Annotated in this window: 66 protein-coding genes, 3 tRNA genes and 2 pseudogenes; 50 read left to right on the top strand and 21 right to left on the bottom strand. The window is 62.5% G+C overall.

What is annotated here, in order from left to right; translation table 11 throughout:
- Positions 1-138 precede the first annotated feature (138 nt).
- Complete coding sequence (locus GNK13_RS16130; RefSeq protein WP_203329095.1) at positions 139-1,254, bottom strand: mechanosensitive ion channel family protein; 1,116 nt, start codon at positions 1,252-1,254, stop codon at positions 139-141.
- Positions 1,255-1,551: 297 nt separating this feature from the next.
- Here GNK13_RS16130 and GNK13_RS16125 point away from each other — a divergent pair, with 297 nt between their 5' ends.
- The 3 genes from GNK13_RS16125 (at position 1,552) to GNK13_RS16115 (ending at position 4,191) form a co-directional block, all read left to right on the top strand.
- Entirely contained in the window at positions 1,552-2,841 is a 1,290-nt protein-coding gene (locus GNK13_RS16125; RefSeq protein ID WP_164103586.1) for an App1 family protein, read from the top strand.
- Between the two features lie 67 nt (positions 2,842-2,908).
- Positions 2,909-3,841, top strand: coding sequence for a metallophosphoesterase (locus GNK13_RS16120; RefSeq protein ID WP_164103585.1), 933 nt, complete (start codon positions 2,909-2,911; stop codon positions 3,839-3,841).
- Positions 3,841-4,191 carry a cupin domain-containing protein gene (locus GNK13_RS16115; protein WP_164103584.1) on the top strand — a complete coding sequence of 117 codons (351 nt, stop codon included), beginning with the start codon at positions 3,841-3,843 and terminating at the stop codon, positions 4,189-4,191. Before GNK13_RS16120 ends, GNK13_RS16115 begins: the two co-directional genes overlap by 1 nt.
- Before the next feature lie 348 nt (positions 4,192-4,539).
- On the opposite strand, the gene GNK13_RS16110 is transcribed toward GNK13_RS16115, so the two are convergent.
- Complete coding sequence (locus tag GNK13_RS16110) at positions 4,540-6,273, bottom strand: amidohydrolase (RefSeq protein WP_164103583.1); 1,734 nt, start codon at positions 6,271-6,273, stop codon at positions 4,540-4,542.
- 519 nt (positions 6,274-6,792) lie between these two features.
- On the opposite strand from GNK13_RS16110, the gene GNK13_RS16105 reads away from it, so the two are divergent.
- The gene (locus GNK13_RS16105) at positions 6,793-7,689 is read left to right on the top strand and encodes a sulfurtransferase (RefSeq protein WP_164103582.1); all 897 of its coding nucleotides are present in this window, start codon (positions 6,793-6,795) and stop codon (positions 7,687-7,689) included.
- Between the two features lie 199 nt (positions 7,690-7,888).
- Positions 7,889-8,086 (top strand): CsbD family protein, encoded by a 198-nt coding sequence (locus GNK13_RS16100; protein WP_164103581.1) that lies wholly within the window; start codon positions 7,889-7,891, stop codon positions 8,084-8,086.
- A 10-nt stretch (positions 8,087-8,096) separates the two neighbouring features.
- Here the strand turns inward: GNK13_RS16100 and GNK13_RS16095 are convergent, their stop codons facing one another.
- Both GNK13_RS16095 and GNK13_RS16090 read right to left on the bottom strand, forming a co-directional pair.
- Positions 8,097-9,158, bottom strand: coding sequence for a mechanosensitive ion channel family protein (locus GNK13_RS16095; RefSeq protein ID WP_203329094.1), 1,062 nt, complete (start codon positions 9,156-9,158; stop codon positions 8,097-8,099).
- 481 nt (positions 9,159-9,639) lie between these two features.
- Positions 9,640-9,713, bottom strand: a tRNA-Arg gene (locus tag GNK13_RS16090).
- Positions 9,714-9,859: 146 nt separating this feature from the next.
- Here GNK13_RS16090 and GNK13_RS16085 point away from each other — a divergent pair.
- The 11 genes from GNK13_RS16085 to GNK13_RS16040 all read left to right on the top strand — a co-directional run bounded on the left by GNK13_RS16085 (position 9,860) and on the right by GNK13_RS16040 (position 23,933).
- On the top strand, positions 9,860-10,357 hold the full coding sequence (locus GNK13_RS16085) for a hypothetical protein (RefSeq protein ID WP_164103579.1): 498 nt from the start codon (positions 9,860-9,862) through the stop codon (positions 10,355-10,357).
- A 905-nt stretch (positions 10,358-11,262) separates the two neighbouring features.
- Entirely contained in the window at positions 11,263-11,946 is a 684-nt protein-coding gene (locus tag GNK13_RS16080) for a hypothetical protein (RefSeq protein WP_164103578.1), read from the top strand.
- A 94-nt stretch (positions 11,947-12,040) separates the two neighbouring features.
- Positions 12,041-12,577 carry a hypothetical protein gene (locus tag GNK13_RS16075; RefSeq protein WP_164103577.1) on the top strand — a complete coding sequence of 179 codons (537 nt, stop codon included), beginning with the start codon at positions 12,041-12,043 and terminating at the stop codon, positions 12,575-12,577.
- An 82-nt stretch (positions 12,578-12,659) separates the two neighbouring features.
- Positions 12,660-13,673 carry a tetratricopeptide repeat protein gene (locus GNK13_RS16070; RefSeq protein WP_203329093.1) on the top strand — a complete coding sequence of 338 codons (1,014 nt, stop codon included), beginning with the start codon at positions 12,660-12,662 and terminating at the stop codon, positions 13,671-13,673.
- Between the two features lie 368 nt (positions 13,674-14,041).
- Positions 14,042-14,626, top strand: a complete 585-nt coding sequence (locus tag GNK13_RS16065) for a hypothetical protein (protein ID WP_164103575.1) — start codon at positions 14,042-14,044, stop codon at positions 14,624-14,626.
- Positions 14,627-14,847: 221 nt separating this feature from the next.
- Entirely contained in the window at positions 14,848-15,909 is a 1,062-nt protein-coding gene (locus GNK13_RS16060) for a hypothetical protein (RefSeq protein ID WP_164103574.1), read from the top strand.
- 344 nt (positions 15,910-16,253) lie between these two features.
- The gene (locus tag GNK13_RS16055) at positions 16,254-17,837 is read left to right on the top strand and encodes a type I restriction-modification system subunit M (protein WP_164103573.1); all 1,584 of its coding nucleotides are present in this window, start codon (positions 16,254-16,256) and stop codon (positions 17,835-17,837) included.
- Positions 17,827-19,173, top strand: a complete 1,347-nt coding sequence (locus GNK13_RS16050; RefSeq protein WP_164103572.1) for a restriction endonuclease subunit S — start codon at positions 17,827-17,829, stop codon at positions 19,171-19,173. The genes GNK13_RS16055 and GNK13_RS16050 overlap by 11 nt, the downstream gene beginning before the upstream one ends.
- Positions 19,170-19,301: a hypothetical protein gene (locus tag GNK13_RS21930; protein ID WP_261345426.1), complete on the top strand. Its 132-nt coding sequence runs from the start codon at positions 19,170-19,172 to the stop codon at positions 19,299-19,301. The genes GNK13_RS16050 and GNK13_RS21930 overlap by 4 nt, the downstream gene beginning before the upstream one ends.
- 383 nt (positions 19,302-19,684) lie before the next feature.
- The gene (locus GNK13_RS16045; protein WP_164103571.1) at positions 19,685-20,431 is read left to right on the top strand and encodes an HIRAN domain-containing protein; all 747 of its coding nucleotides are present in this window, start codon (positions 19,685-19,687) and stop codon (positions 20,429-20,431) included.
- A 271-nt stretch (positions 20,432-20,702) separates the two neighbouring features.
- On the top strand, positions 20,703-23,933 hold the full coding sequence (locus GNK13_RS16040; protein WP_235935256.1) for a type I restriction endonuclease subunit R: 3,231 nt from the start codon (positions 20,703-20,705) through the stop codon (positions 23,931-23,933).
- Between the two features lie 11 nt (positions 23,934-23,944).
- On the opposite strand, the gene GNK13_RS16035 is transcribed toward GNK13_RS16040, so the two are convergent.
- Both GNK13_RS16035 and GNK13_RS16030 read right to left on the bottom strand, forming a co-directional pair.
- The gene (locus GNK13_RS16035) at positions 23,945-24,466 is read right to left on the bottom strand and encodes a type II toxin-antitoxin system VapC family toxin (protein WP_164103570.1); all 522 of its coding nucleotides are present in this window, start codon (positions 24,464-24,466) and stop codon (positions 23,945-23,947) included.
- Positions 24,463-25,221: a hypothetical protein gene (locus tag GNK13_RS16030; protein ID WP_164103569.1), complete on the bottom strand. Its 759-nt coding sequence runs from the start codon at positions 25,219-25,221 to the stop codon at positions 24,463-24,465. The genes GNK13_RS16035 and GNK13_RS16030 overlap by 4 nt, the downstream gene beginning before the upstream one ends.
- 593 nt (positions 25,222-25,814) lie before the next feature.
- On the opposite strand from GNK13_RS16030, the gene GNK13_RS16025 reads away from it, so the two are divergent.
- Positions 25,815-26,369 (top strand): hypothetical protein, encoded by a 555-nt coding sequence (locus GNK13_RS16025; protein ID WP_164103568.1) that lies wholly within the window; start codon positions 25,815-25,817, stop codon positions 26,367-26,369.
- A 488-nt stretch (positions 26,370-26,857) separates the two neighbouring features.
- On the opposite strand, the gene GNK13_RS16020 is transcribed toward GNK13_RS16025, so the two are convergent.
- Positions 26,858-27,148 (bottom strand): DUF3140 domain-containing protein, encoded by a 291-nt coding sequence (locus tag GNK13_RS16020; RefSeq protein WP_261345427.1) that lies wholly within the window; start codon positions 27,146-27,148, stop codon positions 26,858-26,860.
- Positions 27,149-27,194: 46 nt separating this feature from the next.
- Positions 27,195-27,413: a hypervirulence associated TUDOR domain-containing protein gene (locus GNK13_RS16015; protein ID WP_164103567.1), complete on the bottom strand. Its 219-nt coding sequence runs from the start codon at positions 27,411-27,413 to the stop codon at positions 27,195-27,197.
- 587 nt (positions 27,414-28,000) lie between these two features.
- Between GNK13_RS16015 and GNK13_RS16010 the strand changes: the two genes are divergently transcribed.
- The 6 genes from GNK13_RS16010 to GNK13_RS15985 all read left to right on the top strand — a co-directional run bounded on the left by GNK13_RS16010 (position 28,001) and on the right by GNK13_RS15985 (position 33,539).
- Entirely contained in the window at positions 28,001-28,426 is a 426-nt protein-coding gene (locus tag GNK13_RS16010; RefSeq protein ID WP_164103566.1) for a hypothetical protein, read from the top strand.
- Positions 28,426-28,893, top strand: coding sequence for a hypothetical protein (locus tag GNK13_RS16005; RefSeq protein WP_164103565.1), 468 nt, complete (start codon positions 28,426-28,428; stop codon positions 28,891-28,893). Before GNK13_RS16010 ends, GNK13_RS16005 begins: the two co-directional genes overlap by 1 nt.
- A gap of 2 nt (positions 28,894-28,895) precedes the next feature.
- Positions 28,896-29,318: a TolC family protein gene (locus GNK13_RS16000; protein ID WP_164103564.1), complete on the top strand. Its 423-nt coding sequence runs from the start codon at positions 28,896-28,898 to the stop codon at positions 29,316-29,318.
- Positions 29,319-29,821: 503 nt separating this feature from the next.
- Positions 29,822-31,324: a copper oxidase gene (locus GNK13_RS15995; RefSeq protein ID WP_164103563.1), complete on the top strand. Its 1,503-nt coding sequence runs from the start codon at positions 29,822-29,824 to the stop codon at positions 31,322-31,324.
- Between the two features lie 425 nt (positions 31,325-31,749).
- Entirely contained in the window at positions 31,750-32,664 is a 915-nt protein-coding gene (locus GNK13_RS15990) for a halocarboxylic acid dehydrogenase DehI family protein (protein ID WP_164103562.1), read from the top strand.
- Between the two features lie 14 nt (positions 32,665-32,678).
- Complete coding sequence (locus tag GNK13_RS15985; protein WP_164103561.1) at positions 32,679-33,539, top strand: alpha/beta fold hydrolase; 861 nt, start codon at positions 32,679-32,681, stop codon at positions 33,537-33,539.
- On the opposite strand, the gene GNK13_RS15980 is transcribed toward GNK13_RS15985, so the two are convergent.
- The gene (locus GNK13_RS15980; RefSeq protein WP_164103560.1) at positions 33,519-35,072 is read right to left on the bottom strand and encodes a mercuric reductase; all 1,554 of its coding nucleotides are present in this window, start codon (positions 35,070-35,072) and stop codon (positions 33,519-33,521) included. The two genes, GNK13_RS15985 and GNK13_RS15980, sit on opposite strands and share 21 nt — an antisense overlap.
- A 207-nt stretch (positions 35,073-35,279) precedes the next feature.
- On the bottom strand, positions 35,280-35,705 hold the full coding sequence (locus GNK13_RS15975; RefSeq protein ID WP_164103559.1) for an OsmC family protein: 426 nt from the start codon (positions 35,703-35,705) through the stop codon (positions 35,280-35,282).
- Positions 35,706-35,818: 113 nt separating this feature from the next.
- Between GNK13_RS15975 and GNK13_RS15970 the strand changes: the two genes are divergently transcribed.
- The 4 genes from GNK13_RS15970 (at position 35,819) to GNK13_RS15955 (ending at position 45,635) form a co-directional block, all read left to right on the top strand.
- A complete protein-coding gene (locus GNK13_RS15970; protein ID WP_164103558.1) occupies positions 35,819-38,959 on the top strand; it encodes a PVC-type heme-binding CxxCH protein in 3,141 nt (1,046 codons plus the stop codon).
- 5 nt (positions 38,960-38,964) lie between these two features.
- On the top strand, positions 38,965-40,416 hold the full coding sequence (gene hemG, locus GNK13_RS15965) for a protoporphyrinogen oxidase (protein WP_164103557.1): 1,452 nt from the start codon (positions 38,965-38,967) through the stop codon (positions 40,414-40,416).
- Between the two features lie 99 nt (positions 40,417-40,515).
- Positions 40,516-44,724: a hypothetical protein gene (locus tag GNK13_RS15960; protein WP_164103556.1), complete on the top strand. Its 4,209-nt coding sequence runs from the start codon at positions 40,516-40,518 to the stop codon at positions 44,722-44,724.
- Between the two features lie 74 nt (positions 44,725-44,798).
- Entirely contained in the window at positions 44,799-45,635 is an 837-nt protein-coding gene (locus GNK13_RS15955) for a hypothetical protein (RefSeq protein WP_164103555.1), read from the top strand.
- A 209-nt stretch (positions 45,636-45,844) separates the two neighbouring features.
- On the opposite strand, the gene GNK13_RS15950 is transcribed toward GNK13_RS15955, so the two are convergent.
- Both GNK13_RS15950 and GNK13_RS15945 read right to left on the bottom strand, forming a co-directional pair.
- Positions 45,845-46,231 carry a DNA polymerase ligase N-terminal domain-containing protein gene (locus GNK13_RS15950; RefSeq protein ID WP_164103554.1) on the bottom strand — a complete coding sequence of 129 codons (387 nt, stop codon included), beginning with the start codon at positions 46,229-46,231 and terminating at the stop codon, positions 45,845-45,847.
- Between the two features lie 9 nt (positions 46,232-46,240).
- Positions 46,241-49,342 carry a COG1470 family protein gene (locus GNK13_RS15945; RefSeq protein WP_164103553.1) on the bottom strand — a complete coding sequence of 1,034 codons (3,102 nt, stop codon included), beginning with the start codon at positions 49,340-49,342 and terminating at the stop codon, positions 46,241-46,243.
- Positions 49,343-49,775: 433 nt separating this feature from the next.
- On the opposite strand from GNK13_RS15945, the gene GNK13_RS15940 reads away from it, so the two are divergent.
- The 6 genes from GNK13_RS15940 to GNK13_RS15915 all read left to right on the top strand — a co-directional run bounded on the left by GNK13_RS15940 (position 49,776) and on the right by GNK13_RS15915 (position 56,813).
- Positions 49,776-51,815 (top strand): hypothetical protein, encoded by a 2,040-nt coding sequence (locus GNK13_RS15940; protein ID WP_164103552.1) that lies wholly within the window; start codon positions 49,776-49,778, stop codon positions 51,813-51,815.
- Between the two features lie 339 nt (positions 51,816-52,154).
- A complete protein-coding gene (locus tag GNK13_RS15935) occupies positions 52,155-52,634 on the top strand; it encodes a hypothetical protein (protein WP_164103551.1) in 480 nt (159 codons plus the stop codon).
- Positions 52,635-52,706: 72 nt separating this feature from the next.
- Positions 52,707-52,791, top strand: a tRNA-Leu gene (locus GNK13_RS15930).
- Positions 52,792-53,065: 274 nt separating this feature from the next.
- Positions 53,066-54,295, top strand: a complete 1,230-nt coding sequence (locus tag GNK13_RS15925) for a HEAT repeat domain-containing protein (protein WP_164103550.1) — start codon at positions 53,066-53,068, stop codon at positions 54,293-54,295.
- A gap of 301 nt (positions 54,296-54,596) precedes the next feature.
- On the top strand, positions 54,597-55,460 hold the full coding sequence (locus GNK13_RS15920; RefSeq protein ID WP_164103549.1) for a polysaccharide deacetylase family protein: 864 nt from the start codon (positions 54,597-54,599) through the stop codon (positions 55,458-55,460).
- 168 nt (positions 55,461-55,628) lie between these two features.
- On the top strand, positions 55,629-56,813 hold the full coding sequence (locus GNK13_RS15915; protein ID WP_235935252.1) for a glycosyltransferase: 1,185 nt from the start codon (positions 55,629-55,631) through the stop codon (positions 56,811-56,813).
- On the opposite strand, the gene GNK13_RS15910 is transcribed toward GNK13_RS15915, so the two are convergent.
- Entirely contained in the window at positions 56,749-57,063 is a 315-nt protein-coding gene (locus GNK13_RS15910) for a Dabb family protein (RefSeq protein ID WP_164103548.1), read from the bottom strand. The genes GNK13_RS15915 and GNK13_RS15910 overlap by 65 nt on opposite strands.
- 212 nt (positions 57,064-57,275) lie before the next feature.
- Positions 57,276-57,704 carry an FHA domain-containing protein gene (locus GNK13_RS15905; RefSeq protein WP_164103547.1) on the bottom strand — a complete coding sequence of 143 codons (429 nt, stop codon included), beginning with the start codon at positions 57,702-57,704 and terminating at the stop codon, positions 57,276-57,278.
- 131 nt (positions 57,705-57,835) lie between these two features.
- On the opposite strand from GNK13_RS15905, the gene GNK13_RS15900 reads away from it, so the two are divergent.
- Positions 57,836-58,420, top strand: coding sequence for a hypothetical protein (locus tag GNK13_RS15900; RefSeq protein ID WP_164103546.1), 585 nt, complete (start codon positions 57,836-57,838; stop codon positions 58,418-58,420).
- A gap of 21 nt (positions 58,421-58,441) precedes the next feature.
- Here GNK13_RS15900 and GNK13_RS15895 read toward each other — a convergent pair whose 3' ends face one another.
- Entirely contained in the window at positions 58,442-59,800 is a 1,359-nt protein-coding gene (locus tag GNK13_RS15895; protein WP_164103545.1) for a hypothetical protein, read from the bottom strand.
- Between the two features lie 379 nt (positions 59,801-60,179).
- Between GNK13_RS15895 and GNK13_RS15890 the strand changes: the two genes are divergently transcribed.
- The 13 genes from GNK13_RS15890 to GNK13_RS15830 all read left to right on the top strand — a co-directional run bounded on the left by GNK13_RS15890 (position 60,180) and on the right by GNK13_RS15830 (position 75,093).
- A tRNA-Arg gene (locus tag GNK13_RS15890) sits at positions 60,180-60,253 on the top strand.
- A 123-nt stretch (positions 60,254-60,376) separates the two neighbouring features.
- Positions 60,377-61,678, top strand: a complete 1,302-nt coding sequence (locus tag GNK13_RS15885; protein WP_164103544.1) for a tyrosine-type recombinase/integrase — start codon at positions 60,377-60,379, stop codon at positions 61,676-61,678.
- A gap of 172 nt (positions 61,679-61,850) precedes the next feature.
- Complete coding sequence (locus GNK13_RS15880; RefSeq protein WP_164103543.1) at positions 61,851-62,990, top strand: hypothetical protein; 1,140 nt, start codon at positions 61,851-61,853, stop codon at positions 62,988-62,990.
- Between the two features lie 166 nt (positions 62,991-63,156).
- On the top strand, positions 63,157-63,540 hold the full coding sequence (locus tag GNK13_RS15875; protein ID WP_164103542.1) for a DUF1580 domain-containing protein: 384 nt from the start codon (positions 63,157-63,159) through the stop codon (positions 63,538-63,540).
- Between the two features lie 461 nt (positions 63,541-64,001).
- Positions 64,002-65,027: a hypothetical protein gene (locus GNK13_RS15870; protein WP_164103541.1), complete on the top strand. Its 1,026-nt coding sequence runs from the start codon at positions 64,002-64,004 to the stop codon at positions 65,025-65,027.
- Positions 65,028-66,602: 1,575 nt separating this feature from the next.
- The gene (locus GNK13_RS15865) at positions 66,603-67,049 is read left to right on the top strand and encodes a transposase (protein WP_164103540.1); all 447 of its coding nucleotides are present in this window, start codon (positions 66,603-66,605) and stop codon (positions 67,047-67,049) included.
- 1,057 nt (positions 67,050-68,106) lie between these two features.
- Positions 68,107-68,868 (top strand): hypothetical protein, encoded by a 762-nt coding sequence (locus GNK13_RS15860; RefSeq protein WP_164103539.1) that lies wholly within the window; start codon positions 68,107-68,109, stop codon positions 68,866-68,868.
- Positions 68,869-69,030: 162 nt separating this feature from the next.
- Complete coding sequence (locus GNK13_RS15855; RefSeq protein WP_164103538.1) at positions 69,031-70,122, top strand: hypothetical protein; 1,092 nt, start codon at positions 69,031-69,033, stop codon at positions 70,120-70,122.
- Positions 70,123-70,551: 429 nt separating this feature from the next.
- Positions 70,552-70,968, top strand: coding sequence for a hypothetical protein (locus GNK13_RS15850; protein ID WP_164103537.1), 417 nt, complete (start codon positions 70,552-70,554; stop codon positions 70,966-70,968).
- Between the two features lie 17 nt (positions 70,969-70,985).
- Positions 70,986-71,954, top strand: a complete 969-nt coding sequence (locus GNK13_RS15845) for a TIGR01777 family oxidoreductase (RefSeq protein ID WP_235935250.1) — start codon at positions 70,986-70,988, stop codon at positions 71,952-71,954.
- Between the two features lie 40 nt (positions 71,955-71,994).
- Entirely contained in the window at positions 71,995-73,044 is a 1,050-nt protein-coding gene (locus tag GNK13_RS15840) for an ADP-ribosylglycohydrolase family protein (RefSeq protein ID WP_164103535.1), read from the top strand.
- Positions 73,044-73,931 (top strand): M28 family metallopeptidase, encoded by an 888-nt coding sequence (locus GNK13_RS15835; protein ID WP_164103534.1) that lies wholly within the window; start codon positions 73,044-73,046, stop codon positions 73,929-73,931. The genes GNK13_RS15840 and GNK13_RS15835 overlap by 1 nt, the downstream gene beginning before the upstream one ends.
- 619 nt (positions 73,932-74,550) lie before the next feature.
- Positions 74,551-75,093 (top strand): hypothetical protein, encoded by a 543-nt coding sequence (locus tag GNK13_RS15830; RefSeq protein ID WP_203545372.1) that lies wholly within the window; start codon positions 74,551-74,553, stop codon positions 75,091-75,093.
- Between the two features lie 522 nt (positions 75,094-75,615).
- Here the strand turns inward: GNK13_RS15830 and GNK13_RS21925 are convergent.
- Entirely contained in the window at positions 75,616-75,738 is a 123-nt protein-coding gene (locus GNK13_RS21925; RefSeq protein WP_261345425.1) for a hypothetical protein, read from the bottom strand.
- Between the two features lie 82 nt (positions 75,739-75,820).
- The gene (locus GNK13_RS15825) at positions 75,821-76,078 is read right to left on the bottom strand and encodes an indolepyruvate ferredoxin oxidoreductase subunit alpha (RefSeq protein ID WP_164103532.1); all 258 of its coding nucleotides are present in this window, start codon (positions 76,076-76,078) and stop codon (positions 75,821-75,823) included.
- A 57-nt stretch (positions 76,079-76,135) separates the two neighbouring features.
- Between GNK13_RS15825 and GNK13_RS22110 the strand changes: the two are divergent.
- The 3 genes and pseudogenes from GNK13_RS22110 to GNK13_RS15810 form a co-directional block, all read left to right on the top strand.
- Positions 76,136-76,447 (top strand): annotated as a pseudogene (locus GNK13_RS22110) (ECF-type sigma factor); the annotation flags it as partial.
- Positions 76,448-76,512: 65 nt separating this feature from the next.
- Positions 76,513-77,061: pseudogene (locus GNK13_RS15815) on the top strand (protein kinase domain-containing protein); the annotation flags it as partial.
- On the top strand, positions 77,058-77,633 hold the full coding sequence (locus GNK13_RS15810) for an RNA 2'-phosphotransferase (RefSeq protein ID WP_164103530.1): 576 nt from the start codon (positions 77,058-77,060) through the stop codon (positions 77,631-77,633). The pseudogene GNK13_RS15815 and the gene GNK13_RS15810, both read left to right, overlap by 4 nt.
- Before the next feature lie 139 nt (positions 77,634-77,772).
- On the opposite strand, the gene GNK13_RS15805 is transcribed toward GNK13_RS15810, so the two are convergent.
- The 4 genes from GNK13_RS15805 to GNK13_RS15790 all read right to left on the bottom strand — a co-directional run bounded on the left by GNK13_RS15805 (position 77,773) and on the right by GNK13_RS15790 (position 82,610).
- Positions 77,773-78,267 (bottom strand): hypothetical protein, encoded by a 495-nt coding sequence (locus GNK13_RS15805; RefSeq protein WP_164103529.1) that lies wholly within the window; start codon positions 78,265-78,267, stop codon positions 77,773-77,775.
- 628 nt (positions 78,268-78,895) lie between these two features.
- Positions 78,896-79,591 (bottom strand): MBL fold metallo-hydrolase RNA specificity domain-containing protein, encoded by a 696-nt coding sequence (locus GNK13_RS15800; RefSeq protein WP_164103528.1) that lies wholly within the window; start codon positions 79,589-79,591, stop codon positions 78,896-78,898.
- Positions 79,584-80,840, bottom strand: coding sequence for a hypothetical protein (locus GNK13_RS15795; RefSeq protein ID WP_164103527.1), 1,257 nt, complete (start codon positions 80,838-80,840; stop codon positions 79,584-79,586). The genes GNK13_RS15800 and GNK13_RS15795 overlap by 8 nt, the downstream gene beginning before the upstream one ends.
- Positions 80,841-80,999: 159 nt before the next feature.
- Positions 81,000-82,610 (bottom strand): type I restriction-modification enzyme R subunit C-terminal domain-containing protein, encoded by a 1,611-nt coding sequence (locus GNK13_RS15790; RefSeq protein WP_235935246.1) that lies wholly within the window; start codon positions 82,608-82,610, stop codon positions 81,000-81,002.
- Between the last annotated feature and the right edge of the window lie 118 nt (positions 82,611-82,728).

The raw sequence follows: 82,728 nt of genomic DNA, 5'->3' as shown, positions 1-82,728 counted from the left end.
TCCCCAAATCGTTTAACGGCAAGCCGCAGGCGACTGCTTTTCTAGATCCCCAAATCGTTTAACGGCAAGCCGCAGGCGACTGCTATTTAAAACACCGTCGCCTGCGGCTTGCCGTTAAACGATTGCGCAACGAACCACTTACGCCCCGCGCGGCACGAGCCCCGGCCCCCCCTCCTGCTTCACATACAGCAGTTGGGTCGGGTAGGCAAATTCGACACCGAGCGTTTCGAACCGCTCGTGGATCGCCAGGTTGATTGCTTGCTGGATGTCCATGTAGCGTGCGAAATCGGGCGTGAGCACGTAGTACACAACTTCGAAATTTAATGAGAAATCGCCGAAGCTTTTGAAGTGGGCGCGGTCGAAGCGAGTTTCTTCCTGCTGCTCTACTGCCTCGCGAAGGACCTGAGGAATGGTGGTCAGGAGCGATCGCGGCGTTTCGTACGTGACTCCGATCGCGAATACCACCCGCCGCTCTCGCATCCGCTTGTAATTTTGAATACGGCTCTGAAGTAGATCATTGTTGGAGAAGACGAGCTGCTCACCGGAGAGGCTCGTTAAGCGCGTCGTCTTTAACCCAATGCTCTGCACGGTCCCCATCTTGTCGCCCACGGTAATGAAGTCGCCTGGCACGAAGGGCTTGTCGAACACGATCGACAACGAGGCGAGCAGGTCGCCGAGGATATTCTGCACCGCCAGCGCGACCGCGATGCCGCCGATCCCGAGCCCTGCGATCAGAGCGGTGATATCGACGCCGAGATTGTCGAGCGCCAACAGCACCAGCACGACGAACAGCAGGATCTTTCCGAGCACGGCAAGGGCCGAGAGCGTCATGGCCGCCGCCGGATCGGCTACCGATTTCTGCTCCGTATACCGTCTGACAGCGGCGCCGATCAGCGAGTTGCCCCAAAACCCGGCTTGCAGCAGCAGGACGAGCACGATGATGACCTGCAGCACCTCCTGGGTTCGTGCCGGGAGCCCAAGCATCAAACTGCCGCAGAACGCCGCGACCGCCACGATGAACCAGGTCCGGGTCTCGCGCAGCGCGTCGACCGCCGCGTCGTCCCACACACTCGTCGTCCGGGCCGCCAACCGCGAGGCCTGTCGCGTCAGGACCTTCAACACGATCGAGATCACAGCGACCGCGACCAAAAACACCGCCAGCGCCGTGAACCAGCGAGCGGTCATATCGTCCGGGAGGTAGTAGTCCCGCCACCGCTGCCACGATTCGGGAAACTGCAGATCTTCGAAATTCACGTTGGTCTGACCCCGTTGGTGGAGATGAGGTTGGGCAATGCGGCTCAAGCATAGTGCGAATCCGCAGCCGCGCAAGGGCCCCGCCCAGCCGCGAACCCACTGCCCTCGACTCCTGAGCCGACGGCGCTAGCCGCGGGTTCTTCCACTCCTGAGCCGACGGCGCTAGCCGCGGGTTCTCCTGAGCCGACGGCGCTAGCCGCGGGTTCCGTGGCGTTGCCCCGGGGGGCTGGGCGGTTGCTCGGCGCAGGAGTTGCTTTACCTGCGAAAGCAAACTCCGCTCACCGCCACCCCAAGCTGATGAAAACCCGCAACGTGTTGAAGCGCAGCGGACGGGCGCTCCGCCGGCTGCTCCACCTGATCGCACGCCCGGTCCAGAAAGATCGCGGCCGCGGTGGATTACTAATCCAGCCCTATCGGGGTTACGGGTCGAGCCGCGAAATGTACATGATGGGCCGCGTTTTTCGGCAACCCGGCCTCGGCCAGTCGGTGACCAAGCAAACCACGCGTCGCGATCTTCTCGACATCTTTCGCCGCTTCGTCCGCCGGGGTGTTCGCGACGCCGTCGTCATCGCTCGCTTTGGCAGCGATGAACAGCGAGTGCGGACCGACCGCGATGGCTACTTTTCAATCCACATGCACTTCTCCCAGCCGCTGCGGTCGAAGCATCTTTGGCATTCGCTCGACCTCGAACTGGCCGGCCCCGAAGCGAGTGCCAACAAAGCTGAAGGCTTGTTCTTCGTTCCTCCGGAGAACGCGCGGCGGGTAATCATCAGCGATATCGACGACACGGTGATGTATACCGGGGTCGTCAATAAAGCGCTGATGATGTGGCGACTCTTTGTCCAAGGCCCCCGCAGCCGCGTCGCCTTCCCGGGTGTCGCCGCCTTCTACCAGTCGCTCCACCACGGCCTGGCCGGCGACGAACTGAACCCCATGCTCTACGTCTCGCGAGGTCCTTGGAGCATCTACGAGGTGCTGGTGGAATTTTTTCACCTGCATCGGATTCCCGTCGGTCCCATCCTCTTCCTGCGGGAGTGGGGCCTTACCTTGCAGCGTCCTCTTCCCCGCCGAGCGGAAGATCACAAGCTGACCTTGATCCGCCGCATGCTTGCTCTCTACAGCGACCTCCCCTTCGTGCTGATCGGCGACAGCGGCCAACACGATCCAGAGATCTACCTTCGCGTCATTCACGAGCATCCCGGACGGGTTCTGGCGACCTACATCCGAAACGTCAGCCGCGAGCCGGCGCGAGCCAAAGCAATCGAAGAACTCGCGGCCGAAGTCATCGCCGCCGGCAGCAATCTCCTGCTCGCTGCCGACAGTTTCGCGATGGCCGAGCACGCCGTTGACCATGGACTGATCCCACCGGAAGCCCTCGTCCATGTCCTCAAAGAGCGGCGAGAGCAGGAGGATCGGACGCCACTCCACGCGACGCGCAAAATCGAAGGCTCGACGCAGGAGCAAACCCAGCAAGCGCTCGATGCGGGAAAACTCGAGGAGGCGCTCCAGGAGCACCAACCGGATGACGCTCCGCCAAACATCGCAGTTCAATCCCAGTCCCAGGCGGGGCATAATAGAGCGACCTGAGACCAACCGGCCTCTCCCATCCAGCGTCCTCCTACCAGCGACGCGGCCCGCCCGCGGCATCCCACCCATGACTGCACTCAGCTCCAGCAGCGCCCATCCGTTGACGCGGCGGGCTTTTCTTCAAGACGGCTCGCTCTTTTTAGCTGCGGCGAGCGGCGCAGCGACAGCCATCGGAACGCCATGGGCTGCATCTCGCCTGCTCGCCGAAACCCCGCAGCCGGCTCCCCAACTGCAGATCGGTCTGGTTACCGACCTGCACTACGCCGACCGCCCGCCAGCCGGCACCCGGTTCTATCGCGAGACCCCGAGCAAACTGGCCGAAGCGGGGGACGCGTTCAGAGTCGCTCAGCCAAACTTCCTTGTTGAACTGGGGGACTTCATCGACGCAGCCGACACGGTTGCTGAAGAAACGGAATACCTGCGAAAGATCCACCGAGAATTCGCCTCGATCAGCGATGCCCGCCATCACGTGCTCGGCAATCACTGCGTCTTCACACTGACGAAGCAGGAGTTCTTGGACGTCGTCGAACAGCCCCGATCGTACTATGCCTTCGACGCCGGGAACTTCCACTTCGTCGTGCTCGACTCCTGCTTCCGCAGCGACGGACAGCCCTACGGACGCAAAAATTTCGAGTGGACCGACCCGAACATCCCAGCCGACGAACTCGAATGGCTCGCCGCAGACCTGCAGTCGACTTCAAAGAAAACGATCGTCTTCGCGCACCAGCGTCTCGACGTCAGCAACCACTATGGCGTGAAGAATGCTCCAGCGGTTCGCCAAATCCTCGAACGATCCGGAAACGTGCTCGCCGTCTTTCAAGGGCACAGCCATCGCAATGACTACAACCACATCGCCGGCATCCACTACGTCACTCTCGTAGCAATGGTCGAAGGCACAGGCGCGGCCAACAACGCATTCTCGCTACTCAACGTTTTCGCCGACGGGACACTACGGCTGGATGGCTTCAAGAAGCAGCAGGATTACAGCTGGGCGACATGATGTCGAACCTGTTCGCTGGCTTGCCATCTGCACCTCAGACGAGTCTCCCCGAGGAAATTGTCGAAGTCCTGGCCGAGGGGACGCACGTCCGCATCGAGCGAATCGTCTCCACCGGCCAAGCCAGTCCGCCCGGTTTCTGGTACGACCAGGACGAGCACGAATGGGTGCTCCTGCTCACCGGTGAAGCCGGCTTGTGGATCGCCGGAGAAGACCAGCCGAGAGTGATGCAGCCGGGCGATTATCTGAATATCCCGGCTCACCAAAAGCATCGCGTCGAGTGGACCGCGCCAAACAAACCCACCCTCTGGCTGGCCGTGTGCTATTCCAACCCCCCAGCCGCCACGCACTAGTCCGGATTATTCATGCGTTTGGGTAGATCTGTCGCAAGTTCTTGTGGCGTTGGAAGTTGCAACAGACCATGACAGAACAGTGTGTTAAATCAGCCGCCACGCGCTAGCGTCCGGTTTTCTCTCTCACCCTCCCCCCGGGGCTGGTGTAATTCTTTGCCCCCTCTCCCCCGAAGAGAATCGCGGCGACTGCTCGACCTTCACCCTTTGAGAATTTCGCGATTCTCTTTGGGGGAGAGGGCTGGGGTGAGGGGGCTAACGCGGCCGGCAACCGGCCCGCTCTGGACCGGCCAATGCATCTCCGGAATACCTTTGAACCGTAAGGCGTGGATAACGAAATCTACATGCTCCTCACCGCGCCTCGAAAACATTCCGGCCGCCGAGCCACGTCTGCTCGACTTCGATGTCCTTCACCTCATCGAGCGGACACTCCAGAATATCTTGCTTGAGGACCACGAAATCGGCCAGCTTTCCGGTCTCGATCGACCCCTTCGTCTGCTCTTCAAAGGTCAGGTAGGCATTGTTGATCGTGTACAACCGGATCGCATGCTCACGGCTGGTCTGCTGCTCTGGGTGCAGCGGTTCATCTGCTCCCTGAGGCACCCGCTTCAGCGTGATCCACATACCCAGAAACGGATTATAGGGGTTCACCGAGCGCAGACTGCCGATCTTTTGCATGTGGTCCGATCCACCTCCAACGATCACCCCTGCTTCGGCAAGGCTCCGGTAGGGCTGAAAGTATGCCAGCCTTTCCTCGCCAAATTGCCTGGTCAAGGTTTTTCCGTCGAGCCACAGCCAGGCGGGCTGCAGATCGGCGACAACGCCCAATTCTCGCATCTGTTTGATTGCCCCCGGACTCATGAAATTGCAGTGCGTGATGCTCGGTCGCGACTCCCGGACCGAGAATTCCTTGTCGATCTCAGCATAGGCATCGATCAACGCATGGACGGCGCCATCGCCGACCGAGTGCGCGGTAAACTGCAGCCCATTCTGCAAGGCAGCCCGGGCCATCCGGAGCAGACGACTGTGAGGAATGTATAGCAGCCCTCGATAGTCGGGATCGCTAATCGAATAAATACTGCTGACACCCCACGGCTCTCGCATATACGCGCTGCCAGTCAGCATGCCACCGTCGAGAAAGACCTTGATCCCCCGCACCCATAGCATCTCGTCGTACTGGTGCGCCGGATGGGAGGCTGCCTCGGCAATCTTCTCTTCCACTTCCTCGATCGGCAATTGAGCGTTCACGCCGTAATAGCAATAAACGCGGCAGGTGAGGGCCCGTTCGTCCTTCAACTGCTGGTACAGATCGATCGCCGAATCACTCGCATTGCGATCGGCAATGCTGGTGATTCCCACCGAGTTGTAGTCAGCCAGCAGCGCCCGCAACCGTTCTCGCCGGTCGAGCTCCGTGGCCGCTCGACTATTGGCCCGCGGCGTGACCAGCCTCGTGCAACTGCGGAGAATCCCCGTCAATCGTCCCGTCTCAGGGTCCCGCTCCAGATAACCAGGTCCGTCGTCGGTGATCTTGTAATCCTCGCCAATTCCGCTGATCTCCAGCGCTAGCGAATTGACCGCCGCATCGGGTCCAGTCCGGAAGTAGACAGGATGTTTCGGAGCCACCCGGTCCAACTCTTCCCGAGTTGGAAACCGTTGATCCTCCAGCCGCGTAATGAACACCTGACTGAGGACGATCCACTCGCCCGGCTCCACCTGCTCGGTCCGCAACCGAATGTAGTCGAGCACTTCTTCGATGGAATTCATTTCCGGCACCGGATGATCGAACTCATACATCGATGCCCCGGTCGGATGCACGTGCGAATCGATCAACCCCGGAAGCACCGTCTTCCCTTCCACGTCGACCCGCCGCGTTTCCGGCCCGGCGAGAGCCAGAATCTCATCGTTGCCTCCCACCGCAACGATCCGGTCTCCCTCGACCGCAAAGGCCTCGGCGATCGTAAAGCCCTCGTCGACCGTTACAATCTTGCCCCCATGGACGATCAAATCGGGAGACGCGGCACCAGCCGCCGCGGCGAGCAGAGCAACGACGCCTACGGCCAACAAACACGATCGGTTTCTGAACATCGGAGCGCTCTTGGTCGAATTCGATTGGCAGGAATGGGAGGATTCGCCGCGGGCATCCTGCGCGGTCCGCTTCAGTATCTCCGCCGCCCGCTGCCATCGCAACAAATCCGCTCCCAAAGTCCCCCTCCCCCTCCGCCATAGTCGCCTTTCGCTCCGCGAAAGTTGCGCACCCCCCCCTTTTCCCCTCCGCGAAAGTCGCCCAACCACACTCCCCTTTCGCTCCACCAAAGGTACCTAGCTGGACAGCGCCACTTTCTCACGCTGAATTGCCATAAAGTCAGTGGTGCCCAGCAGTTGGCTACCAAGTCGTTTAACGGCAAGCCGAAGGCGACTGCTTTTTGAAACACAGTCGCCTTCGGCTTGCCGTTAAACGATTTTTCCGCGAGCCGTCCTGCTCCGAACCAGTCCAAGGTAGCGCTGACCACCTAAACAGTCCGGCTCGATTCGACAACCCAGCCCCCAACCGCGACAATGCATTAAGAGCCTTTTCGCATTCGCTCCATTCCAAGGACTCGACCCATGCGATTCACATCCAGCCTGCTCGCCTCGCTGCTTTTTGTCTCCAGCGGGGCTTATACCGCGATCGCGGAGGACGTTTCCTATCCGCGCAAGGAACTTCTCGTCGAACCCGCGGAGGTCCAGAAAGCTCTGGAAGCCGAAAACGTGGTCCTTCTCGACGCCCGCCCTCGCGAGGAGTATGAGAAAGGACACATCCCCGGCAGCCGGTGGATCGACACCAGCCAGTGGGAACGAACGTTCGACCCCAGCATCGATGCGGGCGATTGGTCGGAGCGGATCGGCGCGCTCGGCATCACGCCGCAGGCGCAGGTCGTCGTGTATGACGACAATTCCTCCAAGGATGCAGCTCGCGTGTGGTGGATCCTCCGCTTCTGGGGTCTTCGAGACGTCCGCTTGCTCAACGGCGGGTGGGCGAGTTGGAAGGCCGCGGAGGCACCAATCACCGAGGAAATTCCCGAGCCATCCGAGGCCGCTCCCTTTCCAGTCAAACCGACGGGACAACGATTGGCGACCAAAAGCTCGATCCTCAACTCGCTCAGCGACCAGTCCCTGCAAATCATCGACGCTCGTTCGGAGTCGGAGTTTTGCGGGCTCGACGCTAGGAAAAACCGCAGAGCCGGAGCGATCCCTGGAGCCAAGAACCTCGAATGGAGCGATCTGATCGATTCCCAAACCCAGCGGTTCAAATCAGCCAACGAACTGCAAACGCTGTTCGATGAAGCGGGCGTCGAGCTCGACAAACCGGCAGCCGCCCACTGCCAGAGCGGCGGACGGTCCTCGGTGATGGCCTTTGCCATGGAACTGATGGGGGCCGCTCCCGTGCAGAACTACTACGCCGGCTGGAGCGAGTGGGGCAACACCGACGAGACGCCGATCGTCAAACCCGACGCGCCCTAGTCGCCTTTCGCTCCGCGAAAGTAGCGCAACCCTCACCGAGCAAAAAGCAACTCCATTTGGGCCGCTTTCCTGGCACGCCGCGTGCATCGCAGTTCTTGCAGAGCGGGAGTATCAAGTCATTACGGCTCGTTGGCCGTACTCCCAGTGGCGATAGATGCTTCCGCTGGTTTCTCGCTGAACCTTGTACAGGAGAAGTGCGATGAACTGGGACCAAGTCAAAGGCAACTGGAAACAGATCCAGGGCAAAGCCAAAACTAAATGGGGCAAGCTGACCGATGATGACCTGATGGTGGTCGAGGGAAATCGGGATCAGCTCGCCGGTAAGATTCAAGAACGTTACGGCTACGAGAAAGATCGAGCCGAGCGGGAAGCCGATGAGTTTGTCAACTCATTGTGAGCCTAGCCGGTCACTGCCCGGGTGATGAAGGTTGCCCTGGCGGTTTTTGCAGAAGTGTCACCTGTGTTCGGGGAGCAGCCGGAATAATTTTGCCGGCGTGCTCCTCCCGAGCAATCTCAGCGGACAGCGCGACGATCAGGGCTGTCGACCACCGTCTCCGCTCTCGAGCGTGGACGAGATAGCGAATCGTGCAGTCGGTCCATGATTCGGCGAGCGAAGCGAATACCTGCGGCTCGCTGGCGATATCGAACGCTAGCCGAGCCCGTGCGAGCAGTGCCTCGTAGTCCTTCGCGGCACCGACCATCCGCTCGCCAATGACCCGCCGCGCCGTCTCTTCAAGCACGTCCATGGCGTAGACGAGATCGCTTTCGCCCGCGATGCCGACGGTGACCTCATCCCATACGAATGGAAAGTCGCGGCTGTAATTGACGATATTCGATCGCAGCGCCTCCCAGTTTGGAAACGTGATCATCGCTCCGGTCGGCTGCGCCCCGCTCACAGACTTTCCGGGGCCTCCCGCCTCCCAAACGGTCGTGGTCAAGACATCGATTCGGTAGACATCCCCAAAGACCTCACCGACTTCGATGCGGTCGCCGATCTTGTAATAGCCGCGGAAAGAATTGAGCAGCCAACCGGTAAAGCTCTCGATCGGTGTCTGCAGTGCCCAGGACAGCGCTAAACCGACCAATCCTACGGAACCGAGCATTGCCCGGGCATCGCCAGCAATCACGCTCAAACCGGCCGCGATCGCGAGAAGATAAAGCCCGATCCGCGTCAGCGCCGCAACTGCCTCGCCACGCTCCCACTGCTGAAACGATTTCCGCAACAACCACGTGAGCAGCTTTCCCAGAAGCGCCGCGAGGATGATCAGCACCGCGGCGATGAGCAGCTTCGGCAGCAGCCCATACATCACCTGGAGCAGCTCGCCGATCGTCTCTACTCCCTGAGCCAACGCGTCACCCGGATCCTCGGGAACTTCGAGCGGCTGCTCAAGCGCGTCGACTTCCTGCCCGGTCGCCTCCTGGCCGGTTGCCTCCGGCCCTCCACCGAGCATCAGCAGCAAAGCGGTCATCGCCACGGCCAGCACCGAGCCTTGGCGAAACCGCTGCAGCCGCGACTCCGCCCCGCGGCGATAAGCGGCAACCCCCGGCCCCCGCCGCCGCGCGCCCCTTTCTCGCGCCTGCCGCCTCCCCGACCGGGGCTCGGCGCCCCGCGCTGGAGCCCGCCCCCCCTCGGTTCGCCCCGTCCGACGCGTGCTCCGGTTTCCCTGTTTGGACCCGCTGGCAGTCGGCGGTCCATCGGCAGCACGATCCAAGCCTCGAGAACTAGGCCGGCGACGGCGTGAAGGGAGTCTCCGCGGCATATCAAAACCAGGTAAACCCAAAAGAAGTGCTGGTACGTGACGGGATCGCCCGTCCCAGCGATGCCGGCGAAGGCGACCAGGCAACCAGCAAGCAACCGTGAGCCGTCTCGCTCCCGCTTCGCCCCGAGCCCCCCCCCCTCTACAGACGGGAATGCCGTCACCGCCAGGCGTACCGCCCAAAAAACCAAAGCACGCCCAGAAGGATTCGAACCTTCGACCTACGGATTAGAAGTCCGTTGCTCTATCCAGCTGAGCTATGGGCGCTCTTATAAAGAAAAATCGATTCTTTGGCCTATGGCGTCTTGCCCGCACCCCGGCGCCGCACTCCCGAAGGGCACTCGCCGGCCGCAGGCCCGCCCTAATTTAGCCCAAACCGGGCAAGAGCCCTAGCCGGAATCGCAGGGACAGCCATGCCGCGACGCAGCACCGAGATTTACACCTACCCGAACACGAGCTACAGCCTGACGAACAAATACGTCACCGACCACGGCTACGCCCAGCTGCCGCTAGCCGGCCCTCAGGCGAGCCCCACCGCCGACACCTGTGCGATCGTCCGCCTACACGCCGGCGTCTGCAAACGAGTCCTGGCGATCGAAGCCGTCCGAGCCGGCAAACACCCCACGCTCCCCACCCTCGCCGCCGAACTCGTCGACCCCAGCGGCATCCGCGAAGTCCTCATCAGCACCGAAATCGACACCAGCGCCCCGCAAATTGAAGCCGACCAAGCCTCGAGAAGCTTCGCCATCCGAGCCATCTACACCTACGCCCTCTCCCGCCCACCAACCCCACAGGAAAAGCTGCGAGCCGGCTCCATCCCGATGGACGCCACCGCCCCTGAATCGAACTCGGTGCTGCTGTCGGCCGTCACGGATGCGGACGCCCATCTCCAGTGGGAGCCGCCAGTGTGATCGGCGTGCCGTTGGGAACCGCGTCTCCCGCTCCCTGTTTCACCGCCCCCAAAGCATCCGCCCCGGCGGGGCAAGGATGGCCCCCCAAGCTGTTGATTTGGGTGCGGCAACCGGCGAGAATACTCGTGGCTACGATATCATCAACCAGCGAGAACAACACACTGTACTGGTGACAATAGTCCGCATCCCACCATTCTCGCCGGTCCGACCGGTGATGAACAAGTTCGCCGATCGATAGTCACACCACATGGGAACGCGGATCAACATCCTAATGCCACACCGCCTTCCTGAATGGTCGGATCGCGTTCGCGTGTTACGCTTACTCTCGACAGCGCTGCCCGCTGCTCGAGCCGTGGAGGCCTATTTCGCGACCGGAAACCCGCAACCGAGTTCTGTAGGCGACTGGACCGCCGAACCGACGTTTCCGCCACCGGAAACGAGGGACTATCAGCGTTACACCGGACCAGGCCCGCTTTTCGTCGATATCAATCCATACGCGGTGCATGTACGCACTGGAGCGCGTTGGCGCGGATTCTTGAGCATCCAACCACTTCGTCATGTTTGCCTCGACGCATTCCTCGCGATTGCCGCCACGTTCGACGCTCGAAGCGCTCGTTGTTTTCCGGACAATGACTTTGTATGCGATGCATTCTGGGGCGGCGAGGACTTTGGCAGGTGCTGTGCCATACTCAATCGCCAATTCGGACCCGCCGTCCCACTAGACGAAGCTGTTGACGCCAATATTGCCTCGCTGGCCTGCAATGGCTGTCCCGCGATCCAATGCTCGCTCTCGCTGGAGAAAACGGCGAGCAATCGGATATTCGGGAGCGGCGGGTGACGCGTTTTTGAGTCTGTCTTGGTGGGCCTCCGCCCCGTAATCCGTACCGTTATTTGCACTGACCTCCATGGCCAGCCGACTCTTTATTTCGATCGCAACGCTTCTTCTCGTTTGCTGCAACGCGACCTTCGGCGAGGACTTGTCTCCGTTGAGCTGCAAGCCAAACAAGTTCGTGTTCGCGGGCGTCACTCACTCCGTACGCGAGGCGACGATTTCTGGTGTCTTGAATACGCCCGAATGGGCAAATTTTCATGGTCAGCCAAATTTCATCAAATGGCATATCGACATCGTCGGAACATGCGATTCTCCTGGTCACGCACCGTTGCGAGTATCTTTCAATGGCCTAGGACTCCATGTGAATCGCTGGCAAGGCCTAGAAGGCGAAAGACGCCGATGGGTGAATTGGCAGAACCCACAGACTGGTGGGCCGTACGCACTCGTGCACCGGGATGAACTAGAAAGCGTTCGGTCTGGAGACTTCAATATCTTCGACCGTAACGGACAGTTGTTTCGCATCGTTTCGAGCGGGTGCCTTGACAACGCCGCTGAGTTCTCGCTGGATGTCTCTTTCACATTCACCGGCGTCGTCGTCCACGGCCAGCATGGGGAACCAGAAGAGTCCTTACGCCGTCGGCTTGAGGCAGAACTTCCGGGCCATGACTTAATGCTCGAGAAACTGACAGAGAATGTGAACCAAAAGCCATCCACGGTGAGTGCACATTTCGCCCCGAGCCCAGAAAATAGCAAATAACGAGCGGATGAACGCGAGCGGGAAGCGCCGGTCGGCGTGCTTCGCTCGGTCAAGCCAAATCTTGGCCGCGTTATCCGAACCGTTACCCACCAAAATGAATAACGCTAACCCGGAATCCCGCGGAATTGATCCGGAGTGTTACGCCCGGGGACTTGAACCCATCCTGAAGCGTCGTTCGGAACGCGAACAGATTTTCTTTGCGTACAACTGTGCATCTAGCGTCGCTCACTTCTACAGGAAATTCGATCCCACTGACTTGTGCACCGAACGCGCCGTCCGTACCGTCAAACTGTGGCTTGATGGACAATGCTCTATCGACGCCGTGAAGGAACTCGTGCCAAAGGTCAGCCATGCATTCGAACGCGCGATGGCCGCCTACAACGAAACCGACTCATGCAACAACATACACAATGCATCACCTGCAGGCATTGTTGCGTATCAAGTGACCGAGGCTGCACGGTCAGTCGAAGACCTCTTACATGCTGTCATCTACTCAAAAGAAACGGCATGTGATGATCCTATCGATCCAACAGGCTATTGTGCGGATGCTGCCGCTGGCGCGCTAGCGGCGAGGATTTACTGTGAAGCCGAAATCAAGCGGCAGTCAGACCTGATCTATGCCCTTGAATAGCGCATCGAGGGCAACTCCAAACGTTGGACGCGAACCGCGGCGTCACGAGTGGGTTCCGTTGATGGCCTGGATTAACTGTGTGATGACTGAGAACGAGCGAGAACACGACGAGATCATCGCGGAGTGCACAGAGGCGCTCGAAGCTGATCCGGACGACGTCAACGCTTTGAGCCGGCGTGGCCGGGCGTGGTATGCGAAGAAAAACTACGACAATGCGATCGCGGACTTCGATCAGGCGCTGGACGGGAACGCCGACCGCGGTGACGCACGCTACATGCGCGGGTTGGCTTTCAGCAAAAAGGGTAAGCACAACCTCGCCATCACGGATTTCACTGAAGCGATCCTCCGCGGCCTTGAGGAGAACTGCCTCCCTCGCTGCTACTACAACCGTGGTCGCTGCCGTTACCTGAACGGACTGCACGACGACGCGATCGAGGACCTTACTGAAGCGATTCGACTCGCCCCTCAGCACGCTAGGGCATACATGACACGCGGTCTCGTTTGGCAAAATCGCGGCGACTACCAAAAAGCGATCGCGGACTACGATCTCGCTATCCGCAACGATCCCGAGTCTGCGGACGCCTATCACAACCGGGGCAACGCTTGGGTGTGCCTCGGCAAGCTCCGCAAGGGGATCGCTGATTTCACGCAAGCGATCCACCTCGATCCTACGAGCGCCGTCACTTACACCAGTCGCGGTGTCGCTTGGAGACGCAAGGGAAAATACGCGAAAGCACTCGCTGACTACGAGCGAGCCCTCGAGCTCGATCCTCATTCGGCGCAACGCCGTGCTGTGCTCGCCGAGTTCTTGGCGATTTGCCCGCGGAGTAGCTACCGCGACGGCTCTCGCGCGCTGAAGCTCATCACTGAAGCATGTGAACTCACGGACTACAGGGACGCGGATTTTCTCGGCTGCCTCGCTGCCGTTCACGCGGAACACGGCGATTTCCAGTCTGCGATCTCGTTTCAGAAGAAGGCCCTCTCCCTCGCCACCAAGGACGACGACAAAAAAGACATGCAGCGCTACCTTGAGTCGTACGAGGCGGGCGAATCTTGCTGGATGCAACCACCGACCTGGTGCCAACGCTGGGCTTGACTGAATCTTTACGATCGGCGCCCGCTATGTTTAGTCACGAATGGCCTCGTCTCCTATCCGAACGTATTTACGCATACCTCCGCTGAACGGCGAACGCCGATGATGCACCTGCGTCACGGTAACCGGGCATGCACAAGTAGAAGATTCTCCACCGCGACCGGACGATCATCGCCGTTCGGCCGCCGAGGAACGTGAGTGATGGGCATCAGCTGATGGCTCGACTTGTTAGCCCTTCCGGATCAGTCGCTCTCCCTCCACAATACCGATGACTTATCCTCCAACAACTGGTATTACGTCCATGCAAACTGTCCTCACCGGCGACATTTCGCGTCCTAAAGCAATCTGCGCGATGCGCGGAGTACTACTTCTTGCGACCTTCGCATCCCTTTTTTTCAAGCGGCTATGCGGAGGATAGTCCAGGTGATGCAGCGCAGTCGTATATTTCGCAGTACCAAAGCACCAAAAGCATTCGCGACAACCGCGTTACTCTCCTTGGAATCACAAAGGGCGTGGCGTTCCTCAATCAGCAAGATTTCGATCCTGTAAAAGGGCGGGAGCACGGCGGCAACGCTGTACCGTGGCTGAGAGTTTCAGCGTTGGTCGAAGCAATCGGGGATGCAAAGATTGAAGGAGAAGCATTACATCAGTACCACCTCAAAGTCGTAACGGACGACGGAGGGAATTTGATCAAGCCGATCAACGTTCGCGTGGATGGTCGTTCATTCGTCAGCAGATCTTACGAATCCGCCCCGATGGCACTTGATTACAAACCGCTCGCCTCAGGAATATTCCCGACTGTGCCCCCCGCCGTTGAGAAACCTGAGAATGCTGTGGTGGTGGTTTTTACATATTCGGGCGACATTCGAGCATCTGAGACGGCTGAACTGCGATTCGGGATTGGCGTGAAAGATAGGCACCTGGAAGTTGTATTCGATAACGTGCCAATGCCATAGGTAAAGCCGCCGAGGAAGCGATTAGGGCGGGCGGCTTCGCCCTGCGATGGTGAAGTAACGGTCGTCCAAAGCGATACGGGAGCCTCGGCCGGCGGACTCTGCACGGGCGGCCGACTGATCATGTCGCCTGGAACTCTGATGTGCTGAGTTCTACAATAAGCGACTATTTCACCCGCTGCATCGAGACCCGAGCAGTTCCTTCCGTCAGTCGGGGAACGCTTGTGCCTCTCAACGACTGCCTTCGCGGTCGGACCACTCAGGACCGCATTCTGACTTCGGTCGTCGAGCGACTGGTTTCTCAGATCGATGAGCTCGACGAGTCGAATTGCTGGCTTGCGGACCAGCCGATCCCGGTTTCCATTCCGGGCCGCCGGTTGGCGGTGACGGTTTCGCTGGGGCCGGGGCGGTTTCCGGCGGAATTCTTTGCCGGCGGCGGGGCTGATACGCTGGTCGAAGATGGGTCGCTGGTGATCACGCCGCTGGTGGTCACGCCGGCCGATCGGCCGCGGCGGAAGTGGCGGAAGATCGCTGGCGAGAATCGGGCGGGGGATGCGCCGAGCCTGCTGTATCTCAAGCACGGGATCTTGAGGGCGCTGCTGGCCGATCCGAACTGGGAGCCGCACGACGGCGACAAGCCGCTGCTTCGCGATATGCTGTCGCCACTCTCCTGCGACGATCCGCATGACGTGCCGGTCGGCGAGACTGTCGCCGCGGCGATGCGGATGCGGTTCTCGACCGTGCTTGACTGGGATCTGAGCGGGGGCAGCCCGTGGCGTTCTCCTGCACCTATGCCGGCCAACCCGTCTGCCTCGACCACGAGGGACGGCTGGCCGAACTTCTCGAGACACGCTGGCCCGATCGATACCGCGGCACTGTCGCTCGGTCGCCGCGGATCAGTTGCCGGCTCGTCTATGATCACTGGCCCGATCGCTACGGCGCCTATGAACTCACCCCCGCGGTCAACAACACCGGGACCAGCCCCGAGCGGCGATCGATCCGCTCGGCCTGGTACGTCGAGCACTTTGGCGGCGCCGTTAGCGCTGCTGCCCAAGCGGACGCCCAAGCGTTTGCGGATCGAGTTGCCACGGACCTGCTGGCCTGGGGCAACCGGCAAACAATTGCCTCCTTCGCCGGCATCGCTCCCTGGTCACTCAGCGGGCACGACGATTACCTGTCGATCCGGATCCACGATGACATCGGCGGTGCGGCAGCGCGATGAGTTGGCGCTGCAGCTGCGCGGGACGCTCACCACTCGAGACGACAGCGGCTCGCCGACCGCTTGACCATCTGCCGAACCCAGTGCCCCCACTACCTCCCCCAAGGAGACCGCTGCGGCATCCAAGTCAACAAAAACCGCCCCGGCCACCTAAACCACATGATCACCCACCCGCGGCCCGACGGAACCTGCCCGGCGAATCCGCCGCTGTGGGGCCGTGAATCCCGATCCCAAAGGAACAGTTCACCGCACGAGGACAGAAAGCGACTTTCGGAGGATCACGTGAGACGCGTTGATAGCGATCTGGCGGCTAGCTAAACAAGCTGCTTTCGCGTCTCTACTGGCTCAGCCTCCGCCGGGGGGCTAATGTGTTCCGCTTCGCAGGGAACGCGTTCTGGAGCAGATCAAGCGATGGCGAAGCGGGCTAGTAAGAAGCAAGCAAAAGACGGGAACGGCGCGAATCTGGGGTTCGAGGCCAAGCTATGGTTGGCGGCCGATAAGCTGCGGAACAACCTCGACGCGGCCGAGTACAAGCATGTCGTCCTGGGGCTCGTGTTCCTCAAGTACATCTCCGACGCGTTCGAAGAGCTGCACGCGGCGCTCTTGGCCGGGGAAGGGGAGTTCGAAGGGGCCGACCCGGAGGATCCGGACGAGTACCGGGGGGCGAACGTGTTCTGGGTTCCCCCCGAAGCCCGCTGGCAGCACCTGCAGGATAGCGCCCGCCAGCCGGGAATCGGCAAGCTGGTCGACGAGGCGATGATCGCGATCGAACGCGACAACCCGCGGCTCAGGGGCGTGTTGCCCAAGGATTTTGCTCGGCCGGCGCTCGACAAACAGCGGCTCGGCGAGCTGATCGACTTGATCGGCACGATCGGGCTCGGCGACGCCGAGAACCGCAGCAAAGACATCCTGGGCCGCGTCTACGAATACTTCCTCTCGGAGTTCGCCAGCGCCGAAGGCAAGAAGGGAGGCCAGTTCTACACGCCGCGGTGCGTCGTCCGCGTGCTGGTCGAGATGCTCGCCCCGTACAAGGGCCGCGTCTACGACCCCTGCTGCGGCTCGGCCGGGATGTTCGTGCAGAGCGAAAAGTTCGTCGAGGAGCACGGCGGGCGGATCGGCGACATCGCGATTTACGGCCAGGAGTCGAACCCAACGACGCGGCGGCTGGCGCTGATGAATCTCGCGATCCGCGGGATCGAAGGGGATTTGGGGCCGGAGCACGCCGATACCTTTCGCCGCGACCTACACAAGGACCTGAAGGCCGACTTCGTGCTGGCCAACCCGCCCTTCAACGATTCGGACTGGCACCGCCGCGACGACGACGTGCGGTGGAAGTACGGAACGCCGCCGAAGGGGAACGCCAACTACGCTTGGGTCCAGCACTTCATCCACCACTTGGCCCCCGGCGGCTTGGCCGGGTTCGTGCTGGCCAACGGCTCGATGAGCAGCAACCAGTCGGGCGAAGGCGAAATCCGCCGAGCGATCATCGAAGCCGACTTGGTTGACTGCATGGTCGCGCTCCCCGGCCAATTGTTCTACAGCACGCAGATCCCGGTCTGCCTCTGGTTTTTAACTCGCCGCAAGCACGACGGGCGGCGGCGGGATCGCCGAGGTGAGACGCTGTTCATCGACGCCCGGAAGCTGGGGACGATGATCGACCGCGTGCATCGGGACTTACCCGACTGCGAAATCGAGCTGATCGCCGACACCTACCGCTGCTGGCGAGGCGACCCCGGTTTCAAGCCGACTGCGATCGACGACTACACCGACGTCCCCGGCTTCTGCCGTTCCGCGAGCAAAGACGAAATCACCGAGCACGGCTACGTGCTGACGCCGGGAAGGTACGTGGGGGCCGAAGAGCTCGAAGAGGACGACGAGCCCTTCGAGGAAAAGATGCGGCGGCTGACCGAAGAGCTGAACGAGCAGTTCGAGGAGTCGGCGAAGCTCGAGAAGGCGATCCGGTCGAACTTGGAAGGACTGGGATATGGAAATTAAAGGCTGGACGCAGACAAAGCTCGGCCCCTTAGTCGAGCTACAAACGGGCCCTGCCTTTAAAAGCTCCCAATTCACTACAAACGCCCAAACTGGCACGCGTCTTGCGCGCGGCGATAACGTGAAAGAAGGGGCATTCTACTGGGCGGAAAAAGCTAGGTACTGGCCTGTAGTTTCACCGGAGCTCGAGAAATTTCTCCTGCAGCCTGGTGATGTACTCATTGGAATGGACGGCTCCAAAGTAGGCAAAAACTGGTGTCGCGTTCGCAAGGAGGACTTACCGTGTCTGCTCGTGCAACGAGTCGCGAGGCTTCGTTCCAAAAAAGGGCTTCATCAGGACTTCCTACCGTACCTGATCGGCAACCGGGAATTTCGTACATATGTAGAATCCGTCCGAACGGGGAGCTCCATTCCGCATATTAGCGGACCGCAAATTCGAGACTATCCGATACTGCTACCCCCTCTATCCGAGCAGCGGGCGATCGCCTCGATCCTGGGTGCTCTGGACGACAAGATCGAGTTAAACCGGCGGATGAATGCGACGCTGGAGTCGCTGGCCGCGGCGATCTTCAAGAGCTGGTTCGTCGATTTCGACCCGGTGCGAGCCAAAATGGACGGCCGCCAACCACCGGGCATGGACGAGGCCACGGCGAGGTTGTTTCCAAGTGAACTAAATCACCAGGGGAACGGCTTGGTACCTCATGGCTGGAGATGGGAAACAATCGATGAATGCACGTCGCTCATCATCGACTATCGCGGAAAAACCCCAAAAAAGCTCGGCTCCAAATGGTCACTGTCAGGGATCCCTGCCGTCTCCGCGAAAAACATCAAAGGCGGAAGGCTGATTCGCCCTGAAACATTCAAATTTGTTGATGACGAGCTTTACGATCGGTGGATGAAGGACAAACTTCAAACGGGCGACATTCTAATGACTTCGGAGGCGCCGCTGGGAGAATTATATTTCCTCTCGCGGAACACAAGACTTTGCCTCAGCCAGCGACTATTCGGCATACGAGCGGCCCCCGCAATCTGTGATCCTGCTTACTTATACATGTGGATCGCATCCGATGACGCACAAGTTGAGCTAGCATCAAAAGCAACCGGTACAACGGTCGTCGGAATCCGCCAAAGCGAGCTCCGGAAGATTCGTGTACTCATCCCGCCATGTGAGATTCAGGCGAGAGCGGCCAGCGTCTTCTCGCCGACGTTGGATAGAGTTCACCAAAATGAAGATGAATCCCGCACGCTCGCGGCCCTCCGCGACACGCTCCTCCCCAAGCTCCTCTCGGGCGAATTGCGTGTGTTCGATGCCGAGCGGGTGGTGGAGGCGGCGGTGTGACCGGACCGCAGCACGACGCGGGCCTGGGCGGTGACGCAGGCCCGTTGCCGATGTACCCCGTGATCGAGGTCGACCGCGATCTCGCCTACGACGTGGAGCAACTCGGGAAGGAGCAGCAGGGATGGTAACCAACCCCTAAAACAGCTGAAGCCGCCCCGAAGGACGGCTTCGCTACTCCTTCTACACATGGCAGACGAGCTCTGGATCAGTATCGGTAAGTCGCTGATTCAACTCAAGCTACTCTTCCAACACGCGAGGGCGTCCACGGACAACGCGGCTAGTATCGGCGGGAGCGACAGTGGGCTAACACTAGAGACGCCGGCATTTAATTTGACTGGCGTTGCACGCTATGGGATTGCCGCAAACCGTTGGTCCACCACGGCTTACTTATTTAAGCTCATTTAAACTCCGGCTCGCCGAACTCCACACCGGGTCAGCCGCCATAGCGAGAGGCGAAACCGTCACACCGGCGGATGCACCGGCGCTATGCCGCATCGTTAGACTGAGCCCCATGAACTTCCTGTACGTCGCCTGGCACATGAAAGAACCGCCGCCCGTGTGGGGGCCCGTGGGCCGCTTGGACTTCGATGGCAGCGTCTACCGCTTCCGGTACACTCGGGGAGCCCAGACGCTGCCCGGTTTCCAGCCCTTTGACGGGATGCCGGAGCTCGAGCAGGTCTACGAATCGGACGAGCTGTTCCCGCTGTTCAAAAACCGCCTGCTGCCGCCGTCCCGGCCTGAATTCAAGGCCTACCTGGAGTGGAGCGGGCTGAGCGCCGACGAGTCTCCGGAGCCGCTGGTGGTGCTGGGGCGGACGCAGGGTATCAAGCAAACCGACGCGGTGGAATTATTCCCCTGCCCGGTGCCGGACTCCCGCGGCTGCTTCATCAATCACTTTTTCGCCCACGGCGTCCGCTACCACCTGCCCAACGCCGGCCCGGTGCTCGAGCAGTTGCACCCGGGGGACGAGCTCCAGCTCCGTCCTCAGCCGCTGAACCCGAAGGACCCGAACGCGGTGGCGATCTTTGCCCACGGCACCCCGCTGGGTTACGTCCCCCGCTATCTCGCCGCCGACGTCAGGCATCTCCTCGAGGAGTGCCCGACGAACGAGGTGCGGCTGTTCGTCCAGCGGGTCAACCAAGACGCGCCGATGCAGCAACGGCTGCTCTGCCGGCTGCGAGCCTGCTGGCCGGCCGACTTCCAGCCCTGCCGCGGCGAAGAATTCGAGCCGATCGTCGCGGGCGTGCCGGCGGGGTGATCCCTGTGTCGCCCCGCTGGGGCTGGTGCGCGCGTGGCGGGGCCGCCAACCCACGGCTCACGCCGTGGGCTATTCTCTGTCGCCACTCTGTGGCTGGTGCGCGCGATGGCTGGCTCACCCGATCGCAGCCCTCCTCCTTCTCTCCGTGCCCTCCGTGCTCTCTGTGGCTGGCCGCTCCGCCCATCCTTGCACACCGACGCTATTCAGCCAGCTGCCCCCCCACGCGAGGCAAGCGTTTGACTATCATCGGGGCTCTTCCGACTCCGCACCTGTGCCTCGCGACCGCATGTCCCTCGCCTTCAACGAAACCACCGTCGAACAGGCCGCCCTCGATTGGCTGGCCGAGCTTGGATATTCGACCGCCTCTGGCCCTGAGCTCGCCCCTGATGGTGACTCACCCGAACGGGACTCCTTTGGCGACGTGGTGCTCGCTGGGCGGCTGCGGGAAGCGATTGACCGGCTGAACCCCGACGTGCCGGCCGAGGCCCGCGACGAGGCGCTGCGGAACGTTTTGCGAATCGACGCGCCGACGCTGATCGCCGCTAACCGCCGCTTCCACGCGATGCTCCGCGACGGGGTCGAGGTTGAGTACCGCCGCGACGACGGCTCGATCGCCGGCGACCGGGTGCGGTTGTTGAACTGCGACTCGCCCGCGGCGAACGACTTCCTGGCCGTCAACCAGTTCACGGTCCAGGAGAGCGGCCACACGCGGCGGCCCGACGTCGTCGTTTTCGTCAACGGGCTGCCGATCGCGGTCCTCGAGCTCAAGAGCGCGGCCGACCAGGAGGCGACGATCGACGACGCCTTCAAGCAACTGGGGACCTACGAGGCGCAGATCCCCTCGCTGTTCCACTACAACGAGCTGCTGGTCGTCAGTGACGGCCACAAGGCTCAAATTGGCTCGCTGACGGCCGGCCGTGAGTGGTTCAAGCCGTGGCGGACCGTTGAGGAGGAACGGCCGGTCAAAGGCAAGACGGAGCTGGAAATCCTGATCCGCGGCGCGCTAGCCCCGGAGCGTCTGCTGCCGCTGGTGCAGAATTTTGTGCTGTTCGAGGACGACACCGACAGCGACCGCGTCCACAAGATCCTGGCCGGCTACCACCAGTTCCACGCGGCCCAGGCCGCCATCGAATCGACCGTCGCGGCCAGCCGCCCCGGCGGCGATCACCGTGGCGGGGTCGTCTGGCACACGCAGGGGAGCGGCAAGAGTTTTACGATGCTCTTCTACGCGGGATTGGTCGTCGCCGATCCGCGGATGAACAACCCGACGCTGGTCGTGCTGACCGACCGCAACGACCTGGACGACCAGCTGTTTGGCCAATTCCAGCGGTGCTATGAAATCCTCCGGCAGAAGCCGGTGCAGGCCGACTCGATCGAGCACCTCCGCGAGCTGCTGCAAGTCGCCTCCGGGGGCGTCGTCTTCACCACCGTCCACAAGTTCGCCGAGACGTCGGGAAAATTCCCTACGCTGACCGAGCGGAGCAACGTCGTCGTGATCGCCGACGAGGCCCACCGCAGCCAGTACGGGTTTCGGGCTCGCCGCGATAAGAAGGACCCCGAAAAAATCTCCTACGGGTTCGCTCGCAACATCCGCGACGCACTCCCCAACGCTTCCTTCATCGGGTTCACCGGGACGCCGATCGAGCAGAGCGACAAAAACACCCGCGCGGTCTTTGGCGACTACATCAGCGTCTATGACATCCAGCGGGCGGTCGAAGACAAGGCGACCGTGCCGATCTACTACGAGAGCCGGGTGATCAAGCTGGCGCTGGAGGACAAAGCGGTCAGCGGCATCGACGACGACTTTGAAGCGATCACCGAGGAGGAGGAATCGGAGACCCGGGAGAAGCTGAAGTCCCGATGGGCGGCGCTCGAGTCGATGGTCGGCGATGATGACCGCATCCGGGTGCTGGCCCGGGACGTGGTCGAGCATTTTGAAAAGCGGCTCGAGTCGCTGGACGGCAAAGGGATGATCGTCTGCATGAGCCGCCGGATCTGCGTCGAGCTGTACGATGAAATCATCCGCCTGCGGCCCGAGTGGGCCGGTAAGCCGCAGCCGGATGGGAAGCTCGCCCAAGACGGGGCGCTGGCGCAGGTGGCCGAATCGCCCGAGGCCCGCACGTATCGCTTCACCAAATCGGCGGCGAGCGAGCGGGACATCGACGACGACCAGGGCTTCGTGAAGGTGATCATGACCGGCTCGGCCTCCGACGGGGCGGAGTGGCAGAAGCATATCCGCACCAAGCAGCGACGCCGGGCGCTGGCCACGCAGTTCAAAGACCCCAGCAGCCCGTTCCGGCTGGTGATCGTCCGCGATATGTGGCTGACCGGTTTCGACGCTCCCTCGCTGCACACGATGTACGTCGACAAACCGATGCAGGGGCACGGGCTGATGCAGGCGATCGCGCGGGTCAACCGCGTGTTCCGCGAAAAACCGGGCGGGCTGGTCGTCGACTACTTGGGGATCGGCGACGCGTTGCAAAAGGCGCTGCGGACCTACACCGAGAGCGGCGGCAAGGGACAGACGACGGTCGACACCCGCGAAGCGGTCGAGGCCCTGCAAAAGCACTACGAGCTGTGCTGCGACATGCTCCACGGTTTCGACTGGTCGCGGTGGACCAGCGGCAGAGCAGGGGATCGGCTCTCGCTGATGGTGGCCGCCCAGGACTTTCTGCTCGAGCAGGAGGAGGGGCGTCAGCGGTGGATCGCCCACGTCGACAACCTGTCCCGCGCCTTCGCCCTCTGCCCGACCTCCGAATACGCCCACGAGATTCGCGAGGACGTCGCCTTCTTCCAGATCGTGCGGACCGCGTTCCGCAAGTATTCGCCCAGCGGCAAATCGGAATCGGAGCTCGACCACGCCGTTCGCCAACTGGTCTCCAAAGCCGTCGTCACCGCCAGCGACGAAGTGATCGACGTTTTTGCCGCGGCCGGGATGGAGCGGCCCGATGTTTCGATCCTGTCAGACGAGTTCCTCGAGGAAGTTCGTTCGCTCCCGTACAAGAACGTCGCCGCCGAGCTGCTCAAGAAGCTGCTCTCGGACGAAGTGAAATTCCAGGCGAAGCGAAATGTCACGCAGTCGCGGTCGTTCTCCGAGATGCTCAAGCAGGTCCTGACCGCCTACCACAACCGCTCGATTTCGACGGTCGAGCTAATCGACGACCTGATCAAGATGGCCAAAAGCCTGCAGGCGGCCCAGCGGCGAGGCGAAGAGCTGGGGCTGAGCGACGACGAAATCTGCTTCTATGACGCGCTGGCCCAGAACGAAAGCGCGATGGAAGCGATGGGGAGCGACGAGCTGAAAGTGATCGCCACCGAGCTCGTCCAAACCGTCCGCCGCAGCGTCACCATCGACTGGACCGAACGCGAATCGGCAAGAGCCCGAATCCGAGTCCTAGTCCGCCGAATCCTCCGCAAACACGGCTACCCCCCTGACCTCCAAGCCGAAGCCACCAAAGAGGTCCTAGAGCAGGCCGCGGTGCTCTGCGAGGGATGGGTGTAAGAAACGGAGGATCACGGCTTAAAAAAATCGTCCAGATCGGTTTGCCGCGGTGATGGCGGCAGCATCGACGACTGCGGCGCATCGACGAACTGAACGAGGTCTTGAACCGCAATTCTCCCACGCGCTATCGTAGACATCTCGCGGGTGTTGTAGGTCAATATGCAGTGGCACTTATGAACAATCGCCCACGCAAGAATCATCGCATCGAACTTAATCGCGACTCTCCCCCCGAAATGCTCCTCACGGTTCGTCCTAGAGGATTTGACGAGCAGTGCAGCTTCGCTGGCCGCCAAAGCGTCGAAGGGCAATATTTGAAAGTTCTTCCTAAGCGTCTTGACTTCATTCTCCCGCCTGCCCGTGTCGGAATCGACTAAATACTCGGACATAACGGGCGTGGGGATCGCCATTTCGGCTCGCTCCACACTCATCCGCATTAGGGCATTTCTTGCATATTGGACCATTTCGTCCTGACCAGGCGACGCAGCGCCACGGACCCCCCAGATCAGCACATTCGTGTCGAGGCAGATTTTCACTCTTGCCTCATCGCTTTCGCGTAGCGGTCCGGATCCACCGTGTCCCAGCGTCCTCCTGAGGCTGCAGCGAGTTCTGCAAATGCCGTCAAGGGATCCGCGGGCTCATACTCACCAATCTCCCGGATCAGGAATCCCACCAGCATTCTGTTTCTTGTATCCCACTCGGCTCGCCCGCTCAGTTCAATGGTCGTCTTTAGCTTTGCGCCGAGCTTCTTCGCAACGGTTTCATTCAAAACACGAGCTTTAACCTTGCCGCCGGAAACATGAATCGTGGCGGCTAGATTGTCGACGTCGACCGACCGCAAATTGGCATACAGAGTCGTTTCCTCCCTATAGACGTCCTGAACCCCGTGTTTGAAGTTGCGCGGAATCGCTGGAAAATACACGCCAAGCCCCCGAGCGCCCACCGAAAGATTCCAAGCTCGCTTCGCCATCAGCCCTGCGAGTTCTTCAATGGCTTTGGTGCACTGTTCCGGTAACTTGGCGAGATCCTCAACAGCAATTAGGTGATGAAGCCGCTCGACGACGGAAGCACGCGATGGGGAAGTCCGAAGCACGAGCGACGCGCTCTTGTCCTCTATTTGTACAAGATAGAGCTCATCGTGCACGCCTTTATCCCAGGCATTCGAGGCGATTCGAACGGCACGTTCGTACAACTGCACCGCGCGAAGCAGATCACGGAGTGGCACAGTGTCTGGATGCACGTTGTCTCCTTCGATCCTAAAATCGAGCTCGACATTCTCCAGATCATCCATGGCGAACCTCTCGTTCTGGGGACCGGCACCGACGTCGCGCTCGGTGCAGTTCTGACGGCGTCGGTAGTGGATCCCGCGGCTGCCTGCAACACCGGTTCGCAATCAACTGGCGACGCTTCGGTACCGTGTGTACTTTCGTTCCTCTATCATAGCTGCGCGGCGAGGCCGAGATCAAAAGCGACAACGGGCCACCACATCGAGCCCTTCAGGGGGCCCTCCCCACGGCTAGCAGGTCGGCTTGGGCGGCTGGGTCGAGGGTCCGGAACAGGTTTAGCAGTTCGGCCTCGATGGCTGCTGATGGGCCCACCGGCAGGCCCACGGGGGCGGCGGATTCGGGTTTCGCTAACGTTGGCGTTTGCGAGTGAGATACCGTTCGGGTGCACAGAGGCAAAACCGTGTAGAAGGGAAGCGAGCGGTCTCGCAATCGTTGTCTGTGCTCCGCGCGCTCATAGGAAGCTGCCGAGCAGGCGATGGGATGCCAGAGACACTGCTGAGCGGTGCGCCCCCCCCGAATGGCGATTACTGGTACCCGCGCGTCAATCTGAACTTCACCCAGACCGTGAGGCAGAGATGTACCAGGGGAGCCAAAACAATTGAAGATCCAGACGTTCCACTGGGACGCGGTTCTGACCGGTGCCGGTACCATAACGCTGCCCTCGGCGGTGCAGGTGCTTGCCGTGTGGCCGTCGCCGGTCGATGCGGATGATTGCTTTGCGGAGGCTGGTTTCGCGGAGTTCGCCGATAGCGACGACGCGTGGGACTCGGACTGGCGGGAGGTTGTGTCGACTGCCATCGATTTCCTGACGCGGTTCGGTGAACCGCGGATCCGGCGGCCGATCGTTCCGGTCACGGCGAACGGCCTCTGGCAGCGCGTCGTGAAGAGACGGCCGAAGCACAGTGAGATCGCGTTGTCGCTCGTCGACCAGGTGATCTTGAGCACCGAGCACGATCGCTTTCCGCCGGCCGTTGTCGACTTCGGCGAAGAGCCGTCCGTGACGCTCGCGGCGGGCGATGGCCACCCGATGCTGTGGATCTTCTCGGGCCCGAACGCCGGATTCTCAGTCCGCGACCTGCTGAGCCAGATTCGCCCCCAGCGCCCCCACAGCCAGCGGCGGCTCGATTGGTCGGTGCTCCGTCCGCCGCGGTGAGCAAGCAGCGGGCAATTTCGGACGCAGAGTGGTGCCTGCTGCCATGCCTCCAGCCGTTCGGCTAGGGCGTCGACTTCCACGTAGGGTTTAGCCAGCGATGAGTCGGTCTCTGGCTGTGATGCAGCGAGGGTCGCCTCCACCGACGCCACGAAACCCTATAACTCCTAACCTATGATGTACGCGAGCTAATACTTGCAAGGTTTTGGCCGGTGTGCGCACACTCTGGGCTTGCTTTTGGTGACCCACTGTGGCTACCTCGGGGTTTCGTGCGACGCTGGTTTCTTTATAGAGAATGCTCAGAGGCATTGAAATTAGCAGTGGGCTTCTTCGCATTAGAAGTCCGTTGCTCTATCCAGCTGAGCTATGGGCGCTTTCTATCAAGAAAACTGGCGTCGACAAGCCCTGGCCGCCTCGGCATGCCTAAACATGGTAGAGTTCGTGAGTGACCGCTAACACGGGAGCGAAAGGCGACGATGACGGGGCGGGGGTTATTCGCCGTGGAGTGGGTCGTGTCCCCAGTTCATCAGCGAGTAACGCCAAGGCGTCTCAGTGACGTCCCCGTTGGGCCGCTGGGCGGTGTGCCGTTTAATGTAACCCGTGACTTTGTTCATGTGCTCGTAGTCGGAATCGGTCAAATCGGCTTTCTTTGTACGCTTGATCTTCACAATGCGTCGACCCGACTGATGACCGGTCGACTCACCGGAGTCTGAGTCACCTACGGCCTGGGACTGCTCGGTCTGGAGCCAATTTTCCAGTTCCTTCGGAGCCATATTCGTCAGGTCGTTGAATTCCTGTTAGACCTTTTGTTGTTCGGATGAATTCATATCAGGAGTCTTTCTGTAATTCGCTGTGAAGTTTAAGAACGTTGTTACTGTCCTCGACCTCGACGTAGTACGCCGGATTATCCTCGGAGCCGTGACGGGTAATCTCCTCACCGCCAATCTTTCGCGTCACCTTGTGCGTGAATGCGGTTTTGACTTTGCCATGACCGTAGCCAGTACCCCATTTCCATTTCACCGCTTGCCCCTCATGGAATGGATTCATCGCTGCATCCTCCCTAGAAATGCTTCAGACAGGTCTCGAAAAACAACATTCGCAGTTCATGCTCCCCGGACTGCACTCCTCTACGAGTGATTGTGCCTGCGCTGACCGGAATCCGTAGCCGGTGTTCCGTTGTGCTCTCGGCACGCCCGGCCGCGTACGGTCCGTCGATGCGGTAGCCTCGGTACACTTCCCTCAGGGGTGCATCAACTTCCGCGCCAACTTCGCTGATTTCGATTCTGGCTGTTGCTTCTTACGCCATGGATTTTCGTCTCGCGCAAGGTGCCCGAGAGCGGGAGGTTGCAATCGTCAGCTGAATGAACGAGAAGCCTCGCGGCATGCTGTATCGATTGTACGGTCTGCAGTGATTCCAATGAATCGGGTTGAGTGTCTTGACCGGAAACGGTGCGGGGCGCCGAGCGAGGCGGCCCGAAAGACTCCTTTAGATCCCAGGCCCGCCAAAAGAGCGGGGCCGGTGCATGCAATCGGTCCGCACCCAATCACTCCCGCACCCAAGCAGGCGGAACATAAGACTGGATCGATCCCGCATGGCGAAAAGGAGTTCGGACGTGGTGTATCGCATTGTTACTTTGCGTAGCCGTTTCAAAGCGACGCGACTTTTCGGAGCAATCCTCGTCGGCGCCGCGCTCGGCGGAGTGCCAACGGGCGCTTCGGCCGATGAGACCGATTCGGTTGCCGCGCTTCCGGCGGAGCACCTGCCGCCACCGCCGCAGAAGATGCTTCCGCCGCGCGATTGCCTGCTGTGTCCAGGCCCTGCCCCGGCGGCTCCCTGCTTCGCTACCCACCGCGGCTTCCTCTACTACGGCAGCTACCCGTGGGATGACGATCCGGCCAATGGTTTCGATGACTGCCCGGGAGGCCGCTGCGGACGTCCAGGAGCGGCGGTGTCGCTGTGGTGGATCGGGATCCACAACCCCAAGGCAGCAGGCTCTCGCCACCACGCCGCTCACCATAGCCACCATCACAGCTCCGCTCCGGTCGAAGGAGCCCGCTGATGAAGCGTCTGTTCTGTTACACCAGTGCATTGGTCAGTCTGGCGATTGCAGGCTGTGCGTCGCCCTCAACTCGGCAAACGGGGCTCACCGAACCCTCGGCGGTGCCGGCGGGCCCCCATCCCCTGGCCGAGGCGATTGCAAAGCAGAGAAGTTCGGCCGCCCCAACTCCCGAGCCAGCCCCAACTCCCGAGCCAGCCCCAACTCCCGAGTCAGCCCCTGCATCCGCGTCCACCACAGCGGTCGCGACGGTCACCTTTCAGGACGAGGCGGCTCCCAGCCCGCCCCGGCGGCAGTTGCTCGACGAGCCGGCGATCACACCCGAGCGACCTTACTCGTCGGCCGAACCGCAAGCCCCAGTTGAGAGCGGGAACGTCTATTTGCCAGCTCCCGCGATCCCGCCGGCGCCGAGCGTCGCCTGGGAGCCCTCAGCGATGACGTTTGACGGCCAGCCGCCGCAGCGGGAGTGATGATGGAGGTGCCGGTTTTCGACTGGAACCAAGGGACCATTCGCCAAGCCGAGGCGGATTACTCGCGGCAAGTCGGAGAGTTGCGGCGGACCGAGTTGGTTCTGCGGCAGCAGCTCGCGCAGCAGTATCGCAACTATCTCACCGCGGTTCAGCAGGTCCGCAACTATGAGCAGGTGATTTTGCCCGAAGCCAAGTTGGCGTACGACCTGCGGCTGCAAAGCTATGAGGAAGATCGAGCTCCCTGGACCGATGTCCTGCAAGCTGAGCAAGACTACTTCACGCACCGTGTCGAATATATCCGCACCTTGATTATTTGGCGGGAGAGCGAGGTCAGCATCATGGGCTTTCTGCTGCATGGGGGGCTGTCGGATCCGCCCGACCCGACGCCGCCGGGGCATATCGACGCCGTCCCGCAGCCACGCTGAGGCGGCTCGAGCGGCACCGCAACCCGCCGAGGGGGGAAGTTCGATCTCGAGCTATCCCCCCTCGCTGCGTTGAAGCGTTGCGCCATTGTCGCTACCGCTAGCCGGCCAAGTCGATGCCGCACGGAAGCGGGATGGACCTCGGTCTAGAATGGCCGGTAGCGATTGAGTCCAGAGATTGCATCCGCCGCTGGGCGCTAGATCGGATCAACCGCCACACGCTCGGCTCTGTCCCCCTGAGCCGACGGCGCTAGCCGCGGGTTCTGCAGCGGAAATGCCGGGGGCTCGCGGGGGCCCGAGGCTAGCGCCTACGGCTCTGTCAGAAAACCCTGAGCCGACGGCGCTAGCCGCGGGTTCTGCAGCGGAAATGCCGGGGGCTCGCGGGGGCCCGAGGCTAGCGCCTACGGCTCAAGAGGTCGATTTCGCCGGATTTTCTGACAGAGCCCAGCCCGGTGGCGGCGGATGAATAGTCCCCGCTAGATGTCACCCACCTGAGAGAGGTTTCGATGACCGACGACAACGGCCGACGGGAGTTTTTGCGTCGCGGAGCCGTGGCGGCCGCTGCGGGTATCGTCGGGGGAGGATCCGCCGCAGCACCCGGCCAGGATCCGCCCGCCGCCGAGACTCCCCCCGCTGCAGATGCAAGGGCCGGCGACGCGCGGCCGAGCGGTGCGGAGGCGACAGCCGCAGAGTCGAGCGAACGGCTGCCCGAGAAGTTCCAAGAGTACTCGCGGTATCGCCCCAGCTATGGGGGACCGCCCGAGAGCGACACCTATATGGGCAAGCTGGTGCCGGGGCTGCGTGCTTCCGGCCTTCCTCCGGTCCGCGTGGAAGCGCCCGACCTGGGCAAACTGCCGTGGAAGATGGTCGACGGCGCTAAAGAGTTTCACATCTACTGCGAACATGTCCGTCGCGAGCTGTTGCCTGGCAACTGGATGGACTTTTTTGGCTACAACGGCAGCATGCCAGGGCCGACGATCGAGGTTCAGCAGGGGGACCGCGTGCGGTTCGTGGTTCACAATCAGCTGCCCGAGCCGACCACGATTCACTGGCACGGTCTAGAATTACCGGTCGAGGAGGATGGTGTCCCGGGGCTGACGCAAAAGCCCATCGCGCCCGGGGAAACGTATGTCTATGAATACGACCTGCACCAAGCGGGCACGTTCTTCTATCACTCGCACATGCCGATGCAGGAAGCTTTCGGGATGGTGGGATTTTTCATCATTCATCCCGCGGTGGCTTATGACCCACCGGTCGACCGCGACTTCTTGCTCCTTTTTCAGAACTTTCGGATCGACCCAAATCAGACGATCCCCAATTCGATGGCCATGGAATGGAGTTGGCACACGATCAACGGCCGCAGTGGTCCCTACACCACCCCGATGGTTTGCCGGCACGGCGAGCGGGTGCGGATTCGGATTCTCGACTTCAGCCCGATGCAGCATCACCCCATCCATATTCACGGGCATACGTTTTGGAAAACGGGACATGAGGGAGCACGGATTCCAAAATCCGCGTGGATTCCACGCAACACCGAATTGATCGCTGTGTCGCAAGCAACGGACTTTGAGTTCATCGCCTTCAATCCGGGCGACTGGATCATGCACTGCCACATGGTTCACCACATGATGAACCACATGGTTAAACAGGTGGGACCACGGATTCGCGAAGACGTCGATGTGACCCAATACCGAGGCAACCTCGACTCGCGTCCGCAGGTCAAATTCCCGCATACCGATCCCGGATTCGAAGTCCCCGGCTACCCGCAAATGATGCAAGGCCAGGAGATGAGTCCGGCCGAGATGCAAAAGATCAACAATCGCCGCGAGACCCGCGGGATGCGGCCGATGTGGCACATGGGGGTCAAGGGCCTGATGACCGTGGTGCGGGTCCTACCAGACGACCTCTACGATCTGGTGATGCACAGCGACGAGGAACTGCAGCCTGGACAGGTGTTTGAGGAGATCAAACGCCGCCGCGGCAAACCCGAAGGCAAAGAGCAAGCGTAGCTGGAGCACAAATCCCTCGTGTCTCCTATTGCGTCGCCCGAGCCACACGCCAAATGGCAGGTCACACGCCAAATGGCATTGGGGCGCGTGTGGGATCCCTCGGCGTGCAGTCGGGTACCGCGATCAGCCGTCCCCGCCCAATGCCTCCTCGGCCTGCGGCAGCATGACCGAGCCGGACAGGGACCGGGCCGGGCGGGGACCGAGCCGGGCGGGGACCGAGCCGGGCAGGAGCCCCGACGGTGGCGCATCAGTTGCAAGGTCAGGTGCAAGGTCAGTTGCAGGAGGAGTTGGCGGTCCTGTTCCGCCGAGCCGCGGTGCCGGCCGGACAGCCGTAACGCCCCAGCAGCAGTAGCTAGGGGGACCGCACCGGCTCGAAGGGCGGCGCGCTTGCGACAAAGCCCAAGAGATCCCTGGAGGTATCCGCAATGTTCGGTTTCGAAAAGCCTTCTCCGGTCGCGGAACACGAGGCGGAGGGCGAGATCGAGAGGGTGTATCACGAGATCCGGCAAACGCTGCGGGTCACCGGGGTCAACCTGATCTTTCGCCACTGGGCGAGCCACAAGGGTTTGCTGCCGGTGATTTGGGATGCGATGCGGCTGAACGCGGAGACGCAGATCTTCGAGCACGCCGCCGACCAATTGCGAACCGAAGCGGTGCGGGCCATCGGTTCCCTCGGACGACTCGGGGCGACGTCGGAAATTGCTTTGGGGGATAGCCAGCAATATCAGATCCGCGCGGCGCTGACGATGTACCATTACATCAATCCCAAACTCCTGCTGTTCGCGGCCGCTGTGCGACTGGGATTGGAGGGCAATGCCAATACTCATGCTCCTCCTGCATCGGCGATCGGAACCGTCGAATTGGGGTTCCCGCCACGGATGTATGCGATGGAGATGGAGGATCCCGAGCCTGACGACGAACGACTGAGGAAGATTTTTGCCGACATCCAGCAAACGCTGAAGCTTGAGTCGATTAACAGCGATTACCGGACGCTCGCGCTGTGGCCTGATTACTTGGCCGCCGTATGGAAGCAACTGAAGCCGGTTGTGCAGCGTCCAGAATACGACGCGGCGACGAGCCTGCTGCGCGAATCGGCGCGGACTCTCGCCGCCGCGCTGCCTTTCCCAGTGCACCTCAGCCGTGACTCCGTGGAGAGCAGCGGGGGAAGCTTCGACAAAGCCGTCGAGAGCACCGAAGCGTTCGAAATGTTGCTCCCGGGCCTGATCCTGAACGTGACGTTCTGTTTGCAGGACTGGCACGACGGCGAGACCCTCGCCCGCTCTCCCTTCCCAGCCCCAACTCGGGCGGGCGGCTCGCAACAAACCCCTCGTAACCGTTAGTGAGGAGGCGGAAGATGCACTGGCGAGAATTTCAATCGCTGCAACGAGTGACCGAGCTCGGCGATCGATTCATCAGCTATGTCGACCAAGGTCAGGGCCCGCCGGTGGTTTTTCTGCACGGCATCCCTACCTGGGGATATCTGTGGCACGGCATGCTGCCCGCGCTCTCCACCGAGTGCCGCACCCTGATCCTCGATCTTCCCGGATTCGGGTACTCGGACAAGCGAGATTGCTTCGACCGCTCGATCGCCCGCCAAGCGGAAATGGTCGACGGCTGGATGGAGCAGATTGGAGTCGAAAGAGCCGCGGTGGTGGCGCACGACATCGGTGGCGGAGTGGCGCTGCGACTGGCAACGCTCTTCCCGCACCGGGTCGAGCGGCTGTGCTTGCTCAACGCAGTCTGCTACGACTCCTGGCCGATCGAAGCGATGCTGCAGTTCGGACATCCGGAGACCTACCACAAGGTTTCCGCGTCGGCCGCCGTCACGCTGTTGCGGCAGGCGCTCAAGCAAGGATTCTCCCACAAACTCTCGGAGGAAGTCCTCGAGGGGCTGCTTTCCCCCTGCCGCACGGAAGTCGGCAAGGTGTCGATGATTCGCAACGCCGCCGCCCTCAACACGAATCTGACCACCGAACTAACGCATTTGCTACCGAGAATCGAGGTCCCGACGCAAATTCTCTGGGGCGAGGACGATACGTTCCAGTTGGTGAAGTACGGTCAACGGCTGGAAAGTGATATTCCCGACGCGCGACTCGTCCGCATCTCCGACGCTCGGCACTTTGTGATGTTCGATCAACCCGATGAAGTGAACGAACACCTGCGAGCTTTCCTCGCGGTGGCTTCCACCGGTCCGCTAGCGGCGCCACTGCAGTAGCTTCTTAAGCGCCCGGGCGACGCGGGGAGTGAGCCGGGTTCGATTATAGGCGTCGGCCGCTTTCTTGATCACCTCAGACTCGGTTGGGTAGGGGTGAATGGTATCGGCGAGGGTGCTGAGACCGGCGCCAGCGACCATTGCGAGCGTGAGTGCTGAAATCGTTTCGCCGGCATGTGGCGATACGAGCGTCGCTCCCAGGATTTCATCCTTACCCTTTCGCGTGTGGATTTTAAGGAATCCGTCACCGACACCCTCGAGGACAGCCCGATCTACCTGAGAGAGCTCGACGGTGAAGCTGTCGAGCGGAATATTTTGCTTCTCTGCCTCGTGCGGATAGAGGCCGACGTGGGCCAGTTCAGGGTCGGTATAAGTGCACCAGGGGATCGTCAGCGTGCTAACGCGTCTCCGGCCGAAAAAGAGGGCATTTTGGATGACGATCCGGGCCATTGCATCGGCGGCGTGGGTAAACTTCAAGCGCGAGCAGACATCGCCGGCGGCATAGATCCGTCGGTTGGTGGTTTGCAAAAAATCGTCAACGCGAACACCCTCCTTCCCAGTCTCGACTCCGGCGGCCTCCAGAGCGAGACCGTCGATATTGGGAGTCCGCCCGGTGCTGACCAAGATCTCATCGACGATCAGCTCATAGTGCTCCCCATGCGAATCGACCTTGAGCCGTTTTCCCTCGCTGGTGCGTTCGGCTCGAAGGTGTTTTCCACAGCATCGCACCTGGACGCCGTCACGGAGCATCGATCGACGAACAATCTCCGCGGCTTGCGAGTCTTCGCGTGGGAGGATGCCGTGCGTCGATTCGATGAGGGTGACCTCACTGCCGAACCGCGCGAAGACCTGCGCCAGCTCGCAGCCGATGGGGCCGGCCCCGATCACGGCCAGCCGGCGAGGAAGTTCGGTGAGACTGAAGATGGTTTCGTTCGTCAGGTACTGGGTTTCCTCGAGCCCGGGGACCGACGGAGCAGCGGGATGGCTGCCGGTGGCGATGCAGGCGCGGGCAAACCTCAACTCTTCTCGACCGACAGCGACGGTGTCGGGGCCCAAAAACCTCGCCTCGCCAAGAAACACGTCGACGCCGAGCTCACGAAAGCGGGCAGCCGAATCGTGCGGACTCAGGTCGGCCCGAAGCCGCCGCATTCGCTCCATGACCGCCGGAAAGTCGACGCGGACCCCGGCTGGGACTCGGACCCCGTACGGCTCGGCATTGCGAACGTCGGCGGCGACGCGAGCGGAGCGAATGAGGGCTTTGGATGGCACACAGCCCACATTGAGGCAATCGCCGCCGAGCAACTGCCGCTCGACCAGCGCGACCTTCGCTCCGAGGCCTGCAGCGCCGGCGGCGGCCACAAGCCCGGCGGTGCCCGCCCCAATGACGACCAAGTTGTAGCGTCCCTGCGGCGTCGGATTCTGCCACTCGAGCGGATGGACGTTGTCGCGCAATCGCTGGTTGTGCACCTCGAGAGGCTCGAGCGCAGGTAGGGAGCGGGGGACTGCGGTGTTCCCAGCAGGGGCATTCGAGCTCATCGGTTTCGCTACGGTGAATTGTCGCAATCGTGTCCGGCATCTTTTGGACAATGCGGGCGTTCAAGTGCGGCAAGCCACAGACGCCGGTGCATTGAAAAAGCAGTCGCCTGCGGCTTGCCGTTAAACGATCATCCTCGCGAACGTTCTGCTCGAGTTGGAGTATGGCGTGATGGCTGAGATCGTGCGGATTCTGTTCCCCACGGCCACTCACCCGATCAGCTTTGCGTCCATCTGAATCTCGGCGCGGAGCACTTTGGAGACCGGACAGCCCTGCTTAGCTTGGTCGGCCGCTTTGGCAAACGCGTTGGCGTCCATTCCGGGGACTTTGGCCGAGACGTCCAAGTGGATTGTCGTGATCGCAAATCCGGCGTCGACCTTCTCCAAACTCACGGTCGCCTTGGTCTCGATCTGCTCCGGGGTATGGCCTGCCTCTCCGAGGATTTTGGAGAGGGCCATGGAAAAACAGCCGGCATGGGCGGCGCCGATCAGCTCCTCCGGGTTGGTCCCTTTGCCGCTCTCAAACCGCGTCCCGAACGAGTACTGGCTGCTGGAGAGCACACCGCTTTCGGTGGAGATCGAGCCGCTGCCTTGCTTGAGGTCACCCTGCCAACGGGCGGTCGCCGAACGCTTCATGGTTGTTCCTTTCGCGTGAAAAAATCTCCGTCGCGGCATCCATTCGAACGTCGCGGGTTATCGTTATCATTGGCGGCAGACAAGACATGCTCAGTTCGCGGAGGTTTTTGCAGGTGGTCATTTCGGAACGATCGGGAGTCCGCGGACGGCGGAGACAGTCGTCATGGTCGAGGTCCGCGGCCAGCCGCAAATCGGCCCTGGGGTTGCTCGCGGCTGCGGTGATGGGGATGGCGCTGCCGCTGGCTTTGCTCGATCAGCGGCACTCTGCCGCCGAGTCTGAGCCGGCGCTGACCGCCGAGGACCTGCGGACGCCTCCCACCGAACCCGAGCAAGCGGTCGCGACGTTCGAAGTCCTCGACGGCTTCCGCATGGAGCTGCTGGCGGCCGAACCGCTGGTCGCCGATCCGGTGGCGATGGTCTATGACGAGAACGGTCGGGCGTACGTGTTGGAGATGCGGGATTATCCGCACGCGGTCAAAGAGGACGACGAACCGTTCACCGAGCAAACCGATCAGCCGCCGCTTGGACGCGTGCGATTGCTGGAGGATACCGATGGCGACGGCGTGTTTGACGAAAGCCACATCTTCGCCGACGAGCTTTCCTGGCCCGCGGGCTTGGCCTGCTGGAAGGGAGGCATCTATGTCGGAGCGACGCCCGATATCTGGTATCTAAAAGACACCGATGGGGACCGTCGTGCCGACGTTCGCGAGCGCGTCTTCACCGGGTTTCGCAAATTTAATGTGCAAGCGGTGATGAACAATCTGCAGTGGGGATTGGATCATCGCATCTATGGAGCCGCCTCGGGTAATGGCGGCACGGTCTCGTCGGTGGAAGAGGAGTCGAGGGAAGGGCAGTCGGTTGAAAATTTAAGAATCTCGCGCCGCGACTTCCGCTTCGAACCGGGCACCCGTGAAATCGAAATCACCTCGGGCGGAGCTCGGTTCGGTCACTCGATCGACAACTGGGGGAACCGCTTTCTTTGCAATATTCGCAATCCGTGCCAGCACGTGGTGTTGCCCGATCGTTATCTAAGCCGCAATCGCTATTTGGCAGTTCCGAGCGCCATCGCCGATGCCGCTCCTTCGGGCGACCAGTTGCCGGTGTACCGCATCAGCCCGCCCGAAAAGTGGCGAGTGCTGAGCGCGCGAATTCGTCTGGCCGAGCGGGCCGAGCATTTGCCTCGCGACACATTCGTCTCGAACCTCGTGACCTCCTCGAGCGGCGTGACGGTCTATCGCGGCGGGGCCTATCCCGAGCCGTACCGCGGCAACGCGTTCACCGGTGAAGTCGCCAGCAACTTGCTGTACCGCCAGACGCTGACTCCCGTGGGACCGACGTTTCGCGCCGAGCGGCCCGACGCGCGAACCGAGTTCGTGCGTTCGCGGGACAACTGGTTCCGGCCGGTCAACTTTGCCAACGCTCCCGACGGTACGCTGCACATCCTGGACATGTACCGCGAGGTGATCGAGCATCCATGGTCGGTGCCTGAAGAGTTGTGGAAGCTGATCGACTTCCGCAGCGGCAGCGACCGCGGGCGGATCTATCGCTTGGCCCCGCCCGGGTTCACCCCTCCCGCACCACCGCGGCTCGGCGAGGCGACGACCGAAGAACTTGTCAGCCATCTCGCTTCGCCCCATGGTTGGTATCGCGATACCGCGCATCGTCTGTTGTACGAGCGGCAGGACCGGTCGGCAGCGGCGGCCCTGCGGCAACTGCTGCGGGAGAGCGATTCGGAGCTGGCTCGGCTGCACGCCCTGTGGTCGCTCGAAGGCCTCGACAGCCTTGAGCCGGCCGACGTGCTCCTCGGGTTGTCCGACGCTTCGAGCGGCGTTCGCGAGCATGCAGTGCGGCTGGCCGAGCCGCGACTCAACCCAAAGCCAGCCAACGCGGAAACGAAATCGACCGCCGCGGAGTTGCTCGATCGGATCCTGCAGTTGGCCGAAGATCCCGACCCACGAGTCCGTTTCCAAGTCGCCTTTACCCTCGGAGAGACGGACGATCCGCGGCGGCTTGCGGCGCTTGCCAAGATTGCGGTTCGCGATGTCGCCGATCCCTGGACGCGGCCCGCGGTGCTCAGCTCGATTGCCGGCGAGGCCGACGCGCTGCTCGGTTTGTTGCTTGAACAGAAAGCGGTGACCGCTGCGGAGGCGGGCTGGGAGTGGCTGTACGAGCTGGCGATGCTCGTCGGGGCGGAGAACGATCGCGAGGCGGCCACGCAAGTTCTCGCCTGGGCGACCGAAGCCGACCAGGGTCCGCAGCTGGCGATCGTCTCGGGGCTCGGCGATGGACTGCGGCGAGCCAAGCAGAGTTTGGGCGCCCTGGCCGAGGAGTCGGCCGAAGCACGCGAGGTGGTCGCCCGAATCATCGAACGTTCGATCGAGACCGCTGGCGACGAGCAACAGCCGGTGGAAGTCCGCGTGCAAGCGATCGAGCTGCTCAGCCACGGTCAACTCGAGCAACTCGGCCCCACCCTGCTGAGCTTGCTCGATGCCCGTCAGCCTCACGAAGTTCAGCTGGCGGCGGTCCAGACGCTGGGGCACTTTTCGGATGCCGAGCTCCCTTCGCTGCTGCTCGGCTCGTGGCGATCGTTCACGCCTCCGGTGCGGGATCGGTTGGTCGAGACGTTCATGTCGCGGCCCAACTGGACTCCGGACCTGCTCACGGCACTCGAGAGCGGGCGGGTCTCGCCGGGGCAGCTGACGCCGATGCAGCGGTATCGTTTGCTCGAGCGATCGCCGGAGGAAATCAAACAGCGGTCGGCAAAAATCTTTGCCGACTCGGTGCTCGGCGGTCGTCGCGAGGTGATCGAAAAATATCGTCCGTCGCTGTCGCTTGCGGCCGATCGCGAGCGGGGGCGAGCGGTCTTCCAGCGGGTCTGCGCGGCCTGCCATCGGTTCGAGGACAGCGGTTTTGACATCGGTCCACCGTTGGCGCTCGTCGCCCACCGTGCTCCGGAGAACGTGCTGGTCAATCTGCTCGATCCCAACCGCGAAGTGGCCCCGGACTATCTGGAGTACCTCGTGCTGACCGACGACGGCCGCACGATCACCGGGATCGTCGTCGCGGAAACCGCCGCCTCGATCACGCTGCGACAACCCCAGGGCGTCGAGGAAACGGTGCTGCGGGAGAACATCGAGCGGATGGTCAGCAGCGGTAAATCGATCATGCCCGAGGGGCTTGAGGAAATGATCGACCCGCAACAGATGGCCGACCTGCTCGCCTACCTGCTCGAGTCGCAGAGTGGCAGTCGGTGAACAGTGTGAGGCCTTCCCTGCGGTTGGCGGTGATCGGTGGCGGGCTGTCGGGACTGGCAGCCGCCTACTACCTGCACCGCGCGGTGCCCGAAGCGGAGCTCCTGGTCCTCGAAGCGGAGGACCACACCGGCGGGGTGATCGCGACGGAACGCCGCGACGGGTGGTTGATCGAGCACGGTGCCGACTGCTTCTCGACGAATCCCCCCGACGCCCTGCAGTTGTGCCGCGATCTCGGCGTCGAGGGGGATCTGATCGAGCCCGAGCCGCGAGGGCGGCGGGCGATGATCAGTCGTGGCAAGCGGCTGGTCCCCGTCCCCGAGGGCTTCGTGCTGATGCGGCCGACGCGGATGGGAGCCGTGTTGCGAACGCCGCTGCTCTCCTGGAGGGGCAAATGCCGGCTTTTGGGAGAACGGTTCGTCAAACCGCGGCGAGACGACGCGGACGAAAGTCTGGCTTCGTTCGTCCGCCGGCGGTTTGGCCGCGAAGTCTTGGATCGCTTGGTCCAGCCGTTGGTGGCTGGGATCTACACCGCCGATGCCGAGCAGCTGAGCATGCAGGCGACGATGCCTCAGTTCGTGAAGATGGAGCGCGAGCATGGGAGCTTGATCGCCGCCACGCTCGCTTCACGCCGCGACGAGGCAGCGTCGCTTGAGCGAGCGAGCAGCGGAGCGCGGTACGGCCAATTTCGCGTGTTTCCCGAGGGGATGGGGCGGTTGTTCGAGGAGCTCATGGGCTCGCTGCCGCCGGAAGCCATTCAATTCAACGCACCCCTCAAATCACTGGCCCGCGAGAGCGATGGCCGTTGGCGACTGCGGATCGAGGGCCGCGACGAGCTCATGGTCGATGGGGTGCTGTTGGCGGTCTCCGCGCCGGTCGCCGCATCGCTGCTCGACGCCTCGGGATCCCGTTCCGCCGACGGAGCACCGCTCGCGCGAATCGCGGCCGATGAGTTAGCGGCGATTCCGTATGCAAGCAGTGCCGTCGTCGTACTTGGTGTGGAGACGTCAAAGATTGCTCGCCTTCCCGACGCCTTTGGGTTCGTGGTGCCGGCGGTCGACCGACGGCGGATCTTGGCCGGTAGTTTTGCTAGCCATAAGTTTCCCGGCCGGACGCCGCCGGGGCGGACGCTGATCCGGGTCTTCATCGGCGGGGCACTGCAGCCGGAACTGCTCGAGCAGGACGATGCGCGGTTGATCGAGATCGCTCGCGAGGAGTTGGGCGAGCTGGTGGGCCTGAGCGGAGAGCCGGAGCTGAGTATCGTCCGCCGCTGGACTCGAGCGATGCCGCAGTACCACGTCGGCCACCGGCAGCGGGTGGAGCGGATCGAAGCGGAGCTCGAGAAGCTGCCGGGACTTGAGATCGCTGGCAACGCTCTGCACGGGGTCGGGATCGCCCCGGTCGTCGGCACCGCCCGCCGCGCCGCCGAACGTTTGGTCGCCGCCGTAGCACGCGGCTGACCTTTACTCGGATTTGCCGGCGTCTGTAGGATGCCCTCCGTTTGTTTACTTTTTTCACTCGATTTGCGTGAAAATCCAATGGCCGGACACGGACGTCCGATGCCGAAAGACGAGCACGCGAAGCGGGTCGACCGGTTCCGGTCGGCGCTGCTCGGGAGCGTCGCGTTTTTCGTCTGGATCTGCGGTGGATTTTTCGCCGCCGACGCCTCGCGGGCAGCCGAAGGGGCACCCGCCACCGTTGAGAGCCTCGCCGCCGACAAAGGCCTCGCCGCCGACAAAGGCCTCGCCGCCGATGGGGCTGAGGGAGTCGAGCTGGCACTCCGCGTCCGCTTGATCTGCGACACGCCGCTCGAGATCGAAGGGGAATTGCTCGCTTCGCAAGGCAACTTCGAGACTCCCGAAAACCTTTCGATGGATGCGGGGACGACCGGCGGTTTTTGGCTCCGCCCGGACCGCCAATCGGTCCGCGTCCAGCCCCGCGGCGCGTCGGACCGCCTCGGCTTTGAGACGCGTTTTGTGGGCAGCGCAAGCGATGTGCTGCGGCTGAGGCTGCGGCTCCGCGATGCGGCGGCTGCGCCCGCTCCCGGAGCGCCCGGGGAACAGACGGCGAACGTCGCTCTGCCGATCGAAGATCTAATCGATGGTTCTTACGACCAAGTCATCGCCGGGGGCGTTCGGCTGTGGGTCACGCGGGCTCCGGGCGATTCGCTCCACGTCCGCCTCGGCTCCTCCGGAAATCTAGTCTTTTCAGCCTCGGAAGAGGTCCCCTTGGGGGTCACGCTCAACGCGGTGACCGTGCCCGACTCGCGTCCCCTCGAGCTGCAGATGAAACTGCTTCGCGATGGCGACAAAGGCCGCGCGCCACTCTGGCAGCGAACGGTGAGGATCGATGCCGAAGATGCCGAGTCGCTGGCCGCGGCGGCGGTTGCGGTGAAGCTCGACGCCGGAAGTCTCAAGCTACCCGAGCGCGAGGGGGTCTATACGCTGCACACGCGGTTGGTCCCGAGCGGCGGCGGAAGTCTCGTCGATCGGCTGGCTCGTCCGGAGATTTTTAACCCCGGAGCTTTTGCCGCGGGTCCCTTTGCTGGCAGCGCATTCGCAGCCGAAGCCTTCGCCGAGCGTGCGGTGCAGTTCGTCGTCCTCGAGCCCTTGCCGCCGCCAGTCGACCCGACGCCGATGCGGGAGATCGCTCGGCTGCGTCCGCTCGACCGCAATTGGCTCGGCGTCGGAGCGACCAATGCCGAATCGGGGAAACCGCTGGCGCCAGAGAGTTACGCGGGCCGCGAGGTCGCCGCGCTCGCTCCCGGCGACTGGATGGTCCAGCCGATTCCGGTCGACCAGCTCGGTAAACCGCACGTCGTCGTCGTCCGCTATCCGGCCGACCAGCCCGTGAAAATCGGGATCAGCATCCGCGAACCCAACGCAGCCGGCAAATCCTCGGCCCTGGGGGTCGACGGCGGTGTGGTGCACGAGCCCGACGTGGCCGCTTTCGATTTCACTGGCGAGCAGCCCCGGACGCTTCCCACCCCGACGGCGCCTGCGGGCATCTCGCCTCCAGCGGAGCTGGCCTCGGGGACTCCACTGAATCGCGTCTCGGGCTCCGCCGCTCCGCTGCCGAGCGGCGGAGCTGGTACGGCCGCCACTGCCGCTGGCAGCCGTGCGTTGTGGGGCGAGCACCGCGTGGTGTTCTGGCCCCGCTACCACCAGCCGGTCGTAATCATCCACAACCCCGACCCGCAGCGAAGCGTGCGGATCGAGTCGATTGCGGTCGAAGCGGGTCCCGATCGAATGGCTGGAGGGCGATTGGCTGGCGGAACCGCACCCGGGGCGCAAGGTCGACTGGCCGCGATTTATTTGGACAAGCCCTTGATGACCGACGTCTTCGGTTGTCAGGGAGCCGTCGACGCCGACGGAGCGGTCGTCCTGCAGGACTGGAATACGTTCTTGCAAGCCGGCCATCGGTTGGTCGACTACGTTCAGGCGAGCGGCGGCAATGCGGCGGTGATGACGGTGATCGGAGAAGGAGGAGCGCTCTACCCGACGAGCGTTTTCGCTGCCACGCCTCGCTACGACACAGGGACGTTCTTTTCGGATGGCCGCGATCCGCTTCGCAAGGACGTGCTGGAGTTGATGCTGCGGCTGTTCCAGCGTTCGGGATTGCGGCTCGTCGCCGGCGTCGAGCTGGCTACACCGCTGCCTCGGCTGGAAGCGGCCCTGGAGCACCCCGAAACGGCGGTCGGGCTTCAGTGGACCGACGCGTTGGGGCGTCAGTACGTCGAGCGTCGTCCGCCGCGGCACGGTCTGGCTCCCTATTACAACGTGCTCGATCCGCGGACCGAGGCGCAGGTCTCGGCGGTCGTCCAGGAGCTCCGCAACCGGTACGGGCACCACCGCTCCTTCGCCGGGCTCGGCCTGCATCTGGGCCCCCAAACTTACCTGCAACTGCCGTCGCCGGCCTGGGGGCGCGATCTCCGCACGCTCGAGCGGCTGCGCAGCGACTGGTCCCGCGGCGACACTCCCAATCCGCCTCCCTCGGGCGCCGCCATTCACGCTTGGCTCGATGGCGAGGCGGCCGAGTGGTTCTCGGTTTGGCGGCAACGGCAGCTGAGCGGACTGTATGAACGGCTAGCCTCGGAGACCGGCGGCCGACCGCTCGTGCTGCTGACCGCCGACATGCTGCCGCAGCCCGGCGGCGGGGCGCCGAGCGGTGTCGACGCGGCCGCTTGCGGCCTCGACTGGCAGGACCTCGCAGCCCGCCCCGGGATCGTTCCCGTGCGGTTGCTTCGCGAGCAGCTACTGGTCGAGCCGGCGCGGCGGGTCGACGACGCAAAATTGTTCGAAGACCTCGGCTGGGACCACCTCCTCTCGCAAGCCAGCGGCGCTGCCGGCAGCATGCTGTTCCGTCCCCCCACCGAGCAACTCGTGTCCGTTTCCGCCACCGCGGTTCCCTGGCAACGCAATGGAGAGCCGCTGCGGCTGTTCACCCAGGCGGTGCCTGGAGGCGAGGCCTATCGGCTGCGGTTGGCCCGGATGCTCGACAGCCTCGACCCGCAGCTGATCGCCGTCGGCGGCTGGGCTCCCTCGCGGGGGCAGGAAGCGATGGGACGGTCGTTCATGGCAGCCTTCGCGGCCCTTCCCGAAGCCCCGTTTCAGTCGGTCCCCACCGAGGATGCCGCGGCCAGCTCGGTGCGGGTGAGGCAGTACCGCGACGAGAACGGCTTGTACATCTATGCCGTGAACACCGCTCCCTGGCGGATGCGGGTGCAGATCGCCACCGACGCGGCCGCCGGGACCGAAGTCCGCTTGCTCGGTGACGCCCCGCAGACGTGGACGATCGGCCAACGCTTTGCCCAGGTCCAGCGAGGAACGGCGCCTTCGGGATTGAGCACGACCTGGGCCGGTGAGCTCGGTCCTGGCGAGTTGGTCGCCCTGCACGTCCGCGGTCCAGCTCGAGGCGTAGCGGCGTGGAGCGGCGTGCCGCTGGCGGCGGATCGCGTCGCCGCGGAACTCGCTTCGCAAGTCGAAGAGCTGTCGGCGCGGATCTCGATCCTCGGCCGCCCCCGATCCTACCCGGCGCTCCAGAACGGCAGTTTTGAGACCGGCAGCGAAGAGCGGATCGAGGGTTGGCTGCGGGCCCAGCACCCGCCCGATTGCGTTCGCTTTGATGCCGACGCGGCGGACGGACGACGGGCGATCGTGCTCCGCAACGAACCGCGTCCGGGAGCTCGCACGTGGCTGCTGAGCGACCCGATCACCACTCCCCCAACCGGCCGCATCGCCGTCTCGCTACGGGCCCGCAGTCTCTCCGGAGCCCCTCGAATTCGCCTCGCCTTCGAGGGCCGGATCCGCGACACCGCCTTGCGACGGAGCCTCGAAGTCACGGTTCCCGCCGGGGGAGCCTGGCCGGACGAACCCCTCTGGCTGATGGTTCCCGACCTTCCGGCGAGCGAGGTCGAGGAGCTGCGGGTGGCGATCGATTTGATTTCCGCCGGCGAAATCGCTATCGACGAGGTGCGGCTCTATGATTTTTACTTGACCGAACGGGAACGCAGCGAACTGCAGCGGCAAATGTTTGTCGCAGTCGAGCGGATGCGGCGGGGCGATTTTACCGCGGCCGCCCGTTTGCTCGACTCGCACTGGGCAAAGTATCTACGATGGTTGCGGATGCCCGCAGCCGGTGGATCCGCCCCGTCACCGGCCGCGCCGCCAGCGGGGGGATCGAACCTCCATCCTGCGTCCTCCGAAGAACCTCCTCCCGGTGTCGCCCGGCGTCTGCGGGAATGGTTGCCCGAGCCGTTACGTTTTTGACAAACGACCGGACAAGACGTTGTAGAACGGATTGTTGTTGTCTGCGGATCCTTGAGCACAGCGAGGCCGACGGAATGAGCGAATTGAACCAAAGCGACACTGAGGTCGCTCAAGCCTCGAAGCCTCGCAAAAGAAGAAGGCTTCGCCGCTTGCTGGGCTGCGCCGCATTGTCGCTCATCGGAGTCGGCGCAGCGTTAGGATTTTCCGCTCAGTGGGCGCTCCGCAAAACTCGGGAAGTTCCTGATTTCTACCTCCAGGCGGCTCGGCGGATGCCGACCGACGTGATCGAAGCCAGCCGCGAGCTGGAACACGAAGTCGAGATCCTGACCACCCAGGTGGGCCAACTCGGGGGCTGGGAAGCCACGTTCACCGAAGCCCAGATCAATGCCTGGCTCGTCCACCAGCTGCCGCAGGAGTTCTCCAAAGTCCTCCCGGCCGGGGTCGAGGAGCCACGAGTCGTGATCCAAGACGATAAAATTTTGGCCGCCGCACGGTACAAGGACAGCCGCATCGAAACGGTCGTCTCGTTCGAGCTGGCCATCCAGCTGACGGCCGAGCCCAACGTGCTGGCGCTCGAAGTCCGCCAGCTGAAGGCCGGCGCGCTCCCTCTTCCGCTGGGCCGGTTCGTCGACAATATCACTCGCCGCGCCGCCCGCGACGAGTTGGAAATTCGCTGGGACCAGAACGACGCTGGCCACCCGATCGCCCTGGTCACCGTTCCCAGCATCCATCCGAGCTACGTGCGGACGCCGGTGATCGTCGAGTCGGTCTCGCTCAGCGAAGGCCGGATCACGATGGCGGGCCACACCGGCCCCCAAGCCCGCGTCGTCTTTCAGCCCCGCGGACCGGTCTACAAACTGGCCTCGCACCGCATCTCCCGCTCGAGCGAAGGCCGCTCGGTGCAGAACTGAAGTGAGCCGACGGCGCTAGCCGCGGGTTCCGTCGCTTTCACGGAATGTGAGCCGACGGCGCTAGCCGCGGGTTCCGTCGCGCTGGCGAACGGTATGAACGTGTGATTGAACGTCGCTGCAGCGTAACGCTTCCCTGCGGCGCCAACCGGACTGGGCCCGAGGCTAGCGCCTTCGGCTCAAAAGACAGGTAAAAGTCGCTCGCTTTGGCACTACCGTCCGGCGGCCGATTCGTTTTCCTCCAGCCAGACTTCTCCGCCGGCGAACACGATTCGCCCCTGCAGTTCGGGCGACTCGATTTCGAATGCGATGAGCGCGTTTTCGCCTTGCTCGACTCCTTGAGCGAGCGGACCGCGGCAGGTGCCTCGCGCCACGCGACGGACGCTACCGCGATTTTCCGAGACCGGGCCTTCGTAGTCGAGGTAGGCGATTCGGTGTGGCGGCAGAGGCGTCGCCACGACTGCGGGGCCGCCGAGCGTCGGCAACTGGTCGACCGCCCAGGTCCGCAGTTGCCCCTCGACTTCGAACATCAAATCGAAGTGGGAACGCCGCCCGTAGCTGGCGGGAACTTCGTGGCGCAGGAAGACGAACCGAGGCATCTGCGAATTCTACTGGGGATCGACTCGCGTTTCCTCGCGAGCGCTGACCGGCGTCGGTTGGCGGCGGCTGTACGCTTCGACCTGGACGACCCCGGTCTGCGGACTGCTGCTTTCCAACACCAAGGTGTACTCGACCGTTTCCCCGGCCCGCAACTCGCTGATCTCGCTCAGATAGAAATAGCCTCCCGCTTCCCGCTGGAGCGCCTCACCCGGCGTCACCGTCTGGCGAATGCTCCGCAAACGAAGCTGGCCGGAGAGGGCGAAGCGAATTTGGACTTCGGAGTCGGGCAGGGGGGTCGGGTTGGTCAGCCGAATCGTGTAGCGAATCGGTTGCCCGACCACGACCGGATCGTCGCTGTCAAACACGTTCAGCTGAAGCTGCCCCGGCACCACCGCGCCATTGCCCCCCGCACCCGTTCCGGGCGCACCCGTTCCCGGCGTACCCGTTCCCGGCGCACCCGTTCCGGGGGCCGCAGGTCCGGGAGTGGGGCGTGCGTCGCGGGGATCGGTTTGCAGCGGCGGAGCGTTCAATCCGCCGCCAGTACCGGGTGCACCAGTGCTGGGTGCACCCGTGCTGGGTGCACCAGTACCGGGGGCGGGGCCGCCGGTGCTGGGGCCGCTGGGGATCGTCGGAGCGGGGATGCCGACCGGTGGCGGAGCGACCGGTGGCGGAGTTTGCGGCTGTGGGACGGCCGGGAGGACGCGGAAGTCGAAGCTGCCCTCGCTGCTCGCCCCTTCGGCGACTTGGACGGTGAGCACTTGATCGGCCGGACCGGTCGGGCCCAGGACGCGGTACAGTCCTTCGAGAAAGATGCGTTGTCCGGGGTCGACCTGGGCCAGCCGCCACTTGATCTGGTACTGGCCGAGCGCTGCGGCGTCGAACCCTTCGGTTGCCGAGAGCAATTCGAGCTGCGGAGTGAAGGTCGCAGTGACTTCGACGTTGGTCAGCGGTACGCGTCCGGGGTTTTGGACGAAGTAGCGGAACAGGGCTTCCTCGCCCACGCGGACTTCCGGACGTCCGGCGATCTCGGCGATTACTGCGGGCGTCACGGGAACCGGGTTGGTAGCCGTCACACAGGCTCGGGCATCGGCCCGCTGGGCTCCCGAGGCGGTGACGGTGACGTTGACGCATCGTTCGCCTGGTTCGAAGACGTTGAAGTCGGTCGCCACCGACCAGGTCGCTCCGGGTGCAAGCGGTCCGTCATCCTTATCCTTGAAGACGGTCGGCGAGCCTTCCTGGACGTGGTTCATGCCGCCGTCGCCACTGACTTGCAACCGCACATCGCTCAGCGGCTGGGAGCCGATGTTGGTCACGTCGATCAGGAACTGGGTATCCTCGCCGACCGTGATCCGCTCGCGTCCCTCGGCGACGGCGACCGACAGTTCGAGGCTGGGGACGAAGACATCGACGCGGACCTCCGCGGTGGCGAACAGCTCGCTCGTCACGTCCCGTGCTTGGAACTCCATCCGGAACGGGTTCCGCGAGGTCACGGTGAGGTTGATGTCCCCCTGAACCCCTGGCGGGATTCCCTCTTCGTAGGTCCAGACGATTTGGTTGCCCGACTGGTAGTAGTCGAAATCGCTGCCGACGAGCCGCACGCCCTCGGGCAGCAGCGTGCTGACCTGGACCTTGCCGGTCGGCAGATCGCCTGGGTTGGAGACGTTGGCGTAGATCGTCACTGGCTCGTCGAACGAAGCGACCGAAGGGGCACCGGCGCGCAGCTCCAGCCGCGGGGCGCTCCAGGTCACCAGCGTTTGGCCGCTGCCGAGGGTCAGCTCCGGGACGTCGGTATCGGTTCCGGCTGGCCGAATGACTTCCATCGCAATCGTCGCCGTGCCGCTGGTGCCGGGCACCGGCTGGAGCGTCGCCACCGCATTGCCGCTGTCGTCGACAATCGCTTCCATGGTCGGTGCACCGCTCGGAGCGAAGCCGGCCAGTTCGGGCGTCAGGATCGTGTAGCGGACTTTCCAGCCGACCGCCGGAATCGTTCCTTCACTGCGGGTCACGCGCGTGGTGAGGGCGACGGGCTGTCCGGCCCGAGCGATCTGCGGAGCGGGGAACTGCCACCGCGCGTCGACCCAGTAGATCGTGGTCGTCGCCCGCCGCTGGTCCCAACAATCGCTCTCGGGGGCTAGCGCCGTGATGCGGCTGACCCCTTCGCTCGGGCTGCTGATCGTGGCCCAGGCTTGGCCCGGTTCGAGCGGCACATCGTCGTTGGTCCGCCGCGTCCCGCGGGTGATCAGCGCCGGCTTGGTCCGCGTCACTCCGCGGGCAAACGAACCGCTGACCTTATCGACTTCGCGCTTGTTCGCCATCCGCTGCAGCAACGAGGCATCGTCCGGTGCGATCTCGATAAAGTGCCCGACGCTGTCCGGAGTCAACATCCACTCGATCGGTTCGCCGGTCACGAGATAGCCATCGTTCCCGCAGACTCCCGAGAGCAGCACGACTTCGCCACCGACCGGAGCCACCACGCGATTCGGCGACAGCAATAGCCGACCCCGCCGACCTTTGCGGGGCAGGTGGATGAAGTCTTTCACATGGCAGTGCTCGCCAATCATCACCGCAGGAGGCCCCGTGGCGCAGTCGTCCGACAACGGCGCTCCGGGAACGCACTGCGGCGGCTGTCCAGGAGTGCCCGGGGCCTGCCCTTGCAAACAGGGAGGCGGGGGAGGCGGATCGCTAAACGCGGGCTCCGGCAAAACTCCGTGCAGGCACGACAAGCAACCGCCCGGACGCCCCAGACACGACCGGCAGCTGATCCCGCTCAGGCAACCATCGGGACCGCACAGCGAGGGATGGACCAGCGTCGTCGAAGCGGCTCCGGGAGCGAACAAGCAGTTGCCCGTCGGATCGATCGCCGGCAACCGCAGCTCGGCACAGCCGCCCAATGGTCCCAGGCCAGATAATCCCAGTCCAGCGACAACCAGGCTCAGCAGCACCGTGCGGAGGAGCCCCGCCGCTCGGGCCTTCAGGGGCGTGGCACCGGATTTAGGGGCACCGGATTTAGGGGCACCGGCCGATTGCGTCACGGCGGTGCGGGCGAGCCGCACTGGGAGCAGATGACTCAGCACAGGCGCGGCGACGGCTTGAGGATGGTGGATGTGCATGATCGGGAGTTTGGCTTCATCTGCGGTGCGGAATCCCGATGGTGGGGTCCGGGTAAGATTTGCCCGCCGAACCCTAGCACGCTCCCAGCTAAGATGAGGTAAAAAGGCAGCACAAAACGTTTACAAAAGACAACGCAACTGGCTGATCCGTTCCACTTAGAGCGACCGTAGCGACTGCGCTGGCTGAGGCGAGCCGACAAACTTTGCGGCTCGCGGGCACGCTCCTTGCAAGGGGCGTGGGCCGGAGGTGCTTGCCGGCTGCCTAGCCTAGAACTGCGGCGTCCCCTCCCTTTCGCCCCCATGACGACGTGAAGGAAACAACTCGATGAGGCGATTCTCCCTCTCCCCGAGGTCCCATTCCCCCCGAATCAGTTCCACTCGACCCCGCTCCTCCCGCTTCCGCCTAGCCGCCTGGTTTTCGGTCGCCGCAGCCTTGTCGCTCGCCGCCGCCCCCGACAGCGAGGCCCAGATTCCGCAGAGCCAGCGCGCGGCTCTGGCTTCGCGGATCGACGCGGCTCGCCAAAATCTCGACCCGGCTCGGATCCCCGATGTGGGCGCAGCGCGGGAGGAGCTCCAACAGGCTTACGAGCAGGTGCTCGCTCACCTCGACGCGACCGCGAGTCCGGAGACACGGGAGGGGTGGCTGGAGTACCTCGGCTACGACGCGCTGGCCGATGCGATCGAGCGCGACGCGGCGGTGGCCGAGCAGGGACAGCTGGCACAGCGAATCTACTGGCGCCTGGTCCGCAACCAATCGGGGCTCGAGCGCCAGCCGCTGGTCGAATTCCGCGAAGCGCTCGACCGGTTCATCAGCGCCGCGCTGTTCCAGGACGCCGAGCGAACCGTTCGCACCGTCTCCGGCCAACTGGGGCAGGTCGCCGAATTGCTGCGGGAGACCGAAGGGCCGCTGACGGCCGAGCATACCGCTCGGATCAACCGCGTCCTTGAGTTTGCCGCTGCAAGTCGTCTGGCCCCCGAACTGGTCGACCAGTTGCGAGCGACGATTGGCAACAACAATGCGCGCGTGCTGGTCGGACGCGAGCTGATCACCGAGATTGTCAACCGGCCGGTCAACCGCCAAACGCCGAGCGACGAATGCATTCTCGGAGTCCGCATCATCGGCCAAGCTCACTTGAACGGGGCGGTCGTGGCCGATTTGATCCCCAGCGAAGGGACGGCGGCAATCCGGCTGACGATGGCCGCTCGGTTCGACAACTACGGAACCGGCTATGCTTCTCCGGTGCGGCTCAAGACGCACGGGTTTGGCAACGTCAGCGCTTCGCGAGTGCTGCACTTGGGCGATGCTGGAGTCATCGCCGAACCGGTGCTCACCTGTGCAAATCTCGATTCGCGGATTCTCGGCATCGAGCACCACTTGCGGCTGGTCCGCAGGATCGCCGCCCGCCGCGCGGCCGAGCAAAAGGACGAAGCGAATCGGATCGCCGAGACGAAGCTCGAAGCCCGCGTCTCCCGGGAGTTCGCTCAGGAGACCGATGAGCAGATCGCGGGCGGCAACTTGCTCCCCGAAGAACAAGCTGGCCCCGTCTTCCGCCGACTCGATCTGTCCCGGCCCACGCGCCACTGGAGTTCGTCGTCGGAGTACTTGCAGCTCGGGCTGCGAATCCGGGCTCAGGACCAGACGAGCACCGCGGTCGCTCCTCCTGCACCTCCGGTCGGACACGACCTGGTCGTCCAACTCCAGGAGTCGGCGATCGACAACCCAGCGTCCGAACTGCTCGCCGGTCGGGCGGTGACCGATGTGGAGTTGGCCGGTTTCATCACGAGCATTTTCCCCGGTTTCAGCCCTGACCTGCTCAACCCCCGCGACGAAGCGGACGAGACCGACGAAGCGGACGAGACCGGCGAAGCCGAAGCTGCGGCCGACGAAGCTCAGGAGCCATCGCTGCTCGAAGCGGTGGAGGCGGCCCGCGATGTCGCCGAAGCGGCTCGCGAAGCGGCCGAGACGCTCACCGCCGATCCGCTGACGATCCACTTCGCTCCCCTCCGGCCGGTGGTCTTCGAAGCTCGCGAGAACACCCTCCGCCTCGGAATCCGCGGCACCCGCTTCGAACAGGGAGATCAGGTGCTCGAGCAAGCGATGGAAATCACCGCTCTCTACCGCCCCACCCGCTCGGCCGAGGGCTACGTGACGCTCCAGCGCGAAGGGGACGTGCAAGTGAATTTCCCGGGCGGCAGCGAGCGACGCTTGGGGATCACGCAAATCGCTCTCCGCCGCGCCGTGATCGACAAGCTGGCCGAAGCGTTCCCCCCGCGACTCCTGCATCAGCCGCTGACGTTGCCCGGTGCGGGTCCCGGCCCGACGGGACCAGCGGGCCAGTCGGTTTCGGCAGCCCAGCCCGCCCGCGAGCCGCTTCGCGCGACCCGCATCAGCTCGGGCGACGGCTGGCTGACGGTTGCTTTCGACTCGACCGACGCGCCGCTCCCCGCTCCCCGGATGCTCGCCGCCGACTGAACCCGGCAGATCAGCCCTCCTCCTCACTCACCCTCCCCCCGGGCACTGGTCTCTACGCAAGTCGCACGACCTATCATCACCCTCCCCCCGGGAGGGTCGAGCGTCAGCGCGGGGAGGGAGAGCAATCCCGAACGATAGCCCCACGCGAAGCTCACCGTTGCAGAAACCCTCCCCGCTCGTTCCTCGCGACCCTCCCGGGGGGAGGGTGACGCATGCGGCGTGGCGGATGCTCGCTTTTGCGGTACAGTACGCCTGGGGACGCCGCGTTTGCAGCGCGCGTCCCTCTGGCGTCGATTGGTCACGGATTCCCGGACGAGTACCGCAGGAGTTGAGAGCAAGATGGACGGTCGTTGGGTCGAAGTCGAATTTGATTGCCTGCCGCTCCGCTCGGTGGGGCGGCTCGACATTCCAGTCGATGCTTCACCGCGGTTCGCCGAGTTTGTGCTCCGCGTCAAGCAGGCGATCGAGCGCCACGGGACGCACAACACCTATTACTTGCACGCCGCCCATTGCACTTATCATCTGACGAACGACCCCGAGCTCGGCCGGTTGCGACTGGATTTCGAGGGCACGGTCTTGACCGACGCGGCAGACCGGGAAGTCCGCAGCATGGATTTGCAGGTCACGCTGAAGGAAGAGACGTGTGATTGGTTGACCGAGCCGATCGTGCGTTGGTTCAGCGAAACGGTCAGCCGAGCGGTCGGTGTCGAGTTCAATCGCTACATCGCCGCGGGCGATCTGACGCGAGCCGAGGAGCGGCTGAAGCAACTGCAGGCACAAACCGAACAATCGGGCGGTTTTTTGGGAATGTATCTCTAGATTTTGGCAATCCGCGCTCCTGCCGTTGACGCCGGGCACGGATTTAGTAGCCTTTAGCCCACCTGAAGTGCCGCGGCTGTGGCGGAACTGGCAGACGCGCTAGGTTGAGGGCCTAGTGGGAGATAATCCCGTGGAGGTTCGAGTCCTCTCAGCCGCACTTCAAAAGTTTTCGCCAAAGCCCTCCGCGAACCGTGACCGGTTTGCGGAGGGCTTTTTGCGTTTCTAGCCCGCCCCGTTTTTCTTTTCCTACCGCCATGCGTGCGGGGTAGAATGGGAGGGTCCGCTGTCGGATGGTGATCGGCCACCATCGCCCATGCAACCCATCAGCCGCCACGTGCTAGCCCGAATTATTCATCAGCCGCCGGGCGCTAGCCCGGATTATTCATCAGCCGCCGGGCGCTAGCCCCCGGTTCTCAGGAGATCTCGTGTCCGTGTTCCGTTTTCGCGCCTCCCCGTCGCTGTGCAGCTTGCTCGTCTCGGCGTTGGCCGTCGCCCTGCCGGCACCGAGCGTCGCCGCGGAAGCGACGGCGGCGCTTCGCCACGGCGGCTCGCTGAGCGGAGAGATTGCCGAGTACCGAAACGAGCAGGTCCGCGGACAACTGATCCGCGTCGGCCCCGGCCTGATGCTGGCCCTGCCGGAGGTCGAATTTCGCAAGATCGACGACGATCAGGAGGTGCTGGCCGAGTACCGACGGAGAGCCGACGCGGTCGCCGAAACGGCTGAAGCCCACTGGGAACTCTCCCGCTGGTGCAATGCGCAGCGGTTGTACGCTCAGAAGCACCGTCATCTCCGTTACGTGCTCGAGCTCGATCCGGACCATGGCCCGGCCCGCCAGGAGCTGGACTACGAACCGACGGCCGATGGCTGGGTCAAACGCACCGCGCTGCGACGCGAACGGGGGATGCTCCGGGACGGTGGCGAGTGGCGGTTCGCCGAAGAAGTCTCGATGCTCCGCACCGAAAAAGATAACGAGCTCGCCCGCAAGAACTGGATTCGCGAGCTCGCTCGACTTCGTACCCAAGTCCTTCGCGGCGGGCACCGTGGAGCCGAAGCGCTGCAGGAACTGCAAGCGATCAATGATCCGCTCGCCGACACGGCCATCGCCCGCGAACTTCTTTCGGGTAAGCCCTCCGGTCTCTTCCGCCGCGAGATGTGGATCGAGATCCTGGCTCGACTCCGAACTCCGACCGCCGTCGAAGCGTTGACGCAAACCGCCATGAACGACGCCTCGCCGACGATTCGCGATCTCTGCTTCGAGCATCTGCGGGAATATGGCCGGTACCGCGCGATCGGCTACTTCATCAGCAAGCTCGACAGCAAAGACAACCGCGTCGTGCGTCGCGCCGGCCGCGCACTGATCGAGCTGAACGATCCCGAAATCGCGCTCCAACTGGTCGACGCACTCAAGACCAAGCACCGCGAAGTGATCGCCCCTCGCAACGATACCAACGTCGCCATGACGCCCAACGGAGGCGGTGGCATGCAGATGGGTGGTAAGCCCAAAGTGATCGACCGCTACCTCAACAACCCGGAAGTGCTCACGGCGCTCCTGGAAATCGTTCCCGAGGGAGTCAACTACCAGTACGACCAGGACGCCTGGCGCGTCTACTTCGCCAACCGCCTCGCCCCCAGCCCCGGCGACCTCCGCAGAGATCCGTAAGAGAGAGGCTGTAGGGAGCAGGTTTCAGGTTGCAGGGAGCAGGGGGGTTGGCCACGGAAGGACACGGAACAGCACGGAAGGTGGGCGGTGCTCGGGTTCAAGGCATCTGAGATTTGAAGTTTGATCTCAGATTCCACATCCCCCTCCGCGCATCAATTGGTTTGATTCGTGTCATTCGTGGTTGTTTCCCTCGCCAGATCCGCCTCGCTTCTCGCTTCTCCTATTTGCCTGGCCGCGATTCGCGACGCACGTTTAACGGACGGAGATTTGTTCCGATTCGGCGCGAAAAGCGAGCGTTGCGGTGAGCCCCCTCAAGACGATCCTGCGGTCCGCGCGAAGCCGAGTCACTCAAGTGCTCGGCCCACGGCGACTCGCCCGCCTTGCCGCTGCGGGCGATGCTCCCATTCCGGTCCTGTTTTACCACCGGGTCGCCGACACACACCCCAACGATTGGACGATCTCCTCCCGCGACTTTGAGCGGCAGATCGACTTTCTCCGCCACTCGTTCGAGGTCATCGGTCTGGACGAGGTCCAGCGACGGGTTCGTGAGCGTGACAGTCGCCGCCCGGCGGTGGCGATCACCTTCGACGACGGCTATGCGGAGAACTGCGACTTCGCCCTGCCGCTGCTCCTCCGCCACGGGCTTCCCTGCACCTACTTCGTCGCGCTCGACCACATCGAGAGCGGTCGGCCTTTCCCCCACGACGCTGCCGCCGGAATCCCGCTGCCGATCAACACCGCCGCGGAACTCCGTGACTTGGCCAACGCAGGAATCGAAATCGGCCTCCACACCCGCAGCCATATCGACTTTTCCCAGCCGCATGGTCCGGCCGAGATCGAACGGGAAATCACCACGGCCACGCCCGAGCTGAGCGCGATCCTCGGCCGCCCGGTGCGTCATTTCGCGTTTCCTTATGGACTTCCACAGCAGCTCGGCAAAGCCGCAATTCGCGCCGTCGCTGCCGCGGGGTTGGACGGCTTTTGCAGCGCCTTTGGAGCGTACAACGTTCCCGGCCGTGACGCCTTTCACATCCGCCGCGTGCACGGAGATCCCGATTTTGCTCGCTTTCGGAACTGGGTGCAGTTCGATCGGCGAAAACTCCGCCACGAGCCAACAATCCATTACGACCTGCCCCGACAACATCCATCAGCCGCCACGCGCTAGCGTCCGGTTCTCCCAGCATCCATCAGCCACCACGCGCTAGCGTCCGGTTCCCTAAAACTCGCCCGGGGAAAACCTTCCGTGCTCCGCCCCCAGATCGTTTGGCCTCGCTACGCTCCCATTCCGCGCAATCGGCGGGGGCCGCTTCACGCGATGTTTGTGATCACCAGCATGCCAGTCGGTGGCGCCGAAACGCTGCTCGTGAATCTGATCGCTGGCTTTGATCCGCGCCGGATCCAAGCCGAGATCGTGTGCCTCAAAGAGCCGGGGCCGCTGGGGGAGACCGTCGCCGAGCGGTGGCCGCTCCACAGTGGGCTGCTGGGTTCTAAGCACGACCTGCGTGTGCTGCCGCGGCTCATTCGGCTGTTTCGCTCTCGCGAAGCCGATGCGGTCGTCACCGTGGGGGCCGGAGACAAAATGTTTTGGGGCCGGTTGGCGGCTTGGCTCGCAGGCGTGCCTGCGATCCTCAGCGCCCTGCACTCGACTGGCTGGCCCGATGGGGTTGGGCGGCTCAATCGCACTCTCACTCCGCTCACCGACGGGTTCATCGCCGTCGCCGACCACCACGCCGAGCACCTCCGGGAGCGAGAGCGGTTTCCCGCCGCGCGGGTGCACACGATCCGCAACGGCATCGACACTGAGCGGTTCGCTCCCCAAACCGCGCTCCGTCAGCAGATTCGCCAGGAGCTAGAAATTCCGGAGACCGCTCCGGTGATCGGGATCGTGGCGGCGCTCCGCCCGGAAAAGAATCACGAGATGTTCGTGCGAGTCGCTCGCCGCGTCGTTGACAGCCGACCCGATGCCCAGTTCCTCATCGTCGGCGATGGTCCCCAGCGTCCCCACATCGAACGGGCTCGCGACGAAGCCGGGCTAGCCGCTCACGTTCGCCTGCTCGGCACGCGTCACGACACTCCCGCCCTGCTCGCCGCGATGGACGCCTTTCTCCTCTGCTCGCACAACGAAGCAAGCCCGGTGTCGATCCTCGAAGCGCTCGCCTCGGGCGTCCCGGTGATCGCCACCCGCGTGGGCAGCGTCGGCGAGTCGGTCGTCGAGGACGAATCGGGCTACCTTGTCGATGGCGACGATGATGCCACGATGGCCCAACGGGTCCTGGAGCTGATCGGCGAGCGCGAGCTCGGTCAACGGCTGGGGCAAACCGGTCGCCGCTTGGTGATCGAGACCGGCTCGCTGACCTCGATGGTCGAAGGCTACTCGCAGCTGATCGAAGCGATCTACGACGACCGAGTCCTGCGGCGCACCGCCGCGGCCAGCGCCTCGCCCGCCGCGGTGGCTACTCGCACAAGTCGCTATCGAAGATCCGAGCCTGAGCCCAATTCGCCCGCTGTTCCTCGATGAATTCCAGGTGCCGCGGGTGCACTTGGTAGGCGTCGTGCGCTGCCCGGTCACGGAAGACGACATGCAAGGAGACGTCGAACTCCTGGTCGTTGACTTCGCGAACGAGCTCGGGATTGCGGCGTCCCACGGCGAAGTGGACCACGCCGTCATGGCCATCGAGATATCGATTGCAAGCGGCGATCATCCCGTCCGCCGCAGCATCGCTCTTGTCGCGGAGCGTGAAAAACACATGGTGAGCCAATTGCGGCATCGGTCGGGCCTCCCTCGAGGGTGTGAAACAAGGAAGTGCGACAGGTTAAAAAACCTGACCCCTCGAAGGAATCCCCTACGGCTCCGCCATAGTCGCCCTTCGCTCCGCCATAGTCGCCTTTCGCTCCGCCATAGTCGCCTTTCGCTCCGCGAAAGTAGCGTTATTGCGCAACTTTCGCGGAGCGAAAGGCGACTCTCGAGCATAATATCCGCTTATTCCTGCGGCTCGGACGGCCCCAGGCTGCTGCGGTGGGTCAACCCTGCGCGGTCGAGCAGGCTCCGCCGCAGCACTTCTTCGATGTGATCATCATCGGGGGGCGGAGGCCCGAAGGCGCCGAGCAATTCCGGCTCGTACTTGACGATGTACTCGTGCTTGGCGATCGCCAGTTTGCAACCCGGGTCGAGTCGCTTGCGGATGATCTTGCGGTTGTCGACCTTCGTCCCGTTGCGGCTGTTCAAGTCGTTGACGAACCAGTAGCCCTGCTCGAGCGTCAAGCGGCAATGCTTGCTCGAAACATTCGCGAACTTCAGAGCGATGTCGCACGAGTCGCGACGCCCGACGAGCAAATGTTTCTTTAGCAACGGGATGTTGTCCCCACCCCCGGTGGGAACGAGTTCGCCGAACTCACCGGTTTCTGCCATTGACGCGGATCCGACCAAAAGGGAATTGGAGGAATAGAGGGGCCGAGCACCCACCACGATAAACCGCGAGAGTAAACTCCTGCTTTCGCCTGCTCCATTTTAGCATCAAAGTCGCACAAGGCTACAATCGAATGCAGTACCCCCTCGAATTGCGGTTCAAGCTGCTGACCTTCGGGCAACGGATCACCGCGACCGACAAGGCGGGCAACACGATCTTCTTCATCAAGCAGAAGATGTTCAAGCTGAAGGAGCAGGTCCAAGTCTTCGCCGACACCGAGCAGAAGAGGCTGCTGTTCCAGATCGCCGCCGACCGGGTCCTCGACTTCTCCGCCAGCTACCACTTCACCGATGCCGAAGGGAACGACTGGGGGTCGGTCCGTCGCCGGGGAATGCGCTCGCTTTGGTCGGCGCACTACGAAATCCTCGAAGACGGCAAGGTCGTGATGGCAATCACCGAGGAAAGCCCGATCAAGAAGATCATCGAAAGCCTGCTCGGCGAAATTCCGATCCTTGGGCTGCTTGCGGTCTACCTCTTGAACCCCAGCTACCGCGTCGTGGGCGTCGACAACCAGCCGCTGCTGCGACTGGTCAAACGGCCGGCGATCTTCGAAGGGGTCTACCAGGTCGAAAAGCTCGGCGAGCTTCCGCCGGACGAGGAACTCCGGTCGCTGCTGGCGATGATCATGCTCGTGCTGCTCGAACGCAAACGCGGCTAAACCTTGAGCCCGGCGAAGCGTTCAGCCGAAGCGATGCAAAAACGTATCGAGATGAGCCTGGGCGACGCGAGCCCGTCCGAGTTGGCCCGCCTTCTCGGCCGCTTCGACGAGGCTCGCCAGCCGCTGACGGTAACTCCCGAGCTCTTCCAGCCCTAGATCCCAACCGGCTCGATAGTGCGCTTCGTAAGCGTCGGCCGGCCGCCCCTGCTCGGTCGCCGTCAGGGCTACTGACCGCCAGTAGTCCGCCGCACGGCTGCGGAGCGTTCCTGCACTGGCCCCACCCGACTCGCCACCGGCGATCGCCTGCAGATAACCGTCGATCTCGTCCGGCTTCGGCGAGCCTGCGCCCGGTTTCTCCGCGATCTCGATCCGCCGCTGCGATTCGAGGACCTCGAGCCGCCAGAGGGAGAACTTCCCTTTCGCCGGGGGGAACCAGTGGGTGCGAAAGCGGATCGACTGATCGGCGAAGGCGAGCGCTACCGCGCCGCGGCGGTAGTACTCGGCGGCCTCCGCGACGTTTCCTTCGCGTTCCGCGGCCCACCCGGCGACGTCGAACGCCCACCCTAAGTCGCCTCGTTCGCGGCAGACGGCCGCAGCATGCTTGGCCGCTCCCTGCCAGTCCTGACTGAAGTCGAGCTCTCCGCCGATGCTGCGGCGAAGCTCGCTGCGTGAAGCTTCGTCGACCAGCGCCGTATCGAACAACCAACTGACGGCATCTGGCTCCCAGGGAATCCCTAGTTCAGCGGCAATCTCGGGCGTAAGCCACCGCCGCAGTCCGCTGTCGAGGGCTGCCAAAACCAGCTCACTCCGCAGCCCCACCTCGGAGACTCGATGCTCGAGAAGGATCTCCACCAGCTCGGGGAACGACGCGGAGCCGAGGGCCGTGCGGACTTCGCTCGGCAACCAATCGCTAGCCCAGCGAACGAGCGCCCCTTCGCCGTCGCCCGCCCGCCGCGGTTCGGCCGCGACGGCATGCGCATGGTTGCGGCCCGGCAGGCGATCGTGGAGCGAGTCGAACACGATCGCCTCGGCCAACGTTCTGCCCCAGGGAATCCAGTCGCCGCCGCCGTGATACCAGTGAATCACTTCGGCGATCGCGCTGTCGCTGCCGATCCGCAAGCACAACCAGTCCCCCTTGCGATTGCCGAGCACCGGCAAGCTGTCCGGCAGCATCAACGCGGGCCACAGTACCTCGGGATTCTCCGCGAGCAGGACTTCGGGAGAGACCGGTTGATTGAACTCGCCGCGGCCGGCCAACTGCCAACCGCCGCTGTCGAACCATTCGGCCAAGCAAGCATCGAAATGCAGGGCGTAACGCTCCTGCAGCTGGTGCGACCATGAGCGGCCGCCGCGGTTCGATGCGGCTTGGGTCGGTTTCAAGGGAGTTCGGGCATAGAGCGAAAGAATTGGAGCAGAAAAGGGGACAAGTCGGCCGTCCGCCGCGGCCTGCTCCTCCTTCCCCGGCGAGCCGGTCGGGATCGCGGCACCTGGAGCGAGGCAGGGGCAGACTAGCGAGATTCATCAATCTGCCGCAATGCCGCCCGCCCCCCGGGCTTCCCACCGCCTAGCCTTCCCGCCCCCAGGACCGCGAGGAACTCGCGACGCAGGTCGCCGAGCGTTTCTCAGTGTAGTCCACCCGGCCCGCAACCCCCCCCCTACCGGTGCCGGCGGAGCAGGAATCACGCCTGAAATCCGAAACGGCCCCTCCCACCATTGACCTTCGCCGCGAACTTGCAAAACTAAGGCGATCGAAGCACAAGCGCCCGTGGCACAACTGGATAGCGCATCGGCCTCCGAAGCCGAAGGTTACAGGTTCGAATCCTGTCGGGCGTACTGAGACAAAACCCAGTCGAATCGTTACTCAAATCGATACCGGGCACCGTGCCCGTGCGACGTTTTCCCGCTGATTAATCCGGTAGTAAATACCGGATTACCGGATTCGGGGAGAAACAGCACATGGCACGCACGAAAACCGGGACTCCACCCAGCTATCGACTGCACAAGCCCACCGGTCGCGCCGTCGTCACCATCGGCGACCGCGACATCTACATCGGCGAGTACGGCACCGAAGACTCGAGGCGCCAGTACGGCCTTCTTTTAGCCGGCGAAACCGCTCCCAAAGCCAAGCGGGATCCGGAGCCGAGCGAACAGGCGATCACCGTCGTCGAAGTCTTGGCCGCCTTCTGGAACCACGCCCAGAGCTACTACGTCAAGAACGGCGAGCCCACGAACGAGCTCGACGCCCTTCGGCTCGTCATCCGCGACGCACGGACGCTCTACGGTCGCGAGCCAGCCGAGTCGTTCGGCCCTAAGAAGCTAAAAGCGGTTCGCCAACTCTGGATCGACCGGGGCCAGGCTCGCCCGACCGTCAACAAGAACCAGCGACGGCTGACACGCATCTTCCGCTGGGCAGTGGCCGAGGAGCTCATCCCCGGCGCCGTGCTTCACTCCCTGACCGCAGTGCCCGGCCTCAAGAAGGGCCGCTGTGATCTGCCAGAGCCTCCGCCAATCCAGCCCGTGCCGCTGGAGGTGGTCGAACGAACGATCCCGCACCTACCGCCGGTGATCCAGGACATGATCCGCTTCCAGCTATTGACTGGCGCCCGCCCTGGCGAAGTCTGCACGCTCCGGCCAGGCGATGTCGACCGCTCGACCGACGTCTGGGAATACCGAGTGGAAGGGCACAAAACCGAGCACCATGGCCGGCAACGGATCGTCTACATCGGTCCCGAGGCCCAGGCTCTGCTGCGGCCGTACCTGCTGCGTGCCCCTGATCAGGTCTGCTTCTCGATGGCCGAAGCGGTCGAGCAGCGTCGGCAGGCTGCCAGCGAAGCGAGAAAGACTCCGCCGAGTTGCGGCAATCGCCGCGGCAAGCGATCCAACGCTGATCGCAAATCGACCGAGAGGCAGCGGACGCCGCAGGTGTGCTTCGACCCGAGTTCGTACCGCCACGCCATCCACCATGCCTGCGACGCCGCGTTCCAGGCTCCGGAGCCGCTGGGACAGCGAGAAGGGGAGAGCAGGGCGGCCCGCGGCCGGCGACTCCCCGAAGCCGAGCGAGAACAGCTGGACGAGTGGCAAAAGCAGCACCGTTGGCACCCGAACCAGCTGCGGCACACCCGCGGCACCGAGGTTCGGAAGCAGTTCGGCCTTGAAGCGGCGCAAGTTATACTCGGCCACGCTGCAGCCGATGTGACGCAGATCTACGCCGAGCGAGACGCTGAGAAAGCTCGCGAAGTCGCCCGCAGAATCGGCTGAAGCGCGACGTACTCGGTTCGCAGGCGACGGCCTGCGAACCCTTCTGGAATATCGCCGCACGACGGTGCGACGGTACGTGGGCGAGCGGATTGATCCCCGCGCGACGCGGCCGGCCGGATGCGCCTTTTCATCCAGCCGGCCGCGTCAGCCCGCTGCGAAAAAAGGCATCTCCATGGGTGACGACAAACCCGCATCGATAACATGGCGTGTCGTCGCGACTCGCAGATCCTACGAGTGCAATCGGGACCACGGCGCTGAGCTACTAAAGAGACTGCTGGAGGGCTCGCCGCTCTCCGCCGAAGGCGGAAAAGTGAGCAAAGAGCTCAGACTAAAAATGGACGATGACACACTGAAAGTCATCGATGAGCGAGGACGTACCAGGCTCAGATTCAGCGAAAGAGAATGGTCACCGATCTCCTTCGACGTTGCCCGAGAGCATCTAGTCGACGCGAAGCCCTGTGTTTCGCACCTCGAGTTCGACGAGCTCAACTGGAAGTGGAGGATTCGGTCAAGATTCTGCGACGCACACCCTAATGACGAAACCATCGAAGACGTTCTGGCGGATGAAGCCTACTGGTGGATCACCAGCGTCGATCGGGAAGCCCTGGTACCGGCCGAACTCAACTTCCACGTCGACCTGGGCGTTCCATGCACCGTACAGATATCGTGCGGAGAGCTCTGCGAATTCGACCCCCGGGACGACTGGGAATTCTTCGGGAGTGCACAGAACACGTTGGACGAGAAGGAGTATCTTTTTGCCGGCGAAGACGGCGTAATGGTCGTGACCGACGTGAGAGCGGGCGATTTTCCGACAGCCCGTGAGCTAACGATGAGTGAAGCACTCGGTCTCTCCGGACTGCAGGACGAGGGAAATCGCTCATGCAGCCATCCTGAGGAACCGCTAAGCCTAATCTCCATAGATGAAGAGACAGGCTCCCCTACCGCAGATGATGGCAAAGCGGGCGCGCTGAGCGAGAAGGCTCAGGTACAGCTCCCCGATTCAGAGCCTCAGGACTCTGAATCAGCATCAAATTCTTCAAACGACGAGCCAAACCACGCCGTTGCTGACATTGAGCATAGGGAGCCAGTACCCTCCGACCTCGTAAGACTGTCTGAGGCGGCAGGCATGGTCCAGAGAGAAAAACGGACGCTAGAACGTTGGCAGCAGAAGGATGACACATTTCCGCTACCCGTAATACAGGGAGGTGGCGGAAAACCCTCCTTCTGGAGCTGGGCGGAAATTCGCCCCTGTCTTGAGCGTCATGCGAATAGGTCGCTTCCTGAACGTTTTCCTAGTCATGGTGAGAAGTAGCGTTCCACCGCCGACACGAAAATGAGGCTCCACCGCCGACACAGATTGAAGGCAGGTCCCTGCTAACCGCCAACCGCACACAACCGCCGAAATCTTATTTTTCGAGAAGTAGACTCCCCGCTCGTAAGAACACACACCAACGCACCTCATCGAGCGAGGAATAACGATGCGGAGCCATCAACACCAACCCAACCACTTTTTACGAGCGGGCGAGGCCGCCAGAGTTGTCGAGCAGATCACCGGCGAAAGGCCCCATTCGGCTTCCATCCACCGCTGGGCTTCGCGCGGGCTGCGCGGCGTCAAGCTAAGGACCATCTATGCGATGGGGGCCCGACGGACGACGGAGAAGTGGATTCGCGAATTCTTTGAGTCCGTTGCTGCAGCAGCAGAGGAGGGGCAGGCAGCTCCGGCAACTGAGCCCGACCGGCTCGCAGCAATCCAAAAAGCCGAGCAGGCTCTCGATTCCGACGGCATCTCGCCGGGATCTCTCGACGATCCTCCCGTCGACACGAAACGACGCCGCGTAGTCAGGCGTCGCAGACGCTCGTGACGATTCGCGTTTCGTGCTGTCGCGCTCGGCCCAAAACTGACACGTCCCGCCAATCCGGAGCTCTCTTGCCGGGAGCGGGACAGTCAGCTCCCGACGCGACCGAAGACGCACCTCGCTGCCGACAGAGCTAACGCGGCCGCACCGTCTGGCCCCGCACCGGTTCCCCAGACGGCCGCCACTCCCTTGGCAGCGGAATGCCTCACCTGCTGCGACACCCAGAACTACCCGCTGGACTTGCGGGAAATTTCGGTGCCGCTCACTCCAAGTTGCTTCGGTTACCGCAACTAGTCCGAGCTTCTCGTCTCACGACGAACCGGCTGCCGCTCAAGGCATTTGCGGCCGCGGTTCGTCGAGCGCTACCCCCGTTCGACACGCAACGCTGAGGCGAGTCCGTTCCCTCAATCAGGCGAGTTGATCTCGCCCTACGCCGCCAACAGCATGCTCCCCAGAAAACCTCGAAAATGGCCAACCCCCTACGGCGCTCCAGGAGGCAGAGGAAATCGTGCCCCGCATCCGCAGAGACCATCGCCCTCGCCCTCGGCAAATTCGACCGCGAGCGACTCGCCGAAGATCTGTCGGCAAAACACAGGCTGATTCTCGGCCTCGAGGAGATGCTCGGCAGCCACTTCAGCTGGCTCTACGCCAAAGACGAGTTTCAGCGACACGCATACAACCCGAAGATGATCCGGGAGATTATCCCGAGACTCCAGGCGTGTGCCACCAGCTTCTCCGACGGCCAACCGAACGACGTCTGCAAGCTCCCCTTCATCTGCCCCTTCTGCGCCCGTAGCCGCGCCGAGGGCTTCAGCCGGCTCTACCGCCGAATGGCGCACGCCCGCCTCAAGAAGAACCGCTGGATCAACGTTCTCTTCGGCGCCGTCCTCGGACCGTTCATCCATGAAGACAACGTCGTCAATACCTTTCGCGAGCTACAGCAGTACGTCACGGAAGTCCGCGAATCGATACGCTGGCAGGCCAATAACGACAGACGACGATCCGGAACGACCGCCCTCTCGTCCGTCTACCAGCTCGACTTCTTCGTTCACTTCAATCGGCGAGTGACCAACCGAGGATTCCGCTTCCAGCCCCACCTCCACTATGTCGCCCAAATGACCGACCCAAGGGCGCCCCTGGAAATCATCGAGAAGTACATCGAATCCAAGGCGCACGAATTCGAATACAAGCGAGCCAGCCGAGAGGTCATCCGCATCGATCAGGGACGCCAAACCCGCCAGTCCCACAGCATCGAACGCCTGTCGCATATCGGCCGCTACTGCGGATTCCTCGTCAAACCCTACGTCGAAACCGAAGTCCGGATCGCCGCCATCGCTGGCCTGCCGAAGAGATTCAAGCAATTCAAGAGGAAGAACTCGCAGAGCGAAGATGAAGTCCTTGGAGTGCACTATCCGCAGGAGAACCCCACCGGCGAATACAACGCCCGCTTCGATCCCGATTCGGGTCTCTGGATTCCGGTATCGGAGCGCTAATGGTAAGCGCGTCAGAAGGCCGAATTTCAGATGAACGCGTACTACTACCCTTATAGACATCCAAGACCGGGTAATTGCGAGTAGGTCGATTCTGCTCGAGAGCTCTGTCATCCATCACCTACGCGGAGACCATTCAATGACAGTGAATAAGCCCAAACGCGGAACCGGTTTCGTCGAATATGCCAAAGCCGATTTGCGATTCCCTGCGTGAGACGCAGCAGAAACGGTTGCGGGGATCGATTGGTTTTGTCTTCCCCGCTCCCGAACAGAAGCAGAGCTGGGGGCTACCTGATTTCGAGGCGCCAAGAGTAAGCGCCCGAGAGAATCTCGCCCTATTTCCACAAGGACCCGACACAGATATGCCCAATTCCACCACCAAAGCGTCCTCTATTCACGGACAACCCCAAAAGCTCCGGGGACTCTGGGAGCGACTGCACAACAAAGCCTTCCACGAAGGCCTGCTCGGTAACGTGCCCTGGGCATGCAATCACGAAACACTACGCTGAAATTAACGAAGCCCGCCGAACCATCGGAACCCACCTCGAAAGCAACCTCGACCGTGGCCCCTGCAGCCTCACAGACGCACGCCATACGGCTTCCGAGGCTCCGGGGTCGCCCGAAGAGATCCAAATGGCCCAGCCGGCCTCTGAGGAGCTCGTGGCGAGGGCAATCGCATGCCGATCGGGAACAGTCGCGCCGAGCAATGGGACGTGTCTCTTTCGGCGAATATCCACAACCATCGCTGTCACGCGAGACCGACTCCACGCTGGGTGCTTCCTTTGATTCGGGAGCTTGCTGCGACACGCAAATTTATATCGGGCACGAAGGCCCCTCGATGACTCGAGGAGGCCGCTCCTGGCCCCGCTCGAGCTCGCAAGCCGCCCCAGAAGGTTCGACTGGTGCCCAATTCGTCAAAGCCCGCGCATCCAGGGATCCAGCCGCTGCACGCCCGAAACACGGCCGAAGCCAAACTCCTCGTAGTACGCTCCGACCAGTCTCAGACGCGCTTACTATTAGCGCCTTTGTTTGCCGTGCCGAAACGGAATGGGTGCCACCATTTCCCGCTGCTTACGAATTGGCCTCAGCCACTAGAGAGCTCGGCAACGATCCCACGACTCTCAAACTCAGCTCCGCGGCAGCCAGTGCCCGTTCCCCTCGAGCTGTATCCGCGGTCCGCGGGCAAAGTCGCCGCCAACGCACTTCGAATTCTGCAGTCTGCGCTGCGCGAAGACATCTGGGGCCGCTGTATATCCGCTCCAGACCTCCGGGAGGACATCAGGGAGCCAACGAAGGGGCCGAACACGCTGGAGGCACGCCCATGGCTGCTCCAGCCTATGCCTCGGGCGGCCTCGGTGGTCATCACTGCCGCGGGCGTCGATTCACCCAGTCACGCGAGTCTCACTGGCTTCCAGAAACCACCCTCGGGCTTCTGTCTGCAACCGGTCGAGCTCCGACGGGTCGACTGTGTGCGCATCTGAGGACCAGCCAGTCAGCAGTGTTTGCGGGTTCGTCTGTTAGCCTGAGCCGCGGTAGTACCGTATCCCAACACATATCTCGCATCAGGAACCGCAGGCCATGGCTAATCCGCAACCCGACAACGTCCCATCTCCCCACGAGTGGCGTCAATCGGTCATCCCTGACGAGTTGCCAGTCCTCGAGAGCGATCTAACCGATGACCAGTGGTACGCCGTATCCGGCCTGCTCTGCCGCCCACCGCAGCCGACTCGAGGTCGGCCCCAGGAAATTGATCTGCGCGCGCTACTCAACGGAATCCTGTACCACCATTCGAGGAACTGCTCCTGGCGCAACGTACCCAAGCGGTACGGCACACGTAGCTCCCTCAATAACTACTACCACCGGTGGTCCCAGGACGGCACGCTGCACCGTGTGGCGGTTCGCCTCCGGATCGCGGAGCTCCAACCCCTCCACGATGAACTGATGTGGCTGCACCGCTACGATGCAAAGCTAAGTTTGAAGGCCACGAGCAGGACTGCCGACAAATCCCTCTCACCTGTCGGCTGATCTAGGTGCTGATCGATCCGCGGCGAACTCCCACCCGCTTAGGAAGTCTCGCTGACGCCTTCCGCAGCGGATACAGCGCGGCACTGGGTGCGCGTGCTGCCCCCCGCCGCCGTCCCTCAACAAGGGCGTACACATTTCGGCACCACCACCGGAACCGTTAACACTGAAAGGACTCCGGCGTCTCTACATCACGCCTTCCAAACTTGCAGCGTCGCCCATTTCTGGGCTGCATCGCAAGCCAGCGGATCCGGCGCTCGCGCCAAATTACTGCTGTCAGCACATACGTGCCGAGGAAAAGGTGTCCAAATATTGCGTGAGGCGTGGCGATGTCGAGGCACTCAGTCGGCCGCTGCAAATCACGCTTCAGTCGCCCCCGCGCAGGATGGACTGAAACCCGTTCGTAACCCACCGTGGCACTCTCGGTGCGGGCGCCGGGATCCCAAACATCAGGGCAGCCGTCAAATTCTTGGGACTTCAAGCCGCCTGCAAGGCTCTTCGCTGTCGCGATCGCCAGCGAGCATCCGATCCGGAGTGTTCGACAGAATCCCCATCTGACAACGACCACTGCCTTGTTTGGGCACCCGAGGAGATGCGTAGTCGACCAGCAGCCTCCCCCTACTCGCAGGGAAACGACGGCCGCTGCCGCCCCCGTTGCTGGACGGACCGTATCAGTCACGCGGCAGATTATCTAGGCAACGTGATAGTCAGCCTCGGCGCCACCACGGGCAAGGCCGAACGGAGGTCCTTCTGATGCCAGCCCGAGCGCCACGTGACCGGGCCCGGCAATTCCCGCCCAATCCAAGCAGCAAGCCGCGGCCGTAACCAGCTCGCGACCACCAATCGGTGACGCTGGTGCCGGTCGCGCCAGCCATGCCGACGCCCGTTCGCTGCGGGATTGTCCGTACGATAAACCCGAGAGGCCCTCACTCCAGTGACGCAGTAGACTTGCCGTGCTCCCCAAACATCCGCAAGCGTACGGCTGCTTCGGTCACCGTCATCGAGACGCCCGCGGGGCAACTGCCGATCGATCCTCCTCCCTCTCTCGCCGCTAAAGATCATGGCCAGACCCTCATTACGAGAGACCGCCAAGCTCGCAAGTGCTCGCTCTTTCGATGACCTCAGCAAGGATGAGAAGAAATCGCTGAAGCAAGTGGGCGTTACGAGCTCTAAATTCAAGGAGTTGCAGGCTGGGTATGCAGAACGGTCGATGGCCCCGACAAAATGGCTCGGAGTTCTCAGGTTCTTCCAGGAACTGCAAGCGGACCGAAAGCCCGTAAAGCTGGTACGCGACCTCTGTGGCATCGACGCCCGCGCACTCCGTTCGTTCAAGTATCTCACGAACATCGATGACGATGACTTCGACAGATGGGCCGCCGCTGGCCTCTCTCTCTCGATGTTGCGACTACTCGGCATAGCCTGGTCAAGAACCAGGACGGGGGACGAAAGGAGCCAGAAACGGCAAGCCCATATCCGGGAGCTCGCAGACCATGCCGTTGCGGAGGGATGGACGGTTCGGGAGCTCGAACGAAAGCTTCATCCTCGCAAGAAACGCAAGGCCGAGAAGGAAAGGGACTTACAGGTCTGCTTCTCGACGCTCGCGTCTCTCCTTGCGGAACTCGAGGGCTCTGCCGGCTCATCGAAGAGGAAGTCCCCAGAAAACAAGCCAACGCTGAACGACGTGGCGAAGGCATACAAACGTGACTGGGGAAGAAACCCCAAATTGCTGTCAGAGGACCAGCGGGAAGTATTGGCGGCCGCGGTACTGAAGGTCGCGGAACTCCAACAAACCGGGGAGCAAGGGAAAACCCGGCAGAACTAGGGGCACCACCGCGACCGAGCATGAGATTCTCACCCGGCCACGCCGCCTTGAGGAATATGGTGTTGCCGAGCCGGTTTGCTCACGTTCCTCCATCTTTATTACAATACCTGGAATCAATGCGCTTACCGTAAGCGCTCTCAAGCCGTGGCAGACGAGCCCTGCTTGGATAGCAACATGAACCTCCAGGCTGCTCCGCTCCTCCCGACACTCACCTCAGAGGAACCGAAACCGATGCCGACTTTGAAACGAAAGAAACGAGCCAGTCAGAGATCGTCGAGCACGTCCGCGCCCAAGGCTGAAACGAAGCCCAAACTCGTGTTTTATCGGCTGAAGTACCTGTCCGCCCGCGACAAGAAATGGCTGACGCACGAGTCGATCCGGCTGCACCCAGCCGCGATCAGCATGCCCAAGCTGGAACGGGAGGAATATCAGGTCCTGAAACGCTCGATTGCTCCCGAGGGCCGCTCAGTCCATCTGACCACCCCCATCGTCATCACCTCGAAAGGGCTGATTGTCGACGGCCGACACCGCGCGAGAGTACTCGTGGAAGCCGGCTACGGGGACGAACTCGTTGCACAGATCACGGCGAGGCGAGGCCAGTGGGTTGAACTGTTGCCTGCGGAGGAGAATCCACTCCACTACGCCGTGAAGATCCAGCGAGGCCGTCGGAACTGCCCGGTGTGGAAAATCGCGAGGACCGTCTTGCCGGAATATCAGAAAGCCGTCGAGGAGGGGAACCGGCTGCGCGGAAAGCGGGGGCACACCGAGGGGGCAAAATCTCCTGTCGACGCCTTTTGCGACAAGATGGGTATTTCGAAAGGCGTCTTCAATCAGCTGTCCTGGGTACAGCGGACGGCACCGCCCCACGATTTCGAAGCTCTGAAAGCGGGAGACGTCACCCTCCATGCGCTTCATCAAAGACTCAAAGCCGCGGAGAAGAGACGGCAGGCTGCGTGCGGCCCCGGGACATCGTCATGCGATGAGCTATCGACCGACGGATGCTCTACCAAGAAGAGCAGGCAGGATCGCGGCGGCAAAAAGGCGACCGACGGCCGATCCACTGGGGGCGGAAAGCCCACGGCACGCCGCTCGCCGCGTAAAGACCGAGAGCGCGCTGTGGAACTGGTCAACCAGTTGCTCAGCGGAGATGCTGTCCAGTCTGCCGCTGCAGCCGCCCGAGATCTGATAGCATCGCTCGATGCTGGCCCCCGGCAGCTGCTCATCGACGCGGCCCACGAGGCCGCATCAAGTTGATCGACGTGAGATGAGTCCTCCCTTCCTTTGCCGTTGCCGGTTATCCTTGGCCTGGGTGGCAAGTCGGCTGCCGCCAGCCCGGTGGTTACTGGCGCTCTCACTACTTAGATTCTATGCCAGCTCTTAATGCGTCCGCCGCCGCGACCGCCTGCCGTGCCGCCGCGAGTACCCGGCGGAACCCCGCTCCAACAGCGAGACGCATCTTCGCTGTTTTCCCATGGCTTTCCTCCCGGCACAGGTTCGCCTGCCCCTCGTCCGGGCCCCACCGCCACCAGCCTTTCTTCTGACGTTCTCCGCACCGGACTTCAGGTTTAAGCTGCCGGCTCGGCAAACGCGGCGTCGGGATCGATGACCTGCCACAGGTATCACCACTAGAGCCTCCCTGGCGGAACACTCTGAACAACTATCCTCAACGTTTACCAGTACCCCATGACCGTTCTCCATCAACGGACAGACGAGCAAGCCTCGACCCCCTCGAAGACCAAGTACAAGCGAGCCGTCGCACGGATGCGGCCGACTGACAGCCCCGAAGAGGCTCGCTACGGATACCTGCTCGAGATCAAGAGCACTCCGTACCTGGTGACACCGTTCAAAAACCAGCGGCAGCGTGACAGATTTGAGCGTGCAGTCGTTGGTGATTATCCCCATTGCTCTGATTTCGCGTTGGCAGCTGCAATCACGCTCGCATTCGCCGGTGAGGATCCTGCCGACCGGCGAGCAGGGCTGGAACTCCTCGAGAAGGTGCTCAGCGACTATTGCGACCGCTACGGCGATCCGCTCGAGTACGAGGGAATGGCCCACCAGGACCTGACCCAGGAGATATTGAAGAGCTGCACGCCTCAATGACGAACGAGAGAGAACCGGTGACGAAGCTGGACGGGAAGAAGGTCGTCGTTGCTGGCGGGAGCGGCTTTATTGGCACATCCTTGACGGATCACCTGACCGCTTGTGGTGCTTCGGTCGCGATTCTCTCCCGCTCCAAGCCCACGCAACCCGGGCTTTGTGAGCATCAGTCTTGGGACGCCCGCTCGGTCGGCTCTTGGGTGGAAGTGATCGACGGTGCCGATGCTGTGATCAATCTCGTCGGGCGGACCGTCAACTGCATCAAGACCCCGGATCACCAGGATGAGATCCTGAGATCGCGGATCGAAGCGACGCGGGTCCTCGGTGCGGCGATGCGTTCCGTGGCATCGCCACCGCCCGTCTGGGTGCAAATGAGCACGGCTCATATCTACGGCGATCCGCCGAGCCTCGTTTGCACGGAAAGCTCTGTCGAAGGCTTCGGGTTCGCACCCGAAATCGCTCGCTCTTGGGAGCAGGAATTCGCCGACAGCAAACTGCCGGAGCAGCGCGGCGTCATTTTGCGGACCAGTTTCGTGGTGGGACGCGACCGGGGTGCAGGCGGCGGTGCCCTTTCGACGCTCGGACTGCTGGCGAGGCTGGGATTGGGCGGTCGCGTCGGCAGCGGAACACAGGGGATGAGCTGGATTCATGAGACCGACCTGAATCGTCTAGTCGCTCAGGCAATCGCGGATGAAACGATGTCGGGCCCATACATCGCGTCTTCACCCAACCCTGTTTCGCAGATCGAGTTCATGCGCACGCTTCGCCGAGTCCTCGGCATGCCCATCGGCTTCCCAGCCTTCGAGTGGATGGTGCGGATCGGCGCTCCGTTATTCTTGCGGACGGATCCCGAACTGGCCCTCTACGGCCGGTACGTGGTGTCGGAACGACTGGTAGACGCGAAGTTCGAGTTCCATTATCCGGAGCTGGAGCCTGCTCTGCGCGACCTGTACGCCAAGCCGATGAATACGCCGCAGCCGGAGAATTAGGTTGCTCTGCAGGTTCAATTGATGAGACAACGGAGACCGCATGAGCGTCGAGGCAATTGCTGGCTGCATCCTGGGAACCGCGGTCGGTGACGCGCTGGGACTGCCGTATGAAGGCGTCTCACGCGATCGGGCTCCACGCCTGCTAGGGCCGCCGGCGCGGCATCGCTTCCTGTTCGGCCGTGGGATGATTTCCGACGACACCGAGCACACGCTGATGGTCGCTCAGTCGTTGATCGAGGCGGGCGACGACGTTGACGATTTCGCACGTCGGCTCGCATGGCGACTCCGCTGGTGGATCCTCGCCCTGCCGGCTGGTGTCGGGAAAGCGACGGCCCGGAGCGGAATCAAACTCTGGCTGGGCGCCTCGCCCACAACCGCGGGCGTCTTCTCAGCCGGCAACGGACCAGCGATGCGAGCCGCGATCCTCGGAGCGGTGTTCGATGACAGGGATAGACTGCTCCGCTTCGCCAAAGCCTCTGCGAGGCTCACGCACACCGACCCGAAAGCCGAGGCGGGTGCGATCGCTGTGGCGCTCGCGGCCCAGGCCTCACGGGCGGGCATGCAGGACCCGAACCGCTTCCTGCAGTCGCTCGCCGAATGCGTCGGCGAGGAAGCTAGCGAACTGGTCGCCCTGGTCCGCCAGGCGTGCGAGAGCGTTTCCGCTTGCGAATCGACCCGAGCGTTTGCCGCCTCACTCGGCTTGGAGAAGGGAGTCACCGGCTACACGTACCACACGGTGCCGGTCGCGATCCACGCCTGGCTATCCCATCCAACTGACTACGCTAGGGCAGTCACCGCGGTAATCGAATGCGGTGGCGACGCGGACACCACTGCAGCGATCGTGGGCGGAATTGTCGGATCGGGAGTCGGTCGCGAGGGAATTCCGAAGGAGTGGATCGACGGCCTCTACGAGTGGCCGCGAAGCGTCCGCTGGATGGATCGCCTGGCACAGCAGTTAGCCGAGTTCCGCAGCACCTCGACTCCCGCGAAAGCCCTCAGCATCAATCCTTTGGCGGTGCTGCCCCGCAACCTACTGTTTCTCGCGGTCGTCCTGTTTCACGGCTTCCGACGCTTGGCCCCACCGTACTGATGACCGCTGACCGCGCCACGATCGAAGCGAATCTCCGCCAGCACGTCGAGACCCTCGCCGGGCTGATCGGTCCCCGCACGCTCGCGCGTCCCAAGACGATCGCGGCCACTATCGGGTATCTCGAGAATCAGTGGCGAGAGATCGGGCACGAGGTCGAGCGGGAGACCTACGTCGCCCTCGGAGAGCAGGCCACGAACTTGATCGTGGAAAAGCGGGGCACGAGTCGCTCGGATGAGATCGTTCTGCTGGGCGCCCATTACGACACGGTTAGCACAACGCCCGGAGCCGACGACAACGCATCGGCCGTCGCAGTCCTGCTGGAAGTCAGCCGTCTGCTCCGCGACCACGACGGCCGGCGAACCGCACGCTACGTCGCGTTCGCTTGCGAAGAGCCCCCCTTCTTCAACTTTGGCGAAATGGGGAGCCAGCACCACGCCAGCCAGTGCCGACAGCGAGGCGAACGGATTGCCGGCATGCTCTGTCTGGAGATGGTGGGGTACTTCAGCGACGAGCTCGGCTCGCAGCAAGTCCCGCCGACGATCCCCGCAAGACTGCACCGCTTCTTTCCGCGCCGCGGCAACTTCCTGGCCGCCGTCGGCAACCCGCCGTCATGGAAGCTGGCCTGGGCCTTCCGCCGCGGCTTCAAACGAGCCACACGCCTGCCCCTGTTCTCAATCTGCTTGCCGGAAACGGTCCACGAGATCCGTCTGAGCGACAACAGTTCGTTTTGGGACCAGGGCTATCCCGCCCTGATGCTGACCGACACCAGCTTCCTGCGGAACCCCAACTACCACCTCGAAACCGACACCCCCGACACGCTCGACTACGCCCGCATGACCGAAGTCACCCTCGGCGTTGCCGGCGCGATGCGGCGACTGCTCAAGTAGCGGCTAGGTCTAAAGGGTGCATGCTACCTGTAGCGGTAATTTGCGAGTGCAAATACCAAGTGTCCACCAGCCGAGCGATGGAGCATCGGAAGCCGCAAGAGACAATCTGCGAAACTAAAGCAGGACGATGGCAACCTGCTCACTCCTCAGACAAGACGCTCTGCTCACTTCCCGGCTCTGGACTGCGTGCTAGCTTTTGCTGCAGTCGGTGTCCGGGAGAACCGGGACCACGGGAACAACGCTTCCGGTGGTCGGCAGCCGACAACCGCCAATGCTATGGCGGATGGTCTCTCCTCCGCAGACCTCGTGTCTGGAGGTTGTCCCTGTCTAGCTACCTGTGGGCTAGATCGGTGAGTCCGGATTCCCATACATCCGAGACGGCTCGGGCGTACAGGCCTGTATTGGCCCATGCCCGATGAAGGTGCTCGAACACCGGTTCGAGAAACACCGAACAGGGCGTAGTGGCGTCCGAGAACGGGCACCATTGCGATTGATGCAGACGCGGTAACTGCGTCTCTCCGGTGCGTCGCATGCGCACCACCCAGTGGGCTATAGCCGAAATCCGGCACCGAGGCCGCTAACGGTCCGGATCGGCAGCCCCAGCATGCACCCCCGAACAATGAACAAAAAGGAACGATACATGAGTGTTCAAGAAGCCAACCCGATCGAGCTCAACAGCGATCCCATCGAGCAAATTTTCAAGGGAATGGCAGGGATCGCAGAGCTGCTGGATGAAATTGTTGACCTGAGTTGGCCATCGAAGTCGTCAGAAGAGCCCCTCCAAGACCTGCTTGAGATGCTTCAAGACACGGTCGCCGCTCTCGCTGCCGTGTGCGGCGAAGGATCCATGGAACATCGCCAGTCGTTACGAGAGCTCCACGATCTTCTTGAGCCCCCTCACCGTACCGAGGGAAGCACCACGCCGCCAGAAAGCGTGGCCAGCAAATGGCGTCGCTTCAGCCGCTGCCTTACCGGCTGTGTCAAATTGGTCAGAGGCGTCGCCGAGCACCGCGAGACGAAGGCGGACAAGCACCAGCAGTCTTCTGCCCCTGCAGGAAGCTTCCACGGCGGGAGTCCTGTGGCCAAATCAGAGCTTATTTACGCCTGTGACAAAGCCCTCGAGGCACGAACAAATTTTTTGGAGCGAAATGCCAACCTGTAGGGTGACCAGGGCATGCTCCTGAACGGCAGATTCCAGCGCATCAGAAGGTGACGGAACGCCGGCACCTCCGCAGATAGTGTAGCCAAGGACTGAAGTGATCGTTGGCAGTTACACGTGCTCCTTTCCCCATAACTAGGACAGCCGATGAGCAGAGGTTGCGGGCCCAGACGAAAGCTCTGGGCCCCAACCCTGCGTCGGCGATGTGCTGTCGGGTAATATTTTCGCGACTTCGCGCTTCCATCCGAATGCGTGCCAGCTGAGCCTCGACGATGCACAGCAGCGGCGGAAGCCATTCCGGGATCTGCCAAACGACGCTTCACTCACCTCCGGCGCATGCGCTTCACTCACCCCGCATGATGGGCGCCGTGGGAAATCTCTGGCCTGCAGAGTAGGAGGCGTCCATGGGAGACGACAGGTCGAGTCGGCTCATTTGGAAAGCCTCTTCTTCGGGCTCAGCGTCGCCCATCGACGATCTCGGGATACCGCTCTACAAACCTTTCTCGCCAACTCCGGAGCGTCGTCCTACTCGGCATCGGTCCAGCCGAAGTACGCGTCCTCTTGGCCAGTTGTGTAGTGGACCGCAGGAGCACCGTGGTCGGCGAGCATCGCGCCATTATCTCGCCGAACGTTCGCTCGCTGCGTCACCGCGCACCGCCAGTGACTACCCGAAGCGCGGAAGTCACCCTGGGTGTTGCCGGCGCGATGAAACGACTGATCAAGTAGTGATCTACGGATCCGTCGCCGAAGGGCATTCCCGTGCCTTGGTCGCGTTGAGCTGGATGAACCCGTGCCACTTCGCCGGTACGTCGTCTTCGTAGAAGATGGCCTCCACCGGACATTCCGCAACGCATGCTCCGCAATCGATGCACTCTTCGGGATCGACGTAGAGCATCTCCGCGTCCTCGTGAAAGCATTCGACCGGGCAGACCGGCAAACACGCCTTATCCTTGCACCCACTGCACGGCAGAGTCACCACCATCGCCATTTTCTTGTCTCCCTGTAGGATTCGTCGATACGTCACTCAGGAAGTGAGTAAACGGCAGTGGAACCGGACAGCGACCGCAACAACTTTTCCGAAATTCCCCTTGTGGATCATTCAGGCGAGGAACTGCTGCGGCTCTGGAAAGCGGGCGACGAACAGGCCGCGGGCGTGCTGGTCGATCGTTATGCATTCCGGCTTGTGGCGCTCGTGGTCCAGCGGATGAACCCTCGTTTCCGCAGCTCGGTCGATCCCGAGGACGTGGTGCAGTCGGCGATGGGCAGCTTTTTCAACGCCGCAGTGCGGGACCGCGTCCGGGTCAGCGACTCGGTCTCGCTGTGGCGACTGCTGGCTACCTTTGCCCGCCGTGAACTGGCGCGGTCGGTCGAAAAACAGACCGCCTTCAAACGCGGCGGCGGCCATACTCGGCTAAGAGCGTCGAGCCCGAGCTGTTCGTCTTGTTCCTGCAGCAAATCCTCGCGGCTCTGGCGGCCGTTCACGCCGCGGGGCTCGTACATGGCGACCTCACGCCGCGCAACATCCTGGTCGATCGAGCAGGCCAGATCACGCTCACCGACTTCGGGTTCTCGCAAGCACAGCGACCGCAGGCCTCGGCCGGCTCGACCGGAGGAGAACTCGAGTCGCCTCTCGGAGGCACCCTCGGCTTCGCGGCTCCGGAACAGATTTCAACAGCCTTCGGTGAAATTGGCCCTCGCACGGATCTCTACGCCGTCGGCGGACTGGCCTACTGGTATCTAACCGGCCAGGCCCCGCACCATGCCGACCAAGTGGCCCAAGCGATTTCCAACACCATTTCGCCGGAGGAAGTTGCCGTCCCTTCGCCGGATCCAGAATCAAAAGCCGCAGCGGCGATCGCACGACTCGCGGTAACCACTCTCTACAAACCCGTAGTCCATCGCCCCGCATCCACCGATCAGCTCACAAGCCTGCTCAACGCGGCACACCGAAACGCGAACAGAATCTCATGAACAAGTCACTCGTCTCCACCAGCAAATTCCTGAGCCTCGTCTTGCGGCACAAGCCGGAGGTGATCGGGATGCAGCTCGATCCGGAGGGCTGGCTCGAGATCGATGTGCTGCTCGCCAAGGCCAACCAGCATGGGCACTCGCTCACGCTCGAACTCCTGCATGAGGTGGTCGCTACGAACGACAAGAAGCGGTTCTCGCTCAGCGACGACGGGCTCCGCATTCGAGCCAACCAAGGGCACTCGATCGCCACGGTCGACCTAAATCTGGAACTGGCGAGCCCGCCCGATGTGCTTTACCACGGGACCGTCGAAGCCTTCCTTGGTAGAATCCGCAAGCACGGCCTGCTCAAGAGGTCCCGCAACCACGTCCATCTCTCTGCCGACGAGATTACGGCCACCAAGGTCGGCTCGCGCCGCGGCAAGCCAATCGTCCTGGCCGTGGCCGCCGCCCGAATGCACGCGGCTGGCCACGAGTTCTACCTGTCGGCAAACGGAGTCTGGCTCACCGAAGCCGTGCCAGCCGAGTACCTGACCTTTCCAGCCAAATACTCGCGAGAGACGCCGTCGAGCTAGGCCCGGGCGTCCTGGAGTAATCTCCCACCGCCAGAGCAAGCGTCATTCGCACTCCCCACGATGGACGCCAGGGGAATCTCCGGCCTGCTGAGGAAGCGACCACGAGGAACCACACGTCGAACCGGCTCCTCTAGCAAGCCTATTCCTCGGGCTCAGCGTCGCCCGGGGGTGGCATCGGCAGGTCGCTCTCATGCCCCCATAGCGGCAGAAAGCGTGGGTTAGGCGGTTCCCACCAGTCGGCATAGGCGACCGGAAAGATGCCCCGCTCGGCGTAGCCCAGCATTCGTGCGTACCAGCCCGCGTAAGCCCAGTCATCGCCAAAGGCCCCATCAACGACCTCGGGGAACCGCTCGCCGAACTTCCTTGCCAGCTCCGGAGCGTCGTCTTCCTGCGCATCGGTCCAGCCGAAGTACGCGTCCTCTTGACCAGTAGTGTATTGGGCCGCAGGGGCACCGTAGTCGGCCAGCAGCGCGCCATTGTCTCGCCGAATGTTTGCCCGCTGCGTCACCGCGCACCGCCAGTGACAACCCGACGCGGACATCCCGGGTGCGATGCGAAGCAGCTGGTAGCCTTGCTTGTGCAGTTCGTGAACCATCTGAAGAACAAGAAGTGCTCGTCGCTGCAGCCTATCCATCGGGTCTCCTCGTCTTCGTAGTAGGTGCCGCGAGCTACGCCCCTCGCGACTTCGGCTAGAGCGTACCACCGTGCTGGGAGCAAGGCAGCTGGACACTGGTCATGCCTTATCTCTCCTAAGCGGCGACGGAGAAGACGCTTCCAGACCCGTCGACATCGACACGCCCAGCCATATTTGCTCAAGGGTCGTCCGCCAGCGACGCCCCAACTCGGTTCGGTTTGGTGCGAGTCATGACTTTTGGTGAAACGGAGACCGAAGTGTAGGTTGACGAGGAGTAAGAGGATCATCGTACCTCAAGGGACGACACCTCTCGAATACTTCGACTATCCGATTCAGAGATACCGCTCATGACTCAACCACGTCGGTCTCGGTGGACCAAATCCGATCTCGATACCCTAAGCGATATTTGACTGGAACGTGCGTCCGTTAAACGAACACAGCTTCTGTCCCTGATAGTAGAAGTCAAATCGTGCGCCTCGTATTGCGGGAAAGACTTCCCCGGCCCGAGCATCTTTCAACAAGCAGTTCTGAAAGAACTCATGCTGTGCAAGCCTGGCAAGACTATCTCCGCCTTCCCAGTAATCGTAATGTGCCATAGCTAATTCTCGAGGTGCACGACGTTGGCTCTTCATAGTCTCCACCATTCAAGATCATTCTTCAGTTCCACATTCGCCGCCAGCTCTGCGAACCGCTCGGCATTGTCGAGGTGGATCGGAACCACTCGCGAGCGGGGGAAGGCAGAAAGGAGACGTTCTAGCTGCTCCACCGTCGCATGGCCAGATGTGTGGACATGGAAGTGGGGGACGGCTTTCTGGCTTGGGGTCTGCCCGCCAGTCTCCTCGTCATTTCGAGCGTGATCGGTCGCTGGCGATGACGAAGGCGACAGGACGCTGAGGTGTTTTTGGCTGCGGTCGAGGTATCCCGACCAGAGCGAGCTGATGAACGAGGCTCCCTCGAGACAGTCGGCCCGCTTCAGCTCTCGGAGCATACTTGGTCGGCAGACCATCACTGATTCGCCAGCGGCTCCTACAAGGCCTTCCGGATAGATGCGGTGCGGATAGTAAGGAGCCGGGATATCAAAGGCTTTGCGAGCGATAATTCGCTGCTTCTGGCTCCAGGGCAGAAACACCCTCGTGTCTCCGTGCGCCACGCTTGGCAGGTCATCGTGATCCGCTGCTCGCACAATCTCCGCCGTGTACATATCCAAGATCAGCTTACGGCCAGCACGCTTGGCCGCCTCCCAAACCGAGACCAGCCGATCGATGTTTTGGCTCGAGCACCAGACCAGCCCCATCCCTTCCGTCTGCTGGAAGATCTCAGCCATCCGTGCCGCGACAGACTCTTCGTTCGGATACGCATAGTCCGGCGTTCTCCCCACCCGTGTGCCCTCGCAGATCAGCAGGTCGATGTCCGGAGGCGGGCTTGAAACCAGCTCCTCGAAACGAGCGGCGTTGCGGCCGTGGCCGCGAAGGTCTCCCGTGTAGAGCAACCGCTTTCCGCCCGCCTCGATGAGCAAGCAGTAGCTGTCGAAAGCCGAGTGATCGATGCGGAGCGGCGTGACCGTGAGCCCCTCCGACAACGTCCCGGAGATTCAGATCGTGACGACCGGCGTGCCGAAAGACCTCAATCATCTTCTCGGCTGACCAATTTGATCCGCCCAGCTCTTGTGGTAGATCGAGTCCCGGCAGGCCGAAGGACGCAGTTTTAGACCGCCATACTATCGGGGATTTCAGCTCGCCCCGTTCCGCCAACCGTTTTGCGGTCACATCAATCTGACGTTTGATCGATTCGACACTCCCGACCGTGGGGGCCGCTTTCTTCAGAGGCCCGACTTGAACAGTGAAGACCGTGTTGAGCTCATTGACAAAGGGCTGTGCTGAAACATCCGGCGGTAGACGAAGGAAAACGCGACCACTGCCTTCGGGTTTTTCCTCGAGCACGTATCGCCGCGTCTTCGTCGGCACATTTGGATCGACGACGTAGACTTGGCCGTCGGCAATCTGCTTTAAGATGACAAAGTGGCGTCCTAGCACCTCGCCGTCTTCTCTGGTGACCGTATAGCTCAGGATCTGAAGCTCGTCCGGCTTGACCTGAAGGACCAATGGGTGATCTTCGCCCCACGTCTTGCCATCTGTCGCATGCGGCGAGTTTGGTGCCGACACTACTTCAATTGTCAGCTTTGCCCCCTCCAGTTGCGACTCGTAGGATTTGAGCAGCCTGACAAATTGGTGATTCGTAACCCGCCCTCCAAGCAGTGCTTCCTGATCTTTGAAGGACTGCAGAATCACGCGGTGCGGATGCCCTACCGGATCAAGGCCGAGCATCATGCGGCACGCCTGAAGTGTAATATTGGCTGCACAGCTGGCGCAGGGGCCGCCACCGGTTTTGCTGATCAAGAAGCCGACATCGGACATCTCGACAAACACGTTCCCGCTGGAGGCATGCTTCTCCTGCAGGTTCCCAAGGAGAGACGTAGGATCGGGCCGCCGTATTGGATCAGCGGCACCCGAGCTCTCTGTGAAAGGAACGAGCCGGATGTTCTCACTCGCCGCTACGAGCTGCATGGCAAGCATTGCGAATATCGAAGCGAGGACTATCGAGATGCGAGGCACTGGTTACGGTTCCTGAAGGCTGAGAGGTGAAGGCAGAAGGGGGAGTCGCTGGGGCATTGCAGGGGATTGGTTGTGGAACCCTGCGTGAGAGCGGACTTGCACGGTGACAGCGGTGCGTCGTTAGGCAGCGAGTGCGAGGGCGCGGACGCGTTGCAGGATAGTGATCAGTTCGTCGACTTGGTCCGAGGTGAATAGCTGGTCGGGACCGTGGGGGGAGATGTCGGTGAACGGGGACTCGTAGAGCAGCGATTCGTCGACGACTCCGTGTTCGGCCAACTGGTTGATGATCATGTTGACGAACTCGATCTGGTTGGCTGAAAAGGTCTTGCCGGTCAAGAAAGCCCCCAGGGCCTCTTTGGCCGCCTCTCGGTCCATCCCGACCAGGGAGCGGACAAAGAGCCCCAGCCCCTGCGCCTCGGCCTTCGCCTGCTCGAAGAACTCCGACTGGCCAAGCCCGTGCTCGGTCAGCAGCTGCTCGAGCCCTTCCAAATCGCTCGCGGTCATCGGCAGGTTTGCACGCAGCTTGGCGATCGCCGGATGCGACTGGTGCTCCAGGAGAAAGGCCTTCGCTTTCTCGCGGAACTTTTCCAGTGTGGCGGCTCTCCCGAATCCCGGCAGAGGAAACTCCGTCTCCTCGCCCATCTCGTCCTCGAAGTCCGTGTAGAGCGGCTCCCGCGATTTCTTGTCAATCAACTTGACCAAGTCCCGCAGTCGTCGCCTCGCCGACTCCAGCATTGGAGTCGTAACGCCCTCCCACCACTCATCCGTCTGAATATCCAGGATCAGCGGCATCTGGGCACGAACGGAAGGAACCGACGATAGCTCTTCCAGCACAGCGGCGATTTCCATGACTTGCTGCCGCAGGCGCGCATAGGAGGGCTCGGCCTTCAGGTGAGCTAGCTGCAATTTCAACAGCAACAGGTCGAAACGCTTCGCCTCTTCCGTCTCCGCCGCCATCTGTGTCGGCAGGCCCGCCAAGTCAGCCGCCAGTTCGCGAGCGTCCTGGTCGCTGAGCGACTTCCATGCCTCCAGCTTCGCAAACCGCTCCACCAACCTCCGGTGCGGGCGAACCACAAAGTTGTCGAGGTTCATCGACGCGACCTGTTGTTGCAGCGTTCGCCTCGTGCTGTCGCGGATCTGGATTTCGGTCATCGGCCCCGTGTAATCGGGCGTCACTTCATGCGTCACGCCGGCGGCCACGCCTCCGCTCGCTTCGAGCCGCCCGTCAAGTTCGCGGAACAGCTCCAGACGCGACTTGAATAGCCGTGTCTGCAGCGAATCCCCCACCGATCCCCCGGTCGCGGCGGGATTCGCGCTGAAGTATTCGAGGTTCTGGCAATAGTCAAAGACGTAGAAGAACTTCTTGTCGTCTCCCGGGCCAAACAGATCGGGAGAGAGCCGTGTCCCGCGCCCGATCATCTGCCAGAACTTGGTCTTCGAGCGGACGAGCTTGAAGAAGACCAAGTTGACGACCTCCGGAACGTCGATCCCGGTATCGAGCATGTCGACTGAAATCGCGATGTGCGGCTCTTTCTCCTGGTTGGAGAAGCTGTCGATCAGCGACTGGGGGCGGTCCACCTTGAAAGTGATCACCCGGGCGAAATGTCCGTGGTAGTGCGGATAGTTCGCATCGAACCGCTCTTTGATGAAGTCGGCATGATCTTGGTTCTTGGCGAAGATGATCGTCTTGCCCAAGCGGTCGCCTCCGGCCACCTTCAGGCCCCGCGTCATCAAGTGCTTGAGGACCTTGTCGACGTGATTTGTTTCAGCGGGAAGTGAGACTTTCTGGGTCAGTTACAAGAGACAGATTCGGGGGCTGAAAAGGGTAAGGTTCGTTGACGGATTCCGA

The sequence above is a fragment of the Candidatus Laterigemmans baculatus genome (genome assembly GCF_010367455.1).
Classification (GTDB): domain Bacteria; phylum Planctomycetota; class Planctomycetia; order Pirellulales; family Pirellulaceae; genus Laterigemmans; species Laterigemmans baculatus.
The sequence above is the reverse complement of the archived record's forward strand: the minus strand, read 5'-3'. Positions and strand labels throughout refer to the sequence as shown.

What these genes read in the sequence shown, in the direction of transcription:
- GNK13_RS16115 (WP_164103584.1), top strand. Translation starts at nt 3,841, where the DNA reads ATGTCGAACCTGTTCGCTGGCTTGCCATCTGCACCTCAGACGAGTCTC.
- GNK13_RS15955 (WP_164103555.1), top strand. Translation starts at nt 44,799, where the DNA reads ATGAGCGAATTGAACCAAAGCGACACTGAGGTCGCTCAAGCCTCGAAG.
- GNK13_RS15880 (WP_164103543.1), top strand. Translation starts at nt 61,851, where the DNA reads ATGGGTGACGACAAACCCGCATCGATAACATGGCGTGTCGTCGCGACT.
- GNK13_RS16070 (WP_203329093.1), top strand. Translation starts at nt 12,660, where the DNA reads ATGACTGAGAACGAGCGAGAACACGACGAGATCATCGCGGAGTGCACA.
- GNK13_RS15790 (WP_235935246.1), bottom strand. Translation starts at nt 82,610, where the DNA reads ATGACGCGGGGCCTGAAGGTGGCCGGAGGCGACCGCTTGGGCAAGACG.
- GNK13_RS15870 (WP_164103541.1), top strand. Translation starts at nt 64,002, where the DNA reads ATGGCCAACCCCCTACGGCGCTCCAGGAGGCAGAGGAAATCGTGCCCC.
- GNK13_RS15825 (WP_164103532.1), bottom strand. Translation starts at nt 76,078, where the DNA reads ATGGCGATGGTGGTGACTCTGCCGTGCAGTGGGTGCAAGGATAAGGCG.
- GNK13_RS15980 (WP_164103560.1), bottom strand. Translation starts at nt 35,072, where the DNA reads ATGAGCTCGAATGCCCCTGCTGGGAACACCGCAGTCCCCCGCTCCCTA.
- GNK13_RS16000 (WP_164103564.1), top strand. Translation starts at nt 28,896, where the DNA reads ATGGAGGTGCCGGTTTTCGACTGGAACCAAGGGACCATTCGCCAAGCC.
- GNK13_RS15800 (WP_164103528.1), bottom strand. Translation starts at nt 79,591, where the DNA reads ATGGCTGAGATCTTCCAGCAGACGGAAGGGATGGGGCTGGTCTGGTGC.
- GNK13_RS15850 (WP_164103537.1), top strand. Translation starts at nt 70,552, where the DNA reads ATGACCGTTCTCCATCAACGGACAGACGAGCAAGCCTCGACCCCCTCG.
- GNK13_RS15960 (WP_164103556.1), top strand. Translation starts at nt 40,516, where the DNA reads ATGCCGAAAGACGAGCACGCGAAGCGGGTCGACCGGTTCCGGTCGGCG.
- GNK13_RS15865 (WP_164103540.1), top strand. Translation starts at nt 66,603, where the DNA reads ATGGCTAATCCGCAACCCGACAACGTCCCATCTCCCCACGAGTGGCGT.
- GNK13_RS16120 (WP_164103585.1), top strand. Translation starts at nt 2,909, where the DNA reads ATGACTGCACTCAGCTCCAGCAGCGCCCATCCGTTGACGCGGCGGGCT.
- GNK13_RS15885 (WP_164103544.1), top strand. Translation starts at nt 60,377, where the DNA reads ATGGCACGCACGAAAACCGGGACTCCACCCAGCTATCGACTGCACAAG.
- GNK13_RS15835 (WP_164103534.1), top strand. Translation starts at nt 73,044, where the DNA reads ATGACCGCTGACCGCGCCACGATCGAAGCGAATCTCCGCCAGCACGTC.
- GNK13_RS16125 (WP_164103586.1), top strand. Translation starts at nt 1,552, where the DNA reads ATGAAAACCCGCAACGTGTTGAAGCGCAGCGGACGGGCGCTCCGCCGG.
- GNK13_RS16100 (WP_164103581.1), top strand. Translation starts at nt 7,889, where the DNA reads ATGAACTGGGACCAAGTCAAAGGCAACTGGAAACAGATCCAGGGCAAA.
- GNK13_RS16005 (WP_164103565.1), top strand. Translation starts at nt 28,426, where the DNA reads ATGAAGCGTCTGTTCTGTTACACCAGTGCATTGGTCAGTCTGGCGATT.
- GNK13_RS15795 (WP_164103527.1), bottom strand. Translation starts at nt 80,840, where the DNA reads ATGCTTGCCATGCAGCTCGTAGCGGCGAGTGAGAACATCCGGCTCGTT.
- GNK13_RS16050 (WP_164103572.1), top strand. Translation starts at nt 17,827, where the DNA reads ATGGAAATTAAAGGCTGGACGCAGACAAAGCTCGGCCCCTTAGTCGAG.
- GNK13_RS15900 (WP_164103546.1), top strand. Translation starts at nt 57,836, where the DNA reads ATGCAGTACCCCCTCGAATTGCGGTTCAAGCTGCTGACCTTCGGGCAA.
- GNK13_RS15910 (WP_164103548.1), bottom strand. Translation starts at nt 57,063, where the DNA reads ATGCCGCAATTGGCTCACCATGTGTTTTTCACGCTCCGCGACAAGAGC.
- GNK13_RS15995 (WP_164103563.1), top strand. Translation starts at nt 29,822, where the DNA reads ATGACCGACGACAACGGCCGACGGGAGTTTTTGCGTCGCGGAGCCGTG.
- GNK13_RS16015 (WP_164103567.1), bottom strand. Translation starts at nt 27,413, where the DNA reads ATGAATCCATTCCATGAGGGGCAAGCGGTGAAATGGAAATGGGGTACT.
- GNK13_RS16030 (WP_164103569.1), bottom strand. Translation starts at nt 25,221, where the DNA reads ATGGATGATCTGGAGAATGTCGAGCTCGATTTTAGGATCGAAGGAGAC.
- GNK13_RS15810 (WP_164103530.1), top strand. Translation starts at nt 77,058, where the DNA reads ATGAACAAGTCACTCGTCTCCACCAGCAAATTCCTGAGCCTCGTCTTG.
- GNK13_RS15935 (WP_164103551.1), top strand. Translation starts at nt 52,155, where the DNA reads ATGGACGGTCGTTGGGTCGAAGTCGAATTTGATTGCCTGCCGCTCCGC.
- GNK13_RS16085 (WP_164103579.1), top strand. Translation starts at nt 9,860, where the DNA reads ATGCCGCGACGCAGCACCGAGATTTACACCTACCCGAACACGAGCTAC.
- GNK13_RS16055 (WP_164103573.1), top strand. Translation starts at nt 16,254, where the DNA reads ATGGCGAAGCGGGCTAGTAAGAAGCAAGCAAAAGACGGGAACGGCGCG.
- GNK13_RS15990 (WP_164103562.1), top strand. Translation starts at nt 31,750, where the DNA reads ATGTTCGGTTTCGAAAAGCCTTCTCCGGTCGCGGAACACGAGGCGGAG.
- GNK13_RS15915 (WP_235935252.1), top strand. Translation starts at nt 55,629, where the DNA reads ATGCCAGTCGGTGGCGCCGAAACGCTGCTCGTGAATCTGATCGCTGGC.
- GNK13_RS15805 (WP_164103529.1), bottom strand. Translation starts at nt 78,267, where the DNA reads ATGGATAGGCTGCAGCGACGAGCACTTCTTGTTCTTCAGATGGTTCAC.
- GNK13_RS16075 (WP_164103577.1), top strand. Translation starts at nt 12,041, where the DNA reads ATGAATAACGCTAACCCGGAATCCCGCGGAATTGATCCGGAGTGTTAC.
- GNK13_RS16045 (WP_164103571.1), top strand. Translation starts at nt 19,685, where the DNA reads ATGAACTTCCTGTACGTCGCCTGGCACATGAAAGAACCGCCGCCCGTG.
- GNK13_RS16095 (WP_203329094.1), bottom strand. Translation starts at nt 9,158, where the DNA reads ATGACCGCTTTGCTGCTGATGCTCGGTGGAGGGCCGGAGGCAACCGGC.
- GNK13_RS16080 (WP_164103578.1), top strand. Translation starts at nt 11,263, where the DNA reads ATGGCCAGCCGACTCTTTATTTCGATCGCAACGCTTCTTCTCGTTTGC.
- GNK13_RS15985 (WP_164103561.1), top strand. Translation starts at nt 32,679, where the DNA reads ATGCACTGGCGAGAATTTCAATCGCTGCAACGAGTGACCGAGCTCGGC.
- GNK13_RS16110 (WP_164103583.1), bottom strand. Translation starts at nt 6,273, where the DNA reads ATGTTCAGAAACCGATCGTGTTTGTTGGCCGTAGGCGTCGTTGCTCTG.
- GNK13_RS15975 (WP_164103559.1), bottom strand. Translation starts at nt 35,705, where the DNA reads ATGAAGCGTTCGGCGACCGCCCGTTGGCAGGGTGACCTCAAGCAAGGC.
- GNK13_RS16105 (WP_164103582.1), top strand. Translation starts at nt 6,793, where the DNA reads ATGCGATTCACATCCAGCCTGCTCGCCTCGCTGCTTTTTGTCTCCAGC.
- GNK13_RS15840 (WP_164103535.1), top strand. Translation starts at nt 71,995, where the DNA reads ATGAGCGTCGAGGCAATTGCTGGCTGCATCCTGGGAACCGCGGTCGGT.
- GNK13_RS15860 (WP_164103539.1), top strand. Translation starts at nt 68,107, where the DNA reads ATGGCCAGACCCTCATTACGAGAGACCGCCAAGCTCGCAAGTGCTCGC.
- GNK13_RS15830 (WP_203545372.1), top strand. Translation starts at nt 74,551, where the DNA reads ATGAACAAAAAGGAACGATACATGAGTGTTCAAGAAGCCAACCCGATC.
- GNK13_RS15875 (WP_164103542.1), top strand. Translation starts at nt 63,157, where the DNA reads ATGCGGAGCCATCAACACCAACCCAACCACTTTTTACGAGCGGGCGAG.
- GNK13_RS15905 (WP_164103547.1), bottom strand. Translation starts at nt 57,704, where the DNA reads ATGGCAGAAACCGGTGAGTTCGGCGAACTCGTTCCCACCGGGGGTGGG.
- GNK13_RS15950 (WP_164103554.1), bottom strand. Translation starts at nt 46,231, where the DNA reads ATGCCTCGGTTCGTCTTCCTGCGCCACGAAGTTCCCGCCAGCTACGGG.
- GNK13_RS15945 (WP_164103553.1), bottom strand. Translation starts at nt 49,342, where the DNA reads ATGCACATCCACCATCCTCAAGCCGTCGCCGCGCCTGTGCTGAGTCAT.